Origin of the sequence: Micromonospora sp. NPDC049301, from assembly GCF_040678715.1 — a bacterium.
GTDB lineage: Bacteria > Actinomycetota > Actinomycetes > Mycobacteriales > Micromonosporaceae > Micromonospora.
The window spans coordinates 476,545-588,178 of sequence record NZ_JBFAQO010000005.1; the positions used below are offsets into that span (position 1 = coordinate 476,545).

General features: G+C 72.5%; 112 protein-coding genes, 1 pseudogene and 1 riboswitch (2 of these 114 running past the window's edge). Of the genes and pseudogenes, 36 read left to right on the forward strand and 77 right to left on the reverse strand.

All coding sequences use genetic code 11. The features are described from left to right. From AB0K07_RS18020 to AB0K07_RS18115, 20 genes are all read right to left on the reverse strand, one after another. On the reverse strand, positions 1-15 hold the start of the coding sequence (locus AB0K07_RS18020; protein ID WP_363756378.1) for a ThuA domain-containing protein. It extends 2,100 nt beyond the left edge of the window; the window shows 15 of its 2,115 coding nt (coding positions 1-15); the start codon lies at positions 13-15; its stop codon lies beyond the left edge, outside the window. A gap of 75 nt (positions 16-90) precedes the next feature. Continuing rightward, complete coding sequence (locus AB0K07_RS18025; protein WP_363756380.1) at positions 91-2,964, reverse strand: PQQ-dependent sugar dehydrogenase; 2,874 nt, start codon at positions 2,962-2,964, stop codon at positions 91-93. Positions 2,965-3,250: 286 nt separating this feature from the next. Continuing rightward, complete coding sequence (locus tag AB0K07_RS18030) at positions 3,251-4,318, reverse strand: polyprenyl synthetase family protein (RefSeq protein WP_363756382.1); 1,068 nt, start codon at positions 4,316-4,318, stop codon at positions 3,251-3,253. Continuing rightward, entirely contained in the window at positions 4,315-5,733 is a 1,419-nt protein-coding gene (locus AB0K07_RS18035) for a nucleotide pyrophosphatase/phosphodiesterase family protein (RefSeq protein ID WP_363756384.1), read from the reverse strand. Before AB0K07_RS18035 ends, AB0K07_RS18030 begins: the two co-directional genes overlap by 4 nt. Then, positions 5,730-6,929, reverse strand: coding sequence for a metabolite traffic protein EboE (eboE, locus tag AB0K07_RS18040; RefSeq protein ID WP_363756386.1), 1,200 nt, complete (start codon positions 6,927-6,929; stop codon positions 5,730-5,732). Before eboE ends, AB0K07_RS18035 begins: the two co-directional genes overlap by 4 nt. Continuing rightward, positions 6,929-7,783, reverse strand: a complete 855-nt coding sequence (locus AB0K07_RS18045; RefSeq protein WP_363756388.1) for a TatD family hydrolase — start codon at positions 7,781-7,783, stop codon at positions 6,929-6,931. Before AB0K07_RS18045 ends, eboE begins: the two co-directional genes overlap by 1 nt. Next, positions 7,783-8,421 carry an EboA domain-containing protein gene (locus tag AB0K07_RS18050; protein WP_363756390.1) on the reverse strand — a complete coding sequence of 213 codons (639 nt, stop codon included), beginning with the start codon at positions 8,419-8,421 and terminating at the stop codon, positions 7,783-7,785. Before AB0K07_RS18050 ends, AB0K07_RS18045 begins: the two co-directional genes overlap by 1 nt. A 58-nt stretch (positions 8,422-8,479) precedes the next feature. Continuing rightward, positions 8,480-9,499 (reverse strand): sugar phosphate isomerase/epimerase family protein, encoded by a 1,020-nt coding sequence (locus AB0K07_RS18055; protein WP_363756392.1) that lies wholly within the window; start codon positions 9,497-9,499, stop codon positions 8,480-8,482. Further along, positions 9,496-10,380, reverse strand: a complete 885-nt coding sequence (locus AB0K07_RS18060) for an SCO3242 family prenyltransferase (RefSeq protein ID WP_363756394.1) — start codon at positions 10,378-10,380, stop codon at positions 9,496-9,498. The genes AB0K07_RS18055 and AB0K07_RS18060 overlap by 4 nt, the downstream gene beginning before the upstream one ends. After that, positions 10,364-11,530 (reverse strand): inositol-3-phosphate synthase, encoded by a 1,167-nt coding sequence (locus tag AB0K07_RS18065; protein WP_363756396.1) that lies wholly within the window; start codon positions 11,528-11,530, stop codon positions 10,364-10,366. Before AB0K07_RS18065 ends, AB0K07_RS18060 begins: the two co-directional genes overlap by 17 nt. A 622-nt stretch (positions 11,531-12,152) precedes the next feature. Next, positions 12,153-13,379, reverse strand: coding sequence for a Gfo/Idh/MocA family oxidoreductase (locus AB0K07_RS18070; protein ID WP_363756398.1), 1,227 nt, complete (start codon positions 13,377-13,379; stop codon positions 12,153-12,155). A gap of 20 nt (positions 13,380-13,399) precedes the next feature. Beyond that, entirely contained in the window at positions 13,400-14,452 is a 1,053-nt protein-coding gene (locus AB0K07_RS18075; protein WP_363756400.1) for a substrate-binding domain-containing protein, read from the reverse strand. Between the two features lie 98 nt (positions 14,453-14,550). Beyond that, positions 14,551-15,678 carry an ABC transporter permease gene (locus AB0K07_RS18080; RefSeq protein ID WP_363756402.1) on the reverse strand — a complete coding sequence of 376 codons (1,128 nt, stop codon included), beginning with the start codon at positions 15,676-15,678 and terminating at the stop codon, positions 14,551-14,553. Further along, the gene (locus tag AB0K07_RS18085; RefSeq protein WP_363756647.1) at positions 15,675-17,219 is read right to left on the reverse strand and encodes a sugar ABC transporter ATP-binding protein; all 1,545 of its coding nucleotides are present in this window, start codon (positions 17,217-17,219) and stop codon (positions 15,675-15,677) included. Before AB0K07_RS18085 ends, AB0K07_RS18080 begins: the two co-directional genes overlap by 4 nt. A 172-nt stretch (positions 17,220-17,391) precedes the next feature. After that, entirely contained in the window at positions 17,392-18,570 is a 1,179-nt protein-coding gene (locus AB0K07_RS18090) for an ROK family transcriptional regulator (RefSeq protein ID WP_363756404.1), read from the reverse strand. 263 nt (positions 18,571-18,833) lie between these two features. Further along, positions 18,834-19,859 (reverse strand): YihY/virulence factor BrkB family protein, encoded by a 1,026-nt coding sequence (locus AB0K07_RS18095; RefSeq protein ID WP_363756406.1) that lies wholly within the window; start codon positions 19,857-19,859, stop codon positions 18,834-18,836. 62 nt (positions 19,860-19,921) lie between these two features. Further along, positions 19,922-20,731: an ABC transporter permease gene (locus tag AB0K07_RS18100; protein ID WP_363756408.1), complete on the reverse strand. Its 810-nt coding sequence runs from the start codon at positions 20,729-20,731 to the stop codon at positions 19,922-19,924. A 9-nt stretch (positions 20,732-20,740) separates the two neighbouring features. Then, the gene (locus AB0K07_RS18105; protein ID WP_363756649.1) at positions 20,741-21,541 is read right to left on the reverse strand and encodes an ABC transporter permease; all 801 of its coding nucleotides are present in this window, start codon (positions 21,539-21,541) and stop codon (positions 20,741-20,743) included. 157 nt (positions 21,542-21,698) lie between these two features. Next, positions 21,699-22,241 carry a hypothetical protein gene (locus AB0K07_RS18110; protein WP_363756410.1) on the reverse strand — a complete coding sequence of 181 codons (543 nt, stop codon included), beginning with the start codon at positions 22,239-22,241 and terminating at the stop codon, positions 21,699-21,701. Between the two features lie 133 nt (positions 22,242-22,374). Then, complete coding sequence (locus AB0K07_RS18115) at positions 22,375-23,307, reverse strand: ABC transporter ATP-binding protein (protein ID WP_363756412.1); 933 nt, start codon at positions 23,305-23,307, stop codon at positions 22,375-22,377. 143 nt (positions 23,308-23,450) lie between these two features. Between AB0K07_RS18115 and AB0K07_RS18120 the strand changes: the two genes are divergently transcribed. Further along, on the forward strand, positions 23,451-25,721 hold the full coding sequence (locus tag AB0K07_RS18120) for a TRAP transporter fused permease subunit (RefSeq protein ID WP_363756414.1): 2,271 nt from the start codon (positions 23,451-23,453) through the stop codon (positions 25,719-25,721). Next, positions 25,718-26,737: a TAXI family TRAP transporter solute-binding subunit gene (locus AB0K07_RS18125; protein WP_363756416.1), complete on the forward strand. Its 1,020-nt coding sequence runs from the start codon at positions 25,718-25,720 to the stop codon at positions 26,735-26,737. The genes AB0K07_RS18120 and AB0K07_RS18125 overlap by 4 nt, the downstream gene beginning before the upstream one ends. Before the next feature lie 39 nt (positions 26,738-26,776). Here the strand turns inward: AB0K07_RS18125 and AB0K07_RS18130 are convergent, their stop codons facing one another. The 6 genes and pseudogenes from AB0K07_RS18130 to ppdK all read right to left on the reverse strand — a co-directional run bounded on the left by AB0K07_RS18130 (position 26,777) and on the right by ppdK (position 34,797). Beyond that, a complete protein-coding gene (locus AB0K07_RS18130) occupies positions 26,777-27,313 on the reverse strand; it encodes a hypothetical protein (protein ID WP_363756418.1) in 537 nt (178 codons plus the stop codon). Then, positions 27,314-29,219: pseudogene (gene dnaG, locus AB0K07_RS18135) on the reverse strand (DNA primase). Positions 29,220-29,351: 132 nt separating this feature from the next. Next, the gene (locus AB0K07_RS18140) at positions 29,352-30,182 is read right to left on the reverse strand and encodes a siderophore-interacting protein (RefSeq protein WP_363756420.1); all 831 of its coding nucleotides are present in this window, start codon (positions 30,180-30,182) and stop codon (positions 29,352-29,354) included. 15 nt (positions 30,183-30,197) lie between these two features. Further along, entirely contained in the window at positions 30,198-31,463 is a 1,266-nt protein-coding gene (locus AB0K07_RS18145; protein WP_363756422.1) for a deoxyguanosinetriphosphate triphosphohydrolase, read from the reverse strand. Between the two features lie 12 nt (positions 31,464-31,475). Next, entirely contained in the window at positions 31,476-31,829 is a 354-nt protein-coding gene (locus AB0K07_RS18150; RefSeq protein ID WP_363756424.1) for a VOC family protein, read from the reverse strand. 259 nt (positions 31,830-32,088) lie between these two features. Then, entirely contained in the window at positions 32,089-34,797 is a 2,709-nt protein-coding gene (gene ppdK, locus AB0K07_RS18155; RefSeq protein WP_363756426.1) for a pyruvate, phosphate dikinase, read from the reverse strand. 313 nt (positions 34,798-35,110) lie between these two features. On the opposite strand from ppdK, the gene AB0K07_RS18160 reads away from it, so the two are divergent. Further along, complete coding sequence (locus AB0K07_RS18160; RefSeq protein WP_363756428.1) at positions 35,111-36,838, forward strand: beta-N-acetylhexosaminidase; 1,728 nt, start codon at positions 35,111-35,113, stop codon at positions 36,836-36,838. A 145-nt stretch (positions 36,839-36,983) separates the two neighbouring features. On the opposite strand, the gene dusB is transcribed toward AB0K07_RS18160, so the two are convergent. The 4 genes from dusB to AB0K07_RS18180 form a co-directional block, all read right to left on the reverse strand. Further along, positions 36,984-38,156: a tRNA dihydrouridine synthase DusB gene (gene dusB / locus AB0K07_RS18165; RefSeq protein ID WP_363756430.1), complete on the reverse strand. Its 1,173-nt coding sequence runs from the start codon at positions 38,154-38,156 to the stop codon at positions 36,984-36,986. Positions 38,157-38,220: 64 nt separating this feature from the next. Further along, a complete protein-coding gene (locus AB0K07_RS18170) occupies positions 38,221-39,600 on the reverse strand; it encodes a glycine--tRNA ligase (RefSeq protein WP_363756431.1) in 1,380 nt (459 codons plus the stop codon). A gap of 114 nt (positions 39,601-39,714) precedes the next feature. Continuing rightward, entirely contained in the window at positions 39,715-40,194 is a 480-nt protein-coding gene (locus AB0K07_RS18175; RefSeq protein ID WP_363756433.1) for a hypothetical protein, read from the reverse strand. Between the two features lie 24 nt (positions 40,195-40,218). After that, positions 40,219-40,560 (reverse strand): antibiotic biosynthesis monooxygenase, encoded by a 342-nt coding sequence (locus AB0K07_RS18180; RefSeq protein ID WP_363756435.1) that lies wholly within the window; start codon positions 40,558-40,560, stop codon positions 40,219-40,221. A gap of 27 nt (positions 40,561-40,587) precedes the next feature. Between AB0K07_RS18180 and AB0K07_RS18185 the strand changes: the two genes are divergently transcribed. The 8 genes from AB0K07_RS18185 (at position 40,588) to AB0K07_RS18220 (ending at position 45,287) form a co-directional block, all read left to right on the forward strand. Beyond that, a complete protein-coding gene (locus AB0K07_RS18185; protein WP_354974042.1) occupies positions 40,588-40,845 on the forward strand; it encodes a hypothetical protein in 258 nt (85 codons plus the stop codon). A gap of 54 nt (positions 40,846-40,899) precedes the next feature. Beyond that, a complete protein-coding gene (locus AB0K07_RS18190; RefSeq protein WP_363756437.1) occupies positions 40,900-41,850 on the forward strand; it encodes a metal ABC transporter substrate-binding protein in 951 nt (316 codons plus the stop codon). Further along, the gene (locus AB0K07_RS18195) at positions 41,847-42,608 is read left to right on the forward strand and encodes a metal ABC transporter ATP-binding protein (RefSeq protein WP_363756439.1); all 762 of its coding nucleotides are present in this window, start codon (positions 41,847-41,849) and stop codon (positions 42,606-42,608) included. The genes AB0K07_RS18190 and AB0K07_RS18195 overlap by 4 nt, the downstream gene beginning before the upstream one ends. 2 nt (positions 42,609-42,610) lie before the next feature. After that, complete coding sequence (locus tag AB0K07_RS18200) at positions 42,611-43,477, forward strand: metal ABC transporter permease (protein WP_363756441.1); 867 nt, start codon at positions 42,611-42,613, stop codon at positions 43,475-43,477. Positions 43,478-43,520: 43 nt separating this feature from the next. Beyond that, positions 43,521-43,817 carry a metalloregulator ArsR/SmtB family transcription factor gene (locus AB0K07_RS18205; RefSeq protein ID WP_363756443.1) on the forward strand — a complete coding sequence of 99 codons (297 nt, stop codon included), beginning with the start codon at positions 43,521-43,523 and terminating at the stop codon, positions 43,815-43,817. Next, a complete protein-coding gene (locus tag AB0K07_RS18210; protein ID WP_363756445.1) occupies positions 43,817-44,215 on the forward strand; it encodes a Fur family transcriptional regulator in 399 nt (132 codons plus the stop codon). Before AB0K07_RS18205 ends, AB0K07_RS18210 begins: the two co-directional genes overlap by 1 nt. A 274-nt stretch (positions 44,216-44,489) precedes the next feature. After that, the gene (locus AB0K07_RS18215) at positions 44,490-45,098 is read left to right on the forward strand and encodes a hypothetical protein (RefSeq protein ID WP_363756447.1); all 609 of its coding nucleotides are present in this window, start codon (positions 44,490-44,492) and stop codon (positions 45,096-45,098) included. A 21-nt stretch (positions 45,099-45,119) separates the two neighbouring features. Then, the gene (locus AB0K07_RS18220; protein ID WP_363756449.1) at positions 45,120-45,287 is read left to right on the forward strand and encodes a hypothetical protein; all 168 of its coding nucleotides are present in this window, start codon (positions 45,120-45,122) and stop codon (positions 45,285-45,287) included. 34 nt (positions 45,288-45,321) lie between these two features. On the opposite strand, the gene AB0K07_RS18225 is transcribed toward AB0K07_RS18220, so the two are convergent. The 5 genes from AB0K07_RS18225 to AB0K07_RS18245 form a co-directional block, all read right to left on the reverse strand. Then, complete coding sequence (locus AB0K07_RS18225) at positions 45,322-47,244, reverse strand: acyl-CoA dehydrogenase family protein (RefSeq protein ID WP_363756651.1); 1,923 nt, start codon at positions 47,242-47,244, stop codon at positions 45,322-45,324. A gap of 203 nt (positions 47,245-47,447) precedes the next feature. Further along, positions 47,448-47,951 carry a DUF6328 family protein gene (locus tag AB0K07_RS18230; protein ID WP_363756451.1) on the reverse strand — a complete coding sequence of 168 codons (504 nt, stop codon included), beginning with the start codon at positions 47,949-47,951 and terminating at the stop codon, positions 47,448-47,450. A 141-nt stretch (positions 47,952-48,092) separates the two neighbouring features. Continuing rightward, complete coding sequence (locus AB0K07_RS18235) at positions 48,093-48,842, reverse strand: SIS domain-containing protein (RefSeq protein WP_363756453.1); 750 nt, start codon at positions 48,840-48,842, stop codon at positions 48,093-48,095. Then, positions 48,839-49,645 (reverse strand): AAC(3) family N-acetyltransferase, encoded by an 807-nt coding sequence (locus AB0K07_RS18240; RefSeq protein WP_363756455.1) that lies wholly within the window; start codon positions 49,643-49,645, stop codon positions 48,839-48,841. The genes AB0K07_RS18235 and AB0K07_RS18240 overlap by 4 nt, the downstream gene beginning before the upstream one ends. 23 nt (positions 49,646-49,668) lie before the next feature. Further along, positions 49,669-50,499: an alpha/beta fold hydrolase gene (locus AB0K07_RS18245; protein WP_363756457.1), complete on the reverse strand. Its 831-nt coding sequence runs from the start codon at positions 50,497-50,499 to the stop codon at positions 49,669-49,671. Positions 50,500-50,605: 106 nt separating this feature from the next. Continuing rightward, positions 50,606-50,710, forward strand: a riboswitch (TPP riboswitch). A 76-nt stretch (positions 50,711-50,786) separates the two neighbouring features. Between AB0K07_RS18245 and AB0K07_RS18250 the strand changes: the two genes are divergently transcribed. The 3 genes from AB0K07_RS18250 to AB0K07_RS18260 all read left to right on the forward strand — a co-directional run bounded on the left by AB0K07_RS18250 (position 50,787) and on the right by AB0K07_RS18260 (position 53,725). Next, complete coding sequence (locus tag AB0K07_RS18250) at positions 50,787-51,377, forward strand: ECF transporter S component (RefSeq protein WP_363756459.1); 591 nt, start codon at positions 50,787-50,789, stop codon at positions 51,375-51,377. Between the two features lie 112 nt (positions 51,378-51,489). Further along, a complete protein-coding gene (locus tag AB0K07_RS18255; protein WP_363756653.1) occupies positions 51,490-52,905 on the forward strand; it encodes an ABC transporter ATP-binding protein in 1,416 nt (471 codons plus the stop codon). 19 nt (positions 52,906-52,924) lie between these two features. Beyond that, a complete protein-coding gene (locus tag AB0K07_RS18260) occupies positions 52,925-53,725 on the forward strand; it encodes an energy-coupling factor transporter transmembrane component T (RefSeq protein ID WP_363756461.1) in 801 nt (266 codons plus the stop codon). Positions 53,726-53,912: 187 nt separating this feature from the next. Here AB0K07_RS18260 and AB0K07_RS18265 read toward each other — a convergent pair whose 3' ends face one another. Continuing rightward, positions 53,913-54,335: a hypothetical protein gene (locus tag AB0K07_RS18265; protein WP_363756463.1), complete on the reverse strand. Its 423-nt coding sequence runs from the start codon at positions 54,333-54,335 to the stop codon at positions 53,913-53,915. 287 nt (positions 54,336-54,622) lie between these two features. Between AB0K07_RS18265 and AB0K07_RS18270 the strand changes: the two genes are divergently transcribed. Further along, on the forward strand, positions 54,623-54,919 hold the full coding sequence (locus AB0K07_RS18270; RefSeq protein WP_363756465.1) for an MTH1187 family thiamine-binding protein: 297 nt from the start codon (positions 54,623-54,625) through the stop codon (positions 54,917-54,919). 103 nt (positions 54,920-55,022) lie between these two features. Further along, positions 55,023-56,465, forward strand: coding sequence for an NADP-dependent phosphogluconate dehydrogenase (gene gndA / locus AB0K07_RS18275; protein WP_363756467.1), 1,443 nt, complete (start codon positions 55,023-55,025; stop codon positions 56,463-56,465). A gap of 39 nt (positions 56,466-56,504) precedes the next feature. On the opposite strand, the gene AB0K07_RS18280 is transcribed toward gndA, so the two are convergent. From AB0K07_RS18280 to recO, 5 genes are all read right to left on the reverse strand, one after another. Then, a complete protein-coding gene (locus tag AB0K07_RS18280; RefSeq protein ID WP_363756469.1) occupies positions 56,505-57,266 on the reverse strand; it encodes a pirin family protein in 762 nt (253 codons plus the stop codon). Then, positions 57,263-57,463, reverse strand: a complete 201-nt coding sequence (locus tag AB0K07_RS18285; protein ID WP_363756471.1) for a thioredoxin reductase — start codon at positions 57,461-57,463, stop codon at positions 57,263-57,265. Before AB0K07_RS18285 ends, AB0K07_RS18280 begins: the two co-directional genes overlap by 4 nt. Before the next feature lie 294 nt (positions 57,464-57,757). Further along, positions 57,758-57,943: a hypothetical protein gene (locus AB0K07_RS18290; protein ID WP_363756473.1), complete on the reverse strand. Its 186-nt coding sequence runs from the start codon at positions 57,941-57,943 to the stop codon at positions 57,758-57,760. Between the two features lie 69 nt (positions 57,944-58,012). Continuing rightward, a complete protein-coding gene (locus AB0K07_RS18295; RefSeq protein WP_363756655.1) occupies positions 58,013-58,789 on the reverse strand; it encodes an isoprenyl transferase in 777 nt (258 codons plus the stop codon). A 32-nt stretch (positions 58,790-58,821) separates the two neighbouring features. Beyond that, positions 58,822-59,697, reverse strand: a complete 876-nt coding sequence (gene recO, locus AB0K07_RS18300) for a DNA repair protein RecO (protein ID WP_363756475.1) — start codon at positions 59,695-59,697, stop codon at positions 58,822-58,824. 102 nt (positions 59,698-59,799) lie between these two features. Between recO and AB0K07_RS18305 the strand changes: the two genes are divergently transcribed. Beyond that, positions 59,800-60,609 carry a DUF4097 family beta strand repeat-containing protein gene (locus tag AB0K07_RS18305; RefSeq protein ID WP_363756477.1) on the forward strand — a complete coding sequence of 270 codons (810 nt, stop codon included), beginning with the start codon at positions 59,800-59,802 and terminating at the stop codon, positions 60,607-60,609. On the opposite strand, the gene AB0K07_RS18310 is transcribed toward AB0K07_RS18305, so the two are convergent. The 8 genes from AB0K07_RS18310 to AB0K07_RS18345 form a co-directional block, all read right to left on the reverse strand. After that, positions 60,590-61,693 (reverse strand): acyltransferase, encoded by a 1,104-nt coding sequence (locus AB0K07_RS18310; RefSeq protein ID WP_363756479.1) that lies wholly within the window; start codon positions 61,691-61,693, stop codon positions 60,590-60,592. The genes AB0K07_RS18305 and AB0K07_RS18310 overlap by 20 nt on opposite strands. A 166-nt stretch (positions 61,694-61,859) precedes the next feature. Continuing rightward, entirely contained in the window at positions 61,860-62,756 is an 897-nt protein-coding gene (gene era / locus AB0K07_RS18315) for a GTPase Era (protein WP_363756657.1), read from the reverse strand. A 5-nt stretch (positions 62,757-62,761) separates the two neighbouring features. Then, positions 62,762-63,142 carry a cytidine deaminase gene (locus AB0K07_RS18320; protein ID WP_363756481.1) on the reverse strand — a complete coding sequence of 127 codons (381 nt, stop codon included), beginning with the start codon at positions 63,140-63,142 and terminating at the stop codon, positions 62,762-62,764. Continuing rightward, positions 63,135-64,532, reverse strand: coding sequence for a hemolysin family protein (locus AB0K07_RS18325; RefSeq protein ID WP_363756483.1), 1,398 nt, complete (start codon positions 64,530-64,532; stop codon positions 63,135-63,137). The genes AB0K07_RS18320 and AB0K07_RS18325 overlap by 8 nt, the downstream gene beginning before the upstream one ends. Continuing rightward, positions 64,532-65,005, reverse strand: a complete 474-nt coding sequence (ybeY, locus tag AB0K07_RS18330) for an rRNA maturation RNase YbeY (protein ID WP_363756485.1) — start codon at positions 65,003-65,005, stop codon at positions 64,532-64,534. Before ybeY ends, AB0K07_RS18325 begins: the two co-directional genes overlap by 1 nt. A gap of 15 nt (positions 65,006-65,020) precedes the next feature. Further along, positions 65,021-66,079, reverse strand: coding sequence for a PhoH family protein (locus AB0K07_RS18335; RefSeq protein WP_363756487.1), 1,059 nt, complete (start codon positions 66,077-66,079; stop codon positions 65,021-65,023). A gap of 131 nt (positions 66,080-66,210) precedes the next feature. Continuing rightward, positions 66,211-67,608, reverse strand: a complete 1,398-nt coding sequence (locus tag AB0K07_RS18340) for a serine hydrolase domain-containing protein (protein ID WP_363756488.1) — start codon at positions 67,606-67,608, stop codon at positions 66,211-66,213. After that, complete coding sequence (locus tag AB0K07_RS18345; RefSeq protein WP_363756490.1) at positions 67,605-67,964, reverse strand: histidine triad nucleotide-binding protein; 360 nt, start codon at positions 67,962-67,964, stop codon at positions 67,605-67,607. Before AB0K07_RS18345 ends, AB0K07_RS18340 begins: the two co-directional genes overlap by 4 nt. Positions 67,965-68,057: 93 nt before the next feature. Here AB0K07_RS18345 and AB0K07_RS18350 point away from each other — a divergent pair, with 93 nt between their 5' ends. After that, on the forward strand, positions 68,058-68,819 hold the full coding sequence (locus tag AB0K07_RS18350) for an SDR family oxidoreductase (protein ID WP_363756492.1): 762 nt from the start codon (positions 68,058-68,060) through the stop codon (positions 68,817-68,819). A 26-nt stretch (positions 68,820-68,845) separates the two neighbouring features. On the opposite strand, the gene AB0K07_RS18355 is transcribed toward AB0K07_RS18350, so the two are convergent. From AB0K07_RS18355 to hrcA, 3 genes are all read right to left on the reverse strand, one after another. Next, positions 68,846-69,580 (reverse strand): 16S rRNA (uracil(1498)-N(3))-methyltransferase, encoded by a 735-nt coding sequence (locus AB0K07_RS18355; protein WP_363756494.1) that lies wholly within the window; start codon positions 69,578-69,580, stop codon positions 68,846-68,848. 23 nt (positions 69,581-69,603) lie between these two features. Next, complete coding sequence (gene dnaJ / locus AB0K07_RS18360) at positions 69,604-70,749, reverse strand: molecular chaperone DnaJ (protein ID WP_199723260.1); 1,146 nt, start codon at positions 70,747-70,749, stop codon at positions 69,604-69,606. A gap of 73 nt (positions 70,750-70,822) precedes the next feature. Next, entirely contained in the window at positions 70,823-71,845 is a 1,023-nt protein-coding gene (hrcA, locus tag AB0K07_RS18365) for a heat-inducible transcriptional repressor HrcA (protein WP_363756496.1), read from the reverse strand. Positions 71,846-72,044: 199 nt separating this feature from the next. On the opposite strand from hrcA, the gene AB0K07_RS18370 reads away from it, so the two are divergent. Continuing rightward, positions 72,045-72,668 carry a DUF4870 domain-containing protein gene (locus AB0K07_RS18370; protein ID WP_363756498.1) on the forward strand — a complete coding sequence of 208 codons (624 nt, stop codon included), beginning with the start codon at positions 72,045-72,047 and terminating at the stop codon, positions 72,666-72,668. 72 nt (positions 72,669-72,740) lie between these two features. Here AB0K07_RS18370 and hemW read toward each other — a convergent pair whose 3' ends face one another. Further along, positions 72,741-73,964, reverse strand: a complete 1,224-nt coding sequence (hemW, locus tag AB0K07_RS18375; protein WP_363756659.1) for a radical SAM family heme chaperone HemW — start codon at positions 73,962-73,964, stop codon at positions 72,741-72,743. A gap of 19 nt (positions 73,965-73,983) precedes the next feature. Between hemW and AB0K07_RS18380 the strand changes: the two genes are divergently transcribed. Then, positions 73,984-74,772: an enoyl-CoA hydratase-related protein gene (locus AB0K07_RS18380; RefSeq protein WP_363756500.1), complete on the forward strand. Its 789-nt coding sequence runs from the start codon at positions 73,984-73,986 to the stop codon at positions 74,770-74,772. Positions 74,773-74,938: 166 nt separating this feature from the next. Here AB0K07_RS18380 and AB0K07_RS18385 read toward each other — a convergent pair whose 3' ends face one another. Continuing rightward, positions 74,939-75,703 carry an SDR family NAD(P)-dependent oxidoreductase gene (locus AB0K07_RS18385; protein ID WP_363756502.1) on the reverse strand — a complete coding sequence of 255 codons (765 nt, stop codon included), beginning with the start codon at positions 75,701-75,703 and terminating at the stop codon, positions 74,939-74,941. A 350-nt stretch (positions 75,704-76,053) separates the two neighbouring features. Here AB0K07_RS18385 and AB0K07_RS18390 point away from each other — a divergent pair, with 350 nt between their 5' ends. Continuing rightward, positions 76,054-76,914, forward strand: coding sequence for a hypothetical protein (locus AB0K07_RS18390; protein WP_363756504.1), 861 nt, complete (start codon positions 76,054-76,056; stop codon positions 76,912-76,914). Positions 76,915-77,136: 222 nt separating this feature from the next. Continuing rightward, complete coding sequence (locus AB0K07_RS18395) at positions 77,137-78,039, forward strand: phytanoyl-CoA dioxygenase family protein (protein ID WP_363756506.1); 903 nt, start codon at positions 77,137-77,139, stop codon at positions 78,037-78,039. 66 nt (positions 78,040-78,105) lie between these two features. Here the strand turns inward: AB0K07_RS18395 and AB0K07_RS18400 are convergent, their stop codons facing one another. Further along, positions 78,106-78,747, reverse strand: a complete 642-nt coding sequence (locus AB0K07_RS18400) for an MOSC domain-containing protein (protein WP_363756508.1) — start codon at positions 78,745-78,747, stop codon at positions 78,106-78,108. 72 nt (positions 78,748-78,819) lie between these two features. On the opposite strand from AB0K07_RS18400, the gene AB0K07_RS18405 reads away from it, so the two are divergent. Genes AB0K07_RS18405 through AB0K07_RS18415 form a run of 3 tightly spaced genes read left to right on the forward strand, consistent with a single transcriptional unit; the run spans position 78,820 to position 81,203 of the window. Next, positions 78,820-79,617, forward strand: coding sequence for an ATP-binding cassette domain-containing protein (locus AB0K07_RS18405; RefSeq protein ID WP_363756510.1), 798 nt, complete (start codon positions 78,820-78,822; stop codon positions 79,615-79,617). Next, the gene (locus tag AB0K07_RS18410) at positions 79,614-80,375 is read left to right on the forward strand and encodes an ABC transporter permease (protein ID WP_363756512.1); all 762 of its coding nucleotides are present in this window, start codon (positions 79,614-79,616) and stop codon (positions 80,373-80,375) included. The genes AB0K07_RS18405 and AB0K07_RS18410 overlap by 4 nt, the downstream gene beginning before the upstream one ends. 45 nt (positions 80,376-80,420) lie before the next feature. After that, a complete protein-coding gene (locus AB0K07_RS18415; protein ID WP_363756514.1) occupies positions 80,421-81,203 on the forward strand; it encodes a MerR family transcriptional regulator in 783 nt (260 codons plus the stop codon). A 24-nt stretch (positions 81,204-81,227) separates the two neighbouring features. Here the strand turns inward: AB0K07_RS18415 and AB0K07_RS18420 are convergent, their stop codons facing one another. From AB0K07_RS18420 to AB0K07_RS18450, 7 genes are all read right to left on the reverse strand, one after another. Next, entirely contained in the window at positions 81,228-82,058 is an 831-nt protein-coding gene (locus tag AB0K07_RS18420; protein WP_363756516.1) for a carbohydrate ABC transporter permease, read from the reverse strand. Then, a complete protein-coding gene (locus tag AB0K07_RS18425; protein WP_363756518.1) occupies positions 82,055-83,041 on the reverse strand; it encodes a sugar ABC transporter permease in 987 nt (328 codons plus the stop codon). Before AB0K07_RS18425 ends, AB0K07_RS18420 begins: the two co-directional genes overlap by 4 nt. Next, a complete protein-coding gene (locus tag AB0K07_RS18430) occupies positions 83,038-84,324 on the reverse strand; it encodes a sugar ABC transporter substrate-binding protein (RefSeq protein WP_363756520.1) in 1,287 nt (428 codons plus the stop codon). Before AB0K07_RS18430 ends, AB0K07_RS18425 begins: the two co-directional genes overlap by 4 nt. A gap of 224 nt (positions 84,325-84,548) precedes the next feature. After that, a complete protein-coding gene (locus AB0K07_RS18435; protein WP_363756522.1) occupies positions 84,549-84,833 on the reverse strand; it encodes a GlsB/YeaQ/YmgE family stress response membrane protein in 285 nt (94 codons plus the stop codon). A gap of 326 nt (positions 84,834-85,159) precedes the next feature. Next, positions 85,160-85,444, reverse strand: a complete 285-nt coding sequence (locus AB0K07_RS18440) for a GlsB/YeaQ/YmgE family stress response membrane protein (RefSeq protein WP_074313648.1) — start codon at positions 85,442-85,444, stop codon at positions 85,160-85,162. Between the two features lie 351 nt (positions 85,445-85,795). Next, a complete protein-coding gene (gene lepA / locus AB0K07_RS18445) occupies positions 85,796-87,673 on the reverse strand; it encodes a translation elongation factor 4 (RefSeq protein WP_363756524.1) in 1,878 nt (625 codons plus the stop codon). A gap of 134 nt (positions 87,674-87,807) precedes the next feature. After that, entirely contained in the window at positions 87,808-88,344 is a 537-nt protein-coding gene (locus AB0K07_RS18450) for a DUF4240 domain-containing protein (RefSeq protein ID WP_363756526.1), read from the reverse strand. Positions 88,345-88,405: 61 nt separating this feature from the next. Here AB0K07_RS18450 and AB0K07_RS18455 point away from each other — a divergent pair, with 61 nt between their 5' ends. Both AB0K07_RS18455 and rpsT read left to right on the forward strand, forming a co-directional pair. After that, positions 88,406-89,392 carry an aminoglycoside phosphotransferase family protein gene (locus tag AB0K07_RS18455; RefSeq protein ID WP_363756528.1) on the forward strand — a complete coding sequence of 329 codons (987 nt, stop codon included), beginning with the start codon at positions 88,406-88,408 and terminating at the stop codon, positions 89,390-89,392. A gap of 166 nt (positions 89,393-89,558) precedes the next feature. Continuing rightward, positions 89,559-89,825, forward strand: a complete 267-nt coding sequence (rpsT, locus tag AB0K07_RS18460; RefSeq protein WP_109818418.1) for a 30S ribosomal protein S20 — start codon at positions 89,559-89,561, stop codon at positions 89,823-89,825. A gap of 97 nt (positions 89,826-89,922) precedes the next feature. Here the strand turns inward: rpsT and AB0K07_RS18465 are convergent, their stop codons facing one another. From AB0K07_RS18465 to AB0K07_RS18480, 4 genes are all read right to left on the reverse strand, one after another. Beyond that, entirely contained in the window at positions 89,923-90,363 is a 441-nt protein-coding gene (locus AB0K07_RS18465; RefSeq protein ID WP_363756530.1) for a hypothetical protein, read from the reverse strand. Continuing rightward, positions 90,360-91,340, reverse strand: coding sequence for a DNA polymerase III subunit delta (gene holA / locus AB0K07_RS18470; protein ID WP_363756532.1), 981 nt, complete (start codon positions 91,338-91,340; stop codon positions 90,360-90,362). Before holA ends, AB0K07_RS18465 begins: the two co-directional genes overlap by 4 nt. 181 nt (positions 91,341-91,521) lie before the next feature. Continuing rightward, entirely contained in the window at positions 91,522-93,897 is a 2,376-nt protein-coding gene (locus AB0K07_RS18475) for a ComEC/Rec2 family competence protein (RefSeq protein WP_363756534.1), read from the reverse strand. Positions 93,898-93,929: 32 nt separating this feature from the next. Continuing rightward, entirely contained in the window at positions 93,930-94,754 is an 825-nt protein-coding gene (locus tag AB0K07_RS18480; protein WP_363756536.1) for a ComEA family DNA-binding protein, read from the reverse strand. A 338-nt stretch (positions 94,755-95,092) separates the two neighbouring features. On the opposite strand from AB0K07_RS18480, the gene AB0K07_RS18485 reads away from it, so the two are divergent. Together AB0K07_RS18485 and AB0K07_RS18490 are read left to right on the forward strand one after the other, a co-directional pair. Further along, entirely contained in the window at positions 95,093-95,668 is a 576-nt protein-coding gene (locus tag AB0K07_RS18485; RefSeq protein ID WP_363756538.1) for a winged helix-turn-helix domain-containing protein, read from the forward strand. A 1-nt stretch (position 95,669) separates the two neighbouring features. After that, positions 95,670-96,980, forward strand: coding sequence for an MFS transporter (locus AB0K07_RS18490; protein ID WP_363756540.1), 1,311 nt, complete (start codon positions 95,670-95,672; stop codon positions 96,978-96,980). A gap of 96 nt (positions 96,981-97,076) precedes the next feature. Here the strand turns inward: AB0K07_RS18490 and AB0K07_RS18495 are convergent, their stop codons facing one another. Next, a complete protein-coding gene (locus tag AB0K07_RS18495; RefSeq protein WP_363756542.1) occupies positions 97,077-97,271 on the reverse strand; it encodes a DUF397 domain-containing protein in 195 nt (64 codons plus the stop codon). Next, positions 97,268-98,035: a DUF5753 domain-containing protein gene (locus AB0K07_RS18500; protein WP_363756544.1), complete on the reverse strand. Its 768-nt coding sequence runs from the start codon at positions 98,033-98,035 to the stop codon at positions 97,268-97,270. Before AB0K07_RS18500 ends, AB0K07_RS18495 begins: the two co-directional genes overlap by 4 nt. Positions 98,036-98,313: 278 nt before the next feature. Here AB0K07_RS18500 and AB0K07_RS18505 point away from each other — a divergent pair, with 278 nt between their 5' ends. After that, positions 98,314-98,598, forward strand: coding sequence for a hypothetical protein (locus AB0K07_RS18505; RefSeq protein ID WP_363756546.1), 285 nt, complete (start codon positions 98,314-98,316; stop codon positions 98,596-98,598). After that, positions 98,595-98,840, forward strand: coding sequence for a flavin reductase (locus tag AB0K07_RS18510; protein WP_363756548.1), 246 nt, complete (start codon positions 98,595-98,597; stop codon positions 98,838-98,840). Before AB0K07_RS18505 ends, AB0K07_RS18510 begins: the two co-directional genes overlap by 4 nt. A gap of 31 nt (positions 98,841-98,871) precedes the next feature. Here the strand turns inward: AB0K07_RS18510 and AB0K07_RS18515 are convergent, their stop codons facing one another. The 5 genes from AB0K07_RS18515 to nadD form a co-directional block, all read right to left on the reverse strand. Further along, positions 98,872-99,645: an SDR family oxidoreductase gene (locus AB0K07_RS18515; RefSeq protein ID WP_363756550.1), complete on the reverse strand. Its 774-nt coding sequence runs from the start codon at positions 99,643-99,645 to the stop codon at positions 98,872-98,874. Between the two features lie 4 nt (positions 99,646-99,649). Further along, positions 99,650-100,504 (reverse strand): DegV family protein, encoded by an 855-nt coding sequence (locus AB0K07_RS18520; protein WP_363756552.1) that lies wholly within the window; start codon positions 100,502-100,504, stop codon positions 99,650-99,652. Between the two features lie 74 nt (positions 100,505-100,578). Further along, positions 100,579-101,208 carry a histidine phosphatase family protein gene (locus AB0K07_RS18525; RefSeq protein WP_363756554.1) on the reverse strand — a complete coding sequence of 210 codons (630 nt, stop codon included), beginning with the start codon at positions 101,206-101,208 and terminating at the stop codon, positions 100,579-100,581. After that, on the reverse strand, positions 101,205-101,612 hold the full coding sequence (rsfS, locus tag AB0K07_RS18530) for a ribosome silencing factor (RefSeq protein WP_363756556.1): 408 nt from the start codon (positions 101,610-101,612) through the stop codon (positions 101,205-101,207). The genes AB0K07_RS18525 and rsfS overlap by 4 nt, the downstream gene beginning before the upstream one ends. Positions 101,613-101,722: 110 nt before the next feature. After that, positions 101,723-102,319 carry a nicotinate-nucleotide adenylyltransferase gene (gene nadD, locus AB0K07_RS18535; protein ID WP_363756558.1) on the reverse strand — a complete coding sequence of 199 codons (597 nt, stop codon included), beginning with the start codon at positions 102,317-102,319 and terminating at the stop codon, positions 101,723-101,725. Positions 102,320-102,585: 266 nt separating this feature from the next. On the opposite strand from nadD, the gene AB0K07_RS18540 reads away from it, so the two are divergent. Beyond that, entirely contained in the window at positions 102,586-103,263 is a 678-nt protein-coding gene (locus AB0K07_RS18540; protein ID WP_363756560.1) for a PadR family transcriptional regulator, read from the forward strand. 160 nt (positions 103,264-103,423) lie between these two features. Beyond that, on the forward strand, positions 103,424-104,638 hold the full coding sequence (locus AB0K07_RS18545) for an FAD-dependent monooxygenase (protein WP_363756562.1): 1,215 nt from the start codon (positions 103,424-103,426) through the stop codon (positions 104,636-104,638). Between the two features lie 46 nt (positions 104,639-104,684). Here the strand turns inward: AB0K07_RS18545 and pepN are convergent, their stop codons facing one another. Continuing rightward, complete coding sequence (gene pepN / locus AB0K07_RS18550) at positions 104,685-107,201, reverse strand: aminopeptidase N (RefSeq protein WP_363756563.1); 2,517 nt, start codon at positions 107,199-107,201, stop codon at positions 104,685-104,687. 69 nt (positions 107,202-107,270) lie between these two features. Between pepN and AB0K07_RS18555 the strand changes: the two genes are divergently transcribed. Next, positions 107,271-107,489, forward strand: coding sequence for a DUF397 domain-containing protein (locus AB0K07_RS18555; RefSeq protein ID WP_074313717.1), 219 nt, complete (start codon positions 107,271-107,273; stop codon positions 107,487-107,489). Positions 107,490-107,541: 52 nt separating this feature from the next. Here the strand turns inward: AB0K07_RS18555 and AB0K07_RS18560 are convergent, their stop codons facing one another. Continuing rightward, entirely contained in the window at positions 107,542-107,943 is a 402-nt protein-coding gene (locus AB0K07_RS18560; RefSeq protein WP_363756566.1) for a hypothetical protein, read from the reverse strand. A gap of 277 nt (positions 107,944-108,220) precedes the next feature. Between AB0K07_RS18560 and AB0K07_RS18565 the strand changes: the two genes are divergently transcribed. After that, on the forward strand, positions 108,221-109,468 hold the full coding sequence (locus AB0K07_RS18565) for a cytochrome P450 (RefSeq protein ID WP_363756568.1): 1,248 nt from the start codon (positions 108,221-108,223) through the stop codon (positions 109,466-109,468). Between the two features lie 160 nt (positions 109,469-109,628). Next, the gene (locus AB0K07_RS18570; protein WP_363756570.1) at positions 109,629-110,675 is read left to right on the forward strand and encodes a glycosyltransferase family 2 protein; all 1,047 of its coding nucleotides are present in this window, start codon (positions 109,629-109,631) and stop codon (positions 110,673-110,675) included. Positions 110,676-110,733: 58 nt separating this feature from the next. Here AB0K07_RS18570 and AB0K07_RS18575 read toward each other — a convergent pair whose 3' ends face one another. Together AB0K07_RS18575 and AB0K07_RS18580 are read right to left on the reverse strand one after the other, a co-directional pair. Continuing rightward, on the reverse strand, positions 110,734-111,384 hold the full coding sequence (locus AB0K07_RS18575; RefSeq protein WP_363756572.1) for a DUF3618 domain-containing protein: 651 nt from the start codon (positions 111,382-111,384) through the stop codon (positions 110,734-110,736). Further along, on the reverse strand, positions 111,381-111,634 hold the 3' portion of the coding sequence (locus tag AB0K07_RS18580) for a phage holin family protein (RefSeq protein WP_363756574.1). The gene runs 214 nt beyond the window's last position; the window shows 254 of its 468 coding nt (coding positions 215-468); the start codon falls outside the window, past its right edge; its stop codon occupies positions 111,381-111,383. The genes AB0K07_RS18575 and AB0K07_RS18580 overlap by 4 nt, the downstream gene beginning before the upstream one ends.

Below are 111,634 nucleotides of genomic sequence, written 5' to 3' on the forward strand. Positions count from 1 at the left end.
CAGGAGTCTGCGCATATCGCTCTCCTAAGAACGGTTAGGAGGGGCCCCTCGTACAACACTAGGCGTCGACAAGGGGCCCTTCCGTTCAACTCAGGGCAGGATCCACTTCTGGTTCGCGGCGGCGGTGCAGGTCCAGAGGTGCACGACGGTGCTGTCCGCCGAGTTGTTTCCGGAGACGTCGAGGCACTTGCTCGACGCCGCGTTGCGCACCGTGCCGTCGGCCTGCGCGGCCCAGTTCTGCGCCCCGGTCCCGTTGCAGGTCCAGAGCTGGATCTTGGTGCCGTCGGCCGAACCGCCACCCGAGACGTCGAGGCACTTGCCCAGCGACCGGATCGTGGAGTTCGGCGTGACCGTCCAGGTCTGCGCCGTGCTGCCGTTGCAGGTGTAGATCTGGATCTGCGTGCCGTCCGCGGTGGCGGCGTTGCGCACGTCCAGGCACTTGCCGCCCAGACCCTTGATCGGCCCAGCCCCGCCGGTGGGCGGCGTACCGGTGACGAAGGTGAACGCGTCCAGGTCGTAGAGCGCGCCGGTGCCCGACCCCGCGAAGGTGAGGTAGAGCGTGGTCGTGCCGGTCGGCGGGTTGGTGATCGACCCCGTCACCGTGGTGAAGGTTTCCCAGCCCCCGGTGACCGGGACCGTGGCCGAGCCGAGCACCGTGCCGGTGGCCGAGCCGGCCCGGACCTGGAGGGTGCCGCCGGCGCCCGCCGAGGAGACCCGGGCGGTGAACGAGGTCACGTTGCCCAGGCGGTACGGCTGGAACGCGATCCAGTCGCCGTTGTTGATGTCGCCGACGGTCTTGCCGCCCTCGGCCGGGGTCTTGCTGAACACGTTGATCCCGGAGGAGCTGCCGAAGAACTCGGCCTGCCGGTGCCGTGGCGGCAGCGTGTGCTGGGTGTGCGTGGTCAGCCCACCGGCGTCGGTGTACTCCGCGTCGAAGATGGCGAAGATGTTCGCCGCGTCGTCGTGCTCACCGTCGACCGGGATGGTGATCGAGCCGGAGCAGCCGGTCTTCGAGGTGATCTGGTGACCGTGCTGGTCGTGCCCGAGCACGTAGGTCATCTTGACCTTCGTACAGTCGATCGTGCCGTCCTCCGGGTCGGTCACGGTGATGCTGAACGGCACCGTGTCACCGAAGCTGAAGAGCTGCCCGTTGCCCGGGTTGTTGATGGTCACCGTCGGCGCGGTGTTGCCCACGTTGATCACCACGCTGGCGGTGCCGGTGGCGCCCTGCGGGTCCCGCACGGTCAGCGTCGCCGTGTAGGTGCCGTTGGTGGTGTAGGTCTTCGTCGGGTTGGCCGCCGTGGAGGTGGTGCCGTCACCGAAGTTCCACGAGTAAGTCAGCGCGCCGCCCTCCGGGTCGGACGAGCCGGCCGAGGAGAACGTCACCGCCAGCGGCGCGGCGCCGGAGGTCCGGTTGGCGCTCGCCGAGGCGTTGGGCGCCCGGTTTCCGCCGGCGACGTAGTCGAAGCGGTAGAGCGCGGAGTTGGCGTCACCGTTGAAGTAGCCGGTGCCGTAGTCGAGCACGTAGTACGCGCCGTCCGGGCCGAACGCCGAGTCCATCACCTGCTTGCCGACCCAGGGGAAGGTGTCGATGGTGCCCCGGGAGCCGTCGGCGTTGACGTGGATCGGCTTGATCCAGCCGCGGCCGAACTCGGTGGCGAAGAACTGCCCGTCGAACGACTGCGGGAACTTCGTCGTCGAGGTGGACGAGGCGTTGTACCGGTAGACCGGGCCGCCCATCGGCGACTCGGAGCCGCCGCCGAACTCCGTCGGGGTGCCGGCGTCGCCGGCGTACCGGATCCAGGCCGGCTTGGCAGCCGGCAGGGTGCCCAGGCCGGTGTTGCGGAACGAGTTGTTGGTCGGCCCGCCGGTGCAGTTGTACTTCGCTCCACCGGTGTTGGTGGCGAAGTCCCACTCGTTGTACGTCTCGGTGCTGGTGTTGGTGCCGGTGCAGTACGGCCAGCCGTAGTTGCCCGGCGCGGCGACCCGGTTGAACTCCACCTGGCCGGACGGCCCGCGGGTGGCGCTGGTGGAGCCGGCGTCCGGGCCGTAGTCACCGACGTAGACGACGCCGGTGGCCTTGTCCACGCTGATCCGGAACGGGTTGCGGAACCCCATCGCGTAGATCTCCGGCCGGGTCCGGGCCGTGCCGGGCGCGAACAGGTTGCCCGCCGGGATGGAGTACGTGCCGTTCGCGTTCACCTTGATCCGCAGGATCTTGCCCCGCAGGTCGTTGGTGTTGCCGGCGCTGCGCTGCGCGTCGTACGCCGGATTGCGGTTGGTCCGCTCGTCGAGCGGCGAGTAGCCGGCGGATTCGAAGGGGTTGGTGTCGTCACCGGTGGACAGGTAGAGGTTGCCGGCGGCGTCGAAGTCGATGTCCCCGCCGACGTGGCAGCACAGGCCGCGGTCGGCCGGCACGTCGAGCACGTCGACCTTGCTGGCCTGGTTGATGGTGAAGTCGGCGTTGAGGGTGAACCGGGAGAGCCGGTTGACGCCCTGCCAGGCCGAGAAGTCGGTGCCGGTGGCGGGCGCGTCGCCGCCGGGGGTGGAGAGCGGCGGGGCGTAGTAGAGGAAGATCTGCCGGTTGCTGGCGAAGTTCGGGTCGACGCCGACGCCCTGCAACCCCTCCTCGTCGTGGGTGTAGACCGGCAGGGTGCCGATCACGGAGGTGGTGCCGTTGGCGTCGGTGCGGCGCAGCGTGCCGTTGCGGGCGGTGTGCAGGACCGAACGGTCCGGCAGGACGGCGAGCGACATCGGCTCTCCCATGTCGGCCACGCCGCGGGCCAGCTCGACCTGCTGGAAGTCCGTGGCGTTGATGGGGTGGGCCTGGGCCGGGGTCGGGCCGCCGAGCGCGGCCGGGCCGGCGCCGAGCGCGACCGTTCCGGCGGCGGCCACCAGCAGCAGCGCCGATCCGGTGGAGAACCATCGTCGGGACCGGTGAGTTGGAGCGTCCTTTGTGGACATTGGTGTGCTGCCCCTTCCTGACGAATGAATGCCAGGCCGGGCGCGCGCCGTCGCGCCGGATGCCGTAGCGGTGGTGGTGGGGGGTCGATGGGGTACCGCGCCGCCGGTTCACCTCGACGAAACATTGTCGTGTTGGCCACGACACTAAATCGCATGTGTCGATGTGTCCATACCTTCCGGCGAGCCGGCATGAACTTTCGTCGATTCGACTGAAAGTTGGCAGGCAGCGCCGTTCCCCGGACACCGGGGATGATGTCCGGGGAACCGTGCGGCGAGCGCCGGCGGGTCAGGCGCGGCGGTCGATCGCCTGCGCGGCCAGCGCGATCAGCGCGGCACGGGCCTCCTCGGCCACCATCGCGCTCTCCAGCGCGGCCAGCGCGGCCTCGGTCCGGACCCGGATCATCTGCTCGATCCGATCCCGGGCACCGGTCGACTCGATGATGCCGCGCAGCTCCGCGGCACCGTCGGCATCGAGCGCGGGGTTGCCGAACAGCTCGCGCAGCCGGGCCGTCTGCGCCCGGTCGGCCGCGCTGCGGGCCAGCGCCATCATCACCGTCGACTTGCCCTCGCGCAGGTCGTCGAGGACGGACTTGCCGGTGACGGCCGGATCGCCGAAGACGCCCAGCACGTCGTCGCGGAGCTGGAACGCGTCCCCCAGCGGGTCGCCGAACTCGCCCAACGCGGCGATCAGCTCCGGCCCCGCGCCGGCCAGGGCCGCGCCGATCTGCAACGGCCGGGTCACCGTGTACCGGGCCGCCTTCATCCGGATCACGGTGAGCGCGCTGGCGACCGAGCCGTCACCCACCCCGGAGACGAGGTCCAGGTACTCCCCCGCGATCACCTCGGTCCGCATCAGCGCGAACACCCCGTACCCCCGGTGCACCTGCTCCGTGCTCAGGCCGCACTCGTGGAACATCTGGTCGGACCACGCCGCGCAGAGGTCGCCGCAGAGCAGCGCGGTGTTCCGCCCGTACGCCTCGGGGTCGCCGCGCCACGACGAGCGGGCGTGCAGATCGGCGAAGAGCCGGTGCACCGACGGCTCACCCCGACGGCGGTCGCTGCCGTCGAGGATGTCGTCGTGGATCAACGCGAACGCGTGGAACAGCTCCAGCGCCGCCGCGGCCACCACGATCGGGGTGCCGTCGGCCGCCCCGGCACCGCGCCAGCCCCAGTAGCAGAAGAGCGGGCGTAGCCGCTTCCCGCCGGCCAGCACGAACCGGTGCAGCGCGGTGAACACGCCGCGCGGCGCGCCGTCCGGCCAATCCGGGCCCTGCCGGTCGAGGAAGGCGGCCAGTTCCGCGTCGAAGCGCGCCCGCAGCCCACTCGTGTCGGTGGGCGCGACCGTGACCGTCATGACCCCACCTCCGGCCGGCCCGCCTCCGCGCCGCCGGTCAGTCCGGCCAACTCCAGCAGCAGCGCCTTGACCTCGGTCGCCGCGATCCGCTCCCGGGCGGCGGCCGGGTCGGAGCAGAGCAGCACCGGGGCGTCCGCCGGGTCGGTCGGCAGCCGGCCGTGCGAGCCGCGTACCGCACGCGCCCCGGCGTCCAGGCCGACCGCGCTCATCAGGTACCGCATGCCGAGCTTCTTGCGGGCCAGGGCGACCCCGGCCCGAGCCTTCGCGGCACCGGGGTTGGCCGGATCGAAGAACAGCTCCGCCGGGTCGTAGCCCGGCTTCCGATGGATCTCCACCAGCCGGGCGAAGTCCGGCGCCCGGGCGTCGTCCAGCCAGTAGTAGTAGGTGAACCAGGAATCCGGCTCGGCCACCAGCACCAGCTCACCGGCGCGCGGATGGTCCAGCCCGTGCGCGGCCTTCCCCTCGGCGTCGAGGACCTCGGCCACCCCGGGCAGGCCGGCGCAGAGCTTCGCCACCGTCGGCAGGTCGGCCGGGTCCTTGACGTAGACGTGCGCGACCTGGTGGTCGGCGACAGCGAACGCCCGCGACGTCCACGGGTCGAGGTACTCCATGCCGGCCTGGGTGTGCACCCGCAGCAGGCCCTCGGCGCGCAGCAGCCGGTTGACGTCCACCGGCCGGGACACGTCGGTGATGCCGTACTCCGACAGCACCACCACGGTGGCGTCGCGGGCCCGGGCGGCGTCCAGCAGTGGGCCGAGCACCGTGTCCAGCTCGGCCGCCGCGGCGGCGGCCTGCGCCGAGGACGGGCCGTACCGTTGCAGGTCGTAGTCCAGGTGCGGCACGTAGACCAGGGTCAGGTCGGGCGACACGTCGGCCAGGATCTGCTCGGCGGCCTGGCAGATCCACCGGGACGAGGGCAGCCCGGCCGTGGGCCCCCAGTAGGTGAACAGCGGGAAGGTGCCCAGGCGTCCGGTGAGCGCGTCGTGCAGCTCCGGCGGGTCGGTGTAGCAGTCCGGCTCCTTGCGCCCGTCCGCGTAGTACACCGGGCGCGGGGTGACCGTCCAGTCGACGTCCGCGCCCATGGCGTACCACCAGCAGACATTGGCGACGGTGTAGCCGGGCTCGGCCCGCCGGGCGGCCTGCCAGAGCTTCTCCCCGCCGACCAGCGCGTTGTGCTGCCGCCACAGCAGCACCTCGCCGAGCTCCCGGAAATACCACCCGTTGCCGACGATCCCGTGCCCGCTCGGTGGCTCGCCGGTGAGGAAGGTGGACTGCACCGAGCAGGTCACCGCGGGCAGCACCGTACCCAGCTCGGCCCGGAAGCCACCGTCGGCGACGCCGCGCAGCCGGGGCATGTGCGCCAGCAGTCGCGGGGTCAGCCCGACCACGTCGAGCACCACCAGTCGTCGGCTCATCGCGACACCCCCGAAGTGACGGTCAGCTCCGGGGTCAGGCCCAGGCCGACCAGCTCGTCGCGGGCGAAGGCCAGCTCGGCGGCGATGCCGGCGGCCAACTCCGCGTCGGTGCCCGGCCGCCGCGCCTCCGGCAACACCCCCCAGGTGTACGTCTCCACGTCGAGGTGGTCGCAACCGGCCGCCGGACCGGCGTACAGCGCGGCCAGCGCGGCGCGCAGCACCGGCAGGGTGGAGCCGAGCGGTTCCTCGGGTGGGGCGTGCAGCGGCACGTGGTAGTGCACCCGCCACGGGCCGGGCAGCTCGGCATCCAGCGCAGCGTCCAGGTCGTCGGCCGCGTACGCCGGGTCGGCCGGGTCGGCCCCGCCCGCGCAGCCGGCGCCCCGGGTCTGGTGCAGGAAGCGCGGCTCCACCCAGCGGCGCAGCGCGTCCGCGCCGCCGGCCGGGTCGGCCGCCTCGACGGCGGCGGAGACCTGCACCTTGACCACCGGCAGGCCCGCCACCCGAAGCCGGTCCAGCGCGGCGGCCGGCTCCTCCCAGGCACACGCGAGGTGGGCCAGGTCGACGCAGACACCCAACCGCTCGGTGTCCATCCCGGACAGCAGCGCGGCGGCCTGACCGGTGCTCTCCACGACGCAGCCCGGCTCCGGTTCGAAGCCGACGCGCACCTGACGGCCGGTGTCCCGCTGCACCGCGGCCAGGCCGGCCGCGAGCTGGTCCAGCCGGCGTCGGGCGGCGTCGGCCCGCTCGGCGTCCCAGGGTTGCCGCCAGGCCAGCGGCAGGGTGGAGATCGAGCCCCGGGCGGCGTCGTCGGGCAGCAGGTCGGCGAGCACCCGGGCCAGGTCCAGGGTGTACGTCAACCGCTGCCCGGTGGTCCAGTCCGGCCGGTAGACGTCGTGCTTGACCACCGGCACCTGGAAGGCCGCGTACGGGAAGCCGTTGAGGGTGACCACCTCCAGCCCCCGCGCGTCCAGCTCGGCGCGCAGCCGACGGCGCAGCGCCGGGTCGGCGGCCAGCTCGGCGGCGACCGGCGCGGCCAGCCACAGGCCGAGGCCGAGCAGGTCGGTGCCGAGCGCCGCGCGTACCGGCACGGCGTAGGTGTCCAGTTGGGCGAGGATGCCGGCGAGCGTCTCGGCGGGGTGCACGTTGGTGCAGTAGCCGAGGTGGACGGTGTCGCCGCCGGCGTGCCGCAGCCGCATCAGCTGCCGCCACGCAGGATCGAGTTGCCGGTCTCCGGGTCCACGGCTGCGAGGTCCAGGTCGGTCAGGTCGAGCCGGCCGGACTGCCCGTAGAACTCGACCGGATTGCGCCACAGCACCCGGTCGACGTCGTCGTCGGTGAACCCGGCCAGCAGCATCGCCTCGCCGGTGGCCCGGGTCAGCAGCGGGTCCGAGCGCCCCCAGTCGGCGGCGGAGTTGACCAGCATCCGTTCGGTCCCGTACTCCCGCAGCAGTTCCACCATCCGGGGCGGGGACATCTTGGTGTCCGGGTAGATGGAGAACCCGAGCCAGCAGCCGGTGTCCCGGACCAGCTTGACGGTCACCTCGTTGAGGTGGTCGACCACCACCCGGCCCGGGTCGATGCCGGACTCGGTGACCACGGCGAGGGTGCGCTCGACGCCCCGGGCCTTGTCCCGGTGCGGGGTGTGCACCAGCGCCGGCAGGTCGTACGCCACGGCCAGCGCGAGCTGCGCGGCGAACGCCTCGTCCTCCTCCGGGGTCATCGAGTCGTACCCGATCTCGCCGACCGCGACCACGGCGTCCTTGTCCAGGTAGCGCGGCAGCAGGTCGAGCACCGGCCGGCAGCGCGGGTCGTTCGCCTCCTTGGGGTTCAGCGCCACGGTGGCGTGGTGCCGCACCCCGAACTGCCCGGCGCGGAACGGCTCCCAGCCGATCAGCGAGTCGAAGTAGTCGGCGAACGAGGCGGCGCTGGTGCGGGGCTGACCCAGCCAGAACGCCGGCTCCACCACGGCCCGGACGCCGGCGGCGGCCATCCGTTCGTAGTCGTCCGTGGTGCGTGACGTCATGTGGATGTGGGGGTCGAAGATGCGCATCACGCCTCCGTGGGGGTGGAACGGTCGACGGTGCCGGTCCCTCCGCTGTGCGCGGTGAGCCGGTCGAGCAGGTCGGTGGCGTCGGTGGGCATCTCCCGGCCGGCGGCGTGCCGCTCGGCGGCCAGCGCGGCCAGCATCGCGGCCAGCTCACCGTCGGCGCGGGCGTCCAGGTCGGCCACGACGGCCAGCGGCACGCCGGTGAACACGCACTTGAGCACCGCCTGCCGCCAGGCGGCCGGGTCGAGGTGCCGGGCGTACGGGCCGAGCGCGGCGGCGACCAGACGGGTGTCGTTGGTCCGGATCGCGTCGTGCAGCAGCGGCACCCCGGCGGCCCCGATCGGCAGCAGCGGCAGGGCGCGCAGCACGGCCCGCCGCTCGGCCGCGTCGCCGTGCCGGTAGAGCGCGTCGGCGTGGTCGGCGTGGTCGGCGGGCAGGGCGGTGAGCAGCAGCACCCGGGCCGCGTCGTCGGCCGTCCAGCCGGGGGCGTCGGGCAGTGCGGCCCGGCCGCAACGCCGGCCGGCGGCCGGGAAGAGCCGGGTGATGTCGGTGGGCTCGGCCGCGACCCGGCGCAGCGCCGTGTCCAGCCAGTCGGGATCGGGTACGCCCCGCAGCGCGGCCCGTAGTGAATCCGGTGTCATCCCGTCTCCTCCCCTTGTGCTGCTCCGCAGGCACCCCAGCCGCGCCCTCTGCTCTGCTTCACTCCACGCGACGGCCACTGTCCGGATAGCGGACGGCCGCTGTTGCGTCCGTTGAAGCAGAGCAAAGGGCACCTGCGGGTACCTCGTCCTTGGTGGGCCGGCCGGTCGCCGCCGTGCTCGCGGTCGTGCTCCGGGCCGCCGCCGTCGCGGCGGCGGCACGCAGGAACTCGATCGACCGGGCGGCCACGGCGGGCGCGGCGTGCGAGTCCCGGGGCAGCTCGACGGCGACCAGACCGCGGTAGCCGGCCTGCGCCAGGGCGGCCAGCACCGGCGGAAAATCGATCTCGCCGGAGCCGAACTCGAGGTGCTCGTGCACGCCCCGGCGCATGTCGTCGATCTGCACGTTGACCAGGTGCGCGGCCACCTCGGCGACGCACTGCGGCACCGACCACGGCTCCAGGCACCGGCAGTGCCCGATGTCGAGGGTGATGCCGAAGCGGCCCGGGTCGCCGAGTGCCGCGCGCAGCCGACGCCAGCCGGCGATGTCCTCGACCAGCATTCCCGGCTCGGGTTCGAAGCCGAGGGTCACGCCCGCCGCGTCCGCGGCGTCGACCACGGTGGCGCAACCGGCCACCAGCCGGTCCCAGGCCGTCTGCGGTGGCACCGCCTCGGGGCGGACGCCGGCCCAGAAGGAGACCGCCTCCGCGCCCAGGTCCGCGCCGATCCGGACGGCCCGGCGCAGGAACTCGATCCGCCGGGTCGGGTCGTCGTGCAGCAGCGTCGGCGCGTGCTTGTGCCACGGGTCGAGCAGGTAGCGGGCACCGGTCTCGATCACCACGGCGAGGCCCAGCGCGCTCAGCCGCCGGCCGACCGCCGCGATCCGGCGGGTCAGCCCCGGGGCGAACGGGTCGAGGTGGTCGTGGTCGAGGGTGAGCGCCACCCCGACGTAGCCGAGATCGGCGATGACGGCGAGCGCGTCGTCGAGCCGGTGGTTGGCGAAGCCGTTGGTGCCGTACCCGAGGCGCAGCGTCCGCGCGTCGGCGGCCGGCGGCGCGGGGCGGGGGCGGGGGGCGGTCATGTCGGGGAGACCTTCCGGGCCAGCCGCCGGCCCAACGGTGCCGCCGCCGCGACGGCCAGCCCGAGCAGACCGGCTCCGCCGCGGGCGGTGAGCGCTCCCTGGAGGGCCGGGAGTCCGGTGATCCCGGCGCCGACCGCGGCGCGTACCCGCCCGGCCGACGGGTCGCGGACCACCTGCGCCTGGGCCGCGCCGTAGCGGGTGGCGTACCAGCCGGCCAGCACGGCGGGCAGCGCGGCGACCAGCCCGACCGGTCGCGCCGGGCCGCGACCCGCGCCGGGGGCGGCGACGGCGGCGCTGGCGGCCACGAGTGCGGTGCCGGCCAACGTGCGCAGTGGCAACGCGGCGTCGGCGCCGGTGACCTCGCGGCGGGACAGTGCGGTGACCGTCCACGTGTGCGCGGCGACGGTCGCCGCCGCCGGCAGCGCCCGGGTCAGCCGGCCACCGGACGCGCCGAGCAGCACGTCCAGCCCCCGGCAGGCGGCCATCACGGCGGGCCCGGCGGCGGTGTTCTTGGCCAGCAGGTCGTACCCCCAGATGCTGGCGGCCAGCGGCACGGCGAGCGCGGCGGCGCGGCGACCGCCCACGGCGGCGGCCAGGCCCACGCCGGCGGCGGTGAGGCCCGCCGCGAGGCCGACCGCGGCGGCGGGGGCGACGCGGCCGCTGGGGATGGGCCGTTCCGGCCGCTCGACGGCGTCCAGCCGCCGGTCGGCCCAGTCGTTGGCGGCCATGCCGGCCCAGTACAGCAGCACCGAGGCGCCGGCCAGGGCGGGGGTACGCCGGCTCAACGCGCCGGCCGCCGCCGCGCCGGCGACCACGTCGCCGGGCACCGAGAGCGCGGCCGGCGCCCGGACCAGCTCGGCGAGGTCAGCCAACGTTGTCATCGGAACCGTCCAGGTCGGCGTGCAGCGCACGGGTGAAGTCGGCCAGCCGGGCCCACTGCTCGGCCAGCGAGTGGGTGGGTGCGCCGAGCGGGTCCTTGAAGAAGAAGCCCAGCTCGGTCAGCGGCCCGACGTGCCCGGCCGCGTGCGCGGCGGCGGTGAGCCGGGCGAGGTCGAGCACCAGCGGGGCGGCCAGCGCGGAGTCGCAGCCGTGCCAGGTGAACTCCATCCGCATCCCGGTGCCGAGGAAGCCGGCGAAGGTGATCAGATCCCAGGCGGTCTTGAAGTCGCCCAGCTCCTCGACGTACTCGATCCGGGTGCCGCCCTGGGGCAGGTAGCCCAGCGTCTCGCCGAGCACCCGCTGCTTGCTCTGCACCTTCGCCGCGTTGGCCGCCGGGTCGGCGAGGGTGGCGCCGTCGCCGCCGCCCAGCAGGTTGACGCCCGACCAGGAGCGCACGGCCAGGTTCCGCATCGCGAACATCGGCGCGAGCACCGACTTGACCAGGGTCTCCCCGGTCTTGCCGTCGTGCCCGGCGTACGGCAGCCGGACCTGCTCGGCGAGCGCGGTCAGCGCCGGCAGCCGCAGCCCGGTGGACGGGGTGAAGTCGACGTACGGGCAGCCGGCCAACAGCGCCGCGTACGCGTACAGGGAACTGGGCGGCAGCACCTCGTCGGGGCCGGCGAGGGCGGCGCGCAGCGCGTCCGGATCGGCGTGCCCGGGGTGCGGCGCGGGGACCGGTTCGGTGGCGGAGACGTTGACGACCACCACCCGGTCCAGTGCGTGGCGCTCACGGAAGGCGGTGAGGTCGCGGACCACGGCGGCGGCCCGGTCGGCCTGGGTGCCGCCGTCCGGCGCGGGGCGCAGCTCCTGCTCGACAGCGGCCAGCTCGTCGGGGAGCGCGGCGACCAGCCGGCCCGGGATGACGCCGCTGTCGGCCAGCGCCTCGGCCCGCTTGCACAGCGGGGTGGTGGCCAGGTCGTGCCCGCCGAAGACCAGGTCGGCGAAGGACGGCAGGGCCGGGCCGCGTAGCTGGGGAAGCTCGGTGACACAGCCGGTCGGCCCGGCCAGGCCGGCCCGCAGGGCGAGCCCTCCGACGATGCTGGTGGTGGCCACGGAACCGCGCGCACCTACCAGCCAGACACCCGTTCGCATGGTGCTCCTTCCCGTTCAGGAGGGCCGTCGGTGAAACTAAATATAGGAATATCAGAATATTTCTCGGAAAGATACGCCCTTGCTGGATGGGCCCCGCCCGCCCGCCCCGCACCGGGATGGCACCGGGTTCCGACGTCGGCGTCGGCGGCGACGACGCCGGACCGGCTCCCGGTACGGGTGCGGACAGACGGGGCTGGTAGGCAGGGTCGGTCGGCGTCTCGACCCTGCCTCCCCCGCATCCGACCGGCCGGGGCGTTGGCGCACCCCGACCGAACGTCTCAGGCCGCCGTGCCCACCGGATCGTCGACCGGTGCGCGGCCCGCCGGACGTCGGCGGGCGGAAGCGGTACGGGTGGGAGCAACGGCGGGCAGTGCCATCGGGTCCTCCGGATCGCCGGGGATGGTGGCGGTCCTCCGGTGCGGCCGGGGAATCCCGGTCCGGTCGCACCGGACGACCGTCCTGCTCGTGCGCCACCGGGCCATACGGCCCGGCTGCACGCCCTCCGGTGCCGACCTCGTCCCGGCCGCGGGGCGCAAACCGCGGCCGGTCCCTCGCCGGTCGGCTCCGGAAAGCCGGTCGGGCGACGGTGACGCGAACACCACCGTCGCGGATGGTCAGAAGGTCAGACGGCCACCGCCGCCAACGCCGGCGACACCTCGGTCCAGGAGGAGCCGATCTCCGCCGAACGGGTCACCGCGTCCAGCACGAGCTGGACCTGCAACGCGTCGGCGAAGGACGGAGCCGGATCGGCGCCGGTCGCGACCGCCTCGATGAAGTCGCGCATCTGGTGGGTGAAGGAGTGCTCGTAGCCGATGATGTGGCCGGGCGGCCACCACGCCGACATGTACGGGTGCTCGCCCTCGGTCACCAGGATGCGGCTGAAACCCTGTTCCACGGTGGGCCGGGTGGCGTCGTAGAACTCCAGCTCGTTGAGACGTTCCAGGTCGAAGACCACGCTGCCGAGCGAGCCGTTGATCTCGACACGCAGGGCGTTCTTGCGGCCGGTGGCGAACCGGCTCGCCTCGTACGTGGCCAGCGCGCCACCGTCGAGCCGGGCCACGAAGACCGCGGCGTCGTCGACGGTGACCGGACCGGTGGCCGAACCGTTGCCGTCCACCGACCCGCCGCCGTCCACCGTGGCCGCCAACCCGCTGGACCCGGCCGGCAACGGCCGTTCCTTGACGAAGGTCTCGGTGACCGCGCTGACGCCGGTGATCCGTTGGCCGGTCACGAACTGGGTCAGGTCGATGATGTGCGCGCCGATGTCGCCGAGCGCGCCGGAGCCCGCCCTGTCCTTCTGCAACCGCCAGACCAGCGGGAACTGCGGATCCACGATCCAGTCCTGCAGGTACGTCGCCCGGACGTGCCGGATCACCCCGAGCCGTCCGTCGGCGACCAACTGGCGCATCATCGTGACCGCGGGGACCCGGCGGTAGTTGAACCCGCACATCGACCGCACCCCGGCTACCCGGGCCGTGTCCGCCGCGGCGGTCATCGCCCGTGCCTCGGCCACCGTGTTGGCCAACGGCTTCTCGCACAGCACGTGCTTGCCGGCGGCCAACGCGGCGAGGGCGATCTCGGCATGGCTGTCACCCGGGGTGCAGACGTCGACCACGTCGATGTCGTCCCGGTTGATCAGGTCACGCCAGTCCGTGGTGTACGCGTCCCAGCCGAGCCGGTCGGCGGCGTCGGCCACCTTTCCGGTGTCCCGGCCGCAGATAAGCGCCATCCGGGCCCGCGCCGGCAGGTCGAACACGCGGTTCACGGTGCGCCACGCCTGCGAGTGCGCGGCGCCCATGAACGCGTAACCGACCATGCCGATCCGCAGTTCTCTGTCTGTCGTGGACAAGGTGGGTCTCCCCCCGTGTGTCAGAACCCGAGCTTGTCGTAGCTGCTCGCGTTCTCCTTGGTGATCGTCTCCGAGGCCAGGGTCACTTCCTTGGGAACCTGCAGCTCCGTCAGGTCGCCCAGGCCCCGGCCCTGCGCGATGAGCCGCGCGAGGGAGACCGCCGACGAGGCCATCGACGGGTTGTAGGTGACCGTCGCCTTGAGCACGGTGTTGTCGGCCTTGATCGCGTCGATCGCGAGCTTCGAACCCGCGCCGCCGACCATGAAGAACTCCGAGCGGTTGGCCTGCTTGATGGCGGCCAGCACGCCGATGCCCTGGTCGTCGTCGTGGTTCCAGATCGCGTCGATCTTCGGCAGTGCCTGGAGCAGCTGGGCCGCCTCGCGCTGGCCGCTGTCCGAGGTGAACTCGGCCGAGCGCCGGTTGCCCACCTTGAACCCGTACGTCGCCAGGGCCGCCGCGAAGCCGGCGCTGCGCTCGACGGTCAGCGGGATCTCCAGGCCGGCGATCTCACCGATCACCGGGTTGGCGACGCCCTTGTCCTTGAGCTGCTTGCCGATGAAGTGCCCGGCCGAGACGCCCATGCCGTAGTTGTCGCCCTTGATGACCAGCCGCGAGGCCAGCGCGTCGGGGAAGGCCCGGTCGAGGTTCACGATCGGGATGCCCGCCTGCATCGCCTGGAGGGCAACGGCGTTGACCTCCTTGCCGTCGTGCGGCAGCACGACGATGATGTCCGGCTTCTGGGCGATCAGCGTGCCGAGCGTGGAGCGCTGGGCCTCGGAGTTCGACCCACCGTCGACCTCCTTGAACTCCACGTCGGAGTAGGCCGCGGCCTGCGCCTTCGCGTTGGCGTGGATCGCACCCATCCAGCCGTGGTCGGCGGCCGGCGCGGAGAAACCGATGACGACCTTCTTGCCCGGGGCGTTGTTGCCTTCGCTGTTTCCGGCGGCCTTGGTCTGCGTGCTGGCGGCCGGCGTGTCGTTACTGGTGCAGGCGGTGAGGAGGGTGGCGGCGCCGACTGCGGCTCCACCGAAGAGCAACCGGCGGCGCGACAGGTCGCGACTGTGCTGGGTCATGAATGACCTCCTGGGAGCGGGATTCGGTTTGGTGAGGGTGTGCGAGGTCCGGCCACTGTCGAATTTCTCGACGTCGCCCGGGACAACGGTGCGGTGCGTCAGGTTGCGGTGGTGACCCTGTTCCGCGCGAGGAGCCGAGTGAAGGACTTGAACTGGAACTGCTGGACCAGGACGGCGGCGACGATGATGCCGCCCTTGACCATGTTCTGTGCCTCGATGGAGAGGCCGTTGATGGCGAAGAGGTTGGTGATCGTGGCGAAGATGATCACGCCGAGCAGTGAGCCGACGATCGTGCCCCGGCCACCGCTGAGCAGCGTCCCGCCGATGATCGCGGCGGCGATCGCGTCCAGCTCGTAGAGGTTGGCCATCGCCGCCTGGGCCGAGGTGGCCTGGGAGGTGAGCATGATGGCGGCGATACCGCAGCAGAGACCGGAGAGCGCGTAGAGCAGCATGGTGTGCCGGCGGACGTTGATGCCGGCCAGCCGGGCCGCCTCCGGGTTACCGCCGACCGCGATGGTCCGCCGACCGAAGGTCGTCCGGTTGAGCAGGATCCAGCCGGCCACCACCACCGCGCCGAGGATGTAGACGAGGATCGGAATCCCGAGCACCTTGCGGGCGGCGATGTCGTTGATGAAGGTGCTGCTCGACACCTGGGTCTGCTTGTTGGAGATCGACGCCGCGAGTCCGCGCGCGGCCACCAGCATCGCGAGCGTCGCGATGAACGGCACCAGCCGCCCGTACGAGATGAGCACGCCGTTGATCAGGCCGACGCAGATGCCGACCACGAGGGCGGCGAAGATCATGCCCCCGGCGCCGTAACTCTGGGTGGCTACCGTGGTGCACCAGACGCCGGCCAGCGCGACGATGGCCCCGACCGAGAGGTCGATCCCGCCGCCGATGATCACGAAGGTCATGCCGACCGTGACCACGCCGACGACGGAGGCCAGTTGCAGGATGGCCAGAACGTTGTTCCAGACCCAGTTGGGGTCGCCGTACAGGTCCGGCTTGGTGATCGCGCCGACCACGATGAGTGCGGCCAGCACACCGATCAGGCCGAGGTTGCGCTTCGCGCCGTCACCGCCGTCCCCCCGCCACCAGGAGAGCCGGCCCGTGGAGGTCGCCTTGTCGCTGGCCACCGCCGTCTCGGCCGGGTCCACCGGCGGCGACTGGGCCGGAAGCTGCGCGCGCTCCGGTGTCGCCGTTGGAGTGGGAGTCGCGTCGCTCATGCCGGTGCGCCTTCCATCAGGGACCCCGCCATCACGAGGTCGAGCACGGTGTTCTCGTCGAGTTCGCCGGCCGCGGCCTCGCGGACGACCCGCCCTTCCCGCATCACCAGCACCCGGTCGGCCAGACCGAGCACCTCGGGAACTTCGCTGGAGACCAGCAGCACCCCGACGCCCTGCGCGGCCAACGCCCGGATGACCTGGTAGAGCTCGGCCCGGGCGCCCACGTCCACGCCCCGGGTGGGCTCGTCGAGCAGCAGCAGCTTGGTGCCGCCGAGCAGCCAGCGCCCGACCACCACCTTCTGCTGGTTGCCGCCGGAGAGGGTGCGCACCGGCCGGTCGACGTCGCGGGGCCGCAGCTCCAGGCTCTCGGCGATCCGGTCCGCCTCGGCGCGCTCCTTGGCGGCGTCGGTGAAGCCGAGCCGCGCGTACCGGCCGAAGGTGGCCAGCGTGACGTTGCGGTAGATCGGTTCACCGAGCAGCAGCGCCTGGCTCTTGCGTTCCTCCGGAGCCATTCCCATGCCGGCCCGTACCGCCGCGCCGACGCTGCCCGGACGCAGGACCCGCCCGGCCATCCGGATGGAGCCGGACTCCGCGGTGCGGGCGCCGTAGATGGTCTCCAGCAGCTCGGAGCGACCGGAGCCGACCAGGCCGGCGATGCCGACGATCTCCCCGGCGCGGACGTCGAGCGAGACGTCGGCGAACTCCCCGGGACGGGTCAGCCCCTCCACCTGGAGCAGCTCGGCGCCGACGGTGTCGTCGGTCGGCCGGTCCGGGAAGACGTACTCGATGGTGCGCCCGGTCATCCGGCTGACCAGGTCGCGGGTCGGAGTGTCGCGGGCCGGCAGGTTCGCCGCCGTGGTCCGACCGTCCTTGAGGACGGTGACCCGGTCGCCGATCTCGCGGATCTCCTCCAGCCGGTGGGAGATGTAGATGACCGCGATGCCCTGCGCGGTCAGCTCGCGGATGATCCGGAACAGGTTGCCGACCTCGTCGTGGGCCAGCACGGCACTCGGCTCGTCCATGATGATCAGTCGGGCCTCGTGCGACAGCGCCCGCGCCATGCTGACGACCTGCTTGCCGGCGGCCGGCAGCGCCCGGACCATCCGCCCCGGCGGGATCTCGCCGTGGCCGAGCCGGCCGAGGATCTGCCGGGTGTGCCGGGCCATCTTGCCGCGCCGGACGAACCCGAAGCTGCGGTGCTCGTGGCCGAGGAAGGCGTTGTCCGCCACCGAGAGATCCTCGACGAGGTCGAGCTCCTGGTAGATGGTCGCGATGCCGGCGCGCATGGCGGCCTGCGGGTTGGCGAAGGTGACCGGCTCGCCGCGCCACTCGACCTCGCCGGAGTCCGGCCGGTGCACGCCGGCCAGCACCTTGATCAGGGTGGACTTGCCGGCGCCGTTCTGCCCGAGCAGGCAGTGCACCTCGCCGGCGCGCACCTCCAGCTGCACGCCGTCCAGGGCGCGGACTCCGGGGAACGTCTTGACCACGTCGGTGAGGCGCAGGACGACCTCGCCGGCGACGGTGTCGGCGGGGGCTTCGATCAGCGGCGCGTCGACGCTGGTGTCCGTCGGCGCGGTGGCGGCGTTCTCCTCGGACTGGGCCACAGTCTCCTCCTCGCTCACGACGGATTTCCGGTACGCGACCGCGGGCTCACGACGGCTCCACGGTCGGCGGTTGACGGCTCGCGACGACTCTTCGCACGCGACTGCGGGCTCATGTGGCCTCCGCGAAGGCCACGTCGCTGGCGAGCACCGCGGCACCGGCGACGCCGGCCCGACCGCCGAGCTCGGACAGCACGACGGGCAGGTTGCCGGTGGCCAGCGGCAGCGACCGTCGGTAGACCACGCTGCGGATCTCGGCGAGCAGGATGTGCCCGAGCTGGGCCAGCCCGCCGCCGATCACGATCATGGACGGGTTGGTGAAGCTGACCAGACCGGCGAGCACACCGCCGACCCGTCGGCCACCGTCGCGGATCAGCTGGATGCAGGTCACGTCGCCCTCGACGGCGCCTTCGGCGACGTCCAGCGCGGTCACCACGCCGCGCAGGGCGATCCGCTCGGCCAGCGCCGGCGACCCCCCGCTGCGGGCGGCGGCGGTGGCGTCCTTGGCCAGCGCGGCACCGCTGAACAACGCCTCCAGGCAACCCACGTTGCCGCAGGAGCACATGGGACCGTGCGCGTCGACCTGGATGTGGCCGATGTCCCCGGCGCAGCCGTCGGTGCCCCGGTAGACCTCGCCGGTGAGGTAGATCCCGCACCCTATTCCGGTGCCGATCTTCACGAAGAGGAAGTCGTCCACCGAGTGGGCGACCCCGCCGTGCCGCTCGCCGATCGCCATGATGTTGACGTCGTTGTCGACCACCGCCGGGCAGCCGTGCTCCCGGCTGAGCAGCTCGCGCACCGGGAACCGGTCCCAGCCGGGCATGATCGGCGGCGAGACCGGGACGCCGTCGCGGAAGCTGACCGGGCCGGGCACACCGATTCCCACCGCGTCCAGCCGCTCGTACGCGCCGTCGACCTTGGCCTTGTGCAGCAGCTCGTTGACCCGTTGCAGGGTCACCTTCGGCCCGTTGCGGATGTCGGCGGCCTCGGCGTAGTGGGCCACCGGTTCGAGCCGACCGTTGACCACCTCGACATCCATCGAGCTGGCGCCCAGGTCGACGGCCGCGAACCGTAGCTTCGGGTTCAGCTCCACCAGGGTGGAGCGGCGCCCGCCCCGGGAGGCGGCGAGCCCGGCTTCGGCGACATAGCCCAACGCGACCAGTCGATCCAGCTCGGCCAGGAGACGCGGGCGCGGCATCTGGAGCCGGTCGGCCAGCTCGGCCCGGGACACGGCCCCCTCGTCGCGGAGCAACCGCAACAGCCGGACGTGCAGGGGGTCGACGGTCCGCACCCGGACTCACCTCTTCATTGGACTCGTTCACATCGGCGCAATGCCGATGTGTTGTGTCCGACACAGTAGGAGCGTTCCGCACCGCGTGTCCAGAGCTTCAGCCGTTCTGATCCCAACTTTTGTCCAGAAGAACAAAAGCTACTAGTCGATCAAGAAAAGGATCACCGACCGCCCGGGTTTACTCGCCTGGCGTGCCGCCGGCGGACACGAGACCGCCCCACCACCCGTTACGCAGGTGGCGGGGCGGTTTGACGGCAGACGGGTCAGCGGCGGCCGGCGGAGTTCCGCTTCTTCCGGAGCTTGCGGTCGTCGCGCAGCTCGACGTACGGCTCCTCGTCGGCCGAGTGCCCGGCCGAGATGGCCCGGCTGCGTTCCAGCTCCGCGTCGAACTCGGCGCCCAGCAGGATCGCGATGTTGCTCAACCAGAGCCAGACCAAGAAGATGATCACCCCGGCCAGCGCACCGTAGGTCTTGTTGTACGAGCCGAAGTTGCTGACGTAGAAGGCGAACAGGCCGGAGATCAGCAGCCAGACCACCACGGCCAGCACCCCGCCCGGGCTCACCCAGCGGAACCCGCCGTGCCGCGCGTTCGGCGAGGCCCAGTAGAGGATGGCGAACATCAGGCTGACCAGGACCAGCAGCACCGGCCACTTGGCGATGTTCCACACCGTGACCGCCGTGCCCCCCACACCGATCGCGTTCCCCACCAGCTCGGCGAGGCGGCCGGTGAAGACCACGATCACCGCGCAGGCCAGCAGCAGCACGCCGATCACCGCGGTCACGCCGACCCGGATCGGCAGGGTCTTCCAGATCGGCCGCCCCTCCGGCACGTCGTAGATGGTGTTCGAGGCGCGCATGAACGCGGCGATGTAGCCGGACGCGGACCAGAACGCGGCCAGCAGACCGATGATGGCCGCGATGCTGGCCAGCCCGCCGTTGTCACCCGCCTGGTTGATCGCATCGGTGATGATCTTCTGGATGTTGCCCTCGGGCACCGCCTGCTTGACGGTGTCCTCGACGCCCTGGGTGGCGGTCTCGCCGAGCAGGCCGAGGATGGAGATCAGCACCAGCAGCCCGGGGAAGATGGACAGCACCCCGTAGTAGGTCAGCGCCGCCGCCCAGTCGGTGAGGCTGTCGTCCTGGAACTCGGTGACCGTCCGTCGCAGCGCCGCCTTCCAGCCGCTGCCGGGCAGGTCGGTGGGGCTGTCCGGCCCCTCGTCGGGGCCGACCGGCCCACGGGCCGAGTCACGGTCACGCCCGCTGGCAGCGGAAGACTGGTCGGAGGCCATCGCCCCTCCTCATCGTCGTGGTGTCGCCTCCGACATGCCCCGACGAGGGCGGCACGTAACCCCTACCGGTAGAGCAACCTGCCCATCCGGCGGGAGGCGACCAGCAGGCCGAGCGCCATCATCGCCAGCAGGTAGAGCACGTCGAGCAGCCAGAACCAGCCGCCGGTGCCCAGCGCGACGCCGCGGATCAGGTGCACCGACCGGTAGAGCGGGGTGACCTCGACCAGCCAGTGCAGCAGGGTCGGGTACGCCTGCGCCGGCACGAACGTGCCGGAGAAGAGGAAGAGGGTGAACTGGGCGGAGCCCATCAGGTCGAAATCCTGCCAGCCGCGCATGAAGGTCGACAGCGCCATGCCGAGCGCGCCGAACGCGAACCCGACCAGCACGGCGGCCGGAAGGGCGGTCAGCGCCCGAGCGACGGTGGTCAGGCGCAGCGCGACCATCACCCCGAGGAACGCCGCCGAGTAGGCGCTGCCCCGCAGCATCGCCCAGCCCAGCTCGCCGAGGGCGATCTCGAACGGCCGTACCGGGGTGGCGATCACCCCGTCGTACAGCTTCATGTACTTCATCTTGCCGAAGAAGTTGAACGTGGTCTCCGCGAGCGCCCCCGTCATGGCGGAGGAGGCGAGCATCGCCGGGGCCACGAACTCGGCGTACGAGACCAGCCGCCCGTCGGGCAGCGGCAGGTCACCGACCAGCGTGCCGACGCCCACCCCGATCGAGAGCAGGTAGAGCAGCGGCTCCACGAAGCCGGAGAGCAGCAGCAGCCAGTAGACCGACTTCAGCGCCGCGACGTTGCGCTCGACCACCGACGCCGACCGCCGGGACGCGGCGGAGACGTCGACCAGCCGAGGCAGGATCAGCGTGACCACGACCACTCCCTAGACGATGAGCTTGCGACGGAACGCGCGCAGCGCCAGCAGCCAGCCGGCGAGCGACCAGGCCACCAGGTAGAGCAGGTGCCCGGCGATCGACCACTGTGGGGCGACGCCGAGCGTGGCCGCCCGGCAGAGGTCGACGGCGTGCCACAGCGGCGTCACGTACGCCAGCCAGCGCAGCGCCTCGGGCAGCGACTCGACCGGGAAGAACACCCCGGCGAACAGCGTCATCGGAATGACCGCGAACCGGAACAGCATCGCCAGCCAACTGTCGCTGGACACCGACGCGGCGTACGCGAAGGTCGGTGCGGCCACGGCCAGCCCGAGCAACGCCACCACCGGCAGGGTGGCCACCCCCCACGGTGAGCGCAGCGCCCCGAACAACCCGGTGACCAGCAGGAACGCCGCGATCGTGGTGAGCACCCGGAACAGCACGAAGGCCAGGTGCCCGGCCAGGATGTCGGCCACCCGCAGCGGTGCCGCGCTCTGCGCGAAGTACGTCTTGATCCACTGGAAGCTGCTGAACACCGGCCACGTCGAGTCGCCGACGGTCACCTGGAGGGCGGTCGAGGCGATCAGCCCGGGGACCAGCCAGTCGAGGTAGCGCACCCCGCCGACGCCCTGGTCGATGTAGGCGCCCACGCCCAGCCCGAAGCCGAGCACGGTCAGCACCGGCAGCAGGAACGAGGAGAACACCCCGGCCCGCCAGGTGCGCCGGTAACCCACCAGGAAGTACTCCAACACGGCGAGCGCCGGGACGCGTGGCAACGCCGGCCGAGCCCGCTCCCGCGCCGAACCCGCCACGCTCACCACGACCACCCCCACCACGCCGTGCCCACCCACCACGACCCTGTCTACCCCCGGGGTACGACAGGCCGCGGTCACCCTACGGCGAGCCGGCCGACGTGTCGCCCGGGTTTCAGAACCGGTTGAGCGTTGATCGTCGGCGGGGCTCGGCTGGTCAGGCCCGCCGGTACGCGCGGATCAACGCCTGCACGGCGTAGCCGAGCAGCAGCAGCCCCGCGCCGGTGCCGACCACCAGACCGGCGGACACCGCCGAGGCGAGCGCGACGACGAGCCCCGCCGCCGCCACCACGCACAACGCGACACCGAGCGGCCGGAGCAGCGGGTCCCGCAGCAGCGGAGCGAGCGGGAAGAAGTGCAGCCCGACCACCGCGCAGACCAGCACCGGGATGTACTCCGACAAGTCGGCGGCGGCCAGCACGGCGGCGCCCAGCCCGGCGGCGGCGAACTCGGCGACGACGATGAGCAGGTACCGTCGGTCGGTCGCCCGGTCCCGGGTCGCGCCGCCGGCGCCCCGGGTGTGGGCCGACACCACCCCGCCCGCCACAGCGGTGAGCAGGGCGGCCACGCTGCCCACCACCAGCAGGGCGCGCAACGGCTGCTCCGCGGCCGGCACACTGAACCAGACCGTGGCGAAGATGCCCAGGTACAGGGCGGTCAGCCCGGCCTGGTGCCGGCTCTTGGTCTGCACGTCGGACATGAAACCCCCTGGTCAGCTTCCGGGCGGACGGACATGCCGACCGGGCTGCCGATGCTACGGAAGATCACCCCGGCGGCGCACCCCGGCCCGTGCGCCACCCGTTCCGAACCGGATCAGCGGACGCCGACGCGGGTCAGTCGACCAGGGTGCGCCCGGTCAGGTGCAGGAAGACGTCCTCCAGGCCGCTGCGCCGCACCAGCACGTTGGCCGGGCTCAGCCCCAGCGCGGCGACCTGGGCGACCGCCGCGTCGCCGTCGGGCACATACAGCAGGACCCGGTCGGGCAGCACCTCGACCCGCTCCCCCAGCCCGTCGAGCTTGCCGGCGAACGGCTCCTGCGACTCGGCGGCGAAGCGAAGCTCGACCACCTCGCGGGTGGAGTGCTGCTCGATCAGCGCCCGGGGCGAACCCTCGGCGACGATCCGGCCGCCGTCCATCACCACCAGGCGGTCGCAGAGCTGCTCGGCCTCGTCCATGTAGTGCGTGGTGAGCACCAGCGTGACGCCCTGCTGCTTGAGCCGGAACAGCCGCTCCCAGACCAGATGCCGGGCCTGCGGGTCGAGCCCCGTGGTCGGCTCGTCGAGCAGCACGATCTCCGGCTCGTTGACCAGCGCGCGGGCGATGGTCAAGCGGCGCTTCATCCCGCCGGAGAGCGGCTCGACCTTGCTGTCGGCCCGCTCGCTGAGCTGGACGAAGTCGAGCAGCTCAGCGGAGCGCTCCCGGGCCGCCCGACGGGAGATGCCGAAATAGCGGGCGTAGACGGTGAGGTTTTCCCGGACGGTCAGCTCGGGGTCGAGATTGTCCAGTTGCGGGCAGACGCCGAGCCGGGCCCGGATCGCCGGCCCGTCGCGGACCGGATCCATGTCGAGGATGCGCAGCTCGCCCCCGCTCGGTGGGGAGATGCAGCCGACCATCCGCATGGTGGAGGACTTGCCCGCGCCGTTGGGCCCGAGGAAGCCGAACGCCTCGCCCGAGCGCACCTCGACGTCGATGCCGGCCACGGCGGTGAAGTCGCCGAACCGCTTCACCAGCCCCCGAGCCTGAATCAGTGGTCGCCCCGAAGTCACCGCCCGACCCTAACGGCCGGGTCCGACAGCTCTCCACGCAAATTCGACCGGAGCGACGGGACGGCGGCACCGTCCCGATCGTGAAGCGACGAAACACCCGTCGATGCCCCACCGTCCGCTTGATCGACGTGTATCGTCCCCTCGTGTCGCCCACCCGTTCGCCCGACGGATCGCCACCACCCGCACGACCAGCCACCACGTCCGCCGACGAGCCCACGCCGGGCGACGGCGGCACAGCGCCCCGACCGAGAGCGGCCGAGGTCAGCACGCCCGGCCCGGCCGGGCGGGTCGACGACGACGCCCCCGCCGACGCCGAGCGGGCGACTCGGGACCTGGCCGCCCAGTTCGAGGACGAGAAACCCGGGCGGGTGCTGTCCGGGCCGGCCGGCCTGCTCCTCACCGTGGCGTCGCTGGCGGTCGGCGCGCTCGCCCTCTGGCAGGTGTTCCGTCCGCTGGCGCAGGGCAGCAAGTACTACCTGATCTTCTTCCTGGCGGGCGTACTGCCGCTGGTCTTCCTGGTCTACCCGGCCGACCTGCGGCTGGCGGCCCGGCTGCGGGCCCGGCTGCGCCGCACCGGCGGCGCCGACCGTCCGGTCGGGCCGGGCCTGCCACGTCCGGCACCCGCGCGACCCACCGCGGTGGACTGGGCCCTGGTCGCCCTCGCGGTGGCCGGGTGCCTCTATCCCGTGCTGCCGATCTCGATCGGTACGGGCGGCGGCGGCTACAACGCCTTCCTCGACCGGCAGGGTCTGCTCGTTCCGGTGGACCTGGCGATGGGCACCGTCCTGCTGCTCCTGCTGCTGGAGGCGTGCCGGCGGACCACCGGATGGATCCTGCCCACCGTCTGCCTGCTGTTCCTCGGTTACGGCTACTACGGCGGGCTACTGCCGCAGTCCTGGCCGGTCGCCCACGCCGGGCTCGACTTCAGCCAGCTGATCGACGCGTTCTACAACTCGGACAGCGGCTTCTACGGCACTCCGCTGGACGTGGCCGCCTCGTACATCGTGCTGTTCACCATCTACGGCGCGGCGCTGGAGCTCTCCGGAGCGGGGCGGTTCTTCGTCGAGCTGTCGGCGGCGGCGTTCCGTCGCTCGCGTACCGCCGCCGGGCGGACGGCGGTGGCCTCCGGCTTCCTGCTCGGCACGGTCTCCGGGTCCGGCGCCGCGACGACGGTGAGCATCGGCGCGGTCACCTGGCCCCTGCTGCGCCGCGCCGGATATCCCCCGGAGCGGGCCGGCGGCATGCTGGCCGCGGCCGGCGTGGGGGCGATCCTCTCCCCGCCCACCCTGGGGGCGGCGGCGTTCATCATCGCCGAGTACCTCGGCGTGTCGTACCTGCAGGTGCTGGGCTGGGCGACCGTGCCGACGGTGCTCTACTACCTGGGCATCCTCCTCGCCGTGGAGATCGACGCCCGGCGCTCCGGCGTACGCCCGGTGGTGATCGACGTCAGCTCGCCGTGGCGCCTGCTGGCCCGGTTCGGCTACCACTTCGCCTCGCTGATCGCCATCGTCGTGCTTCTCGCCGTCGGGGTGTCCGCGACGCGGGCGGTCGTCTTCGCCACCGTCCTGGCGGTCGCACTCTCCTTTCTGGACCGGGCGCACCGGCTCACCCCGGCCCGGCTGGTGGCCGCGCTCGTCACCGGCGTACGCGGGGTGCTGGCGGTGACCGCCGTCTGCGCCGCCGCCGGCATCATCACGGCCACCACCACGAAGACCGGCCTCGGGCCGCAGGCGGCGGCGCTGCTGGTCGGCGGGGCCGAGGCGGTCACCTCGGACCCGACCCTCGTGCTGGTGCTGACCGCGCTGCTCGCGGCCGTCGCACTGACCCTGCTGGGCCTGGCCGTGCCGGTCACCGCCTCGTTCGTGATCGGTTGGGTGATCGTCGGCCCGGCGCTGCTCGACCTGGGCGTGACGGCGCCGGCCGCCGCGATGTTCGTCTTCTACTTCGCGGTCCTGTCCGAGGTGTCCCCGCCGACCGCGCTCGCCGCGGTTGCCGCCGCCGCCGTCACCGGCGGCCGGCTGGTGCCGACCATGTGGCAGACCCTGCGCTACGCGCTGCCGGCCTACCTGACCCCGATCGCCTTCGTGATCACGCCGGCCGGGCTCGGGCTGCTCGGCATCGGCGGCGCGCGGCGGATCGCCGTCGCCGCTGTGGTCATCGCCCTCAGCATGGCGGTGCTCGCCGTCGCCGCCGGCGGTTGGCTGCCCGGCGTCGGCCCCGCCGGCGCCCCGGAACGCGTGCTCGGCGCACTCGCCGGCGTCACCCTGCTCTGGCTCGAACCCGTGCCGGTCGCGGTCGGCGTCACCCTGGCCGCCATCACGGTGGTGGGGGTGCTCGTACGACGCGGAGCCGCCGGCCGGGCCGGCGGGCCGCGAGCCGGATCACCAGCCAACCTCCGGGAGGAGACACTGTGAGACGAATCGACGTACGGCTCGTGGCGGGCCTGAGCGTGCTGGCCCTCGTGACGGTCGGCGGCGCGGGGTGCGGAGGTCAGCAGGGCGGCGCCGCCAAGGACGACACGGCCAGCGAGGTCACCTGCGACGTGACCCGGGAGACCCGGGTGGGCATCGCCACCGGCAACGCGACAGGCGTCTACTACGTGGTCGGCAACGCCCTGGCCGGGCAGCTGTCCGGGGCGACCGGTGGCAAGCTCACCGGCACCGCCGCCGAGACCGGCGCCTCGGTGCAGAACGTCGAGCAGCTGGTCAGCGGCCAGTACGACGTGGCGTTCTCCCTCTTCGACACGGCGGTCAACGCGGTGCAGGGCAAGGGCAGCTTCACGGCGCCGCAGCCGGTCGAGGCGCTCGCGCGCATCTACGACAACTACACGCAGGTCGTCGTCCGCAACGACTCCGGGATCGGCTCGGTGGCCGACATGCGGGGCAAGCGGATCTCCACGGGATCACCGAAGTCCGGCACGGAGGTGATCGCCAACCGGCTGCTGGAGGCGGCGGGCCTCGATCCGGCCAAGGACATCCGGGCGCAGCGCCTCGACCTGACCAAGACGGTCGAGGGTGTCAAGGACGGCAGCATCGACGGCTTCTTCTGGTCCGGTGGCCTGCCCACCGGCGGCCTGACCGACCTGTTCACCACCGCCGGCGACACGGTGAAGTTCCTCGACATCGCGCCCCTGCTGCCGAAGATGGCCGAGCTGAGCCCCGCGTACCAGGCCGGGACGATCGGCCGGGACGCGTACCGGACGGCGGCGGACACCCCCACGATCGTGGTGCCGAACGTGCTGCTGGTCCGCAAGGACCTGGACGCCAACGTCGCCTGCGCGATCACCCGGACGGTGTTCGACAAGCGCGACGCCCTGGCCCAGGCGAACCCGGCGGCCCGGGGCATCTCGCTGGAGAACGCCCGCAGGACCGAGCCGGTGCCGCTGCACCGCGGTGCCGCCAAGGCGCTGGAGGGTCTCGGCGCCAAGTGACCGACCGGCGGTCGGGCGGTCGACGGGCCGCCCGACCGGCTATCCGTCGACCGGCGCGGTGGCGGCGCGGGCCGCGGCGACCAGCCGGTCGGTCTCGGCGAGCAGGGCCTCCCCATCCGGCGCGGTGCCGGGGTCGAGGCGGACGGTCCAGGTCAGACCGTCCACACCGGGCGCGCGTCGGGCCGCGACCCGGGCCGCGCCGCCGGGCACCGGGTGGTGTTCGGTGTACGCGACCGAGCGGGTCACCCGGGCCCGCACCTGGTGCGGCAGCTCGCCCGGATCGAGCAGCAGGTAGGTCTCGGCCGGGCCGTCGGCGACCACCGTGTAGCCGTCGCGTTCGACGAGCGTCTCGGCGGGCGTGACGGTCAGCTCCCGGCCGGACCAGACCGCCTTGAGGATGACGTGCCAGCCGAGCCGGTGCCCCCGGCCGGGCAGCCACAACCCGAGGTTGCTGGCCACCACCACCCCGTCGCCCTCGCCGTTGCCCGCCGCCGACCAGGCCAGCACCCGCTCGTCGGCGGTCAGCGGCGGCCGGTCGGCCGGGGGAAGCTTCGGCTTGCGGCTGAACAGTCCCATCTAGAGCCCTCCTGCGGCCTGCTCGCGCAGCGCCCGCGCGTGCTGCTCCAACGACAGCAGCTCGCCGAAGGCGGCGAAGTACTCGTCCTTGTTGTTGACCGGGTTGATGCGCTGGATCCGCGACTTGAGGTCACGGATCCGGGCCGTCACCGACCCGAACTGCACCCGGGCCATCGTGATCGACACGTAGCGCGGGTCCGGTTCACCGTCGATGCGCAGCGGCTCCACCGCCAGCTCGCCGACGAGCGCCGCCGATGCCAGGTCGTCGCAGGCGTCGCGGACCGACTCGATCCAGACCGCGCCGCCGGTCGCCGCCGCAGCCCCGCCGGCCGCCCCGATGGCCGCGCGCACCGAGACGTGCACCGGGTGGCGGTACTCCGTGGCCTCGACCGCGTCGAACATGGGACCGGCCAGCACCGGCTGCTGGAGGGCGAGCTTCAACGCCTCCCGCTCGACCATCGACTGGGGGCTGTCCAGGGCGGGCTCGGGGCGGGTGGCAGCAGCGGGACGGGCCGCGGGTGCGGCGTCCCGGGTGCCGGGTGGCGGGGCGGAGGCGGCGGCGAGCACGGCCCGCTGCACCGGCTCGATCTCCATGCCGAGGTCCATGGCGAGCTTGCGGACGTACTCCGGGCGCTTCTCCCGGTCCTTGAGTTGCGCCACCAGCGGCGCGGCCCGACGCATCGCCTCGACCCGGCCGTCGACGGTGTCCAGGTCGTACCGGCTGATCACGTGGCGCAGCGCGAAGTCGACCAGCGGCTCGCGCCGGGCGACCAGGTCGCGCACCGCCAGGTCACCCTTGGCCAGCCGCAGCTCGCACGGGTCCATGTTGTCCGGGCTGACCGCGATGAACGTCCGGCCCACGAACCGCTGGTCGTCGGAGAAGGCGCGCAGCGCCGCCTTCTGCCCGGCGGCGTCGCCGTCGAAGGTGAAGATGATCTCGCCGGCCACCGAGTCGGTGTCCAGCAGGAGCCGGCGCAGCACCCCGATGTGGTCCGCGCCGAACGCCGTGCCGCAGGTCGCCACCGCCGTGGTGACGCCGGCCAGGTGGCAGGCCATCACGTCGGTGTAGCCCTCGACGATCACCGCGCGGCCCTGCTTGGCGATCTCCCGCTTGGCCTGGTCGATGCCGTAGAGCACGTGCGACTTCTTGTAGATCGGGGTCTCGGGGGTGTTCAGGTACTTCGGCCCGTCGTCGTCGTCGAAGAGCTTGCGGGCACCGAAGCCGATCACGTCACCGGCGAGATCGCGGATCGGCCAGAGCAGCCGGCGGCGGAACCGGTCGATCAGCGTCCCGGAGCGGGACTCGCGGGACAGCCCGGCGGTGACCAGCTCCTGGTGGCTGAAACCCTGCTGGCGCAGGTGCTTGGTGAGCAGGTCCCAGCCCTCCGGCGCGAAGCCGCAGCCGTAGCGCTCGGCGGCCGCCCGGTCGAAGCCACGCTGGGCCAGGAACTCCCGCGCCGGCCGGGCGCCGGCCGTGCTGAGCTGCGCCCGGTAGAACTCGACCGCGGCGGCGTGCGCGGCCACCAGACGCTGGCGCTGGCCCTGCTGGGGGCGGGGGCGCGGGGTGCCCTTGTCGTCCTCCACGTAGCGCAGCTGGATGCCGGCGCGGCCGGCCAGGCGCTCGACGGACTCGACGAAGCTGAGGTGCTCGGCGTCCATCAGGAACTTGATCGCGTCGCCGCCGGCTCCGCAGCCGAAGCAGTACCAGACGTTGCGGGCCGGGGAGACGTTGAACGACGGGCTCTTCTCGTCGTGGAACGGGCACAGACCCTTGAGGTTGCCGCCGCCGGCCGACTTCAGGGTGACCGTCTCGGAGATCACATCCCCGATCGAGGTGCGTTCCCGGACCAGTGCGATGTCCTCGTCCCGGATCCGCCCAGCCATGCGCCACCCCCTCGCCGTACATCCTGCCCTGCCGGACGGACGGCACGCCGGCCGGGGCACGCCGAGTGTGGCGGGCCACCGCTGCCGGCTGACCGGTTCCCACCCGGGGAGCCGGACCGAGGAGTGGGACCGCCGGTCGGGCGACTGAGCGTGCTCAGGCGGCCCTGGTCTCCTCGGCCGCCACCTGCCGGTTCCAGTCGGGCTTGGTCGAGCGCCAGCCCTCGTCGTCCATGCCGCACCGCCAGTAGCCGGAGATGGAGAGCTGGCCGGCGGGCACCCCCCGCTCGACGCGCAGCAGCCGGCGCAGCTCCCGGACGAAGGTCGCCTCGCCGTGCACGAAGGCGTGCATCTGGCCGGGCGGGAACTCCAGCTCCCGCACCGCCGCCACCAGTGCGGCGCCCACCGGGCGGTCGCCGCGGTGCAACCAGGTGAGCTGGACCGCGCCCGGGCTGAGCAGTTTCTGCTCGTCGGCCGGGTCGGCGATCTCCACGAAGACATGCGCCGGAGCGCCCAGCGGCAGCCGTTCGAGGGCGGCCCCGATCGCCGGCAGCGCGCTCTCGTCGCCGACCAGCAGGTGCCAGTCCGCGTCCGGGCTCGGGGCGTACGCCCCGCCGGGGCCGACGAAGTGCACCGGATCGCCGGGGCGCAGCGCGGCGGCCCACGGCCCGGCCAGCCCCTCGTCGCCGTGGTGCACGATGTCGACGGTCAACTCCTCGGCGAGCGGGTCCCACCGCCGCACGGTGTACGCGCGCAGCCGGGGCCACTGCTCCCGGGGCAGGTCCCGACGGATCGCGGCGAGGTCCAGCGGCTGCGGGTACGCGACGCCCGGCTGCGGGAAGACCAGCTTGATGTAGTGGTCGGTGAACTCGCCCACCGGCAGGTCGGCCAGCTCGTCCCCGCCGAGGACGAGCCGGATGAGGTGCGGGGTGGGCCGCTCGGTGCGCAGCACCCGGACCGAGGTGACGTTCCTGGGGCGTTCCGTCATGTCACTTAGGCTAGCCTAATCTTCGACGTCCCCCGCCAGCGGTGCACCGCCGACCAGACGGGTGTGCCAGGTCACGGCCGCGGGGTCGGTGAGCGAGGCGACCTGGTCGATCACCACCCGCAGCCGGGCGGCGTCGTCCGGCGCGGCCCGCCACAGCGGGGCGAAGACCGGATCGAGCCCGTCCGGTGCCCGCCGGACCAGCGCGGCCACCAGCTCCGCCAGCATCGTCCGCTGCCGCTCGTAGCGGTCCCGGAAGCCGGCGCGACGCATCACGTAGCGCAGCGCGATGCCCTTCAGCAGGGCGCAGTGGGCCCGGACCAGCCGTGGCACCACCAGGTCGGCGGCGTAGCGGCGGTGCGGGCCAGGGCCGAACCGTTCCTCGGTGGCGGCCACCGCCGCGGAGACGAACCGACCGGTCAGGCCGCTGGTGGTGGCCTTCAGCGCGGCCTGCGCGCGGTGGCTGCCGTCGTACCCGGCGAGCGGGGCGAGCAGCGGGTCGGCCAGCAACTCGACCAGCACCTCGGCCAGGTCGGCCGGGGACTCCCCGGAGTAGGTGGCGGCCACGTCGGCGCAGAGGGCGGCCCGCTCGTCGGCGTCGGCGAGCAGCGGGCGCAGCGAGACGTACCCGCCGTGGATGCCGTCCTCGACGTCGTGCACCGAGTACGCGACGTCGTCGGCCCAGTCCATCACCTGCGCCTCCAGGCAGCGCCGGTCACCGGGCGCGCCGGCCCGGATCCAGCCGAAGACCGGCGCGTCGTCGGCGTACACCCCGAACTTGCGCTGCCCGGGGCGGCGCGGCCAGGGGTACTTGCCGATGGCGTCGAGCGAGGCGCGGGTCAGGTTCAGCCCGGCGGACGAGCCGTCCGGAGCCAGCACCTTCGCCTCCAGCCGGGTCAGCACCCGCAGCGTCTGCGCGTTGCCCTCGAAGCCGCCGCACGGCGTGGCGAGCAGGTCCAGCGCAGCCTCCCCGTTGTGCCCGAACGGCGGGTGCCCGAGGTCGTGGGCGAGCCCGGCGACGTCCACCACGTCGGGGTCGCAGCCCAGCCGGGCGCCCATCTCCCGGGCGATCTGCGCGACCTCCAGCGAGTGGGTCAGGCGGGTACGCAGGAAGTCGTCAGTGCCGGCGGTGTGCACCTGCGTCTTGGTGGCCAGCCGGCGGAACGCCGCGGAGTGCAGCACCCGGGCGCGGTCGCGCTCGTACGGTGACCGGCGGTGGCCGGTGTCCTTGGGCGCCTCCTCGACCAGCCGGGCGTCCGCCGCGGCGGACGGCGGTGCGGTCAACCGGTCACCGGCCTAGCCCTCGCGCTCGCGGAGCACGCAGAACTCGTTGCCCTCCGGGTCGGCCAGCACCGTCCACTCCACGTCGCCCTGGCCGATGTCGACGTGCCGGGCGCCCATGTCGACCAGTCGCTCGACCTCGGCCTCCTGGTCGGCGGGGCGCAGGTCGAGGTGCAGCCGGTTCTTCCGCTCCTTGCCGTCGGCCACCGGCACGAAGACCAGGCCGGGAAGCCGGTCCGCGGACTGGCGGATCTCCACCTCGTCCGGATTCTCGGTGACGATCTGGTAGCCGAGCGCCTCGGCCCACCAGCGGGCCAGCCGGGCCGGATCGCGGGCGTCGACGGTCAGGTTCTCCCAGACGCTGCTCATGCAGTCACCCTTCCCCCTGAACGGCGTGCGCAATCGGCGGTGTGCGAGCGAGCCAAGATTACGCCCGCACGAGCCGCCCGACCGGCCCGCGACGCCTCGTCGGCGGGTCCACAACCGCCGATTGGCCGGCAGTTGTGAGCCAATTGCCGAGGGTTACGGCCGCAGCTGCACCGCGCGGCCCGGCCCACCTGGCGTCGCCCGCCGGTCTGATCGCCGGCGCCGGCGGCGGCCCGGAAGCCGGGCCGCCGCCGGCCCCACGTCAGCGGCTGTCCGAGCCGTCGGTCTCCACCGCCGCCCGGCCGGCCTCCAGCCGGGCCACCGGCACACGGAACGGCGAGCAGGAGACGTAGTCCAGGCCGACCTCGTGGAAGAAGTGCACCGAGTCGGGGTCGCCACCGTGCTCACCGCAGACACCGAGCTTCAGCCCGGGCCGGGCGGCCCGACCCTCCTCGGCGGCGATCCGCACGAGCCGGCCGACGCCGTCGCGGTCGATCGACTCGAACGGTGAGATACCGAAGATGCCCAGCTCCAGGTACCGCCAGAAGAACGCGCCCTCGACGTCGTCGCGGGAGAAACCCCAACCCATCTGGGTGAGGTCGTTGGTGCCGAAGGAGAAGAACTCCGCCGCCTCGGCGATCTGACCGGCGGTCAGCGCCGCCCGGGGCACCTCGATCATGGTGCCGATCAGCACCTCGACCCCGCTGTCCTCGACCACCTCGGCGATGATCTTCTCGGCCTCGGCGCGGACCGTCTCCAGCTCCTGGACGGCCCCGACCAGCGGCACCATGATCTCCGGCTTGGCGACCCCGCCGCCGCGCGCGCAGCTGACGGCCGCCTCGGCGATGGCCCGGACCTGCATCGCGAACAGGCCGGGGATGACCAGGCCGAGGCGGACGCCCCGCAGCCCGAGCATCGGGTTCTCCTCGTGCATCCGCCGGACGGCGGCGAGCAGCGCCTCCTCCTTGGCCACGTCCTCGCCGCGCTCCTGGGCGACCGCCACGTTGACCGCGAGCTGCTCCAGCGGCGGCAGGAACTCGTGCAGCGGCGGGTCGATCAGCCGGACGGTGACCGGCAGGCCGTCCATCTCGCGGAAGATCTCCTCGAAGTCGGCCCGCTGCAACGGCAGCAGCGCCGCCAGCGCCGCCTGGCGCTCATCGTCGGCGCGGGCCAGGATCAACCGCTCGACCAGCTCGCGCCGGTCGCCGAGGAACATGTGCTCGGTGCGGCACAGCCCGATGCCCTCGGCGCCGAAGCGCCGGGCCCGGGCGGCGTCCGCGCCGGTGTCGGCGTTCGTGCGGACCGCGAGCCGCCGCCTGCCGTCGGCGTGCGTCATGATCCGGTGTACGGCCCGGACCAGCGCGTTGTCGATGTGCTCCGGGTCGAGACTGCCCTCGAAGTACTGCACCACCTCCGACGGCATGACCGGCACCTCGCCGAGGTAGACCTTGCCGGTGGTGCCGTCGATCGAGACGACGTCGCCCTCGCTGACGGTCTGCCCGGCCACGGTGAACCGCTTCGCCGGCACGTTCACGTCGATCTCGTCGGCGCCGGAGACGCAGGTCTTGCCCATCCCCCGGGCCACCACGGCGGCGTGGCTGGTCTTGCCGCCGCGCGAGGTGAGGATGCCCTTGGCGGCGATCATGCCGTTCAGGTCGTCCGGGTTGGTCTCCCGGCGGACGAGGATCACCGACTCACCCTCGGCGGCCAGCTCGACGGCCCGCGCCGAGGTGAAGACCACCTTGCCCGACGCCGCGCCGGGCGAGGCGCCGATGCCCTTCGCGACCGGCTGGAACTCGTGGTCGAGCTGGAAGCGGGGGAACATCAGCTGGGCCAACTGCGCGCCGTTGACCCGGTGCAGCGCCTCGTCCAGGTCGATCAGGCCCTCGTCGACGAGCTGCCCCGCAATGACGAACGCGGCGGCGGCGGTGCGCTTGCCGACCCGGGTCTGCAACATCCACAGCTTGCCGCGCTCGATGGTGAACTCGATGTCGCAGAGGTCCCTGTAGTGCTCCTCCAGCCGGGCCATGAACGAGAGCAACTCGTCGTAGGACTTCTTGTCGAGCTGCTCCAGCTCCTGCAACGGCACGGTGTTGCGGATGCCGGCGACCACGTCCTCGCCCTGGGCGTTGGCCAGGTAGTCGCCGTAGATGCCCTGGGCGCCGCTGCCCGGGTCGCGGGTGAAGGCGACGCCGGTGCCGGAGTCGGGGCCGAGGTTGCCGAAGACCATGGTCACCACGTTGACCGCGGTGCCGAGGTCGGCCGGGATCCGCTCCTGGCGGCGGTAGAGCACCGCGCGCTCGGCGTTCCACGACTCGAAGACCGCCCGGATGGCCAGGTCGAGCTGTTCGCGCGGCTGCTGCGGGAACTCCCGACCCGTGTGCTTCAGGAAGATCTTCTTGTACGCGTCGACCAGCCCGCGCAGGTCGTCCGCGTCCAGGTCGAGGTCGTTGTGGGTGCCCTTGGCGCGCTTGACGTCGTCGAGGGCGTGCTCGAACTCATCGCCCGGCACCTCGCAGACGGTCTTGCCGAACATCTGGATGAGCCGCCGGTACGAGTCCCAGGCGAACCGGTCGTTCCCGCCGGCCTGCGCCGACAGCCCCACCACGCTCTGGTCGTTGAGGCCGACGTTGAGGACCGTCTCCATCATGCCGGGCATGGAGAACTTGGCGCCGGAGCGGACGGACACCAGCAGGGGGTCCTGCGGGTCACCGAGGCGCTTGCCCATCGCGCGCTCCAGCGATTCCAGGTGCGCCTCGATCTGGCCGGCGAGCCCGTCCGGCTCCTGGCCGGTCGCGAGGTACGCCTGGCAGGCCTCGGTGGTGATGGTGAAGCCGGGCGGAACGGGCAGGCCGAGATTGGTCATCTCGGCGAGGTTGGCGCCCTTGCCGCCGAGCAGGTCCTTGAGGTCCTTGTTGCCCTCGGTGAAGTCGTAGACGTACTTGTGATCGACGGTCTCTTGCGCTGCCACCAGAGCCTCCCACGCGCGCCGGATTGACACTTAACGAAGGTTCAGTTTCCTCATACCCCGGGACCGCCCACCGGTAATCCCGGGGTCGACGCCGATCGGTGGGCGAAGGTTAAGCGAACATCGGGTGGCCTGGGACCGTTCGGTGACAATAGGCACAGCCATCACGACTATCCGCGTTCGTACCGGTTTTTGGGAACGCTTCCACGCGCACGATCACGCATGCCGGCCGGCCGCCGTACGCTTGACGGCACACCAGCCGGTGAACCTCACTTTTGCCATAACCGACGCGAATACACCCCCCGGAGCCGCTGCCGTGTCGACCATCCCCTCCCCCGGCCCAGCCGCCACCCCCGGCGCGGCCGGGCCCGCCGCTGCGGTGCCGCTGTCGGCTCACGAACCGGACGCGGCCACGCTGGCCCGGGCCGCCGAGCAGACCGCCAGCGAGCTGCTCGCCCCCTCGGCCCCGGCCCGGCTGACCGACGTCGTCCCCGCCCCGCAGCGCGTCGAGCCGAACCCGTCCGAGGAATGGCGCCTGCCGGCCGACGCGGTCGTCGTGGCCAGCGCCGATCCCGCCGCGCTCGCGGTGGCCGAACAGCTCGCCGAGCTGCTGCGCCCGGCCACCGGATACCCGCTGCCGGTGAGCGACGCCACCCGGCCGGCGCCGGCGAGCGGCATCGCGCTCGTCCTCGCCGCCGAGGACAGCCTGGGCGCCGAGGGGTACCGCCTCGACGTGACACGGGTCGGAGTCACCATCACGGCGCCCACCGCCGCCGGCCTCTTCCACGGCGTGCAGACCCTGCGTCAACTGCTGCCTCCGGCGATCGAGAGCCCGATCCCGGTCGCCGAGCGCTGGGTGCTGCCCGGCGGGTCGATCGTCGATGAGCCCCGGTTCCCGTACCGGGGCGCGATGCTCGACGTGGCGAGGCACTTCTTCGCCGTCGAGGACGTGCTGCGTGTCGTCGACCACCTGGCCCGGTACAAGCTCAACCACCTGCACCTGCACCTCACCGACGACCAGGGTTGGCGGATCTCCGTCGACTCCTGGCCCCGGCTGGCCACGGTCGGCGGCGCGACCGAGGTCGGCGACGGGCCCGGCGGCTGGTACACCGCGGCCGACTACCGCCGGATCGTCCGGTACGCCGCACAGCGGCACATCACGGTCGTTCCGGAGATCGACCTGCCCGGCCACACCAACGCCGCCCTGGTCGCGTACCCGGAGCTGGCACCGGACAAGGTCGCACCGCCGCCGTACACCGGCACCGAGGTCGGCTTCAGCTACGTCGACCCGAGCGACGAGCGGACGTACGCCTTCATCGCCGACGTTCTCGGTGAGGTCGCCGCCCTCACCCCCGGGCCGTGGCTGCACATCGGCGGCGACGAGGCGTTCAAGGTCAAGGGCGAGGTCTACACCGGCTTCGTCGAGCGGGCGCAGCGGATCGTCGCCGACACCGGCAAGACCGTGGTCGGCTGGCACCAGCTCGCGCCGGCCGCGCACGTCGACGGCCGCGTCCTGCAGTGGTGGGGCACGAACGGCGACGACCCGACCACCCTCGACGCGGTACGCCGGGGCGCCCGGGTGATCCTCTCCCCCGGCAACCACGCCTACCTGGACATGAAGTACGACCCGGACACCCCGGTCGGGCAGGACTGGGCCGGCCTGATCGACGTGCGCCGGGCGTACGACTGGGATCCCGGATCACACGTCACGGACGTGCCGGAGGCTGCGGTGCTCGGCGTGGAAGCGCCGCTCTGGACCGAGTCGGTCACCTCACTGGCCGAGATCGAGTTCATGCTGCTGCCCCGGCTGCCCGCCATCGCCGAGCTCGGGTGGTCGCCCCGGGCGACGCACGACTGGGCCGGGTTCCGCGACCGGCTGGCCGGACACGGCCCGCGCTGGGCCACCGCCGGAATCGCCTTCCACCGCTCCCCCGAGGTCCCCTGGCCGGTCGAGGGCGCCGGGTCCACCCAGCCCAGCCGCCCGCAGCTGCCGACCCAGCCGGGCCCCGATGACGCCCCCGTCCCCAGCACCGACAAGCCCTGACACCCGAATCGGTCACCGGCGGCAGCAGCACCAGAAAGCCCTATACCTCAGAGGCATATTTATGCCTCTGAGGTATAGGGCTTTGAGGTATGGGGCGAGGCCGGTCTCGCCTGCGCCCCGCCCCGGCCGCCACTCGCCGGTGGGATCAGCCGCCGGAGTCGTCCAGTTCGGCGCCCTCGGGGACGGCGTCATCGTCCCGGCTCGCCAGCCAGCCGTCCGGTAGGAAGACCTTGCCCGGGGAGTTCGTCCGGCCGCGCGGCTGGCCGAGGGCGGCAACCGGGAACGGCTCCGCCGGATCGAGCTTGCCGAGCAGGTCGTCGAGCTGGGCCAGGCTCTCGATCATCGCCAGCGAGCGGCGCAGTTCGCCGCCGACCGGAAAGCCCTTCAGATACCAGGCGACGTGCTTGCGGAAGTCGGTGCAGCCGTCCCGCTCGCCGCGGGCCGGGTTGCGCGCGCCCGCGACGAACTGGTCGACCAGCAGTTCAGCGTGCCGGCGCATGGTCACCGCCACCTCGCCGAGGGTGGGCAGCCGCCGCTCCGGCCGGCCGTTGAAGGCGGCCTCCAGGTCGGCGAAGAGCCACGGCCGGCCCAGGCAGCCCCGCCCGATCACCACGCCGTCCACGCCGGTGTGCGCCACCATCCGCAGCGCGTCGTCGGCCTCCCAGATGTCGCCGTTGCCGAGCACCGGCACATCGAGGGCCTGCTTGAGCGTGGCGATGGCGTCCCAGTCGGCGGTGCCCGAGTAGCGCTGCCCGGCCGTCCGCCCGTGCAGCGCCACGGCGGCGACCCCGGCGTCCTGGGCGGCGAGCCCCGCCTCGACGTACGTCAGGTGCTCGTCATCGATGCCCTTGCGCATCTTCACCGTGACCGGCACCCCCGCCGGCGACGCCGCGTCCACCGCGGCCTTCACCAGCCGGGCGAAGAGCCGGCGCCGCCACGGCAGCGCCGCCCCGCCGCCACGCCGGGTCACCTTGGGCACCGGGCAGCCGAAGTTGAGGTCGATGTGGTCGGCCAGGTCCCGTTCCACCACGATCCGCACGGCGGCGGCGGTGACCTCCGGGTCGGTGCCGTAGAGCTGGAGGCTCCGCGGCTTTTCGTCCGCGCCGAACGCGATCATGCGCAGCGTCTTCGGGTTCCGCTCGACCAGCGCCCGAGTGGTGATCATCTCGCAGACGTAGATGCCCCCGCCCTGCTCCCGGCAGAGCCGTCGGAACCCGACGTTGGTGATCCCGGCCATCGGCGCGAGCACCACCGGCGGCCACACCTGATATCGCCCGAGCGTCAACGGGCGCAGCGCAGGAACGGTCGAGGCAGTCACCGCCCAAGTGTACGGGGCCCCGACCGGCGCTTTTCGCGTCGGCCGAGGCCCCGTGCGCGCCGTCTCAGCAGCCGGGGAGGCGCTCGATCAGGTAGCGCTCGACCTGGTCCAGGGAGACCCGCTCCTGGGCCATGGTGTCCCGGTTGCGGACCGTCACGGCGTTGTCGTCCAGGGTGTCGAAGTCCACCGTCACGCAGAACGGGGTGCCGATCTCGTCCTGGCGGCGGTAGCGGCGGCCGATCGCCTGCGAGTCGTCGAACTCCACCACCCAGCGCTTGCGCAGCAGGGTCGCGAGGTCCTTCGCCTTCGGCGACAGCGCCTCGTTGCGGGACAGCGGCAGCACCGCCACCTTCACCGGGGCCAGCCGCGGGTCGAACCGCATCACGGTGCGCTTGTCCACGCCGCCCTTGGTGTTCGGCGCCTCGTCCTCGTCGTACGCCTCCAGCAGGAAGGCGAGCACCGCGCGGGTCAGACCCGCGGCGGGCTCGATGACGTACGGCATCCAGCGCTCGCTCTTGGTCTGGTCGAAGTAGGACAGGTCGACGCCGGAGTGCTTGCTGTGCGTGGAGAGGTCGAAGTCGGTGCGGTTGGCGACGCCCTCCAGCTCGGCGAACTCGGTGCCGCCGAACTGGAAGCGGTACTCGATGTCCACGGTCCGCTTCGAGTAGTGCGAGAGCTTCTCCTTGGGGTGCTCGTAGAGCCGCAAGTTGTCCGCCGACAGGCCGAGGTCGAGGTACCAGTTCCAGCGCTCCTGGAGCCAGTACTCGTGCCACTGCTCGTCGGTGCCCGGCTCGACGAAGAACTCCATCTCCATCTGCTCGAACTCGCGGGTGCGGAAGATGAAGTTGCCCGGGGTGATCTCGTTGCGGAACGACTTGCCGGTCTGCGCGATGCCGAACGGCGGCTTCTTACGGGCGACCGTCTCGACGTTCTTGTAGTTGACGAAGATGCCCTGCGCGGTCTCCGGGCGCAGGTAGTGCAGCCCTTCGTCGCTCTCCACCGGGCCCAGGTAGGTCTTCATCAGGCCGTTGAACATCTTCGGCTCGGTGAAGGTGCCCTTGTTGCCGCAGTTGGGGCAGTTCAGCTCGGCGAGCGAGGCCGGAGGCTTGCCGTGCTTGGCCTCGTACGCCTCCTCCAGGTGGTCCGCCCGGAACCGCTTGTGGCAGAACTGGCACTCGGTGAGCGGGTCGACGAACTCGGCGATGTGACCGGACGCCTCCCACACCTTGCGGGCCAGGATCACCGCGGAGTCGAGGCCGACCACGTCGTCGCGCTGCTGGACCATGGTCTTCCACCACTGCCGGCGGACGTTCTCCTTGAGCTCCACGCCGAGCGGACCGTAGTCCCACGCCGATCGGGTGCCTCCGTAGATCTCGCTGGAGGGGAAGACGAAGCCTCGGCGCTTGGCGAGACTGACGACGGCGTCGATACGGTCGGCTGGCATGTTTCCTCCTACGCCGGCTGGCGGTCGGCGGGGGCGAGATGTGGATGGATCGGTCAGTTCGGCACAACGGTACGACCACCGTCGCCCCAAGCCCAGCAGAATACCGGGGGCGGGTCAGCTCACCCCGCAGACCTCCATGCCGCCGGTCTGGCCGTCCTGGCCGAGGCTGACCTGCTGCTGCTCCCGGTCGCCGCCGTCGAGTGTCACGTCGACCGGCACGGTCAGGTTGGTGGTGTCCACCTCACCCACCCGGAACGCGGCGACCTGCGGCTCGGCGGCCGCGCGCCGCTCGAACTCGGGGCGCGACTCGCGCCGCTGCGCGTCGTCGCAGAGCTGCTCGTAGGCCCGGCCGTAGTTCCGCTCGACCAACGCCTGGTAGTAGTCGCTGGTCACCGTGTGGCCCTGCTCCCGGATCGCCTGCACGCCACTGACGGCGAGGCCGACCACGGCCGCGCCGCCCCCGCCACAGCAGAGCACCACGGCGAGCGCGCCGACGCCGAGGCCGATCCAGAGCCGGGTCCGACGGCCCTCGGTGGGCGGCGCGGCGAACGGCGGCGCCACCCCGGGACCGGGCGGCGGGGCGGGTGCGGTCATAGGAGCAGGGTAGTGCCCGACAGCTCAGCGGTAAGGACCACCAGCCCGATCACTCTCGGCGACCACCACGGCCCCGCCGGGCGCCGCGCTGGCCAGCGCCTCGTACGCGGACGGCTCGTCGACCGACTCGGCGAGCAACGGCACGGCGCTCACCTTGACCTCGAAGGCGCCGAGCGCCCGCCGGTACGTGCCGACCGACTCCCACTCGGTGACCAGGGACCAGTGGCGGGGGTCGTCCAGCGCCCGGACCAGTTGACCGCGCAGGTAGCCGGGGCGGGCTGCCAGCGCGGTGAGGGCGGCGTGCGCCCGTTCGGTGAAGCCGTCGGCGACCTCGACGTCGACCACGAACCGGTTGGTCACCAGCACCGGGTTCCTCCTCGTAGAGTCTGTGGGATGCAGCGTACGCAGCGCCCTCTGCTGGCTCGGTTGGCCGGGGCGAACCCGACGTCGGTGTTCCTGCTCACCCTGGTGGTGGTGCTGGTCGCGTTCTTCACGCCCGGGGTGATCGGCGGGCTGCTGACGCTCGCGCTCGCGGCGGCGCTGATCGCCCTGTTGGCCACCACCTGGCCGGTTCAGGCTCCACAGACCCGGCTGATCCGGCTGCTGATGCTGACCCTGCTGGTGACGGTGGGCCTGGCGAAGCTGCTCTGACATGCAATCATGCGTTTTTGACAATCATTATCGTTACGACGGACAGTTGTCGGCATGACCAACCGCACCACGTCCCGTGTCCTGGCCGCCGCGACCGCCCTGCTCGCCCTGGGCGCCGCAGCCGGCTGCTCCACCGGCGGCGCCGCCGGCGCCGACCCCCAGCGGGTCGACGTGGTCGCCGCGTTCTACCCACTCCAGTTCCTCGCCGAGCGGATCGGCGGCGACGCGGTCCGGGTGACCAACCTCGCCAAGCCGGGCGCCGAGCCGCACGACCTGGAGCTCACCCCGAGCCAGGTCGGCCAGGTCAGCGAGGCGGAGCTGATCGTCTACCTGAAGGGCTTCCAGCCGGCGGTGGACGACGCCGTCGCGCAGAACGGTGACGACCGGGCGTTCGACGTCACCAGCGTGCAGCTGCTGCTGGACGCGAGCGCCGGCGGGCACAACCACGAGGGTGAGGAGGCGCACGGCGAGGAGGAGCACGGCGGCGGCAAGGACCCGCACGTCTGGCTCGACCCGACCCGGTTGGCCGCCGTCGGCGACCAGCTCGCCCAGCGGCTCGGCAAGGCCGACCCGGATCACGCCGCCGACTACACCGCCCGCTCGACCGCGCTGCGCGCCGACCTGACAGCCCTGGACGGCGAGTTCAACCAGGGCCTGCGGACCTGCCAGCGGCGGGAGATCGTGACCAGCCACGCCGCGTTCGGCTACCTGGCCGACCGGTACCGGCTCGAGCAGGTCGGCATCACCGGGCTGAGCCCCGACGTCGAGCCCTCGCCGCAGCGGCTCGCGCAGGTGATCGAGGAGGCGAAGGAGCACCACGCCACCACGATCTTCTTCGAGACCCTGGTCAGCCCGAAGGTCGCCGAGACCATCGCCGGTCAGGTCGGCGCGAGGACCGCCGTGCTGGACCCGATCGAAGGGCTCGCCGCCGGCAGCGGCACGGACTACCTTTCGGTGATGCGTACCAACCTGCAGACCCTGCGGACGGCGTTGAGCTGCTCGTGAGCGCACCTGTCATCACCGTCGAGCACGGGGCGGTCGGCTACGACGGCCGCCCCGTGCTCCGGGACGTCTCGCTCACCGTGACCGCCGGCGAGGTGGTGGCGGTGCTCGGCGCCAACGGCTCCGGCAAGTCGACGCTGATCCGGGCCGTGCTCGGCCTGGTGCCGCTCAGCGCCGGCTCGATCACCCTCTTCGACCGGCCGTTGCGCCAGTTCCGCCAGTGGCAGCGCATCGGCTACGTCCCGCAGCGCCTCGGCGCGGGCGGCGGCGTACCGGCCACCGTGCACGAGGTGGTGGCCTCCGGCCGGCTGGCCCGCCGGGGGTTGCTCCGCCCGCCGGGCCGCGCCGACCGGGCCGCCGTCGACGCCGCGCTGAGCGCCGTCGGGCTCGCCGACCGGGCCGCCGACCCGGTGGCCACCCTCTCCGGCGGCCAGCAGCAGCGCACCCTGATCGCCCGCGCGCTGGCCGGCCAACCGGAGCTGCTGATCCTCGACGAGCCCACCGCCGGGGTGGACGCGGCAAGCCAGGAGGCGTTCGCCGGCGCGCTGCGGCACTTCGTCGCCGACGGCGGGACGGTGCTGCTGGTGGCCCACGAGCTGGGCCCGCTGCGACCGGTGATCAGCCGGGCGGTCGTCGTCCACCAGGCCGGCATCTGCCACGACGGTGCGGTGCCGGACCCGGCCGGCCACCACGCGGAGCCCGACCACGACCACGTGCACCCGCACGGTCCCGACGAGCCCGCCGGGCTGTGGAGCAACTGAGCATGGAACTCTTCCAGTACCCGTACATGCAGCGCGCCCTGATCGCCGCACTGGTGATCGGCCTGGCCGCACCGGCGCTCGGCATCTACCTGGTGCAGCGCCGGCTGACGTTGATCGGCGACGGCATCGGGCACGTGGCGTTGACCGGCGTCGGCGCGGGCCTGCTGCTCAACCGCTCGCCGGTGCTGGTGGCGGTGATCGTGGCCACCATCGGGGCGATCGCCATCGAGCTGGTCCGCGCCCGCGGACGCACCTCCGGCGACCTGGCCCTGGCCCTGCTCTTCTACGGCGGCATCGCCGGCGGTGTGCTGCTGGTCGGTCTCTCCGACGCCACCAGCGCCAACCTCAACGCCTACCTGTTCGGGTCGCTGACCACCATCTCGTCCGCCGACCTGACCACTATCGCGGTGCTCGGCGCGGCGATCCTCGTCACCATGATCGCGCTGCGGCCGGCGCTCTTCGCGGTCAGCCACGACGAGGAGTACGCCCGGGTCTCCGGCCTGCCGGTGCGCACCCTCAACCTGCTGATCGCGGTCACCACCGCGGTCACCGTGACCATCGCGATGCGGGCCGTCGGGGTGCTGCTGATCAGCGCGCTGATGGTGGTGCCGGTGGCCACCGCCCAGCAGGTCACGCGGGGGTTCCGCAGCACCATGGCCGCCGCGATGGCGCTCGGATTCTTCGCCGCCGGCTCCGGCGTCTGGGTGGCGGCGACGGCGGACACGGCGCCGGGCGCCTCGGTGGTGCTGGTGGCGATCGCCTCCTTCCTGGTGGTGGCCGTGGCCGGCGGGGTCTGGCGGGCGTTGCGCCGCCGGGCCACGCCGACCGCCGCGCCGGCGCCGGAACCGCACGAGGTCGTGCTCGGCTGAGCCTGATCAGCGGGATGTCGCCGGTATTGGTTACCGTTGCAGGGTGACCAGCGCAACGGGGTACGAGGGGTTCGACGGGGCCAGCGAGTTGCTCCGCGCTCTGTCGGCGCCCATCCGGCTGGCCATCGTCAGTGAGCTCGCCGGCGGCGAGCGGTGCGTGCACGAGCTGGTGGAGACGCTCGGCGCCGCGCAACCGCTGGTCTCCCAGCACCTGCGGGTGCTGCGCGGCGCGGGCGTGGTGCGGGGGTCCCGCCGGGGTCGGGAGATCGCCTACAGCCTGGTCGACGAGCACGTCGCGCACATCGTGGCGGACGCGGTCAGCCACGCCGGGGAGGGATGATGAGCGAGAGTGGCGCCGCGGTGCGCAACACCCGGCAGCGCTCGGCGGTGAGTGCGCTGCTCGCCGAGATGGAGGGCTTCCACAGCGCCCAGGACCTGCACGCGATGCTGCGGCAGCGCGGCGAGCGGGTCGGCCTGACCACCGTCTACCGCACGTTGCAGGGGCTGGCCGACGCCGGCGAGATCGACGTGATGCGCCCGCCGGGCGGTGAGCACCTCTACCGCCGGTGCAGCGAGGGGCACCACCACCACCTGGTGTGCCGGGCGTGCGGGCGCACCGTCGAGGTGGCCGGCCCGGCGGTGGAGAGCTGGGCCGACCGGGTGGCCGCGCAGCACGGCTACGCCGACGTCAGCCACACCCTGGAGATTTTCGGCACCTGCCCGGCCTGCGTCCACTGACCAGCGCCCGGACGCCCTCCACGCCCCCTCCCGGCCCCGGCCACCCTCCGCGCGCCCTTTGCTCTGCTTCAACCAACGCAACAGCGGCAGGCGGAAAGTGTTGCGCCCGTTGAAGCAGAGCAAAGGCGGCGGCGGGTGATGCTGCCCCGCGCCGGCGGCGGACGACGCTTCGACGGGTGGACCAGCGCCATCCACGGGGCACCGGCACCGTTGGCCGTCCCGTCGGCTGATTCGACGAGTGCCGTGCCGGACGGTTCGTGGCACGCTGTCCGGCGTGAAGATCTACGCCGATCGCTTTCCGACCGCCGTCCGCCAGTTGCTCACCGACCTGCTCGTCGTCGCCTGGGTGTACGTCGCGATCCGCGGCGCGCTCTGGCTGCACGACCTGGTGCAGAAGCTCGCTGTACCCGGGCAGAAGCTGGAGGGCGCCGGCAGTGGGCTCGCCGACAACCTGGGCGACGCCGGCAGCAAGGTCGGCCGGGTGCCGCTGGTCGGCGACGAGCTGACCGCGCCCTTCCAGCGGGCCGCCGACGCCGCCCGGTCGCTCGCCGACGCCGGCCGCGACCAGCAGCACCTGGTCGACCAACTCGCCCTCGCACTCGCCATCGCGGTGCTGATCTTCCCGCTCGGTCTGGTGCTGTTCGGATGGCTGCCCCTGCGGGTCCGCTGGATGCGCCGGGCCTCCTCGGCCGCGAAGCTGGCCGCCGGGCCGGCCGGCCGGGACCTGCTCGCCCTGCGCGCGCTGGCCACCCAGCCGCTGGGCCGGCTGACCCGGATCGCGCCGGACGTGGCCGAGGCGTGGCGGCGCGGCGACGACGACACCGTCGACGCCCTGGCCGCACTGGAGCTGCGCCAGCTCGGGCTGCGCGCCAGGAGCCGCTGAGGGGCCCGCTAAGGTCGTCGGGTGTTCTACTTCCTGGTCGTCATCGCCGTCCTGCTGCTCGGCTACGCCGCGGTCCTGGTCTCCTTCGTCCGGCGGGGCAGGAAGATCCCGCCCGCGGCGTACCTGGGCCTGGCGCTGCTCAACGGCCTGATTCTGGCGGCGGTGCTGGCCTGGGCGGTCGCCCGCTGACCGCACGGCACGGCGACGCGCCGGGCGGCACCGGTCACGGCTTCGGCGGGATACGGCGACGGACGTCGTCGGCGGTGGACGGGCCGGGCGACCAGCGGGCCACCCAGGGCAGCTCGTCGGACGGGGTGATGACGCCCTCCTCCAGGCCGGCGTAGCGGCCGGCGAGGATGCGCTTCGCGGCGGCGGTGTCGACCGGGTCGGTGTTGTCCCACAGGGCGGTGAACAGGGCGTCCACCCGGACCCGGGCCTGCCGGCAGAACAGGTCGGCCAGCTCGACGTTCTCCGGCCGGCTGTCCCGCTCGGCGGACGCCCGGACGCAGACCGCGGACATCGCGAACAGCTCCGCGCCGATGTCCACCACGCGGCCCAGGAACGCCTGCTTGCGCTCCATCTTTCCCTGCCAGCGGGACATCGCGTAGAAAATCGAGCGGGCCAGCTTGCGCGACGAGCGCTCCACCTGACGCAGGTGCGTGGCCAACGACCCGAACTCGGCGTACGCCCTCGGGCTCTGCCCCCGGCCGACGGCCAGGGTGGGCAGCCACTTCGCGTAGAAGGCACCGGCGCGGGCGCCGGCCCGGGCCTTGCGGCCCAGCCCCGCCTCCGGGTCGATGATGTCGCCGGCCACCGACAGGTGGGCGTCGACCGCCTCCCGGGCGATCAGCAGGTGCATGATCTCGGTGGAGCCCTCGAAGATCCGGTTGATCCGCAGGTCGCGCAGCATCTGCTCGACCGCCGCCGGGCGTTCGCCGCGGCCGGCCAGCGAGTCGGCCGTCTCGTAGCCCCGGCCGCCCCGGATCTGGATCAGCTCGTCGGCGATCTTCCAGGCCATCTCGCTGGCGTACAGCTTGACGAGCGCGGCCTCGATCCGGATGTCGTTGCGGTCGTCGTCGGCGAGCAGGCAGCAGAGGTCGAGCATGGTCTCCATGCCGTACGTGGTGGCGGCGATGAAGGCGAGCTTCTGGGCGACCGCCTCGTGCTCGCCGACCGGCCGACCCCACTGGACCCGGTCGGCGGCCCACTCCCGGGCCACGTTGAGCGCCCACTTGCCGGCGCCGACGCACATCGCCGGCAGCGAGAGCCGGCCGGTGTTCAGCGTGGTCAGGGCGATCTTGAGGCCCTTGCCCTCGCCGCCGATGACGTTCTCGGCGGGCACGAACACGTCGTGGAACCGGGTGAGACTGTTTTCCAGGCCGCGCAGGCCGACGAACTCGTTGCGCCGCTCCACGGTGATGCCCGCGCTGTCGCCGTCCACCACGAACGCGGTGATCCCGCCGCGCCGCCCCGCACTGGCCGGCACCCGGGCCATCACCACCAGCAGGGTGGCGACGATGCCGTTGGTGGCCCAGAGCTTCACCCCGTTGAGCCGGTAGCCGGTGCCGTCCTCGGTCGGCTCGGCGGTGGTGGCCAGACGGGCCGGGTCGGAGCCGACGTCCGGCTCGGTGAGCAGGAACGCGGACACCTCACCGGCGGCCAGGCGGGGCAGGAAGCGCTGCTTCTGCTCGGCGGTGCCGAACATCTTCAGCGGCTGCGGCACCCCGATCGACTGGTGCGCCGAGAGCAGCGCGCCGATCGCCGGGCTGACCGAGCCGGCGAGCATGAGCGCCCGGCAGTAGTGCAGGTTGCTCAGCCCGAGCCCGCCGTACCCGCGGTCGATTTTCATGCCGAACGCGCCGAGGTCGGCCAGCCCGTGGAACACCGCGTCCGGAATGGACGCGTCGCGTTCGATGGCCGCGCCGTCCACCTCGGAGGTGAGGAAGGCCCGGAACCGGCCGAGGAACTCGTCGGCGCGGGCCACGTCGGCCGGGTCGGAACGGGGCCACGGGTCGATCAGGTCGAGTCGGAACCGGCCGAGGAACAGCTCCTTGCCGAAGCTGGGCCGGTCCCAGGTGGACTCGCGAGCCGCCTCGGCGACCTGCCGGGCCTCCTTCTCGGAGACCTGCCCCGCCTCGGCCGGCAACGGCGCCGCGGCGCCGGCGGTGCTCGGGACGGTGCCGGGATCGGGGCCGTCCGCTGCCGGTCGGCCGTTCTGCGTCGTGGTCACGGCTGCCCCCTCGAACCTCGGTGCGGCTGCGTCGACATGCGCGACTACCGTCACGCTACCCCCGGGTGTTACCCAGGGGTAGCGTTCCGTGAAGATCGACTTCGGTGCATCCGGGCGGGTCAGTCGCCCGTCAGCGTCCGCGGGTCGTCATCGTCGTCGTCGATGTCGTCGTCGCCCCAACTGCGCCGGGCGAACGGCAGGAACACCCAGAAGGTGAGGAACCAGAGCCCGGTCAACGCGCTCAGCACGAACGCGATCGGCCGGTCCAGCACGAAGTCGGTGATCAGCAGCACCGCGCTGACCATGGAGATCAGCATGAAGGCCAGCCCGCCGCTGGCCATCCGGTGCGCGAACCGGACCAGCTCCGGCTTGCGCCCCTGCCGGAACAGCGCCCGGTGGAACGCCACCGGCGAGATGATCAGCGCGGTGGCGGCGGCCGCGGCGAGCAGGGCGACGATGTAGACGTCCCGCTGGAACTCGGTGGTGCGGGTGAACCCGTTGCTGAACGGCAGGGTGAGCAGGAAGGCGAAGAGGATCTGCACGCCGGTCTGGGCGACCCGCAACTCCTGCAACAGGTCGGCGAAGTTGCGCTGCCAACGCTGCTTCTCGGTCTCCTTCGACACGCGCTACCTCCGGTGAGACGGTACTGCCGGCGGTCCTGGCCGCCGGCAGCAACGCCAATGCCCCACCCGGCTGAGCGCGAAACAGGTTCACGACATCTGCCGGCCACCGTCCGGCCACCTGCCGGACCCGGCCATCGAGGGTCAGGAGCCGCGTCGGATGCGACCGGCGTACCGGGCCTCCAGCGCGTTGTTGTGCGCGTCGCCGTCCGGGATGTTGGCCGACAGGTAGACCGGGGGCCGCTCCCCCGCCGCCAGCAACCGGGCCACCACCTCCACGGTGATCTGCTGGGCGAGCAGCGCCGCCGTGATCGAGGAGACCGCGCCCACCGCGCCACCGCCGGGCAGCGGCAGAGTCGCGTCGCCGTACGGCGCGCCGTTGTCGAGCACCACGTCGGCGAGGTCCGCCAGCTTGCGCCCGGACGGGTGGCGGGAGGTCATCCGGCCGGAGTGCTGGACGGAGGTGATCGCCACCAGCCCGTGCCCACGCTGCTTGACCAACGTGGCGAACTCCACCATCGCCCCGTTGACGCCGGAGTTCGAGGCGAGCACGAAGACGTCGGTGGGCCGCACCGGGGCCAGCTCGTACAGCCGGTGCGCCACCGCCGGGTCCCGCTCCAGCAGCGGCCCGAGCCGGTCGGCCGGTTCGCCGCCGAGCAGCACCAGGTCGCGCAGCGCGATCCGGTTGGTCGGCACCAGGCCGCCCGCCCGGCCGGCGATCTCCATGGCCAGCGCCTCCGAGTGCCCGGTGCCGAAGGCGTGCACCACCCCGTCGGCCCGCACCGCGTCGGCGATCAGGTCCGCCGCTCGCCCCACCGCCGCCCGCTGACTCTCGGCCACCCGGCCCATCATCTCGGTCACCACGGCCAGGAAGTCCTCGGCGCTCACCGTCATGCGTCCTCCGTCGTCCGGTTGCGGGCCATCCATTGCACCGCGAAGTCGACCGCCGCCCGCTGGCCCATCAACCTCCCGGTCCCGGTGCCGACCCGTCCGGTACGGACCGCCCCGGTCGCCTCCAGGTCCCGGCCCAACGCGCCGAAGTCGGTCTCGTCGAGCCGTACGTCCTGCCACCACACCCATTCGCGGCCACCGTCGGCGGTGCGGACCGCCGCGCCCAACTGCTCCCTGGGCGGGGCCGGACGGCGGTACTCGGCCAGGTGCAGCGAGGTGTTCACCGCGTGGCCCACGCCGAGCAGCAGCACGCTGGCGCCGAGGTCGTAGAGCCGGGCCAGCGGGGAACCCTCGCCGAGCATGTCGGCCCGGGTGTGCCCGGTCACCACCCGACCGGCGGCCGGCCCGAGCGCGGCGAACGACACGTGGGGATGCGAGCTGCGCAACGCTCCGGGCCAGGAGCGGACCGTCTCGGCGAACACACCCATGAACCGGCTCGGGGTGACCGCCGGATCGAACCCGGGCATCTCGGCGCGGATCAGCGACCACCAGTCCCCCGGCACCGGCGGGTTGCGCCATTGCGCCGGGTCGCTGTTGTCGGGGGTGTGGGTGGGCACCACGATCGTGCCGTCCGGGCCGAGCGCGTCGCGCAGGGCCAGCACCAACGCCTGCGGCCCACCGCAGACGAAGCCCAACTGGCGCAGCGCGGCGTGCACCAGCAGCGTCCCGCCGGGGCGTACGCCCAGCATGCGCAGTTGCGCGGCGAGCGAGCGCCGGGTGCCCGGCCCGCTGGCGTCCGTCGTCACGGTGCTCCTCCGACCGACATGGCTCACGCCGTTCCGCTGGTCCGGGCCAGGATCGCCTCGGCGAGCGGGCCCGGCGCGGCGTCCGGGATCCAGTGGCTCACCCCGGGCAACGGTACGAAGCGGTAGTCCCCGGTGACGTTGGCGGCGCACGCCTCGGCGGCGGTCCGGCCGATGGCGACGTCCCGGTCGCTCCACACGTACGTGGTGGGCACCGCGACCGGACCGACGCCGGCCAGGTCGGCGCGGGACATCGCCCGGTACCAGTTCAGCGCGGCGGTGAGGGCGCCCGGCTCGCGCATCGGGTCGGCGTAGTGGTCCACCCGGGACGCGTCGCCCGCCCCGCTGAGCAGCTTGCGCAATGCGGTGGCGTTCCACGCCAGCAGCACCTTCTCCGCCTTGCCGGGCTTGCGGAACAGGGCGATGTACGACGAGCGGGCCTTCTGCTGGCCGTCGGTGGCGAGCGCGTGCGCCATGGCCGCCGGATGCGGCACGGACACCGCGGTCAACGTACGGACCCGCTCGGGATGCCGGGCGGCCACCGCCCAGGCCACGATCGCGCCCCAGTCGTGGCCGACCAGGTGGACGGCGTCCAGCCCGAGCGCGTCGAGCACCGCCACCGCGTCGGCGACCAGTTCGGGGATCCGGTAGTCGGCCACCTCCGCGGGCCGGGCGCCCGGCGAGTAGCCCCGCTGGTCCAGTGCGTACGTGCGCAGCCCGGCGGCGTGCAGCGCGGTGGCGACCTCGTCCCACTCGCCGGAGTGCTGGGGGAAGCCGTGCAGCAGCAGGACGGGCGCGCCGTCCGGCGGACCACCGGCGCGTACATCGAACGTGAGACCCCGTGCGTCAACCCGCATGATCGTGAGCCTACCGAGCCGGCGTCCGACGGGCAGGACGCTGAGGTGGGCGGACGCCCTGCTGGGCCGGTACCCCTGCTCGGTGCTAGCGTCAGCGAGACAACTTCACATCCGACAGGGGAGCGCACAGCGCTGAGAGTGCGGGCACGCCCGCAGACCCTCGAACCTGATCTGGGTAATGCCAGCGCAGGGAGTTCGGTCGACCTCCAGCCGCGCCGCCGTCCGGTGCCACCGGACGCGCGGCGTGCGTCTTCTCCTGGTTCGCACTCAGAACTGGGAGCATTCACATGAACCACAGCGACACCAGCCGCTGGCGCACCATCGACATCGTCGTCGCCTCGGTGATCGCGGTCGCCTTCGGCGTCATCTTCTGGGCCTGGGGCCTGGTCTGGAGCGCCACCGAGGGGGCGTTCGCCTTCTTCCCGCCGGCGCAGACCCTGATCTACGGCGTCTGGCTGATGCCGGCCGTGGTCGGCGGCCTGGTCATCCGCAAGCCCGGGGCCGCGCTCTACTGTGAGACGGTCGCCGCGGTCCTCTCCGCGCTGCTGGGCAGCCAGTGGGCCGGCACGGTGATCCCGCAGGGCATCGTGCAGGGCATCGGCGCCGAACTGGCCTTCGCCGCGTTCCGGTACCGGTCGTTCCGGCTGCCGACCGCGGTGCTGGCCGGCGCGCTGACCGGGCTCAGCGCCGCGCTGTTCGACTTCTTCGTCTGGAACGCCGACTACGAGCTGACCGACTACCGCATCCCGTACGCGCTGCTCACCATCGTCAGCGCCACGGTGGTCGCCGGCGTCGGCGGCTGGGTCCTCACCCGCGCCCTGGCCAACACCGGTGTCCTGGACCGCTTCCCGGTCGCCCGCGACCGCGCCGCCATCTGACCCGATCACCCGTGTCGATCATGAGGTTGGCGGTGGGTTGGATCTCCGGAAGCGCCGCCAACCTCATGATCGACGGGGCAGGGTGGAGCCGGTGGCGGGGCTGGAGGGTGCCGTGAGCGGGGTGCAGCTGCGCGGGTTCGGGTGGCGGCACGCCGGGCGTCGGGCGTGGGCCGTTCGCGGGGTGGACCTGCGGGTCGAGGCTGGGGAGCGGGTGTTGTTGCTCGGGCCGTCGGGGGCCGGCAAGAGCACCCTGCTCAGCGCGCTTGCCGGGCTGCTGCCGGACGACTCCGGCGAGCAGGAGGGCACCGTCGAGATCGACGGGCTCGACCCGCGCAAGGGCAGGGAACGGGTCGGCATCGTGTTCCAGGACCCGGAGACCCAGCTCGTGATGGCCCGCAGCGGTGACGACGTCGCGTTCGGCCTGGAGAACCGGGGGGTGCCGGCCGGCGAGATCTGGCCCCGGGTGGACGAGGCGCTGCGCCGGGTCGGCTTCCCGTACGACCGGGACCGGCCCACCGCCGCGCTCTCCGGCGGCGAGCAGCAGCGCCTCGCCCTGGCCGGCGCGCTGGCCCTGCGCCCCGGCCTGCTGCTGCTCGACGAGCCGACCGCCAACCTCGACCCGGCCGGGGCCGATCTGGTCCGGCGGGCGGTGGCCGGCGCCCTGGACGCCGACACCACGCTGATCCTGGTCGAGCACCGGGTCGCCGAGGCGCTCCCGCTGGTCGACCGGGTGGTCGTCCTGGAGCCCGGTGGCGGGGTCCGCGCGGACGGCCCACCCGACACGGTCTTCGCCGCGCACGGTGCCGCACTCGCCGCCGAGGGCGTCTGGGTGCCGGGTCACCCCATCGCCGCCCGGCGGGCCACCGGCGCACCCGGTGAGCTGCTGCTCACCGCGGACCGGCTCGGCCTGCCGCCCCGCCTGGCCCCCACCGACCTGGCGGTACGCGCCGGCGAGGCGCTCGCCGTCCGCGGGCCCAACGGGGCCGGCAAGTCCACTCTCGCGCTGCTGCTCGGTGGGCTGCTGCGGCCGGGCGCCGGACGGGTCACCGCGACCGTCGAGCTGGCCGGGCCGGATCACCGCACTCCCCCGCACCGCTGGCGGGCGCCCGCGCTGGCCCGGCGGATCGGGTCGGTCTTTCAGGATCCGGAGCACCAGTTCGTCACCAGCACCGTCTTCGACGAGCTGGCGCTCGGCCCACGCCGGACGGGCCAGCCCGAGCCGGCCGTCACGCAGATCGTGGCGGGGCTGCTGGAGCGGCTGCGGCTGACCCGGCTCGCCGCGGCCAACCCGTACACCCTCTCGGGTGGGGAGGCCCGGCGGCTGAGCGTGGCGACGGCCCTGGCCACCGCGCCCCGGCTGCTGATCTGCGACGAACCCACCTTCGGCCAGGACCGGCGGACGTGGCGGGAGCTGGTCGACCTCTTCGCCGACCTCCGCGACGCCGGGCACGGCGTGGTCACCGTGACCCACGACCCGGACTTCGTCGCCGCGCTCGCCGACCGCACCGTCACCCTGGAGCGATCGTGACCCGCCGGGACGGCATCCGATGATCAGCATCGAGCCGGTCGCCGCGCCCGGCGCGCCGCTGGCCCGCCGCAACCCGGTGGCGAAGGTGGCCGCCGCGCTGGCCTTCTCGTTCACCCTGCTGGCCACCCTGGACCCGGTGGCCCCGGCGATCGCCATCGCGGTCGAACTCGCCGTGCTGCCGCTGTTCGGCATCCGCTACCGGGTGCTGGCCCGGCGGTCCTGGCCACTGCTGGTCAGCGCGGCCGGCATCCTGGTCACGCTGGTGCTCTTCGCCGCCGACCGGTCCGGCCGGGTCCTGCTGGACGCGGGACCGGTGCTGGTCACCACCGGCGTTCTGCTCACCGCGCTCGGGCTGATCCTGCGGGTGCTCGCGGTGGCCCTGCCCGGCGTGATCGTCTTCGCCACCACCGACCCCACCGATCTGGCCGACGCGCTGATCCAGAACGCGAAGGCGCCGGCCCGGTTCGCCATCGGGGCGCTGGCCGCGTTCCGGCTGGTGCCGCTGCTCGGCCAGGAGTGGCAGATGATCAGCATGGCCCGGCGGGCGCGGGGCGTCGACGCCGGGCGCAACCCGGCGGCGAAGCTGCGGCTGTTCGCCTCGACCGCGTTCGCGCTCCTGGTCGGTGCGATCCGCCGGGGCACCCGGCTGGCCGTGGCGATGGACGCCCGCGGTTTCGACGCCGGCACACCTCGCACGGTGGCCCGTCGTCAGCCGTTCAACCGTGCCGACGCCCTGCTCATCGTCGTCGCCGCCGCGCTGGCCGGCAGCGCCCTCACCGTCAGCATCCTGCTCGGCAGCTTCCGCCCGCTGATCGGCTGACCCGCTCCTCCCCCCGCAGCGCGCCGACCGGCGTCTCTGCACGCCTCGCCTCGCCGCCGCGCTGGCATGATCCGCACAACATCAGGGATGTTGCTGGCTCGCTGGTCGGTGAGGCAGCAGCATCCCTGATGTTGCTGCCTCACCGACCGCGACACCGCAACAGCGCGCCCGGGTGGGTGCGGGTTGGTCAGCTGCGGCGGAAGGCGTAGCGGCGGCTTTGGCCGGCCTGTCGACCACCGCCGCCGGCCGAGCGCGTCCCGCCACCCTGCGGCGGTCCGGCCGTGGGTGCCTTCGGTCGCCCGGCGACCTTCGGCAGGTCTGCCAACGCCGGCGCGTCGACTGCTGCCGGCACGTCGACCGGCGGCACCAGCTCACCCGGCATCGCCGCCGGCAGAGCCGGCTGATTCAGCTCCGCCGGCAGAGCCGGCTCAACGAGCAATGCCGGCTCAACGAGCAATGCCGGCTCAACCAGCAGCGCCGGCTCGACCGCGAGGTCGAGGTCGGTTCGGGTTGGTCGGAGCGCGTCGCGACCGGCCGCCGGGTCCGTGCCGGCGGGCGTCGGTGCGGGGGTACGCGACGACTTCTTCTTCGGGTTGCGCCTGGCGGGCATCCGGGCCTCCTTCGGTGCCGACCGTCACGGCCTTTACCGCTCGGCGGTCGGTCGGCTCGGCTGGTGACCGTCGCAGCGCGACGGTCGAGAGGGAAGGGACTGCTCACCGGGGTCGGGCAGGGCCAGCACCGCACACGGCGGGTCGGGGATGCGGGACGCCCGGGAGCGCACGGACCGCGGCGCGGGGCGGCGGGCCGGCTCGGAAGTGGGGCGTCAGTTACGCATGCCGGCACGCTATCCGGTGGGCGGGCACCGGCGCATCCGGTTTTCCTGGCAGCATCGGCGACATGCTGATCGCGTTCTCGATTACCCCGCTCGGTGTCGGTGAGTCCGTCGGTGACCTGGTCGCCGAGGCGGTACGGGTGGTCCGCGAATCCGGCCTGCCCAACCGCACGGATGCCATGTTCACCACCGTCGAGGGCGAGTGGGACGAGGTGATGGCGGTGGTGAAGCGGGCGGTCGACGTGGTGGCCGCGCAGGCGCCCCGGGTGAGCGTCGTGCTGAAGGCCGACGTCCGGCCCGGAGTGGCCGACGCGCTCACCGCCAAGGTGGCGCGAGTGGAGGATCGGCTGGCCCGGGGCTGAGCGCCACCGGCCGGTCACCGCCTGTCGACGAGGCGACCCGCTCCACCGCGCACCGCGATACGGTCGCAGGACGGCACTACGACGGCGAGAGGTGGCGGCACGAATGGCTGAGCAGGCGACGGCGCAGATCGGCGTGACCGGGCTGGCGGTGATGGGCCGCAACCTGGCCCGCAACCTGGCCCGCAACGGCTTCACCGTGGCGGTGCACAACCGCTCGCCGGAGCGCACCCGCAGCCTGGTGGCCGAGCACGGCGACGAGGGCACGTTCGTGCCCGGCGAGACGATGGCCGACTTCGTGGCGTCGTTGGAACGGCCCCGCGCGGTGATCGTGATGGTCAAGGCGGGTGCGCCCACCGACGCGGTGATCGACGAGTTGGTGCCGCTGCTGGAGGAGGGCGACATCGTCGTCGACTGCGGCAACGCCCACTTCGCCGACACCCGCCGCCGCGAGGAGGCGCTGCGCACGCACGGTCTGCACTTCGTCGGCACCGGCGTCTCCGGCGGCGAGGAGGGCGCGCTGCTCGGGCCGAGCATCATGCCGGGCGGTTCCCCGGAGTCGTACGCCAAGCTCGGGCCGATGTTCGAGAAGATCTCCGCCCACGTGGACGGGGTGCCGTGCTGCCGGCACATCGGGCCGGACGGCGCCGGGCACTTCGTCAAGATGGTGCACAACGGCATCGAGTACGCCGACATGCAGCTCATCGCCGAGGCGTACGACCTGCTGCGCGCCGGCCTGGACGCGGATCCCGCGGAGATCGCGGAGATCTTCCGGGGGTGGAACGGCGGCGAGCTGGAGTCCTTCCTCATCGAGATCACCGCCGACGTGCTGGCCCACCGCGACGCGGCCACCGGCCGGCCCTTCGTCGACGTGGTGCTGGACCGGGCGGAGCAGAAGGGCACCGGGCGGTGGACGGTGCAGAGCGCGCTGGATCTGGGCATCCCGATCACCGGGATCGCCGAGGCGACCTTCGCCCGCTCGCTCTCGGGCCACGTCGACCAGCGCGAGGCGGCCCGCCGGGCGTTCCCGGACGCCGGGGAGAAGTGGCAGGTGTCCGATCGGGAGGCGTTCATCGAGGACGTCCGCCGCGCGCTGCTCGCCTCGAAGATCGTCGCGTACGCGCAGGGCTTCGACCACATCCGCGCCGGCAGCCAGGAGTACGACTGGGACATCGACCTCGGCGGCACGGCGACCATCTGGCGGGGCGGCTGCATCATCCGGGCGCGCTTCCTGGACCGGATCCGCGAGGCGTACGACGAGCAGCCCGAGCTGCCGTCACTGCTGGTGGCGCCGTACTTCGCGGAGGCGGTCGGCGCCGGCGTGCCGAGCTGGCGGCGGGTGGTGGCCGACGCGGCCCGGGCCGGGGTGCCGACGCCGGCGTTCTCGTCGTCGCTGGCGTACTTCGACGCGCTACGCGCCGAGCGGCTGCCGGCCGCGCTGATCCAGGGCCTGCGGGACAACTTCGGCGCGCACACCTACCAGCGCGTCGACCGCGAGGGCTCGTTCCACACCACCTGGGCGGGCGACCGCACCGAGTCTCCGGCCTGACCGGGCACGCGCCGGCCCCCTCCCGTCACCGGGAGGGGGTCAGGCGACGGTGGCGTGCATCTCCCAGACGAGGATCTCGGCCGGCTCGTCGGCGGTGACCCGGCGGCCGCCGGTCATGGTGAGCCGGGCCGCGTCGCCGGTGCCGAGCGGGCCGCTGCCCTCCAGGTTCACCGTGCCGTTGGGCACGTACAGGTGCACGAAGGGCGCATCCGGGAGGGTGACCTCGTCGCCGGGGGTGAGTCGGGCGGCGTGCAGGGTCGCGTACCGGTTGCGGATCCGGATGGCGGAGGCGCCGTCGTAGCGCTCCATCCCGGAGGCGACCGGCACGAGGCCGCCGCGCAGCAGGTCGTCCTCGATCTCCAGCTGCTCGTAGCCGGGGTCGACGCCCTCCTCGTCGGGGAGCACCCACATCTGCACGAAGTGCACCGGGTCGCTGTGCGGCTCCTGGTTGTGGAGCCGCCAGGCGTCGTTCTTCTCCGAGTGCAGGATGCCGGTGCCGGCGCTCATCCGCTGGGCCAGCCCCGGGTAGATCACCCCGGAGTGCCCGGTGGAGTCCTGGTGCACCAGGGAACCGCGCAGCACCCAGGTGACGATCTCCATGTCCTGGTGCGGGTGGGTCTCGAAGCCGGCGCCCGGGCGGACCACGTCGTCATTGTTGACCAGCAGCAGGCCGTGGTGGGCGTTGGCCGGGTCGTAGTGCCGGGAGAACGAGAAGGAGTGCTTCGAGTCCAGCCAGGAGATCCGGGTGGCGAACCGGTCCTCGGCCCGGCGCACGTCGACCGACGGGGCGGGCGCGGTCACCAGGCACGCTGCCCGGTGTCGGCCGGCGACGGCGCCCAGGTGAGGGCCGGCTCGCCGGTGGCCAGCTCGGCGATCTCGCCGGAACGCAGCTGCGGGGTGTGGCCGAACTCGGCGCAGTGCTGCTCGGCGATCTCCGCGCAGATCTCCGCGACCTGCTCGCAGATCGGGTCACCCAGATCGGCCGCGTTCAACGCCATGATCATTTTGTACCGGAGATCCCGCATGTCGCACCCCCTACCGCCTGGCCCCGCCACCCTCGGACCCTACCCGCCCCCATCCCCCACGACCCCGAAACGACCCCACCCCACCGCACCCGCGCCAGGCACCCCTGGCCCTGCGTCGATCATCGCGTCATGGTGGCCGATTCAACCGCTTTCGCGACGTCCGTCTCCCACCACAACTCCATGATCGACCGGGTCGGAGTGTGCGGGTGAGCAAAGGGGGCGCCGCCCGGCACTGGTGTGCGGGCGGCGCCGGGAGCGGGCTGGGCGTTACCAGAATCGGCGACGCTTGGCCTTCTGGGGGCGGATCATGTCCGCACCCTTGGTCAGCAGTCGGGTCACCCCGGAGGGACCACGACGGGCCTCCAGGGAGTGGCTGAGCCGGCGGGCGCCGGCCGCGGCCAGTGGCACCGCGACCGCCATCACCGCCCACTGTGCGATGCGCTTCTGGATCATGTGGGTTCACCTCCGTCAGTGGCTTCTGACGGGTGTGATACCCAGCGTGACGTGCCGGTAAGCCTCGGCTCAGCCCACCGGGGCGACCGGGTTGGGCAGCGCGCCGCCGAACCGCCGGTCGCGCTGGGCGTACAGCTCGCAGGCGTACCAGAGGTGACGGCGGTCGAAGTCCGGCCAGAGCGTGTCCAGGAAGACCAGTTCGGCGTACGCGGTCTGCCAGAGCAGGAAGTTGGAGATGCGCTCCTCCCCGGAGGGGCGCAGGAACAGGTCCACCTCGGGAATCTCCGGGTGGTAGAGGTACTTCGCCACGGTCTTCTCGGTGACCTTCGACGGATCCAGCCGGCCGGCCGCCACGTCACGGGCGATCGCGGCGGCGGCGTCGCCGATCTCCGCCTGCCCGCCGTAGTTGACGCAGAACTGCAGGGTCAGCGTCGAGTTGCCGCGGGACATCTCCTCGGCGGTCTGCAACTCGGAGATGACGCTCTTCCACAGCCGCCCGGGCCGGCCCGACCAGACCACCCGGACACCGAGGTCGACCAGCTGGTCGCGGCGGCGGCGGATGACGTCCCGGTTGAACCCCATCAGGAACCGGACCTCGTCCGGCGAGCGCCGCCAGTTCTCCGTGGAGAACGCGTACGCCGACAGGTAGGGGATGCCCATCTCGATGGCGCCCTCGATGGTGTCGAAGAGGCTGTGCTCCCCCGCCTCGTGCCCCTTGGTGCGGGGCAGCCCGCGATCCTTCGCCCACCGGCCGTTGCCGTCCATCACCACGGCGACGTGCTTCGGCACTGCCTCGGTGGGCAGCGCCGGCGGCCGGGCGCCCGACGGGTGCGGTGTCGGCGGCATCGGCTCACGACGGCCGGCCCTCATCGATCGGATCACTCGGCTCTCTCCCTGCTCGCACCATCCACCCCGGCCTCCACGTCGCCGCGCGGCCGGAGCATCGCGGCCCCGGCACCACCCGGCGGTGGGACCGCGCCGGCCGCCGAGGGACCCCGGTCGACCAGCGGCAGCGAGCGTAGCGCGCGTTCCAGGTGCCACTGCAGGTGCGCCGCCACCAGCCCACTGCACTCCCGGCGTACGCCGATCTCGGTGGCGTCGGCGATCACCCAGTCGCCGGTGGTCAGCGCGGACATCAGGTCGATGGTGGCCGGCGCGGGATGGGCCGCGCCGGGCGGCCGGCAATCCGGGCAGACGGCGCCACCGGCCGGCACGGAGAACGCCCGATGCCGCCCCGGCGTGCCGCAGACCGCGCACGCGATCAGCGCCGGCGCCCAGCCGGCGAGGGCCATCCCGCGCAGCAGGTACGCGTCGAGCACCAGGGTGGTGGCGTGCTCGCCCCGGGACAACGCCTTCAGCGCGCCCACGGTGAGCTGGAACAGCCGCAGCGACGGCTCCCGCTCCACCGGGGTCAGCCGCTCCGCGGTCTCGGCGATCGCGCTGGCCGCCGTGTAGCGGGGATAGTCCCCGAGGAACCGCTTGCCGTACAGCTCGATGCCCTCGACCTGGCTGACGGTGTGCAGCGAGCTGCCGTGGTTGCCCTTCGGGTCGCCGGCGAGCTGGAGATCGACGTGGCCGAACGGCTCCAGCCGTGCGCCGAACTTGCTGGTGGTGCGGCGGATGCCCCGGGCCACCGCGCGCAGCCGGCCGTGCCGGCGGGTGAGCAGGGTGATGATCCGGTCGGACTCGCCGAGCTTCTGCACGCGCAGCACCACCGCGTCGTCGCGGTAGAGCTGTCGGCGGTACCCGGCCATCGGACCATTCTCCCTCGGGGTGTGAAATCAGGGTCGGTTCGGGGTGGACGCGCGGACGAACCCCGATGCGCCGGGCTCGTGACCGGCCGTAGCGTGCTCGCCATGGCACTGCACGAAATCTCCACCGGCTCCCGCCGCCGCGCGAGCGCCCCCATCGCGCTCGGCATGGCCGCCGCCCTCATCCTGCTCGCCGGGTGCGACAACCTGTCCTTCCGCCGGCTCGACTACGACGACACCGAGGCGGTCCGGGTCAGCACCATCCGGGTGCAGGGCGGCTCGGGCGACGTGATCGTCCGCGGCACCGGCCCGGCGTCCGAGGTGCGGATCAAGCGGGTGGTGCGCTACCAGGGCGGCGAGCCGGACAACGCCCGGTACGAGATCGAGGGCAGCGAGCTGGTGCTGGACACCGACTGCGGCTCGCGGTGCAGCATCTCCTACGAGGTGACCGTGCCGGAGGGCGTGGCCGTGCAGGGCGAAGTTGGCTCCGGCAACGTCGAGCTGAGCCGGGTCGGCACGGTGGAGCTGCGGCTGGGCTCGGGCGACGTGCGGGTCGCCGGCGTCTCCGGCGCGGTCGGGGTGGAGACCCGTTCCGGCAACATCGAGGTGAGTGAGACCACCGCGGCGGTACGGCTGCGCGCCTCGTCCGGGGACATCACGGCGCGCCGGCTGGGCGGCGCGGTCGACGCCGAGGCCAGCTCCGGGAATGTCAACGTCGAGCTGGACAAGCCCGCCTCGGCCAGGGCGCACGCCTCCAGCGGGGACGTCACGCTGCTGGTGCCGGCGGGCAGCTACCGGGTCCGGGCCAACGCCGGCTCCGGCGACGAGAACATCACCGTCGCCGACGACCCGGCCGCGTCCCTGGTGCTCGACGGCTCGGCCGGCAGCGGCAACGTCACGATCGGCCAGCGCTGACCTCGACCGTGGCCACCTCCCCGGCCACCCGCTGCGCCGGCACCACCGCTCGTCCCACACTCTCCCCCGCCGGCCCGGCGGGGCGCGACCGGCCGCCGGGCACCAGCTGCGGGGGTCGGCGGGCGGCGAGGTCCTCGACCCAGCCGACGGCCAGGGTGACCAACCCGACCAGCGCGAAGACCAGCAGCACCCGGACGGCCAACCCCACCGGATCCTGGTGGGACCAGCCGACCACGTCCACCAGTGGGGTGAGCGCCACCACGAACGGCATGTGCCAGAGGTAGATGGTCAACGCCCGCCGGTTGACCACGGTCACCACCCGGTCGGCCAGCCGGCTCCGTCCCAACCAGGCGATCCCGGCCGGCGCCCGACCGAGCACGATCAGGATGAACGCGGCGGACCAGAGGGCGTTGCCGAGGTGGTTGTCGTTGAGGTCGTACCCCCGGGGGCCCGGATGCGCGACGATCCAGGCCCCGCCGCCCACCGCGAGCGTCAGCGCCACCGGGTACAGCACCCGGCCGGTGAGACGGCGCAGCATCCCGGCGTGGTGGGCGAAGCCGAGCAGCCACGCGCCGAAGTAGAGCCCGAACTCCCGCAGCACCGGCGGCGCCGGGTAGATCCCCGCCTCGATCGCCACCAGCAGGAGGTACGGGGCGAGCAGGGTGGGCAGCGGGGCGCGCCGGAACAACCAGTACGCGACCGGTGAGGCGAGCACGAACCACAGGTAGTCGCGCAGGTACCAGATGACGCTCAGCGCCAGGGCACCCCAGTGGTTGGCCGGTGGGTCGGCGATCGGGAACAGCCACAGCAGCACCCGGGAGGAGAACGGCAGCCCGGTGAGCAGCATGGCCGGCACGAAGATCACCGCCAATACCCACAGCGACGGCAGCAACCGGCGCAGCCGCCGACCGACCGCCGCCGGGCCGGAGCGGGCCAACGAGGCGGCCATCAGCGAGCCGGCCAGCGCGAACATCACCGACATGGCCGGGAAGACGAGCGTGAGGGTCGCCCACCCGGTGACGTGGTAGACGACCACCCGGACGATGGCGAGGAAACGGAGCAGATCGAGGTATCTGTTGCGCATCAGCCTGCATCTGGGTCGGGGACGCCGGGCGTACCTCCCCTACCCTTCGCGACCGCGCCGGCAAACGGCGACGGCCCCGAGCAAACGTGAATCATCCCATCTGCCCGACCGGAGACGATCACTCCCGCCCGGCGCGGTGCACGGCCGGACGGCCCGGTCGGGTCGGTCAGAAGCCCAGCTTGCGCAGCTGCTTCGGGTCGCGCTGCCAGTCCTTCGCCACCCGCACGTGCAGATCCAGGTAGACCCGGCTGCCGAGCAGCTCCTCGATCTGCTTGCGGGCGGTGGTGCCGACCTCCTTGAGCCGACTCGCCTTGTGACCGAGCACGATCGCCTTCTGACTGGGCCGTTCCACGTACAGGTCAGCGTAGATCTTCATGACCTGACCCTCGGGGATCATCTCCTCCACCACCACGGCGATGGAGTGCGGCAGCTCGTCGCGGACCCCCTCCAGGGCGGCCTCCCGGATCAGCTCCGCGACCAACACCTGCTCCGGGTCGTCGGTCAGCATGTCGTCCGGGTAGAGCTGCGGTGACGGCGGCAGGTATCCGGTCATCACGTCGACCAGCGTGTCCACCTGGTGCCCGGAGACGGCGCTCACCGGCACGATCTCCGCGAAGTCCCCCATCTTGCTGACCGCGAGCAGCTGCTCGGCCAACTGGCGCTTGTCCACCAGGTCGGTCTTGGTGACCACCGCCAGCACGGTCGCCTTCAGCTCGGCCAGCTCGCCGGTGATGAACCGGTCGCCCCGCCCGACCGGCTCGTTGGCCGGAATGCAGAGGCCGATCACGTCGACCTCCGTCCAGGTCGATCGGACCAGGTCGTTGAGGCGCTCGCCGAGCAGCGTACGGGGGCGGTGCAGGCCCGGCGTGTCGACCAGGACCAGCTGCGACTCCGGTCGGTGCAGCACGGCCCGGATGACGTGCCGGGTGGTCTGCGGCTTGTTCGAGGTGATCGCGATCTTGGTGCCGACGATGGCGTTGGTCAGCGTGGACTTGCCGGCGTTGGGCCGGCCGACGAAGCAGCCGAACCCGGCCCGGTACGGGCGAGGGTCCGGATCCCGCACGGGGCTCACTGGGTCACCGTGCCGAGCACGGTGCCGTCCGGCGCCGCCACGTGGATCGGCGCGTCCACAGCGAGGTCGCGCACCGCCGCGTGCCCGGCGCCGTCCAGCGTCGACGCCTCGGTCACCACCACCGCCGCCTCCAGCCGGCTCGCCCCGGCCGCCACGGCCGAGGCCACCGCCAGCTGCAACGCCGTGAGGGTCAGCGAGGGCAGGGCGACGCTGGCCGCCGCGTACGTCCGGCCGTCCTGGTCCCGGACCGCGGCGCCCTCGACGGCACCGACCCGCCCACGGGCTCCCCGGGCCAGGACGACCAGCTTGCCGTCCTCGGCGCTCAGCGGGGCCGGCGCGGTGGGGGTGGCGGCGGGCGCGGCGGGTGTGTCAGGCATCGGCGGGTTGCCTCTCCTCGTCTCGAAAGTGGTCCTGGTCGTCCCCGGGACCGGCGTACTCGCCACGCCCCGTGGTGTCCTGCTCGTCGCCCGGCTCCACCCGGCTGACCAGGACGGTGTCGATGCGGTTGCGCCGGCCCGTGGTGCCCTCGGCGACCAGCCGGAGACCGGCAACCTCGACCTGCGCTCCGGGTATCGGCACCCGCCCCAGCGACTGGGCGAGCAGGCCACCGACCGTCTCCACCTCGTCGGTGGGCAGGTCGGTGTCGAACAGCTCGCCCAGATTCTCCACCGGCAGGCGGGCGGTGACCCGCACCGAGGAGTCCGCCAGGCGTTCGACGGGCGGGCGTTCGACATCGTACTCGTCGGTGATCTCACCGACGATCTCCTCCAGGATGTCCTCGATCGTGACCAGGCCGCCGGTGCCGCCGTACTCGTCGACGACGATGACCAGGTGGTTGCGGGCCGCCTGCATCTCCGACAGCAGGTCGTCGACCGGCTTGGACTCCGGGACGAAGGTGGCGGGGCGCATCAGCTCGGCCACCGGCAGCTGCTCGGCGTCCGGGTCGCCGCCCCGGGACCGTCGGATCAGGTCCTTGAGGTAGAGCACACCCAGCACGTCGTCGACGCTCTCGCCGATCACCGGGATGCGGGAGAAACCGGAACGCAGGAAGAGCGCCAACGCCTGCGCGAGGGTCTTGCCCTCCTCGATCCACACCATCTCGGTACGCGGCACCATCACCTCGCGGGCGATGGTGTCGCCGAGCGCGAAGACCGAGTGGATCATCTGTCGTTCGCCGTGCTCGACCACGCCGCGCTGCTCGGCCAGGTCGACCAGCTCACGCAGCTCCACCTGGGTGGCGAACGGCCCCTCCCGGAAGCCGCGCCCCGGAGTGACCGCGTTGCCGATCAGGATGAGCAGCGACGCGAGGGGGTTGAGCGCCCGGCCCAGCCAGCGGACCAGCGGCGACACCGCCCGCCCCACGGCGTACGCGTGCTGCCGGCCGATGGTGCGCGGGGCGACCCCGACCACCACGAAGCTGACCACGGTCATCGCGCCGGCGGTGACCAGTGCGGCCCGCCAGCCGGCGCCGAAGGTGTCCACCGCGACCAGCGCCACCAGCGTGGTGGCGGTCAGCTCGGCGAGCAGCCGCACCAGCAGGAGCAGGTTGAGGTGCCGGACGACGTCGGCGGCGACGGCCTGGAGGGTACGGGCGCCGCGCACGCCGTCCCGGGCCAGTTCGGCGGCCCGGGCCGGGGAGACCGCGGCGAGCGCCGCCTCGGTCATCGCGATCAGACCGGCCAGCACCACCAGGCCGGCCGCGAAGACGATCAGTTGCAGGTCGGGCAGGCCGGCCGTGGGGCCGGCCGCCAGTAGCGGTGTGGGCATCACTGGGTGCGGGTCGACCGCCAGCTCGCCAGCAGTCGGGCCTGGAGCGCGAACATCTCGCGCTCCTCCTCCGGCTCGGCGTGGTCGTAGCCGAGCAGGTGCAGCACGCCGTGCACGGTGAGCAGGTGCAGCTCGTCGGCCGGAGCGTGCCCGGCGGTCGCCGCCTGCTTGGCCGCCACCTCGGGGCAGAGCACGATGTCGCCGAGCAGCGCCGGCTCACCGCCGGACGGGGCGGACTCACCCGGGCCGTGGTCGACGCTGCCCTCGTCCATGGGGAACGCGAGCACGTCGGTCGGGCCATCGCCACCCATCCAGCGGTGGTTCAGCTCGGTCATGTAGTCGATGTCGACCAGCAGTACGGACAGCTCGGCGAGGGGGTTGACCCCCATCTCGTCGAGGGCGTGCCGGGCGACGGCGAGCACGGCGTCGGTGTCGACCTCGACACCGGACTCGTTGGCGATCTCGATGGACAACTGCTTTCCTCTGCTTTAGCGGCGGCGGCTGGCCCGGCCGCCCTGGGCGGGTCGCCCGGGCACGGCGTGGACGCCCTGCGCCTGCTGGTTCTCCCGCTCGGCGTCCCAGCGGGCGTACGCGTCGACGATCTGCCCGACCAGCTGGTGGCGGACCACGTCGGAGCTGGACAACTGGGCGAAGTGCACGTCCTCGACGTTCTCCAGGATCCCCCGGACGACCCGCAGACCGCTGGTCGTCCCGCCGGGGAGGTCCACCTGGGTGACGTCACCGGTGACGACGATCTTGGAATTGAAGCCGAGCCGGGTGAGGAACATCTTCATCTGCTCGGGCGTGGTGTTCTGCGCCTCGTCCAGGATGATGAACGCGTCGTTGAGCGTCCGGCCGCGCATGTACGCCAGTGGCGCGACCTCGATCGTGCCCGCGGCCATCAGCTTCGGGATCGACTCCGGGTCCAGCATGTCGTGCAGCGCGTCGTAGAGCGGGCGCAGGTACGGGTCGATCTTCTCGTTCAGCGTGCCGGGCAGGAAGCCCAGTCGCTCACCCGCCTCCACCGCCGGCCGGGTCAGGATGATCCGGTTGACCTGCTTGGCCTGCAACGCCTGGACGGCCTTCGCCATGGCCAGGTAGGTCTTGCCGGTGCCGGCCGGGCCGATGCCGAAGACGATGGTGTGCGAGTCGATCGCGTCGACGTACCGCTTCTGCCCGAGGGTCTTGGGACGGATGGTCCGCCCGCGCCGCGAGAGGATGTTGAGGGTCAGGACCTCGGCGGGCCGTTCGGCGCTGCCCTGCTCGAGCATGCCCACGGTACGCCGAACCGCGTCAGTGGTCAGGGTCTCGCCTTTCTCGATGAGTTCGAGCAGCTCAGTGAAGACCCGCTCGGCGAGGGCGTTGTCCGCGGGAGCACCGGTGATGGTGATCTCGTTGCCGCGAACGTGCACGTCACTGGTGACCGAGCGTTCGACGAGGCGCAGAATCTCGTCACCTGCGCCGAGCAGATTGACCATCATCTTCGAGTCGGGCACGGTGATCCTGGTCTGCACCCGGGGCGGGCCGGGAGGTGGGGTGCCGGTCATAGGTCGGGCCGAAGGGCCCTGCGCACCTGCTCTCGATCTCGGCGCCGGCCCTGCTGGCACGGCGTGCGGACGTTACCCCCATCGTATCCGTTCAACGCGGCCCGTATCGCGTCCATTTCCGCTGGCCGCGATCAACTCCCGGTCCGGAAGTCGTAACGGTCGAAGGTCTCCTGGTGGCGGGTGAACCGGTACGTCGCCCAGTGCATCCGGACCACGGCGCCCGACTCGTCCCGGGTCAGCCTCAGCAGCTCGCCGGCCTCCCGGCCGGAGACCGTGCGGAACACGTCCGGCCGGTCGGGCAGCGGGGTGAAGACCGCCGGTGGGCGTCCCGCCGGGTCGCCGGCCCCGCGCGCCCGCAGCGTGCCGTCGTGCCAGGAGAAGACGTACTCGAAACCCTCACCCCACCAGCGGCCGAGCACACCGCGCAGGGCGGCCGGAGCGGGTGGGCCGGGCCGCCACGGCTCGATCTCGGCCGGGTCGTGCTCCACCGCGGCGGCGAGCAGCCGGTGCGGCAGGTCGAACAGCTCTGCCGCCGTACCGGAGGAGCCGAGCACCGCCGCGCCCATCGCGCCCGCCGTGCCGTCGCCGCCCCGCCGGCCGTACACCGCGGCCAGGAAACCGGGCATGGCGCCGTCGTGCCCCACGTGCACCACCCGCTCGCCCTGCGGGACCAGGATCAGCCCGAGCCCGAAGCCGGCCACCCAGAGCGTCTCGTCGGTGGTGGTCACCGGCCAGCGCATCTCGTCCAGCGTGGCGGGGGCGAGCACCGCGCCGGCCGGGTCCAGCGCCGCCGGGTCGGCCAGGAACGCCGCCCAGCGGGCCATGTCGGTCGCGGTGCTCCAGAGCTGGGCGGCGGGGCCGACCGCGCCGAAGTCGGTCGGTGGCTCCGGGTGCGCCTCGTCGGAGTACGCGTCGACGAGGAACCCGGTGGCCGCCGCCGGCCCGGGAGTCACGGTGGTGTCCGTTAGCCCCAGCGGCGTCAGCACCCGCTCGGCGAGCACCTCGGCCCAACTGCCGCCGCGCAGCCGGGCGACCAGCTGGCCGAGCACCGCCAGGCCCAGGTTGGAGTAGTGGAAGCGCCGGCCCGTCGGCAGCACCCGCTCCGCCCGGTCCAGCTCGGCCACCAGCTGGTCGGCGTCCGGCGCGCGCAGGCTGTCCCAGACGTCGCCGAACGGCTCGCGTTGCAGGCCACCGGTGTGCGACAGCAGCCGGCGGACGGTCAGCTCACCGTGCGCCGGCAGGTCCAGGTGCCGGCCCACCGGGTCGTCCAGGTCCAGCAGCCCGTCGTCGCGGCACTGGAGGGTGAGCACCGCGGTGAAGGTCTTGGTCACCGAGCCGATCCGGAACTGGGTGCCCGGCCCCAGCGGGCTGTCGGTGCCGGTGCCGCCGACGGTGCAGCTCCAGAGCGGGCGGTCGGCCCGGTGCAGCGCCGCCGACACCGCCGGCACCCGGGCGTCGGCCTGCACCCGGCGGATTAGCCGGCCCAGCCGCTCGTCCACGCCCCCGTCGAAGCCGGTACGAGCGCTCACGCGAGGTCCCGGGCGAGCATCGGGCCCAGCGGCGCGCCACCGAGCAGGTGCGCGTGCACGTGGAACACCTCCTGCCCGCCGTACGCCCCGGTGTTGAACATCAGCCGGAAACCATCGCCGAGCACCCCCTCGTCCTCGGCCACCGCGGCGGCCGTGGCCAGCACCTCGCCAGCCAGCCCCGGGTCACCCTCGGCGAGGGTGACGATGTCGGCGTAGTGCTCCTTCGGAATGACCAGGACGTGCACCGGCGCCTTCGGGCCGATGTCCCGGAAGGCGAGCGTGGTGGCGGTCTCCCGGACCACGGTGGCCGGGATCTCCCCGGCGACGATGCGGCAGAACAGGCAGTCGGATCCCATCGGGGCAGTGTAGGTAAGGGCGCCGTGTTCACGCCCGTGGTAGCGGAAGGACCCCTTCCCGACGCGGGTGCCGGCTACGGCAGGATGGCCGGCATGACGGATCGGGCGGTACTGGTGACCGGGGCCTCGCGCGGGATCGGCCGGGCGGTGGCGACGGCCTTCGCGGCCGGCGGCGACCGGGTCGCCATCCACCACCGCGACTCCGCCGACGCGGCCGAGGAGCTACGCGCCCAACTGCCCGGCACCGGGCACGTGGTGGTACGCGCCGACCTCACCGACCCGGACGCCGTCCGCGCCATGGTCGACCGGGCCGCCGAGCTGCTCGGCGGGCTGGACGTGCTGGTCAACAACGCCGGGGTGTACGGCGACCGGGACGACCCGCACCCGATCTTCGGCGCCTCCTACGAGCAGTGGCAGAAGCGCTGGCGGCAGGTGCTGGAGACCAACCTCACCGGCGCCGGCAACGTCACCTGGTGCGCCGCCCAGCACATGCGGGAGCGGGGCGGCAGGATCGTCAACGTCTCCTCCCGGGGCGCGTTCCGGGGTGAGCCGGCGCAGCCCGCGTACGGCGCCAGCAAGGCGGGGCTGAACGCGCTGGGCCAGTCCCTCGCGGTGGCGCTCGCGCCGTACGGCATCGCGGTCGCCACCGTCGCGCCGGGCTACGTGGCAACCGACATGGTCACCGAGCACCTGCGCGGCGAGCAGGGCGCGGCGATCCGGGCGCAGAGCCCGTTCGACCGGGTGGCGCGGCCGGAGGAGATCGCCGCCGCGGTGCACTGGCTGGCGTCGCCGCAGGCCGAGTGGGCCTCCGGCACCATCGTCGACCTCAACGGCGCGTCCTACCTGCGCAGCTGACCGCTCCCGCCGACGGCGCCGGCGGGCTACCAGCGGCCGAGGCGGGTGGCGAGCACGCTGAGCGCCGCGACCCCGGCCGTGGAGGTGCGCAGCACCGCGGGGCCGAGCCGGACCGGCCGGCCCCCGGCCTCCCGGAACGCGGTCAGCTCCGCCGGGGCGATGCCGCCCTCCGGGCCGACCACCAGGACGATCTCCCCGGCGGACGGCAGCTCGGCGGTGGTCAGCCGCTCGTCGGCCTCCTCGTGCAGCACGAACCCGGCGGCGGCACCGGCGATCCGGCGGGCCACGGTGGCGGTGGACTCGTCCGGCGAGCCGGCCACCACCGGCAGCCAGGGCCGGCGGGCCTGCTTGGCGGCCTCCCGGGCGGTGGCCACCCACTTCTCCCGGGCCCGTACGCCCCGGTCGCCGCGCCACTGGGTCACCGAGCGGGCCGCCGCCCAGGGCACGATCTCGTCCACCCCGACCTCGGTCATCGCCTGCACGGCCAGCTCGCCCCGGTCGCCCTTGGCGATGCCCTGCACGGTCACCAGCCGGGGTACGGGCGCGTCCACGTACCCCCGGGAGGTGATGGTGAGGTCCAGGCTGCCCCGGCCGACGGCGGTGACCGCGGCGGCGGCCGTGCCGCCCCGGCCGTCGGCGAGCAGCAGCTCCTCGCCGACCCGCAGCCGCTGCACGGTGGCGGCGTGGTGCCCCTCGGGACCATCGAGGGTCAACGCGTCGGCGGTGGGCAGCGACTCCACCAGGAACAGCGGGGCGGACACGATGATCAGGCTAGCCGCGCCGGTCAGGCGTGGCCGTTGAACGCGTCGCGCATCCGGGAGAAGAAGCCGCCCTGCTTGGTCAGCTCGGCGACCTCCTCGCCCCGGGTCTTGGCGAAGTCGCGCAGCATCCGCTCCTGGTCCGGGTCGAGCTTGGTCGGCGTCCGGACGTCCAGGTGCACGTAGAGGTCACCCCGGCCGGTGCCGCGCAGGTGCGGCACACCCCGGGCGCGCAGCCGCAGCGTGCTGGCGGGCTGGGTGCCGGCCTTGACGTCGACCGTCTCCTCGCTGTCCAGCGTCTTGATGGTCAGCCGGGTGCCGAGCGCCGCCGCGGTCATCGGAACGGTGACGCGGCAGTGCAGGTCGTCGCCCTTGCGGGAGTACACGTCGTGCGGCCGCTCGTGGATCTCCACGTAGAGGTCGCCGGCGGTGCCGCCACCCGGGCCCACCTCGCCCTGCTGGGCCAGCCGGATCCGCATGCCGTCCTCGACACCGGCGGGGATCTTGACGGTCAGCGAACGGCGGGTGCGCACCCGACCGTCGCCGGCGCAGGTGGGGCAGGGATGCGGGATGGTGGTGCCGTAGCCCTGGCAGACGGTGCACGGCCGGGCGGAGACCACCTGGCCCAGGAACGTGCGCTGCACCGACTGCACCTCGCCCCGACCGCCGCACGCCTCGCAGGTGGCCAGGTGGGTGCCGGCGGCCGTGCCGGCGCCGGAGCAGGTGGTGCAGAGCACCGCGGTGTCGACCGTGATCGGCGCCTCGACGCCGAACGCCGTCTCGTGCAGGTCCAGTTCGAGCCGCAGGATCGCGTCGGCGCCGGGCCGGGTACGCGGGCGCGGGCCGCGCGCGCCACCGGCCGCGCCGCCGAAGAACGCGTCCATGATGTCCTGGAACCCGACGAACGGGCCGGCCCCGCCGGGGCCACCCGGGCCGCCGGCGCCGCCACCGCCCGGGGCGAGCGGGTCGCCACCCAGGTCGACGATCTGCCGCTTCCGGTCGTCCGAGAGCACCTCGTACGCGGCGTTGATGTCCTTGAACTTCTCCTGAGCCTCCGGGTCCGGATTGACGTCCGGGTGGAACTGGCGCGCCAGCTTGCGGTAGGCGCGCTTGATCTCGTCGTCGGAGGCTTCCCGGCTCACGCCGAGGATGCCGTAGTAGTCCCTGGCCACTGCGTTCCGTGTCCTCATGTTCGTCTCGCGTTGCGCCGGTCGGCGGCCGCAGCCGGCCGTCGGCCCTGACTGGTCAGTTCTGGGCCAGCAGCTCGCCCACGTAGCGTGCCACGGCGCGCACCGTGGCGATGGTGCCGGGGTAGTCCATCCGGGTGGGCCCCAGCACCCCCAGGCCACCCACGATGGTGGCGCCCGGGCCGTACCCCGTGCTGACCACCGAGGCGGCGCGCAGGTTGTCGAACTCGTTCTCGTCGCCGATCAGCACCCGGGTCGTGCTCGGCTCCGTCTCGCCGATGAGCTTGAGCAGCACGACCTCCTCCTCCAGCGCCTCGAGGATCGGTCGCAGCGAGCCCTGGAAGTCGAGCAGGCCGCCCCGGGTGAGGTTGGCGGTGCCGGCCAGCGCGATGCGTTCCTCGTGCCGCTCGACCAGCGTCTCCAGCAGGACGGTGGAGAGCGTGGTCATCGCCGGACGCAGCTCGGGCGGCGCCTCCTCGACCAGCGCCTGCACCAGCGGCGGAGTGTCGGACAGCCGGGCGCCGGCCAGCTTCTCGTTGACCAGGCGGCGCAGGTCGGTGACGTCGTCCGGCGGCACCGGCCCGGGCAGCTCCACCAGCCGCTGCTCCACCCGCCCGGTGTCGGCGATCATGACGAGCATCAGCCGGGTGGTGGAGATCGGCACCAGCTCCAGGTGGCGCACCGAGGAGCGGGCCAGGCTCGGGTACTGCACCACGGCCACCTGCCGGGTCAGTTGGGCGAGCAGCCGCACGGTGCGGTGCACCACGTCGTCGAGGTCGACCGCGCCGACCAGGAAGCGCTCGATGGCCCGGCGCTCGGCCGGGCTGAGCGGCTTGACCCGGGACAGCCGGTCCACGAAGAGCCGGTAGCCGCGGTCGGTGGGCACCCGGCCGGCACTGGTGTGCGGCTGCCGGATGTAGCCCTCCTCCTCCAGCACGGCCATGTCGTTGCGGACCGTGGCCGGGGAGACGCCGAGCTGGTGCCGCTCGACCAGCGCCTTGCTGCCGACCGGCTCCTGCGTGGAGACGTAGTCCTCGACGATGGCGCGGAGCACGGCGAGCTTGCGGTCGTCGAGACCCATCCTCCGCACCTCCTGTCGCACGTAGGCCGCCGGCACGCGGGGGCCGGCAGGCCGTACTGGCACTCGACTGTAGCGAGTGCCAGTCTACGTCGGCGCGCCCGCCGGCGCGATGATCAAGCCCACCGCTGTCCGTTCAGCCGGGCCGGCCCGGCGGTGTCGCTCTGGTGCGGCGTTGCCAGGGGCCCTTACCGTGACATCCATGACTGAACCTCCTCGCCCTCCCGGTGCGGGAGACCCCGGCAACTACCCGCCGGAGCCGACCTCCCCGGGCTCGTCCCCCTCGGCCGAGCCACCCACCGCACCACTGTCCGGGGCGCCCGGCCCGGGCGGCTATCCCCCGGCCGGTGGCTATCCGCCACCCACCGGTGACCAACCGTCGTCAGGCGGCTACCCTCCGCCGGGTGGTTACCCGCCGCCCGGCGGCTATCCGACCGGCGGCTATCCGACCGGCGGCGCCTACGGCGGCCCCGGCGGCGGCTACGCCAGCAACGAGGACAAGACCTGGGCGCTGGTCGCGCACTTCGGCGGCGCCGCCGGCGCGCTGATCAGCTTCGGCCCGCTGGGCTTCGTCGCCCCGCTCATCGCCTACCTGGCCCGCGGTCAGCAGTCGCCGACCGTCCGGGCGCACGCACTGGCCGCGCTGAATTTCCAGATCCTCTGGTCGATCATCGCGTTCGTGCTGCTCTTCGTGAGCTGGTGCCTGTTCTTCCTGCCCAGCATCGCGGTGGTGGTGATCCAGATCCTGTTCGGGATCATCGCCGGCATGAAGGCCAACGAGGGCAGCCACTACCGCTATCCGATGTCGGCCAGCTTCATCAAGTGACCCGGGTCGGCCGCTCCCCCGGCCGGCCCGGTGCACTGCCCCCGGCGGCCCGCCAGCGGCCGTCGCGCCGGCTCAGGGCAGCAGGTCGCGCACCACGGCGTCGGCGAGCAGCCGGCCGCGCAGGGTGAGCACCGCCCGCCCGGCCGCGTACTCCGGTGCGGCCAGCAGGCCACCGGCCAGCGCACGCTCGGCGCCGGCCCGACCGGCCGCGTCGAGCACCGCCAGCGGCAGCCCGCTGGCGAGCCGCAGCCGGAGCATGACGTCCTCCATGTGCGCCTCGTCGGCGGTGAGCACCTCCCGGGCCAGGCCGGGCGACGCGCCGGCGGCCAGCCGCTGGGCGTACGCCGACGGGTGCTTGACGTTCCACCAGCGCACCCCGCCGACGTGGCTGTGCGCCCCCGGACCCAACCCCCACCAGTCGGCGCCGGTCCAGTAGAGCAGGTTGTGCCGGCAGCGGGCCTCGTCGGTGCGGGCCCAGTTGGAGACCTCGTACCAGGACAGGCCGGCCGCGTCGAGGGCAGCGTCCGCGGCCAGGTAGCGGTCCGCGGCGACGTCGTCGCTGGGGTACGGCAGCTCGCCGCGGCGCATCCGGGCGGCCAGCCGGGTGCCGTCCTCCACGATCAGGGCGTACGCGCTGACGTGGTCGACACCGGCGGCGACCACCTGATCCAGCGAGGCGGCGAAGTCCTCGGCCCGCTCCCCCGGCGTGCCGTAGATCAGGTCCAGGTTGACGTGCTCGAACCCGGCGTCGCGCGCCTCCAGGGCGGCGGCGGTGGCCCGGCCGGCGCTGTGCTTGCGGTCCAGGATCGCCAGCACCCCCGGGGAGGCGGACTGCATGCCGAGCGAGATCCGGGTGTAGCCGGCGGCCCGCAGCAGCTTCAGCGATTCCGGGGTGACCGACTCGGGGTTGGCCTCGGTGGTGACCTCGGCGTCGGCGGCCAGCCCCCAGGTGCGGTCGATGCCGTCGAGGATGCGGGCCAGGTCGTCGGCGGGGAGCAGGGTGGGGGTGCCACCGCCGACGAAGACCGCGTCGACCCGTGGCGGTGGGCTGTCGCCGAGCACCCGGGAGGCGAGCGCCAGCTCGGCCAGCACGGTGTCGGCGTACCCCTCGCGGCTGGCGCCGCCGCCCAGCTCGGCCGCTGTGTAGGTGTTGAAGTCGCAGTAGCCGCAGCGGCTGGCACAGAACGGCACGTGGACGTACACGCCGAAGCCGCGCGCGCCGACCGCGGTGGTGGCGGTGGCGGGCAGCGATCCGTCGACGGGGACGGTCTCACCATCTGGAAGGACGCCGGGCATGGCCACTAGTGTGCCCGGCATGACCTCTCCCGACGTGCTCGTGCGGGTCTCCACGGCCCGCGGGGTGACCACCCTCACCCTGGACAGCCCGCACAACCGCAACGCGCTCTCCACCGGGTTGATGACCCAACTGCTGGCCGGGCTGGCCGACGCGGTCGCCGATGACACGGTCCGGGTGATCGTGCTCGACCACACCGGCCCGGTCTTCTGCTCGGGCGCGGACCTGAAGGAGACGGCGGCGGCGTACGCCAGCGGGACGGTGCCGGCCGGGATGCTGGGCGACGTGCTCGCCGCGCTCTGGGAGTGCCCGAAGCCGGTGCTGGCCCGGGTCGCCGGTCCGGCGCGGGCCGGCGGTCTCGGCCTGATCGCCGCCGCCGACCTGGCCGTCTGCGCCGACGAGGCGACGTTCGCCTTCACCGAGGTACGGATCGGGGTGATCCCGGCGGTGATCTCGGCGACCGTGCTGCCCCGGCTGCACCCGCGCGCCGCCGCCGAGCTGTACCTGACCGGGGACACCTTCGACGGCCGGCGGGCCGCCGAGATCGGTCTGGTGACCGCCGCCGTTCCCGCGGACGGCCTGGACGCGGCGGTCGGCCAGTACTGCGACTCCCTGGTGCGCGGCGCCCCGGGTGCGCTGGCCGGAGCGAAGGAGTTGCTGCGCCGACCGGGCACCGCCGAGCTGCGCGCTGAGCTGGCCCGGCTGTCCGCTCTGTCGACCGGCTACTTCCTCTCCGACGAGGGACGCGAGGGGGTCACCGCATTCCGGGAGAAGCGACCGGCGCGCTGGGTGCCCGCTCTCGACGTCTGAGCGTTCCGGGCGTTCGTTGCTGTTCGCGCGTCCTTTGCTCTGCTTCAACAGGCGCAACACTCGCTGTCCGGATAGCGGACGTCTGGTGTTGCGTCCGGTGAAGCAGAGCAAAGGGCCTCGATGAGGGTCGGGGCGCCGCCCGGGAACGGCGGCACCCCGGCGTCCGTCACCACGCGGTCGCGCCGCCGTCGACCGGGTAGTTGGCGCCGGTGATGTAGGACGCCCGGTCGGACGCGAGGAAGACCACCAGCTCGGCGACCTCCTCGGGCTGGGCGAAGCGCTTGACGAGCGTCTTACCGGTGATCGCGTCCCGGGCCGCCTGGTTGTCGCCGAGGTCGCGTTCGCTGGCCGGGCTGACGATCGGCCCGGGACTGATCGCCACCGCGCGGATCCCGTGCGGCGCGCCCTCGAGCGCGAGCTGTCGGGTCATGCCGATGATGCCGGCGTTAGCTGCGGCGTGCCCGACCATCGGGGGGACGTGGCCGCCGATCATCCCGGCCATGGAGGCGGCGCTGATGATGACGCCGCCGCCGCGCCGGACCAGGTGCGGCCAGGCGAACTTCGACACGAAGAAGGGAATGTCGAGTTCGCCGGTGATCGTGTACCGCCAGTCTTCCACCGAGAAGTCGGGCATCGGACCGAAGCGGAGCGCGGCCGCGTTGTTGTAGACCACGTCCAGCCCGCCGTACGCCGCCACGGCGTCCTCGACGAGCTTGCTCACCTGCTCCGGGTCGGTGAGATCGACCGGGGCGACGCCGGTCATCTCACCGCCGGCGGTCCGGACGAGTTCGACCGTCTCCTTGTTGCCGTCGATCTGGATGTCGGCTCCGACGACCCGTGCGCCTTCGCGCGCGAAGGCCAGCGCCGCGACGCGGCCGAGCCCTCCTCCGGTGCCGGTGATGAGCACGACCTTGCCGTCCAACGTTCCCATGGAACTCCTCCTTGCTGACGACCTGTCCGCCCGTGCCGGGCCGAATCGGTAGGCAATTGACACGTCAACCGTAGGCAGTCCTTGACTGGTCAACCACTTCTGAGGGTTCGTCGGCGTGGTGACGCTCGAGACAGGGGCGGGGGCTCGATGGACCTCGCGTCGGCCACGTTCGCGCATATAACACCCGATTGTTGCTGGATTGTGGGGGATGGAAGAGCGGTACGGTCAGGTGAGACCACGGCCGGAGCGGGAACGTCGTTCGGCGCGGCCGGGCCAGCGAGGTCGAAACCGGTCGGACGACCCGGATTGGTCGCCGTGGGACGTACGCTTGTCGGACTGTCGATCTGGGGGTGTGGGTGCGAACTCGGGCAGCCGTGGCGGGTGGAGTGGCTCTCGTCCTCATCGCCGTGATCGCAGTCTGGCTCGTCGTGCGGCAGGTCGGGGACCAGCTACGACTGCCGCTGTCGGCGCGGACCTGCACGGTCAAGGCCGACGGCCGGGTCGCCCTGGACGCCGACCAGATGGCCAACGCGGCGACCATCGCGGCGATCGGCGTGCAGCGAGGGATGCCCGAGCAGGCCGTGGTGGTCGCGCTGGCCACCGCCTACCAGGAGTCCGGGCTGCGCAACCTCGCCGACGGCGACCGTGACTCGGTCGGCCTGTTCCAGCAGCGTCCGAGCCAGGGCTGGGGCACCCCGACACAGATCCGCGACCCGCGCTACGCGGCGAACCGGTTCTACGCGGCACTGAAGAAGGTGCGCGGCTGGGAGTCGATGCGGGTCACCGACGCCGCCCAACGGGTGCAGCGCTCGGCCTTCCCGGAGGCGTACCAGAAGTGGGCCGACGACTCCGAGGTCCTCAGCCGGGCCCTGCTGGGCGACGCCACAGGCGCGGTCGCCTGCTCGGTGGGGCGCACCCCGGTGATGCGCGGCGCGGCGGCGGCCGCCCAGCTGACCCGCAACCTGGTGCTGGACTGGGGGGTCTCGGGCACCGACCCGGCGGACCAGCCCGGGCTGGCGGTTGCCGCCGGCGACCAGCGCGACGGCTGGCGGTACGCGCACTGGCTGGTCTCGCACGCACAGGACCACGGGGTGAAGCGGGTCCGCTTCGGTGGCCTGGAGTGGACGGCCCGCGACGGCACCTGGGGCCGGGTGAGCGGTGAGCCAGGCCCCGCCGGCCAGGTGGTGGCCGAGGTGTTCGCCGAGGTGTGACCGGGCGCTGATCTCCTAACCGGCAGTCACCGCACAATCGGACAACAGCCCGCATAAGCGGCTATTGATCACGCAAGGATTACCTTCCGTAGCGGGCCCACTGCACATGGTCCGGCCCGGGCACACCCGCGCCGCACGCCCTCCCCACTGCCGAGTCATGCGCGTTACGATCGGCGGCCTGTGCCAGAAATGGTTTCACCTCATGGGGAGGGGTACGACGCGGTGTTCGATTACGGCGACCGGACCGGCTACGAACCGATCAGCGACACTGACCGCAAGGAGTTCCACGAGCAGGGCTTCCTCCTGCTGCGCAACGTCCTGACCGAGGATCACCGGGCGGCGCTGGAGGCCGCGGTAGACCGCGTCTACGCGGAGGAACAGGCCAAGGGCAACACCAAGAAGGACGGCACCCTGCACCTGCTGGGCTTCCTGGAGCGCGACGAGCTCTTCGGTGAGCTGCTCACCCACCCGATCGCCTTCCCGTACATGTGGGGGCTGGCCGGCTGGAACATCTACACCCACCACAACCACCTGGACGTCACCCCGCCGGCGCTCGAGCCGGAGAAGCCGTACTGGGGTTGGCACCAGGACGGGTACCGCCAGAACTCCGACCCGGAGACGATGGACCCGAACCTGCCCCGGCCGATGTTCTCGCTCAAGGTCGCGTACGTGCTCTCCGACCTCTCCGAGACCGGTCGCGGCGCCACGAAGGTCATCCCGGGCAGCCACCTGTGGAACTCGCTGGACCGGCCGAAGGACCTCAGCGTGCACAACCCGGACCCGGAGGGCACGGTGGAGATCACCGCCAACCCGGGCGACGCCTTCATCTTCGACCGCCGCCAGTGGCACTCCCGCTCGACGAACCTGTCGAGCATCACCCGCAAGATGCTCTTCGTCGGCTACACCTACCGGTGGATCCGCCCGCTCGACGAGCTGCACCCGGACCTGGACGGCGAGTGGTACCGCAACCGCACGCCGGTGCAGCGCCAGCTGATCGGTGAGGGCACCCACACCGCGAACTACTGGGGCATCAACTGGGACGGGTACGTCGACGACGAGATCCCGCTGCGCAAGGAGCTCAAGGAGCGCGGCCTGCTGGACCGCAGCGTCCCCTGGCTCCGCTGACCCGCTAGCCGGGAGCCCCTGCCATCCGGAGATGGCGGGGGCTCTCGCGTTTCCGGCGGTTGTCCGTCAGGCGGGGCTGGCGAGGCGGCGGCGGGCCTTCTCCCGGATCCGCTCCGGCAGGTCCTCCGCGTCGAGCAGCCGGGGCAGCAACTCGGGCTCCAGGCTGGTCGCCCGGAACACCTCGCCGATCGTCACCCCGTGCGCGGGCCGCTCCACCACCTCGACCGGGTCGCCGGCCCCCACCTCCCCCGCACGCAGCACCCGCAGGTACGCCCCGGGCGTGGCGCGCACCGTGAAGCGCCGGATCAGGTCGGGCATCCCCCAGAAGCCGGCGAACGTGGTGCACGGGGTGCGCGGCATGGTCACCTGGAGCAGCGCCGAGCCGACCGCCCACTGCTCGCCGATCACCGCGCCGGTCACGTCGATCGCGTAGGTGGTCAGGTTCTCGCCGAAGCCACCGGGGCGGATGGCGCGGCCGATCTCCGCGGACCACCAGGCGGCGTCCTCCTCGGCGTACGCGTAGACGGCCTTGTCCGGCCCGCCGTGGTGGGCCCGCTCGCCGATGAAGTCACCGACCAGGCCACCGGCGAGCACCTCCACCGGTCCCTCGACCGGGCGCTTGTCGATGCCGCTGCGACCGCTCGCGTCGCCGGCCCACTCCGCCTCGGTCACGATACCGAGGTTCACCGCTGCCACCCTGCCCGTCATGACGGTCAGCCTAGGTGAATCCGCAGTGCGGGCTTGACCTTGACGCTGCGTCAACCCTCCATGCTGGCTGCCATGAGCATCCCGCCAACACCCGATCAGGTCGAGCAGGCCGTGATACACGTGCACGGCCTGGAAAAGTCGTTCAAGCAACTGAAGGTGCTGCGCGGCGTGGACATCGACGTGGCGCGGGGCACCATCTTCGCCCTGCTCGGCTCCAACGGAGCGGGCAAGACCACGGTGGTGAAGATCCTCTCCACGCTGCTCAAGGCCGACGCGGGGACCGCCCGGGTCAACGGCTTCGACGTCGCGGCACAGGCTGCCGACGTACGCGAGTCGATCAGTCTCACCGGGCAGTTCGCGGCGGTCGACGAGATCCTCACCGGACGGGAGAACCTCGTCCTGGTCGCCAGGCTGAGGCACCTCAGGAACCCGGGTGCGGTCGCGGATGACCTGCTGAGGCGCTTCTCACTGACCCAGGCGGGCACCCGGAGGGTGGCGACGTACTCCGGTGGCATGCGCCGCCGGCTGGACATCGCGATGAGCCTCATCGGTAACCCACCGGTGATCTTCCTCGACGAGCCGACGACCGGGCTGGACCCGGAGGCGCGCATCGAGGTGTGGCAGGCCGTCAAGGAGCTCGCCAAGGGCGGCACGACCGTGCTGCTCACCACCCAGTACCTCGACGAGGCAGAGCACCTCGCCGACCGGATCGCGATCCTCCACGAGGGCCGGATCATCGTGAACGGCACCCTCAACGAGCTCAAGCAGCTCCTCCCACCCGCCGAGGTCGAGTACGTCGAGAAGCAGCCGACCCTCGAGGACGTCTTCCTCACCCTCGTCGGCGCCCGAACGGACAAGGAACAGCGATGAACAAGCACTTCCTCGGCGACACCGCCGTCCTCCTGGGACGTTCGCTGCGCCACATCACCCGCAGCCCCGACACCATCATCACGACCGCGATCATGCCGATCGCCTTCATGCTGCTGTTCGTCTACGTCTTCGGCGGCGCGATCGAGACCGGGTCCGACTCGTACGTGAACTACCTGCTGCCCGGCATCCTGCTCATCACGATCGCCTCGGGCATCTCGTACACCGCCTACCGGCTCTTCCTGGACATGCAGGGCGGCATCTTCGAACGGTTCCAGTCCATGCCGATCGCCCGCTCGTCCGTGCTGTGGGCGCACGTCCTGACCTCGCTGGTCGCCAACCTGATCTCACTGGTGGTCGTCGTCCTCGTCGCCCTGCTCATGGGCTTCCGCACGGGGGCGGGTCTGCTGGGGTGGCTCGCGGTCGCCGGCATCCTGGTCCTGTTCACCCTGGCGCTGACCTGGATCGCCGTGATCCCCGGCCTCACCGCGAAGTCCGTGGACGGCGCGAGCGCGTTCTCCTACCCGATCATCTTCCTGCCGTTCATCAGCTCGGCCTTCGTGCCCACCGACACCATGCCCGGGCCGGTGCGCGCCTTCGCCGAGAACCAGCCGGTGACCTCCATCGTCAACGCCATCCGGGACCTGTTCACCCAACAGCCGGTCGGCACCGACATCTGGACCGCCCTCGCCTGGTGCGCCGGCATCCTCGTCCTCGCCTACCTGTTCGCCAACCTCACCTACCGTCGCAAGATCTCCTGAGCCAGTGCCAACCAGAGCTGGACCAACTGCGGGCAGGATCAGAGCATGCTGACGATCGGTCAACTGGCGGCGTACGCCGGCGTCACGGTGCGGGCGGTGCGGCACTATCACCAGATCGGACTGCTGCCCGAGCCGGAGCGGGACGCATCGGGCTACCGACGGTACGGCGCCACGGCGGTCGTGTCCCTCATCAAGATCCGCACCCTCGCCGACGCCGGCGTGCCACTGTCGCAGATCAGCCGGATGCTCGAAGCCGACGCATCAGCCTTCGCCGAAGCGATTCGGGCCATCGACGACCACCTGCGCGACGAGATCGAACGGCTGCAGACCAGCCGCAAACACATCGCGCAGCTCACCGCCGGAGACAGCCTGGCGCTGCCACCGGAGGTGGCCGCCTATCTCGACCGGCTCCGGGCCATCGGGGCGTCACAGCGGATGGTGGAGGCCGAACGGGATGGGTGGATCCTCGTCGCGGCGCGCTGGCCCGACCGCATCGTCGAGTGGATGCCCGGCAAGAGCGCCCAGCTCGATGATCCGCAGGTCATCCGGCTCTATCGGGTGCTCTCGGAGATCTTCGACGGTGACGAGGAGGACGACCCGCGTCTGGCAGAGGCCGCCGACATCATGGCCTGCCTGGCGGAGCAGGCGTACGCCGCCGGCGATTTCCTGCACGCCGAGGAGGCTGACGACGATCTTCCGCACGACCTGGTCGACGCGCTTGCCGACGAGTCCGACCCGCGGGTGCAGCGGCTGCGGGAGCTGATGCGCGAGCGGGGCTGGTCCGGTTGGAACCGGATGGAGCGGCTGGCCGAGCCGCCCCCCGCCTGACCGCCGTGCGGCGTGTCCGACCTGTCAGCCCTTGACGGCGCCGGCGACCAGGCCGGAGACCATTCGTCGCTGCACCAGCAGGAAGAAGATGACGACCGGCAGCGTGAACAGGGTGGAGGCGGCCATCACCGGACCCCAGTTGGTGTCGTCCCGGCCGAAGAAGAAGGTCATCGCCACCGGCAGCGTGTAGCGCCCCTGGTCGTTGATGAACGTCAACGCGAAGATCAGCTCATTCCACGCGGTGATGAAGGAGAAGATGCTGGTGGCCACCAGGCCGGGCGCGACCAGCGGGAACAGGATCCGTCGGAAGATCTGGGCGCGGCTGGCTCCGTCGATGGCCGCCGCCTCCTCCAGCTCCTTCGGCACCGCGGCGACGAAGCCGCGCAGCATCCAGACCGCGAAGGGCAGCGAGAAACCGAGGTACGTGAGGATCAGGCTGGGCAGGGTGTTGTAGAGCCCCAGCCGCTGGATCATCAGGAACAGAGGGATGACCAGCGCCTCCAGCGGGATCATCTGCACGATCAGCAGCATGATCAGGAAGCTGGTCCGCAGCCGGAAGCGGAACCGGGCCACGGCGGTCGCGGCGAGCAGCGCGACGAGGCCGCTGAGCACCACCGTCGAGATGGCGACCAGCGCGCTGTTGAGGAAGAAGTCGGCGAAGGTCACGCCGGGGATCAGGTTGCCGGTCAGGATCTCCCGGTAGTGCGCCAGCGTCGGGTGGGTCGGCACCGGCTGCGGGGTGGACGAGAAGATCTCCCTGCTGGGCTTCAGCGAGGTGGAGATCATCCAGTAGACGGGGAACGCCGCGAAGAGCGCGACCAGCAGCCCGGCGCCGTTGAGGGCGATTTTCTTCACGACTCGTCCTCCTGCCTGAGCACCATCCGTACGTAGAAGCCAGTGACCACGAGCAGGATCAGCGTGAGGATCACCGCGATGGCCGCGCCGAGGCCGTACTTCGGCGGCGGCGAGAACGCCTCCGCGTACGAGTAGATGGAGAGCATGAACGTCGGCCGGTCCTGGGTGCCGCCGGCCAGCACGAACTGCTGGGTGAAGACCTTGAAGTCCCAGATGGTGGAGAGCACGATCAGGATGCCGAAGACCGGGCGCAGCAGCGGGAAGGTGATCTTCCAGAACACCCGCCACGGGCCGGCGCCGTCCACCCGGGCGGCCTCGTGCAGCTCGCTCGGCACGCTCTTCAGACCGGCGAGCACGCTCACCGCGATGAACGGAAACGAGTGCCACACCACCACCAGGGTGAGGATGGCGAGGAAGAGCAGGGGCGAGTTGAACCAGCCGTAGCCGGTCCAGTCGCTACGGCCGAACAGGCTGGTGGAGAGGCCGTCCGGCAGCGCGTTGAACAGCCAGGTCACCAGCCCGCTGGTGTCGTCGAAGATCCATTTCCAGACGATCGCGCCGGTCAGCGCCGGAGTGGCCCAGGCGAGCATCACGCAACTGGCCAGGAAGGTGGCCATCTTGCGGCCCAGCCGGTTGAGCAGCAACCCGACCAGGGTGCCGAGGACCATCGTGAGCAGCACGTTCGCCGCGGCGAACAGGACCGTGTTGCGCAGCACGGTCAGGAAGAACGGATCCGAGAGGATGTCGGCGTAGTTGCCCAGCCCCACCCAGGGCCACTCCCGGTCGCCGCGCAACTGCCGGACGCTGTTCAACCGGTAGAAGGACATCACCACCACCTGGCCGAGCGGCCAGAGCAGCAACACCCCGATGATCGCCAGGGCGGGCAGGAGCAGCAGGTACGGCAGGCGGTCGACCCGGCGACGCCGCCGCGCGGGGGTCTCCCGCGCGGCGGCCGTCCCCGGCACCTCGGTCAGCGTGGTCACTTGGCGTTGAGGATGCTTTCCATCTCAGCGGCCGCGTCGGCGGTGGCCTTCTCGACCGTCTTCTGACCCTTCATGACCGAGCTGTTCATCGCCTGGGTCACCGTCTTGGTACGGCTGACCTCCACCCACTTCGGGGTGAGCGGCGTGAGCTTGGTGTTCTGCATGGTGGTGGCGAACGAGGACATGACCTTGTCGTTGGCGTACGTGCCACCGGCGATCAGGTCCTGGTAGACCGGGAAGAAGCCGAGGCTGCTCGCGAAGCTCTGGGCGTTCTGCTTCTTCAGCAGCACGGTCAGGTAGTCCCAGGCCAGGTCCTGGCGCTCGCTGTCCTTCCAGATCGCCACGTCCGAGCCGCCGGCGAAACCGGGTGCGGCCTTGCCGTCCGGACCGGGGATCGGGAACGTACCCCAGACCTTCTCGATCTCGGGGTTGTCCTTCTTCATGGCGCCCTGCTGCCAGCTGCCGGCGAACGCCATCGCGGCCTTGCCGGTGGCGAACTGGGTGCGGGCGTCGATCTCGTTCCAACCCGCCGCGGCCGGCGGGGCCACCTTGTGGACGGTCACCAGGTCGGTCCAGAACTTGACCGCCCGCTGCGCCTCCGGTGTGGAGTAGCCGGACTTCCAGGTGCCGCCCTGGTTGGTGGCGATCTCGGCGCCGGCGCCCCAGAGGAAGGAGTAGAAGGGCAGCTCGGAGTTGCCCGGCAGCGCGATGCCGTAGGTGCCCGGCTTCTTCGCCTGCACGGTCTTGGCCACGCTGACCAGCTCTTCCCAGGTCTTCGGCGGCTGCACGCCCGCCTCGGCGAACCAGTCGGTGCGGTAGTAGATGGCCCGCACGCCGGCGTACCAGGGCACGCCGTACTGCTTGCCGTCGAGCTGGGCGTTGCGCACCAGGTCGGGCAGCAGGTCCTTGCCGTCGGCCCAGCCACCCATCCGGCCGCTGACGTCGGCGAGCGCCTCCTGGGCCGCCCAGCCCTGGGTCTCGGTGTTGCCCAGCTCGGTGATGTCCGGCCCCTCACCGCCGGCGAGCGCGGCCTGGAACTTCTTGGGCGCCTCGAGCCAGGGGATGTACTGCACCACCACGTCGGTGTCCGGGTGCTTCTGCCGGAACTCGGTCTCCACGCCGTCGAGGAAGGTGTTCTGCGCGTCCCCGCCCTCGCCCATCATCCAGACCGTGAGCTTGCTGTCGTCGGCCGCGTCGTCGCCGGAGCCACCGCAGCCGGTCAGCACCATCGCGGCCGAGGCCACCACGGCGGTGACCGGGGCCAGCCGCTTCCACCTGTTCACGCCACTTCTCCCCTCGCGCCGCCTGGAACTAACCTTCTCCGCCGCACCTTAGTACGAAGAATTCCTTTACGACAGTGGGCGGACCGGCGAAGCGTGGCGACCGTACCGCAGGGGGTCGGCGACAGGCGCTGTGGCACCGGGCCGAAGTCGGGCGCTCCCGCACGAAAGAGCGCCCGGCCGGGGGGCCGGGCGCTCTTTTCAGGTCGTGCGGTGGTGCCAGGTTGTTATCGGGTGATGCTGCGGCGGTGACCCACGCCGGCCACCAGCGCGACCGCGATGGCCGCCACGACGACCTGCACCAGCAGCTCGCCCCAGTCGATCCCGTTGGTCTCGGTCGCGATGCCGATCGCCCGCGCCAGCACCGTGCCCAGCAGGGCCGCGCCGACACCGATCAGCATGTGCAGCCACATCGGCATGTTCTGCCGGCCCGGAACGACCAGGCGGCCCAGCGCGCCGACGATGAGACCAACAACGAGCGCAGTGATGATGCCCCACACGGTGAGCTCCATGGTCGCCCTCCTTCAAAGAATGTCTGACACACACGATGTGTGTTTCCTGTCGTGACCGCTAAGTTCCCGACCCACCGAAATCCCAAACCGACTTTGTCCGCCAGACGATCACGACCAGGCACACACGAGGCACGCCCGCACGGGGCTGCCCGTCGGGCGACGTCAGCAGGATGCGCGCAACATCCCGGAGAGTGCTGCCTCCCGGCGCGACGAGGCAGCACTCTCCGGGAAAGTGCGTGGATCTTGAGGATGGCGGAGGGTGCGGGATGCACGCCGAAGGGCGCCGGACCTGTCGGTCCGGCGCCCTTCGCAGATGTCAGGCTGGGTTATCGGGTGACGCTGCGGCGGCGACCCACGCCGGCCACCAGCGCGACCGCGATGGCCGCCACGACGACCTGCACCAGCAGCTCGCCCCAGTCGATCCCGTTGGTCTCGGTCGCGATGCCGATCGCCCGCGCCAGCACCGTGCCCAGCAGGGCCGCGCCGACACCGATCAGCATGTGCAGCCACATCGGCATGTTCTGCCGGCCCGGAACGACCAGGCGGCCCAGCGCGCCGACAATGAGACCAACAACGAGCGCAGTGATGATGCCCCACACGGTGAGCTCCACGGTCGCCCTCCTTCAAAGAATGTCTGACACACACGATGTGTGCTTCCTGTCGTGACCGCTAAGTTCCCGACCCACCAAAATCCCAAACCGACTCACACCCAATCCAGCGGTGAACGTCAATGCGCATACGGCTGCGTCGATTGACGCGGGAGCGCGTCCACACAGGTCGCGGGCCCTGTCATCGGTCCACCACGCCGCTGGTGCGGCGCGAAAAATTTCTCCGCCCGTTGCGAGGGCGCGCGCCACTGCACGGCAACGGCCGGCACCCCGTCGGGCGATCGGTCTTCGCGATCCGCCCGGCCGGGGCACCGGCCGTGTACGTCGGTCAGCGCCGGCGCACCGGCGCCGGTGTCACTTCTTGCCGGCGGGCTTGCCGTCACCGGAGTCGGAGGAGAGCGCGGCGATGAAGGCCTCCTGCGGCACCTCGACGCGGCCGACCATCTTCATCCGCTTCTTGCCTTCCTTCTGCTTCTCCAGCAGCTTGCGCTTACGGCTGATGTCACCGCCGTAGCACTTGGCGAGCACGTCCTTGCGGATCGCCCGGATGGTCTCGCGGGCGATGACCCGGCTGCCGATGGCCGCCTGGATGGGCACCTCGAACTGCTGGCGCGGGATCAGGGTGCGCAGCTTGGCGGCGATGGTGACGCCGTAGTTGTACGCCTTGTCCTTGTGCACGATGGCGCTGAACGCGTCCACCGGCTCGCCGTGCAGCAGGATGTCGACCTTCACCAGGTCAGATGCCTGCTCGCCGGAGGGCTCGTAGTCCAGCGAGGCGTAGCCCTTGGTACGGCTCTTCAACTGGTCGAAGAAGTCGTAGATGATCTCCGCGAGGGGCAGCGTGTAGCGCAGCTCCACCCGGTCGGCCGAGAGGTAGTCCATGCCGAGCAGGGTGCCGCGCCGGCCCTGGCACAGCTCCATGACCGCGCCCACGTAGTCGTTGGGCGTCAGCACGGTGGCCCGGACCACCGGCTCGTGCACCTCGGCGATCTTGCCGGTCGGGTACTCGCTGGGGTTGGTGACGACGATCTCCTCGCCGTCGTCGGTGATCGCCCGGTACACCACGTTCGGCGCGGTGGAGATCAGGTCCAGGTTGTACTCGCGCTCCAACCGCTCCCGGATGATCTCCAGGTGGAGCAGGCCGAGGAAGCCGCAGCGGAAGCCGAAGCCGAGCGCGCCGGAGGTCTCCGGCTCGTAGTCCAGCGCGGCGTCGTTGAGCTTGAGCTTGTCCAGTGCCTCGCGCAGGTTCGGGTAGTCGGACCCGTCGATCGGGTAGAGGCCGGAGTAGACCATCGGCTTCGGGTCCTTGTAGCCACCCAGCGCCTCGCCCGCCGGCCGGCTGTTGATGGTGACCGTGTCACCGACCCGGGACTGCCGGACGTCCTTCACACCGGTGATGAGGTAACCCACCTCGCCGACGCCGAGCGCCTCGGCCTTCACCATCTCCGGCGAGATGACGCCGATCTCCAGCAGCTCGTGCACCGCCCCGGTGGACATCATCTTGATCCGGTCCCGGGCGCTGATCCGGCCGTCGATGACCCGGACGTAGGTGACCACGCCGCGGTAGACGTCGTACACCGAATCGAAGATCATCGCCCGGGCGGGCGCCTCGGCGTCGCCGGTCGGCGGGATGAACTGCCGGACGATCTCGTCGAGCAGGTGCGGCACGCCCTCGCCGGTCTTGCCGGAGACCCGGATGCAGTCGGCGGGGTCGCCGCCGATCAGGTGGGCCAGCTCCTCGGCGTACTTCTCCGGCTGGGCGGCCGGCAGGTCGATCTTGTTGAGCACCGGGATGATGCGCAGGTCGTTCTCGAGCGCCAGGTAGAGGTTCGCCAGGGTCTGCGCCTCGATGCCCTGCGCGGCGTCGACCAGCAGCACGGCCCCCTCGCAGGCGGCCAGCGACCGGGACACCTCGTAGGTGAAGTCGACGTGCCCCGGGGTGTCGATCATGTTGAGCACCGCGTGCTCACCGGCCCGCTCGCCGTCGCGGATGGTCCACGGCATCCGGACGGCCTGGCTCTTGATGGTGATGCCGCGCTCGCGCTCGATGTCCATCCGGTCCAGGTACTGGGCGCGCATCTGCCGGGGGTCGACCACGCCGGTGAGCTGCAGCATCCGGTCGGCCAGGGTGGACTTCCCGTGGTCGATGTGGGCGATGATGCCGAAGTTCCGGATGACTGCCGGGTCGGTGGCACCGGGAGCGTTCCGGGCGGAATCGGGCGTCGGTGGCACAGCGGTCCGTTCTGATCGGCTGACGTGAGCGGGCCGGCGCGACGCCGACCCCTTCTATGATCCCACGCCGCCGGGGCGCGTCCGCTGCGCGGGCGATCCCCGCCCTCCGGCGGGCGCCGCACCGGCCGGGACCGTCACTCCATCGGCGGCTCCACGAAGAGCGCGGCCAGCCGGGGCAGCCGTCGGCGGGCCTCCTCCTCGTCGTCGAAGTCCCAGAAGTCGTTGAGGTCGGGCGCCCGCACCGGCTCCCGCTCCGCCGGCAGCTCCGACGCGGTGGCCTTGCGGTACGCGTCCCAGGGCACCGACAGCATCTGCTCGGCGGAGAACTCCTCCCCGCTGAGCGAGGCGGCCCGCACCTGGGGCAGCTCGGCCAGCGAGTCCGGCTCGGCGACCGCGCGGGCGAACACCGCCCGACCCTGGGTCATCAGCCAGCCCCGGAAGTGCTCGAAGCCCTCCGCCGACGCGCCGCCGTTGATCAGGTACGCGGCACCCCACAGGTCCGCCTTGTGCGAGGCGGCCAGCACCCGCGTCTGGTGCCGGGCGTACCCGACGATGTCCTCCGGGTCGCGCTCGGCGAGCAGCGCCACGGCACGCGCGGCGACCGGGCCGGGCTCTCCCCCACCGCCGGCCCGGGCCTGGTCGATCAGCTGCCAGAAGTCCTCGGTCCTCATGGCTTGGCAGTCTGGCAGTGTCGCCGCGCGCTCCGCACGTACCCCGGGGCAGCATGGTGGGGTGTCCCCCACGCCGCTGCCTCCGGTCCCGTACCACGCGAGCGCGCAACGCCCGTCGTGGCCGGCGCTGCCGGCGGCGCTGCGGGCCGCGGTCGCCGACCGGCTCGGCGCGCCGGTGCTCACCGCCCGGGTCGCCGGCGCCGGCTTCACCCGGGGCTTCGCCGCCGTGCTCGACACCGCCGACGGCGGCCGGGCCTTCGTCAAGGCGGCACCCGCCGCCGAGCAACCGCACCTGGTCGAGTGGTACGCCCGGGAGGCCGCGATCCTCGACCGGCTGCCGGCCAACCTGCCGGCGCCCCGCCCCCGGTGGACGCTGACCGAGGCCGGCTGGTTCGTGCTCTGCACTGACGCCGTCGACGGCCACACGCCGCGGCTGCCCTGGTCGCCGGCCGAGCTGGACGCCACGCTCGCCGGGTACGCCGAGGTCGCCGCCGCGCTGGCCGACCCGCCGGCCGGGCTGACCGCGCTCGGCCTGCCGCACCTGGCCGACCTGGCCCGGTCGGACATCCTCTGGTGGGAGGAGGTCGCCGCCGGCCGGGAGCCGCCGCCGGCGCTGCCCGAACCCCTGCGGGGCCGGCTACCCGAGCTGGTGGAGCTGGAGTCCCGCCTCCCCCGGTACGCCGCCGGGTCGACCGGCCTGACCCACGGTGACCTGCGGGTGGACAACGTGCTCATCGACGCGGTGGGCCGGGCCTGGTTCTGCGACTGGACGTGGGTCTGTCACGGGCCGGCCTGGTTCGACCTGGCCGGGCTGCTGCTCACCGCGTACGCCAACGGCCTGGACGCCGACCGGCTCTTCGCCGCGCACCCGGTGACCCTGGGCGCCCCGCCGGACGCGCTGGACGCCACCCTGGCCGCGCTGGCCGGCTACTTCCTCACCGGCGCCGCCGCGGCCCCGGTGACGGCCTCGCCCCATCTGCCCGCGCACCAGCGGTGGAGTGGCGAGCAGGCGCTCGACTGGCTCGCCCACCGCCAGGGCTGGGCGTAACCTGGTCTCCGACGGGCCGGATGATCGACATCTACGGCCGCCCGGGGTCGGGCCGTTTTGGCTCGTCCCGGGCGACCTGGTAACCTGGCTCTTCGCGTAGCGATGACGCATGTTCGTCATCCGCGCACAAGCTGACCAACCCGAGCTATCAAGACGAGGCTGTCGCGTGGCGAACATCAAGTCCCAGATCAAGCGCAACCGGCAGAACGAGAAGGCCCGGCTGCGCAACAAGTCGGTCAAGTCGTCGCTGAAGACCGCCGTCCGGAAGTTCAACGAGGCTGCTGAGGCCGGTGACGTCGAGAAGGCCACCGCGCTCATGCAGGACGCCTCGCGCAAGCTGGACAAGGCTGTCAGCAAGGGCGTGATCCACTCCAACCAGGCCGCGAACCGCAAGTCCGCGATCGCCAAGCGCGTGGTGGCTCTCTCCGCCTGACGACTCGCCGTCAGACTGATTCGGAAAGCCCCGGGCTCCGGTCCGGGGCTTCCGCATGTCCAGGCTCGTGCCCTGAGGGGCCGTTCGGCTCCAAGATCTACTGCGACTGGGTCGGTGGGCGCGTCTGCGCTTCCGTGTGCGGGGGCGGCGCATCCACCGTCACCACGACCCCGGGCACGCTGTGCGTGATCCACTCCACCCGGGCCCGGCCGACCACCGGCTCCATCTGCCGGCGGAAGCGGTCCCGTTCCTGCTCGGGCACGAGCGCGGCGGACCGCACCACGATCGCGGCCACCATGTCGTTGAGCTTGACCATCGCCGCCACCACGGCGGGCAGCACCAGCACGGCCCACCAGGTGACCAGCTCGGCGAGGGCGAGCAGCACGGCCAGCGCGACGGTGCCCTCGAAGAAGAGGAAGCAGAGCACCCCGCCGGGGTTGACGAACCGCAGGTTGAGGAGCCGGGCGTAGAGCGGCCGGTAACGCTCCTCGTCGGCGGGGATGGTGGCCCACGCCGTGCGGTTCGGCGGCCCCGTCACCGGGTGCTGCCCTGCCGGGCCGCCGCGACGGAGAAGACAGCGCGTTCCAGGGCGTACGCCCGGTCGTCCGAGCCGCCCTTGACGGCCGCGTTGCACTCGGCGGCGACCTGCATCGCCCGAACCAGCCCCTCCGGCGTCCAGCCGCGCCCCTGCCGCTGCGCCCGTTCGATCTTCCAGGCCGGCATGCCGAGGTTGCTGGCGAGCTGGTACGGGTTGCCCCGGCCGGCCGACGCCACCCGGGCCACCGTGCGCACCCCGTCGGCCAGGGCGTCGGCGATGGGCACCGGGTCGACGCCGACGTGCAGGGCCCAGCGCAGCGCCTCCAGCGCGGCCGGCACGTCTCCGACCATGGTGGCGTCCGCGACCGTGAAGCCGGTCACCTCGACCCGCCCCCGGTAGTAGCGGGCGACCGTGTCGGCGCCGATCCGGCCGTCGGTGTCGGCGATCAGCTGGGAGCAGGCGGCGGCCAGCTCGCGCAGGTCGTTGCCGACCGCCGCGATCAGCGCCTCGGCGGCGTCGTCGGTGCACCTGCCGCCGGCCCGGCGGATCTCGTCGCGGACGAAGGCCACCCGATCACGGTGCCCCTTGAGCTTGGCCGCCGGCACCACCGTCGCGCCCGCCGACCGCAGCCCGTCCGCGAACGCCTTGCCCTTCGCGCCGCCGAGGTGCAGCACGAGGAGCTGGACCTCCGGGTCGGGATTCTTCGCGTACGCCAGCAGCGCGGTGACCAGGTCCTTGCGGGCATCCTGGCCGGAGCGCAGGATGAGCAGCCGCCGCCCGCCGAACAGCGACGGGCTGAGCATCTCGGCGATCTCGCCGACGGTGAGCGCGCTCGCCTGGTACTCGCGGACGTCCACCTCGGGATCGACGCTGCGGACCCTCGCGATCGCTTCGGTCACCGCGCGCGTGGCGAGCAGTTCCTCATCACCGAGGACGAGCAGAATGGGGGCGAGGCTGGCCGGGGTCACGCCGCCCATATTCGCACGGCCTACGGCGGGATCGTGCCTGGTCATTCGCCGCTTGGTCGGCGGAGCCCGCACTCAGTGCAAATCCCGACATTCACCTCAATCCGCACTACAATCCGCAATACGCCCTCCAATTCCCGGTCTGGCGTCGCAATTTCCACGATGAGCCGCGCGAATCTCCTTCCCGCCCGGCTCAGGGTCGTTGACCCGGTGGCAGCCCACGGCGGACGACCGCGAGACCGGCCCCGGCCCGGATCGCCGCCAGGTCACCGTCGGTGTCGGTCCGCAGGACCCGCGCACCGCCCCTGCTGAGCCGGGCGAGTAGCCCCGCATTCGGGTGCCCGTAGGTGTTGCCGGTGCCCACCGGCACCAGCGCGACGGCCGGCCGAACCGCGTCGAGGAAGCCCGGGTCCTGGTACGCCGAACCGTGGTGGGCGACCTTCAACACGTCCGCGCGCAGCTGCCCCGGCCCGGCCCGCGCCAGTACCGCGTGCTGCTCCTCGGTCTCCGCGTCGCCGGGCAGCAGGATCCGCACCCCCGCGACAGTGGCGCGCAGCATCAGCGAGTTGTTGTTCGGGTCGGATCTGGTGCCGGCCAGCGGGTACGGCGGGCCGAGCACGAGCAGGTCGACCCCGCCCACCGGATGGCGGGCACCGGCGACGGTGGTGAGCAGTGCGGCCCGCCCTGCGGTCGCGATCGAACGAACCAGGTCCCGGCCACTTTCCGGATCCGTCGACGGTGGCGTGAGCACAGCGCCCACCCGACGCCCCCGGAACACCCCGGCCACACCACCCACGTGGTCGACGTGGAAGTGGCTGATCACCAGCAACGGCACTTCGCGGACGCCGAGCCGACGCAGGCAGCCGTCGACCGCCGCCGGCTCCGGCCCGGCGTCCACCACCACCGCCCGGCCCGGGGCGACCGGCAGCACCAGGGCGTCACCCTGACCCACCGCGCAGGCCACCACCACCCAACCGGACGGCGGCCAGCCGGCGGCCACCAGCCGGACCGGGAGGGAGCCCAGCAGCGCGGCGACGGCGACCACCGCCACCAGCCGGCGCACCAGCGGCCGGCGCACCGCGACGAGCAGGCCCACGGTCAGCCCGGCCAGCAGCAGGGCACCCCACACCCCACCCGGCCACGGCAGGGTGCCGGCCGGCAGCCGGGCGCCCTGCCGGGCGATGACGACCAGCCACCAGGCAGGCCAACTCGCCAGCCACGCGGCGAACTCCGCGCCGGCCGGCCAGAGCGGCGAGACCACCGCCGCCACCACGCCCAGCACCGTCGCCGGGGCGATGGCCGGCACCGCCAGCAGGTTGGCCGGCACCGCCACCAGGCTGACCGTGCCGGAGATGCCGGCGACGACCGGCCCGCAGGCCAGTTGCGCGGCGGCCGGCACGGCCAACGCCTCGGCCAGCCCGGCCGGGACACCCCGCCGGCGCAGCCCGTCCCGCCAGCGGGGCGCGAGCAGCAGCAGACCACCGGTGGCCAGCACGGAGAGCGCGAACCCGGCATCACCGGCCAGCTCCGGATCGGCCAGCACCAGCACGGCGACGGCGGCGGCAAGCGCGGGCAGCGCGGCCCGGGGACGGCCGGCGGCGAGCGCGGCGAGCCCGATCGCCCCCATGGTGGCGGCTCGGACGACGCTCGGCGACGGACGGACCAGGATGACGAAGCCCACCAACGCCACCCCGCAGAGCCCGGCGGCGAGCCATGGGCCGGCCCGCGCCCACCGGGCCAGCAGCAGCACCGCGCCCACCACGATCGCCACATTGGAGCCGGAGACGGCGTTGAGATGCGTCATGCCGGTGGCCCGGAAGTCCTCCTCGACGGCGGGCGGCAGCCGACTGGTGTCCCCCACCACCAGCCCGGGCAGCAGGCCACCCGGCTCGTCGGGGAGCGGTGCACAGGCCCGTTGCAGCCCGGCGCGCAGCGTTCCGGCGGCGCGCTGAGCCCAGGACGACACACCGTGCCGCACGGGCGGGCCGTTGGTGCTGAGCACCGCCGCGGTGAGGTCACCGCCGCGCGGGACGCCGAGCCGGCCCTCGGCGGTGAGGCGCTGCCCGGGCAGCAGCCCCCGCCAGGCCGGGTCGGTGGCGAGGATGAGCAGCCGCACCGACGCGCGGACCGGCCGGTCGTCCGGCCCGGTGAGCCGGACCAGTTCGGTCGACACCAGCAGCATGCCCGGACGCCCGGCGGACCGGATCGGGCGCGGGTCGTCCCGGACGATCAGCTCGGCGGTGACCGGCGCGCGCTGCTCGGCCAGGGCGCGGATCGACGGCGCGTCCCGCACGGCGAGCCGGGCGGCGGTGGCCGCACCGCCGCAGACCACGCCGAGGCCGACCGCGACGGCGATCCAGCCGTAGCGGCGAAGGCCGGCCCGGGGGCGACCGAGGCGGCCGAGCAGGTGCAGGGCACCGATCGCCGCCAGGAGCGCCGCCGTGCCGGCCAGCAGCACCGTCGCGCGGGCGCCGAGGTGCAGGCCGGCCAGCGCGGTGAGCCAGGCGGCCACGGCGAGCCCGGCCAGCCGCAGATCCGGCGGTGGTGACTGAGCCTGGACGGCGCTCACGCCACCCGGCGGAGGATCAGCGGCGATCGCATTCACACCGTCACCAGGTCCTTGAGCTGCTCGTAGCGGGCGTCGCCGATCCCGTCGACCTGGCGCAGGTCACCCACGGACTTGAAGCCGCCGTGCTGGTCACGGTGGGTGAGGATCCGCTGGGCGAGCACCGGCCCGACCCCGGGCAGCGCGTCGAGCTGGGCAAGTGTGGCGGTGTTGAGGTTCAGCGGCCCGGCGGCTGGCGCTCCCCCGCCCGCCGCCGGGCCTGCCGCACCGCCGGGCACCGGTGGGGGCGTCACCCCGACCACGATCAGCTCCCCGTCGGTGACCTTGCGGGCGGGATTGAGCAGCGCCACGTCGACACCGGGCAGCGCGCCACCGGCGGCCTGCACCGCGTCGGCGAGGCGAGCCCCGGCCGGCAACCGCACCAGCCCTGGCCTACGGACCTTGCCCGCGACCGCCACCACCACCTCGGCCGCGCCGGCCGCGCTGGGATCGCCCGCCGGAGTGACCGGAGCGGCCTCGCTGGTCAGTGGGGCGACCGGCTCCGACTGCGGACGGGACCGCCAGGCCCAACCGGCGGCGCCGAGCACCACCACGACAGCGACGACCGCCAGCGCCCGCACACCGCGCCGCCCCGGGTCGAACGCCCCTGGGCCGGGAAGCCGCGACCCCCCAAGATCTTCCGCTGCCGGAGGCTCGCCGGCCTCTAGCTCCGCAAGCGACGCGCGAGGCCGGGGTTGCAGCGCGCGAACCGGAGGTACGCCCGGGAGTGGCGTCTCAACCCGCGGTGGCAGCGCGCCAACCGGCGGGTCAGTCAGCCGGCGCAAGCGCTGGCGTACCTCTGTCTCCTCGTCGTGCGACACGGCGCGACGCTATGACGGCGGACAGCGCTGTGGGCCGCGCTGTCATCAGCTTGTGGATAAGCCACGCCACTGTGGACAAGGCCCTGATCATGCTCGGATCTGCTACGGGATCAAGCACGGCTCCTGCCGGCCGGCGTAGACGTCGGCTTGCCCGCCTGGCTGCTCCAGATCCCTCTCAAGAGAGGAGTCCAGCCAGGAATGCCGCTTGCACGGTGGCCGCGACAGTCCCCTCAAGCCACGGAGCAGACCCTTCCTGAACGGAGTGATACGAAACAGTCATTGCGGAAATCGGCTCCCTGGGCGTATAAACGAAAGAAGTATTTCGTTTAGGAGTGTCCATGGAACCGGAACGCCGTGTGCGCGTACGGGACGCGACCACGCTGCGTGCGCTCGCGCACCCGCTGCGTCTGCGGTTGCTGCGCTATCTGCTGGCCGCCGGCCCGAGAACCGCCGCGCAGTGCGCCGAGGCCCTCGGCGACACCGGGTCGAACTGCAGCTACCACTTGCGTCAGCTTGCCCGTCACCGCCTCATCGAGCGGGTCTCTGCCGAGGGGGCCAACCGGCGTGACCGGCCCTGGCGCGCCGCTTCCACCGGGCTCGAATTCCTCCCAGAGTCCGGTGATGCCGACGGTCAGCAGGTCAACGACGCACTGACTGCGCTTGAGCTCGACGAGGTATTCCGGTCGCTGCAGCGCTACCAGCACCTGCAGCACAAGCTGACAGACGAGTGGCGGGAGAGTTCGACCTTCCACAACTACACGCTCTCGCTCACCCCCGAGGAGTTGCGGCACCTCGCACTGACCCTGGACGCCGTCATCCGGCCGTACCTGCGCCCAATACGCAACGCGCCCCCGAGCGACGCCCGGCCGGTCAGCCTCAGCCTGCAGGCTTATCCCACGCCGGAACTCATCTGACATGTTCACGCTGTTGCGTCACCGCGGATTCGTCCTGATCTGGGCTGCCGGGCTTTTCTCGAGCGTGTCGAGTTGGCTGCTGCTCACCGGGTTGCCGATCTATGTGTTCGGGGTGACCGGCTCGGCGTTCACCACCTCGGCCGTCTTTCTCGTCGAGTTGCTGTGCGGCATCACGCTGGGCTCGTTTGCCGGCGCTCTGGCCGACCGTTTCGACAGGTTCCGGCTCATGAGCTGTGTCGCCGTGGTGCAGGCGGCAGTGGTGATTCCCCTGCTCGCTGAACCCGGCCACCATCTGTGGATCATCTGCCTGGTCGCCGGCGCCCAGGCGGTGCTGACCCAGACATTCGACTCCGCCCGCAACGCGGCGCTGCCAAGCCTCGTCGAGCCCGCGCATTTGGTGGGTGCCAACAGCATGGTGGCGCTCAACATCAGTGTGGGACGGCTTATCGGCAGCTCACTGGGCGGGTTCGCAATCACCCGCGAGGGCACTCGCTACCTCGCTATCGGTGGCGCCGTGGCTTTCGTGATCACGGCGGCCCTGATCGCCGCCGGCCGCCGGGGCGCGCGTCACGGCGCCGCGGAGTCGACCCCGCCAGACCGTACGTCGTCATTCTTCGCCAACTGGCGGTCCGGCCTCGCGGCAATGCTGCGCAACCACACCGTGCGGGTGACGATTCTGAGCGTGGCGCTGGGCGGCATCGCGCAGGGCCTATTCGTGGTGCTCTTCGTGGTCTTCGTCAGCCGCGCGCTGCATGCCGACGGCACGCTCACCGGTGTGCTGCGCGGGGTTCAGGCGATCGGCGGCGTGGCGGGCGGCCTCATTGTCGGCATGCTGGGGACGCGGCTGAGCCCCCGGCTGCTGATGAGCCTCGGCGCCACCACATTTGGCCTGATCAGCCTAGTCATCTGGAACGGGCCGGCAGTCACCCGTCAGCCCGAGTGGTACATCCTGCTCTTCATCCTGGTTGGCGTACCTGGCATCGCCTACAACAGCGGAGCCTTTGCGCAGATCCAGCAGAGCGTGCCCGACACCGGTCTCGGCCGGGCCTTCGGTGTCTATTACGCGATCTACAACGCATCACAGGGGCTGGGCATGGCGGCCGCCGGCCTGCTCGGCGACGTGCTCAGCGTCGTGCTCGTCCTCAACGTGCAGGCTGCGCTGTACCTGGCCTCCGGTGTGGTCGCCTACGTGGGCCTGCGCTCTGTTGGCGGCGCTGCTCCGTTCCTGGTCAGAAGACACAAGCGCGGGGAGGTCGGTGTGTCGCGTCCTCGACCTCGGTCACCTCGAACCGCCCACTCACGACAGACGTGAATAGCGGTTAGGGGATGGAGATTTAGCCGCCAGGGCGATGCCGTGGACTGCCCCGGCACACCCATCACGGTGACCGGGGCTTGTGCTCGCGTCTGGTCAGCTGACGGCGCCGATCCCCTTGGCCAGGTTCACGAAGCTCTGCCAGGCCACCGGTCCGAACGCCAGCGTTCCGCCGTCGCGGTCCTTCGTGTCGCGGACGAGGACGACGCCGGGGAGGTTGTCGGCGACCTCGACGCACGAGCCACCGTTGTTGCCGCTCTTTGTGCTCTTGCGCCACCGCGCACCGGTCATGTCCATGATCCTGCCGCTTCCCTGATCAGGTTTAGAGACTGGGTTCGGGAGAGGGCTTCGCCCCTGATGCGCTCCCACCTACGACTGAGCGTAGCAACGGCCGCAGCCTGATTAAGGATCTGCGCTGGCGCTTGACTATCGACGTGAGCGACGTGCTCGCCGCTGGGCAACTCCGCGATGATGAACCCGCCGCCAAGTCCCGGATACATGCCGACGTCCTTGGGCACGATGTGCACCTGCACCGCGGTGAGGGCCGCGCATTCGGAAAGATGCTGGACCTGCTCGCGCATCAGCTCACGGTTGCCGTACGCCGACTGGTACAACACGCCCTCGAAGATGACCGTCGTCAGTAGCGGCGGTCGTTCCCGACGAAGGACAGCTTGACGCTCGATGCGTGAGGCGACCAGCTCGTCAACCTCAGCCGGGGTCAGGGCCTCCCCCGCGAGGGTCGCCCGCGCGTACGCCTCGGTCTGAAGCATTCCAGGTATCCAGGTGTGCTCGAACCAGCGCAGTGCGAGCGCCTCCCGCTCCCAGTCAACCCACTCGCGCAACCACTGGGGCTCACGTCGCTTCAGGACATCGGGCCATAGGTCACTAACGTCCCGTCCAAGGATCGCGGCCACCTGTGCGCGTCGACGAGGTTGAGGCACACGTCCCGGCGAGATCCATCGCGCTGCCGTCTTCGGATCTACACCGGTCTGGCCTGCGAGGCTCTCCGCGGTCTCCCCAGCCTCAGCCATCGCCGCCTGGAGTACGTGGTTCATCCCACCTCCCCTGTGGACGTCCCGGATATCTCGGCACCATACATCAACGTTGTGTACTGATCCCATCGCTCTCGGCAAGGTGATCCATAGACGGCGCGGCCGGCAGGGAACCCGAACCCGACGGACGCGTTCGTAGCGGGGCCGCCCCTTGGGCGAGCACTCACAGGGGCGGCCCCTCCCAACAACCTTCAGGGGAAGACCGTGCCGAACGACAAGCCACCGCCGAAGCCAGCGAGCCCGCCACCGATGCGACTCCGGAGTTGTCCCCGGCGAGCGCAATGACCGCGCGCAAAGTTCAGCCCAGCGACGTCCTACTCCTGACCCGCGAGGCGAGCCCGCAGTTCGTCCGGCCCATCACGGTCCGGGTGATCCGGGTGTTGGACTGGATCACGTACGACGGCTGGCTGTGGATCGACGCCTACCAGCTCGGAAGTGATGGCATGGCGTTGGCCCGGCGATCCCTGTACTTCCTGCCCGAGGGTGCGCGATGGGTGATCACCCCTGCGCTCGCTCCGGAACATCGCGGGCCGATCCGTCGGGCTGCGGTAAGGGTCGGCGGATGACCGCCCGCGCGGTACATCCCGTGATCAAGCCATCGTGGCGCTGCCGGACCTGCGGGATCGCCTGGCCCTGCTCGGCCGCGAAGCTGCGTCTCCTCGGGGAGTACCGCGGTGACCGGCCGGCCCTGCTGGCTTACCTGGCGTCCCTTCAGGAAGAAGCCGCCGGCGACCTCACCGCGTTGAACCCGAGCAACCCGCCCGCCAACCTCACTGACCGCTTCGTCGACTGGGCTCGCGCCCGCTGACATGAGAGACGACCCGCACGTGAGCAACGGGTCAGCGGGCCTCCGGGTCCAGGCCGAGCACGGCCCGTCCCCCGTCCACCGGCAGGGTCACCCCGTTGATGAAGCTGGCGGCCGGCGACAGCAGGTACGCGACCGCCTCCGCCACCTCGTCGACCGTCCCGATCCGGCCCACGGGGTGCAGCCGGGTCAGCTCGGCGTCGATCCACTCGGCCTGGGTGGGCTCCTGCGCGGCCAGGAAGTCCCCGTGCCGCTCGGTGGCGATCGAGCCGAGCGCGACCGCGTTGGCCCGGATGCCGTGCCGCCCGTACTCCACGGCCAGCGCCCGGGTCAGTCCCTCCACGGCCGCCTTCGCCGTGGAGTAGGGCAGGGCGCCCGACACGGGCCGGCGGGCCTGGTGCGACGACACGTTCACGATGGCGCCACCCGTGCCGGCGGCCAGGAACCGGCGGACCGCCACGGCGGCGCCCACCACGGCCGGGCGCAGGTTCAGCCCGATCAGGTCCAGCACCGCGTCGGCCGACGACGAGTGCAGCGCGGCGTCCCGGAAGACCGCCGCGTTGTTCACCCAGCCGGTCAGCGGCGCGGCGCGCTCCGCCAGTTCGGCGGCACGCTCGGCCACCCGCTCGTCGCCCGCGTCGCCGACCACCGCGACCAGCCGGTCGGCGGCCGGGTGCCCGGGCAGCCAGTCGACCGCGTCGGCGTCACGCTCCACGACGACGACGGTGGCGCCGGCCGTCGCCAGTCGTTGCACCACGGCCCGGCCGACGCCACGGCCGCCACCGGTCACCACACAGGACGTCGGCACCGGCTCAGCCCCTCGCGCGTCGGTGGACGACCACGCAGGCCAGCCCCGGGCCGGCGTGCGCGCCGACCACCGCGCCGGCCTCCGAGACGTACGTGTCGTGCAGCCGGTCGCCGAGCCGTTCGGTGAGGGCGGCGAGCAGCACCTCGGCCCGCTGCGGCGCGGCGAGATGGTGCACCCCGAGGTCCACCTCGTCGTCGCCGGCTGCCTCGACGGCCAGGTCGACCAGCCGGGCCACTCCCCGGCTGGCGGTGCGCACCTTCTCGCGCAGCACGATCGCCCCGTCCGGCATGTGCATGATCGGCTTGACCGACAGGGCGGTGCCGAGCAGTGCCTCGGCGGCGTTGATCCGGCCGCCCCGGCGGAGGAATTCCAGCGTGTCGACGTAGAACCAGACGGTGGTGCGGGCGACGGCGGCGAGCGCCGCGTCGCGTACCCCGGACAGGTCGGCGCCGGCCTCGGCGGCGGTGGCGGCCGCGATGGCCGGGAAGCCGAGCCCCATGCCGGCCGAGCGGCTGTCCACGACCTCGACCCGGCCGTTCAGGTCGGCGGCGGCCAGCCGGGCCGCCTCGACGGTGCCGGAGAGGCCGGCGGAGAGGTGCACCGAGACGACCCCGTCGGCGCCGGCGTCGAGCAGCCGGCGGTACGTCTGGGCGAACTGCTCGGGCGCCGGCCGGGAGGTGCTGGCCGTGACCCGCCGGCCGCTCAACGCCCGGGCGGCGTCGGCCGGCTGGGTCTCCACCCCCTCCAGCCCCTCCGCGCCGTTGAGCACGACGGTCAACGGCACGACGGTCAGCCGGTGCGCCAGCACCAGCTCGGGCGGAAGGTAGGCGGTGGAGTCGGTGACGACCGCGACGGGCATGCCCGGCACGCTAGCCGATCGGGACGCTGAACGCCGAGGCGCGATCACGCGCCAGGCGGCGGGACGGACGGCGGTCAGACCGCGTCGACGACGGCCGGGGCGCTGACCAGGCCGACGTTGTGCGCCCGCAGCTGCCAGCCCCGAACGTCGTCGTGGCGCAGCTCGGTCCAGTGGCAGTTGGCCAGCGAGCCGATGCTGCGCAGCACGCTGGAGCCCCAGCCGAGCAGGTGACCGACGCCCTGCCGGGAACCGCCACCGTGGGTGGCGATCACCACGGTGCCGCCGGGTGCCGCGTCGGCCGCCTCCAGCAACGCGGCGGCGACCCGCTGGCCCAGGACGTCCAGGGGCTCGATGTCGGCACCGGGGGCCGGGTCGCCGGAGCGCCAGCGGGCGTACTCGGCGGGGAAGCTCTCGGCGACCTCGGTGAGGAGCAGGCCCTGCCACTGCCCGAAGTGCCGCTCGCGCAGCCGGGCGTCGGTGCGGACCGGCAGGCCGGTCAGCGCGGCCAGCGCGGCGGCGGTCTCCGCGGCGCGGCTCAGGTCGCTGGACACGATGGCGTCGGGACGCAGCGACGCGAGCAGCGGGGCGGCGTCGCGGGCCTGGTCGCGGCCCAGCTGGTTGAGGGGTACGTCGGTCTGCCCCTGGACGCGGTTGGCGGCGTTCCAGTCGGTGTTGCCGTGCCGCCAGACGATCAGCCGGGTCATTCGGCCGCGGGTGACCCGCTGGCGTCGGCCTCGACCAGGTCGCGGTCGACGAACGGGATGGTGGGGCAGTCCTTCCAGAGCCGGTCGAGCGCGTAGAACTCGCGCTCCTCGGTGTGCTGGACGTGCACCACGATGTCGACGTAGTCGAGCAGCACCCAGCGGCCACCACGCTCACCCTCGCGCCGCACCGGCTTGGCCTTCTCCGGCAGCTCCAGCAGGCGCTCCTCGATGGCGTCGACGATGGCCAGCACCTGACGCTCGTTGGGGGCGGCTGCGAGAAGGAACGCGTCGGTGATGGCGAGCTGGTCGCCGACGTCGATGATGGTGATGTCCTGCGCCTTCTTGTCGGCGGCGGCCTGGGCGGCGGCGATCGCCAGCTCGTGAGCGCGTTCGGAAACTGTCACCGTTCTCCTTCGATCAACCGTGCGATCCTCCAAGCGTCTCATACCCGGCGACGTCCCGACTTGCCAGTTCTGGTCGATTAGCCGCATGAAACGGGGTGAACCGGACAGGTTCAGCCCTGATACAGGCTGCGCTTGGCGATGTACTGCACCACACCATCGGGCACCAGATACCAGACCGGCTCACCCCGGGCCACCCGCGCCCGGCAGTCGGTCGACGAGATGGCCATCGCCGGCACCTGGATCAGGCTGACGGTGTCCGCCGGCAGGTGCTTGTCGGTGAGCTGGAAGCCCGGCCGGGTCACCCCGATGAAGTGGGCCAGCTCGAAGATCTCGTCCAGGTCCTTCCACGACAGGATGCGTTGCAGCGCGTCGGCCCCGGTGATGAAGAACAGCTGCACCTTCGGGCCGTACTCGGCGTGGAGGTCGCGCAGGGTGTCGACCGTGTAGGTCGGCCCACGCCGGTCGATGTCGACCCGGCTGACCTGGAACCGGGGGTTGGAGGCGGTGGCGATGACCGTCATCAGGTACCGGTCCTCGGCGGGGCTGACCGGTTCGTCGGCCTTCTGCCAGGGCTGACCGGTGGGGACGAAGACCACCTCGTCCAGGCCGAAGCGGTCGGCCACCTCGCTGGCCGCGACGAGGTGCCCGTGGTGGATCGGGTCGAAGGTGCCACCCATGATCCCGATCCGCCGGATGTCTTCCTCCACCCCGTGATCGTAGGCCGACCGTTGCGGCGGACCGTCTCGGCCCGTCGACGGGCCGGCGTCGACCCCGGGCAGCACGCTGTCGAGGGCTATACCTGTGAGTCATAAATATGACTCACAGGTATAGCCCTCGAACGACAGACAGCCCCAGCAGGCGGCAGGCACGGCAAGGCGTCGCGGCCAACGGGTCGCGGCAAGGGGTCGCGGCACGACGACGCCCACGCCTATACTCGTGTACGAGTAATCGCTGACGAGGATGGGAGCGTGTCGTGCCGAAGCGGCGCAAGGTCAGCAACCTGCTGGCGCTGGCCGTGCTGTCCGCCCTGGTCCAGCGGCCGATGCACCCGTACGAGATCGCCACCGCACTGCGCTCCTGGGGCAAGGACCAGGACATGGAGTTCAAGTGGGGGACCTTCTACACGGTGATCCGCAACATGGACAAGCACCACATGATCGAGGCGGTGGAGAGCGTCCGCGACGGCCGACGGCCGGAACGCACCGTCTACCGGATCACCGACCTCGGGCGGGCCGAGCTGGTCGACTGGGCCCGCGAGCTGGTGTCCACCCCGATGCCGGAGCATCCCCGCTTCCGGGCCGGCCTGTCCGTGCTCGCCGCGCTGCACCCCGACGACGCCACCGACCTGCTGCGACAGCGGCTCGACCTGCTGGACGACGCGATCCGCCAGGACCGCGCCGTGCTCGACGCGCACCTGCGGGAGATCCCTCGGCTGTTCCTGGTGGAGTCGGAGTACGACCTGGCCATGCGGGCCGCGGAGGCGGCCTGGCTGCGCGCCCTGCTCGCCGAGCTGACCTCGGGCAGCTACCCGGGGCTGGACACCTGGCGGGCGTTCCACGAGACCGGCGAGATGCCGGCGGAGCTGACCGAACTGGCCGAGAGGACCAGCACCCCGAGAGCCGGCGACCCGGACCTCGACACCCCCGACTGACGGACGGCTCCGGCGGGGTGCGCCAACACCCCGCCGGAGCCCTTACCCCGAACCGACACCTGGGAAGGCACCCGGCCCGAAGCGGCAACCAGAGGATAACGGGGGCTTTCTCCCAGGTCGGTTCGCCCGCGCACGGACCGACGACACCCAGGGAGAGACCATGACCACGGTACGAACCGCGATCGTCATCGGCGGCGGCATCGCCGGGCCGGTGACGGCACTCGCGCTGCAACGCGCCGGCATCACCGCCACCGTTCACGAGGCGTACCCCGCCACCGCCAGCGGGGTCGGCGGCATCGGCGGCACCCTCGCGCTCGCGCCCAACGGTGTGGCGGCCCTGCGCACGGTGGGCGCGGACGCGGCGGTGACGGCGATCGCCACCCCGATCGAGCGCACCGCGATGGCCGTCGGCCGCCGCCGCATCGACCTGCCCACGCTGGCCGGGGTGCCGCCGCTGCGGGTGGTGCACCGCGCCGAGCTGCACCGGGTGCTGCACGACCGGGCGGTCGCCGAGGGCGTGCCGTTCGCGTACGGCAAGCGGCTGGTCGACGCCGAGCAGACGGAGAGCGGCGTGACCGCCCGCTTCGAGGACGGCAGCACCGCGACCGCCGACATCCTGGTCGGCGCGGACGGCATCCGCTCGACGGTCCGCGCTCTCATCGACCCGGCCGCGCCCGGCCCCCGGTTCACCGGGCTGCTCGGCTTCGAGGCGGTGGCCCGGCACGAGGTGGACGTCGAGCCGGGCACCATGACCTTCGCGTTCGGGCGACGCGGCTACTACCTGTACTGGCCGGAGCCCGGCGGCGGCACCCGCTGGGGGGCCAACCTGCCGTACGAGCGGCCGATGAGCCTGGTCGAGGCCCGCGCGGTGCCGGCGGCGCGGTGGCTGGACACGCTGCGCACCAGCTACGGCGACGACGACCCGGGCCGGGAACTGATCGCGACCAGCAACGCCGACGAACTCCAGGTCGTCGGCGCGTTGCAGATCATGCCGCCGGTGCCGCACTGGCACCGGGGGCGGATGGTGCTGGTCGGCGGTGCGGCGCACGCGCCGTCGAACAGCTCCGGTCAGGGCGCTTCGCTGGCCATCGAGAGCGCCGTGCAGCTCGCCCGCTGCCTGCGCGACCTGCCGGACGTGTCGTCGGCGTTCGGCGCGTTCGAACGGCTGCGCCGCGCGCGGGTGGAGAAGGTCGCCGCCCGGGCGGCGCGGATCAACCAGGCCAAGGCGCCGGGGCCGGTCGCTCGGACGCTGATGCCGCTGCTCATGCCGCTGCTGATGCGCACCGCCATGGACCCGGAGAAGACGGTCGCCGACGAGCAGCGGTACGTCATCGACTGGGACGCCCCGGTCACGGCGGAACCCGCGCTGCGCTGAACTCGGGGCGCGGGGTGGCCCACCAGCCACCCCGCGCCCACCGGGTTCACGCCCCGGCGGCGGCCACCGCGGTGCGGGCGACCAGCGCACGGCGCAGGTCATCGTCGGCGTCGGTGACCACCCGACGCAGGCCGGGGACCAGGTCGTCGCGGGCAAGCAGCGCCGCGGCCGCCTCCCGGGTCGGCTGCGCCACGGCGTAGCGGGGGAACGCCAGAGCGGCGACCCGGTCGGCCGTCCAGGGAGTACGCCGACGGGCGGCGGCGGGCATGTCCGCGAAGTACCGCTCGACGTACGCGGCCGTCAGCTCGGCCTGCTCGGGCTGCCAGAACCCCTCGGCGGTCGCCTCCAGCAGCCGGTTGGACAGCTCGGCGTCCCGCACGATGATCTCCCACGCCGCCTGCTTCGCGGCCGGGTCGGGCAGGGCGGCACGGCAGCCGGCCGCCCGCTCGGCGCCGGTGGCGCTCGGGTCGGCGGCCGCCTCGGCGGCGATCTCCGCCGCACCGGCCGCGCCCAGCACCACCAGCCGGCGCAGCACCGACCAGCGCAGCTCGGCGTCGACCTTCAGCCCGACCGGCACGTCGCGGCCGGCGAGCCAGCCGGTGAGCAGGTCCGCGTCGATGGTCGCGGCGATCCAGCCGCGTGCGGCGGCAAGCTGCAACGACTCCCCCGCCGGCGCGCCGTCGAGCAACTGCCGGCACGCCCCGGCGACCCGGGCCAGCGCCGCGGACCGGGTCAGCGGGTCGAGATAGCGGTCGACCAGCGACCGGCTGAGGGTCAGCACGTCCTCCGTGATGATCACCTCGGTCTCGGCCGGCAGCGCGGCGACCATCAGGTCGACCAGGCCGGTGACCGGCCGCTCCCCGTCGGTCGCCGCGTCCAGAGCCTCGCTCCACAGCACCGCCCGCGCCAGCGGGTCGGCCAACCCGGGCAGCACCAGCGGCACGGCGTCCGCCGACGCCGCGTCGAGGCGCACCTTGGCGAAGGTGAGGTCGCCGTCGTTGGGCAGCAGCAGCCGCGCCGCCGGGGCGCCGGTCAGCCCGTCGAGCACGGTCCGCCCGCCGTCGGTGGCCGGATCGAGGTCCACCTCGTCGCGCTCCACCGTGCCGTCCGCCGCGTAGCGGCCCACCCCGATCCGGTGCGGGCGCAGCACCGGGTGCGACTCGGGCGCGGTCTGCACCACGGCCACCTCGGTGTAGCGGCCGTCGGCGTCGACGGCCACCTCGGCGCGCAGCGTGTTGACCTGCGCCCGGCGCAACCACAGCTCGGCCCAGCCGGACAGGTCACGGCCACTGGCGGCGGAGAGGCTGGACAGCAGCTCGGCGAGGGTCGCGTTGCCGAAGCGGTGCGCGGCGAAGTGCGCGTTCAGGCCGGCGAGGAACGCCTCGTCGCCGAGCCACGCGACCAGCTGCCGCAGCACGCTGGCGCCCTTGGCGTACGAGATGCCGTCGAAGTTGAGCAGGCCCTCGTCGGCGTCGGCCACCTCCTCCGGCGCGACCGGGTGCGTGGACGGGCGCTGGTCGGCGGCGTACCCCCAGGCCTTGCGGCGCATCGCGAAGGTGGTCCACGCCTGGTCGAAGCGGGTCGCCTCGGCGGTGACCCGGGTGCCCAGGTATTCAGCGAACGACTCGTTCAGCCACAGGTCGTCCCACCAGCGCATGGTGACCAGGTCACCGAACCACATGTGCGCCATCTCGTGGGCGATGGTCGTCGCCCGCAACTCCCGCTGCGTGTCGGTGACCGCCGAGCGGAAGACGTAGTCGTCGCGGAAGGTGACGATGCCCGGATTCTCCATCGCCCCGGCGTTGAACTCGGGCACGAACGCCTGGTCGTACTTGCCGAACGGGTAGCGCTCGGTGAAGAGCTGGTGGAACCGGTCCAGGCACTGCCGGGTGACGGTGAAGATCTCCTCGGCGTCGGCGTCCAGGTGCTCGGCCAGCGACCGTCGGCAGTAGATGCCCAGCGGCACGCCGTCGTGCTCGGCCCGCCGCACGTGGTACGGACCGGCGATCAGCGAGAAGAAGTACGTGGCCAGCGGCGCGGTCGGCGCGAACTCCCAGCGCCCGGGGGCGGGGTTGGCGGCCACCTCGGCGTTGCTGGCGACCGTCCACTCCGGCGGGGCGGTGACCGCGAGGGTGAACGACGCCTTCAGGTCGGGCTGGTCGAACGCGGCGAAGATGCGCTGCACGTTGTCCAGGAAGGTCACCGCGTAGAGGTAGGTCTCGCCGTCGGCCGGGTCGACGAAGCGGTGCATGCCCTCGCCGGTGTTGGAGTACGCCATGTCCGCCTCGACGACCAGGGTGTTCTCCGCGCCCAGGTCGGTCAGCGGGAGCCGGTTGTCGGTCAGCACGTCGGGGTCGACGTCGCGGCCGTTGAGGCGGACCGCCAACAGCGTGACGGGCTTGACCTCGGCGAAGGTCGCGGTGCCGGGGGTCGCCCGGAACCGGATCTCGACGCGGGAGCGGAACAGCTCACCGCCGCCGGTCAGGTCGAGGTCCACCTGATAGGACTCGACAGTAATCGCCGCGCCACGCGCGGTCGCCTCTACACGGGTCAGGCTCGGCATCCGCTTATCCTGCCCGATGAGGATCCGCACGCGGTCACCACACGACCCTCGGCACTGGAGGAAAGAACCATGGCGCAGCACCCCAAGGGCGACTTCGACCTCTCTCGGGCGGTCTGGCAGCGGGCCGACGGGGACACCTCCGACAGCGCCGTCGAGGTCGCCTTCGTCGACGACCTGATCGGGATGCGCAACTCCGCCGAGCCGGAGGGGCCGGTGCTGGTCTTCACCCAGGCCGAGTGGGACGCGTTCGTCGCCGGCGCGCAGGACGGCGAGTTCGACCTGGACTGACTGCCCGCGACACCCCCACATCGCCGACCCGGGGCGGGCCGTGAGCCGCCGGTCAACCATCGGCGGGGCCGTCGCCATCGCCCCAACCGAGGCCGCCGGGGCCCGGGGCGTGGTGGAAACCGGGATGGTCGGCCACGTCGACGCAGCGCTCCCCGTCGGGGCCGATCGCACCGCAGAACAGCCGCTCGGCCCGGTGCCACGCGTCGGCCGGCGACACGGCCGACGCGCCGAGCGCCAACTCCGGGCGGAGCAGGCTCAGCGCCTCCGCGTACCCCACTGCCAGCTCGCGGGCGTCGGCCGCACCGGGCGCGGCGAAGCCCAGGTGCACGGTGAAGAACCGGTGCGGCCGGGAGGGCCGCCGGGGCGGCCCGATCAGCGCACCGATGTCCCGGCCCTCGCCGAGGCGCCCGGCCGCCCTCCGCTGGCGCCAGTACGGCGATCTGTTGTCCCGCATCCGCCCTCCCCCGTGCTCGCTGGGTGCGGGCCGGCCGCGACACCGGCCGCCCGCCCGGCGCCTCGCTGATGCCGGCCACCCACCGACAGCCAACCAGGTTCCCGCGCCGCTGGGAGGGGCCAGCGAACGCCGATCCGGTGGCCACGGTGACACGGCCGTCCGGCGCACGCGGCACTGCTGCCACAGCCGGATTCAGGAGCGCTGACCTGGGTAGACGCACCGGGCAGAGCAGACCCGGCCGGCGGCAGCGGCCGCCACGCGCGCGTGAGGAGACCCGATGGCGACCATGCCGGCCGACCGCAGCCCGGACAGCACGCTCGCGTTCCTCCGCGCCGGCTACCGGTTCATTGGCGAGCGCTGCGACCGGTACGGGAGCGACCTCTTCCAGACCCGGATCCTGCTGGCACGGACCATCTGCCTGCGCGGTCGGCCGGCGGCGGTGCTATTCTACGACAACGAGCGTTTCCAGCGGCGGGAGGCGATGCCGCTGCGGGTACAGCGGACCCTGACCGGCCGGGGCGGCGTGCAGGGGCTGGACGGGCCGGAGCACCGGGACCGCAAGGCGATGCTCATGTCGATCATGACGCCGACCGCCATCCGGCGGCTCGGCCAGCTCTTCGACGACGAGTGGCAGGCCCGAATCCCGGCCTGGGAGGGCACCACACCGGTGACGCTCTACGACGAGCTGGGCCGGCTGCTGACCCGGGTGGTCTGCGCCTGGGCCGGGGTGCCGCTGCCGGCGTCGCAGGTCGACCGCCGCAGCGTCGAGCTGCACGCCATGATCGAGGGCCCGGCGATGGTCGGTCCCCGGCACTGGCGGGGGCTGCTCGCCCGCCGCCGCGCCGAACGCTGGATCGCCGACATCATCGAGCGGGCCCGCGTCGGCACCCTGTCGGTGCCGGCCGGCAGCGCGCTGGACGTGATCGCCGAGCACCGGGACGCCCGCGGCGCGCTGCTCCCCCGCCGGATCGCCGCGGTCGAGCTGCTCAACGTGCTGCGGCCGACGGTCGCCCTGGACCGGTTCATCGTGTTCGCCGCGCTCGCCCTGCACGACCATCCGGGCTGGCGGCAGCGGGTGCGCGGCGACGACGAGGCCACCGAGCAGTTCGTCCAGGAGGTCCGCCGCTACTACCCGTTCTTCCCCACCGCCGCCGCCCGGGTCCGCCGCTCCTTCGACTGGGAGGGCCACCACTTCCCCCGGGGCCGGCGGGTGCTGCTCGACCTGTACGGCACCAACCACCACCCGACGCTCTGGCCGGAGCCCGAGCTGTTCCGCCCGGAGCGGTTCGCCGGCCGCCCCGTGGACCCGTTCGCACTGATCCCGCAGGGCGGCGGCGGCCACTGGACCGGGCACCGGTGCGCCGGTGAGTGGATCACCATCGACCTGATGAAACGGGCGGTCACCAACCTCACCCGCGCCATGCGCTACGAGGTCCCGCCACAGGACCTGGCGCTGGACCTGCGCCGGATGCCCGCACTGCCCCCCAGCGGCCTCACCCTCACCAACGTCCGCCGCGCCGCCTGACTCCCCGCCCGGTTTGACCTGCCGGATCGCGGGCACGTGCTGCGCGCGGCCGTCCGACCCTCGGCCGCCGACCGCCCGTCCGGGAGGCACCCTTGCCGTTCGACACGAGCGAGTACGGCCGGCACGGCCGCCCGCCGCTTTCCCGCCCGTCGGTGCCGGCGTGAGCGCGCCGACCCGCCGGACCGGCGCACCCGGCGACCGGCATCCGCGCGAGGCCCGGCTGGTCGCAGGCGACCCCGGCCGCCGACCCCCACTGCCGATGGCGTACGTGCTGCCGCTGCGCTGGACCGTCGACACCGGCCTGGCCGAGCTGACCGACTACCTGCGCTGGCTGGCCGGCCGCGTCGAGGTGATCGTGGTAGACGGCTCCCCACCGGACCTCTTCGCCCGGCACGCCGCGGCGTGGCACGGGCTGGTCCGCCGGCACCTCCCGCCCGACCCCACTCTGCGCGGGCTGAACGGCAAGGTGACCGGAGTGCTCACCGGCGTCCAGGCGGCCGGCCACGAACACGTGGTGATCGCCGACGACGACGTCCGGTACGACGAGGCCGGGCTGCGCGCGGTGCACCGGCTGCTCGGTCGGGTGGATCTGGTCCGCCCGCAGAACTACTTCGCCCCGCTGCCCTGGCACGCCTGGTGGGACACCGGTCGGATTCTGCTCAACCGGGCGCTCGGCGCGGACTACCCGGGCACCCTGGCCGTGCGCCGCAGCACCTTCCTGGGCATGGGCGGGTACGACCCGGACGTGCTCTTCGAGAACCTGGAGCTGATCCGCACCGTGCGGGCGTACGGCGGCACCGAGGCCGCCCCGGCCTGGCTGTACGTTCGCCGGCTACCGCCGGACGCCGCGCACTTCCGCCGCCAGCGGGTCCGCCAGGCGTACGACGATCTGGCCCAGCCGGCCCGCCTGTTGACCTCGCTCGCGGTCCTGCCGGCGCTGGCGGCGGCGGTCGCGGCCCGCCGGCCCGGGCTGCTGCTCGGTGCGGCGGCCGGCACCGTCGCCCTGGCCGAACTGGGCCGCCGCCGCGCCGGCGGCGACACCGTCTTCCCGCCGAGCACCGCGCTGGCGGCTCCCCTCTGGCTGCTGGAGCGCGGCATGTGCGGCTGGCTCGCCGTCGGTCAGCGGTTCCTGTGCGGAGGCGTCCGCTACGGCGACACGCGAGTCCGCCGCGCCGCCCACTCGACCCGGGCGCTGCGGCCCCGCTGACAACGCGACAGCTCGCGGACACCGGGGGGTGGCCGCGAGCTGTCCGGGTGGTACGGGGTCAGGAGCCGACCTGGTGGCGGGCCTGCTGGGCCTGGTCCTTGACGTCCTGCGCGGCCGACCTGCTGTCGTCCTTGACCGCGTGCACCGCGTCCTGGGCGGTGGACTTCACCGACTCGGCGGCCTGCTGGGCCGGCTCGCGCAGCTCCTCCTTGAGCTCGCTGGCCACCTCGCCCAGCTTCTCCTTCACCGCCCCGCTGTGCTCGCTGACCTTCTCCTTGAGCTGGGTCGCGGCCTGCTGCTCCCGGCGGGTGGCCGGAATCAGCGACGAGGCGAGCCAGCCGACGCCGAACGCGATCAGGCCGGCGGCCAGCGGGTTGCCCTCGGACTTCTGCCGGATCACCCGGGGTGCGCTGTGGGCGGCGTCGCTGACGGTGGAGGCCGCCGAGTGCGCGGCGTCGCTGACGCTGGAGGCCGCCGACGAGGCACGGTCGCCCACCGAGTGGGCGGCGTGGCCGGTGCCGTGGCCGAGGTCAGACGCGGTTCCCATGACCTTGTCCCTCACATTCTGCAGCGCGGAGCGGGCCCGCTGCTTACGGTCGTCGACGATCCGGCTGGGGCTGACCTTGTACGCCAGCGCGTCCACGTCGGAGCTCAGGCTGTTGCGGGTGGCTTCGATCTCCCGGCGGATCTGGTCGGGATCGGTGCTCATCGGGTGACTCCCTCCGGGTGGGGCTTGAGCGCGTCGGGGATCCGCTGCACGCTGTCGTTGGTCTGCTTGAGCCCGCGTACGTGCTGGGCGTTCTTCTTGGCCATGGAGTAGAGGACACCGGCGACCACGGCCCAGATCACGGCCACGATCAGCGCGGCCAGGCCGGAGTCCATGACGTTGTCCAGGAACTGCCACACGGCGATGGACACGAAGAGCGCCACCATGTAGCCGCCGAAGCCGGCGCCGCCGA

Coding starts and splice junctions, on each gene's coding strand:
- AB0K07_RS18025 (WP_363756380.1), bottom strand. CDS start 2,964: ATGTCCACAAAGGACGCTCCAACTCACCGGTCCCGACGATGGTTCTCC.
- AB0K07_RS18030 (WP_363756382.1), bottom strand. CDS start 4,318: ATGACGGTCACGGTCGCGCCCACCGACACGAGTGGGCTGCGGGCGCGC.
- AB0K07_RS18035 (WP_363756384.1), bottom strand. CDS start 5,733: ATGAGCCGACGACTGGTGGTGCTCGACGTGGTCGGGCTGACCCCGCGA.
- eboE (WP_363756386.1), bottom strand. CDS start 6,929: ATGCGGCTGCGGCACGCCGGCGGCGACACCGTCCACCTCGGCTACTGC.
- AB0K07_RS18045 (WP_363756388.1), bottom strand. CDS start 7,783: ATGCGCATCTTCGACCCCCACATCCACATGACGTCACGCACCACGGAC.
- AB0K07_RS18050 (WP_363756390.1), bottom strand. CDS start 8,421: ATGACACCGGATTCACTACGGGCCGCGCTGCGGGGCGTACCCGATCCC.
- AB0K07_RS18055 (WP_363756392.1), bottom strand. CDS start 9,499: ATGACCGCCCCCCGCCCCCGCCCCGCGCCGCCGGCCGCCGACGCGCGG.
- AB0K07_RS18060 (WP_363756394.1), bottom strand. CDS start 10,380: ATGACAACGTTGGCTGACCTCGCCGAGCTGGTCCGGGCGCCGGCCGCG.
- AB0K07_RS18065 (WP_363756396.1), bottom strand. CDS start 11,530: ATGCGAACGGGTGTCTGGCTGGTAGGTGCGCGCGGTTCCGTGGCCACC.
- AB0K07_RS18075 (WP_363756400.1), bottom strand. CDS start 14,452: ATGACCCAGCACAGTCGCGACCTGTCGCGCCGCCGGTTGCTCTTCGGT.
- AB0K07_RS18080 (WP_363756402.1), bottom strand. CDS start 15,678: ATGAGCGACGCGACTCCCACTCCAACGGCGACACCGGAGCGCGCGCAG.
- AB0K07_RS18095 (WP_363756406.1), bottom strand. CDS start 19,859: ATGGCCTCCGACCAGTCTTCCGCTGCCAGCGGGCGTGACCGTGACTCG.
- AB0K07_RS18110 (WP_363756410.1), bottom strand. CDS start 22,241: ATGTCCGACGTGCAGACCAAGAGCCGGCACCAGGCCGGGCTGACCGCC.
- AB0K07_RS18130 (WP_363756418.1), bottom strand. CDS start 27,313: ATGGGACTGTTCAGCCGCAAGCCGAAGCTTCCCCCGGCCGACCGGCCG.
- AB0K07_RS18140 (WP_363756420.1), bottom strand. CDS start 30,182: ATGACGGAACGCCCCAGGAACGTCACCTCGGTCCGGGTGCTGCGCACC.
- AB0K07_RS18150 (WP_363756424.1), bottom strand. CDS start 31,829: ATGAGCAGCGTCTGGGAGAACCTGACCGTCGACGCCCGCGATCCGGCC.
- AB0K07_RS18170 (WP_363756431.1), bottom strand. CDS start 39,600: ATGCCAGCCGACCGTATCGACGCCGTCGTCAGTCTCGCCAAGCGCCGA.
- AB0K07_RS18175 (WP_363756433.1), bottom strand. CDS start 40,194: ATGACCGCACCCGCCCCGCCGCCCGGTCCCGGGGTGGCGCCGCCGTTC.
- AB0K07_RS18185 (WP_354974042.1), top strand. CDS start 40,588: ATGCAGCGTACGCAGCGCCCTCTGCTGGCTCGGTTGGCCGGGGCGAAC.
- AB0K07_RS18190 (WP_363756437.1), top strand. CDS start 40,900: ATGACCAACCGCACCACGTCCCGTGTCCTGGCCGCCGCGACCGCCCTG.
- AB0K07_RS18200 (WP_363756441.1), top strand. CDS start 42,611: ATGGAACTCTTCCAGTACCCGTACATGCAGCGCGCCCTGATCGCCGCA.
- AB0K07_RS18210 (WP_363756445.1), top strand. CDS start 43,817: ATGAGCGAGAGTGGCGCCGCGGTGCGCAACACCCGGCAGCGCTCGGCG.
- AB0K07_RS18235 (WP_363756453.1), bottom strand. CDS start 48,842: ATGACGGTGAGCGCCGAGGACTTCCTGGCCGTGGTGACCGAGATGATG.
- AB0K07_RS18245 (WP_363756457.1), bottom strand. CDS start 50,499: ATGCGGGTTGACGCACGGGGTCTCACGTTCGATGTACGCGCCGGTGGT.
- AB0K07_RS18250 (WP_363756459.1), top strand. CDS start 50,787: ATGAACCACAGCGACACCAGCCGCTGGCGCACCATCGACATCGTCGTC.
- AB0K07_RS18260 (WP_363756461.1), top strand. CDS start 52,925: ATGATCAGCATCGAGCCGGTCGCCGCGCCCGGCGCGCCGCTGGCCCGC.
- AB0K07_RS18265 (WP_363756463.1), bottom strand. CDS start 54,335: ATGCCCGCCAGGCGCAACCCGAAGAAGAAGTCGTCGCGTACCCCCGCA.
- AB0K07_RS18270 (WP_363756465.1), top strand. CDS start 54,623: ATGCTGATCGCGTTCTCGATTACCCCGCTCGGTGTCGGTGAGTCCGTC.
- gndA (WP_363756467.1), top strand. CDS start 55,023: ATGGCTGAGCAGGCGACGGCGCAGATCGGCGTGACCGGGCTGGCGGTG.
- AB0K07_RS18285 (WP_363756471.1), bottom strand. CDS start 57,463: ATGGCGTTGAACGCGGCCGATCTGGGTGACCCGATCTGCGAGCAGGTC.
- AB0K07_RS18290 (WP_363756473.1), bottom strand. CDS start 57,943: ATGATCCAGAAGCGCATCGCACAGTGGGCGGTGATGGCGGTCGCGGTG.
- AB0K07_RS18295 (WP_363756655.1), bottom strand. CDS start 58,789: ATGCCGCCGACACCGCACCCGTCGGGCGCCCGGCCGCCGGCGCTGCCC.
- recO (WP_363756475.1), bottom strand. CDS start 59,697: ATGGCCGGGTACCGCCGACAGCTCTACCGCGACGACGCGGTGGTGCTG.
- AB0K07_RS18305 (WP_363756477.1), top strand. CDS start 59,800: ATGGCACTGCACGAAATCTCCACCGGCTCCCGCCGCCGCGCGAGCGCC.
- AB0K07_RS18310 (WP_363756479.1), bottom strand. CDS start 61,693: ATGCGCAACAGATACCTCGATCTGCTCCGTTTCCTCGCCATCGTCCGG.
- AB0K07_RS18320 (WP_363756481.1), bottom strand. CDS start 63,142: ATGCCTGACACACCCGCCGCGCCCGCCGCCACCCCCACCGCGCCGGCC.
- AB0K07_RS18325 (WP_363756483.1), bottom strand. CDS start 64,532: ATGCCCACACCGCTACTGGCGGCCGGCCCCACGGCCGGCCTGCCCGAC.
- AB0K07_RS18335 (WP_363756487.1), bottom strand. CDS start 66,079: ATGACCGGCACCCCACCTCCCGGCCCGCCCCGGGTGCAGACCAGGATC.
- AB0K07_RS18345 (WP_363756490.1), bottom strand. CDS start 67,964: ATGGGATCCGACTGCCTGTTCTGCCGCATCGTCGCCGGGGAGATCCCG.
- AB0K07_RS18350 (WP_363756492.1), top strand. CDS start 68,058: ATGACGGATCGGGCGGTACTGGTGACCGGGGCCTCGCGCGGGATCGGC.
- hrcA (WP_363756496.1), bottom strand. CDS start 71,845: ATGGGTCTCGACGACCGCAAGCTCGCCGTGCTCCGCGCCATCGTCGAG.
- AB0K07_RS18370 (WP_363756498.1), top strand. CDS start 72,045: ATGACTGAACCTCCTCGCCCTCCCGGTGCGGGAGACCCCGGCAACTAC.
- hemW (WP_363756659.1), bottom strand. CDS start 73,964: ATGCCCGGCGTCCTTCCAGATGGTGAGACCGTCCCCGTCGACGGATCG.
- AB0K07_RS18380 (WP_363756500.1), top strand. CDS start 73,984: ATGACCTCTCCCGACGTGCTCGTGCGGGTCTCCACGGCCCGCGGGGTG.
- AB0K07_RS18385 (WP_363756502.1), bottom strand. CDS start 75,703: ATGGGAACGTTGGACGGCAAGGTCGTGCTCATCACCGGCACCGGAGGA.
- AB0K07_RS18400 (WP_363756508.1), bottom strand. CDS start 78,747: ATGACGGGCAGGGTGGCAGCGGTGAACCTCGGTATCGTGACCGAGGCG.
- AB0K07_RS18405 (WP_363756510.1), top strand. CDS start 78,820: ATGAGCATCCCGCCAACACCCGATCAGGTCGAGCAGGCCGTGATACAC.
- AB0K07_RS18410 (WP_363756512.1), top strand. CDS start 79,614: ATGAACAAGCACTTCCTCGGCGACACCGCCGTCCTCCTGGGACGTTCG.
- AB0K07_RS18415 (WP_363756514.1), top strand. CDS start 80,421: ATGCTGACGATCGGTCAACTGGCGGCGTACGCCGGCGTCACGGTGCGG.
- AB0K07_RS18435 (WP_363756522.1), bottom strand. CDS start 84,833: ATGGAGCTCACCGTGTGGGGCATCATCACTGCGCTCGTTGTTGGTCTC.
- AB0K07_RS18450 (WP_363756526.1), bottom strand. CDS start 88,344: ATGAGGACCGAGGACTTCTGGCAGCTGATCGACCAGGCCCGGGCCGGC.
- holA (WP_363756532.1), bottom strand. CDS start 91,340: ATGGGCGGCGTGACCCCGGCCAGCCTCGCCCCCATTCTGCTCGTCCTC.
- AB0K07_RS18485 (WP_363756538.1), top strand. CDS start 95,093: ATGGAACCGGAACGCCGTGTGCGCGTACGGGACGCGACCACGCTGCGT.
- AB0K07_RS18490 (WP_363756540.1), top strand. CDS start 95,670: ATGTTCACGCTGTTGCGTCACCGCGGATTCGTCCTGATCTGGGCTGCC.
- AB0K07_RS18495 (WP_363756542.1), bottom strand. CDS start 97,271: ATGACCGGTGCGCGGTGGCGCAAGAGCACAAAGAGCGGCAACAACGGT.
- AB0K07_RS18500 (WP_363756544.1), bottom strand. CDS start 98,035: ATGAACCACGTACTCCAGGCGGCGATGGCTGAGGCTGGGGAGACCGCG.
- AB0K07_RS18505 (WP_363756546.1), top strand. CDS start 98,314: ATGACCGCGCGCAAAGTTCAGCCCAGCGACGTCCTACTCCTGACCCGC.
- AB0K07_RS18510 (WP_363756548.1), top strand. CDS start 98,595: ATGACCGCCCGCGCGGTACATCCCGTGATCAAGCCATCGTGGCGCTGC.
- AB0K07_RS18520 (WP_363756552.1), bottom strand. CDS start 100,504: ATGCCCGTCGCGGTCGTCACCGACTCCACCGCCTACCTTCCGCCCGAG.
- AB0K07_RS18525 (WP_363756554.1), bottom strand. CDS start 101,208: ATGACCCGGCTGATCGTCTGGCGGCACGGCAACACCGACTGGAACGCC.
- AB0K07_RS18545 (WP_363756562.1), top strand. CDS start 103,424: ATGACCACGGTACGAACCGCGATCGTCATCGGCGGCGGCATCGCCGGG.
- pepN (WP_363756563.1), bottom strand. CDS start 107,201: ATGCCGAGCCTGACCCGTGTAGAGGCGACCGCGCGTGGCGCGGCGATT.
- AB0K07_RS18555 (WP_074313717.1), top strand. CDS start 107,271: ATGGCGCAGCACCCCAAGGGCGACTTCGACCTCTCTCGGGCGGTCTGG.
- AB0K07_RS18560 (WP_363756566.1), bottom strand. CDS start 107,943: ATGCGGGACAACAGATCGCCGTACTGGCGCCAGCGGAGGGCGGCCGGG.
- AB0K07_RS18565 (WP_363756568.1), top strand. CDS start 108,221: ATGGCGACCATGCCGGCCGACCGCAGCCCGGACAGCACGCTCGCGTTC.
- AB0K07_RS18575 (WP_363756572.1), bottom strand. CDS start 111,384: ATGAGCACCGATCCCGACCAGATCCGCCGGGAGATCGAAGCCACCCGC.